This window comes from Acinetobacter sp. ACZLY 512, from assembly GCF_023614015.1.
GTDB lineage: Bacteria > Pseudomonadota > Gammaproteobacteria > Pseudomonadales > Moraxellaceae > Acinetobacter > Acinetobacter soli.
This window is the reverse complement of the sequence record NZ_JAKIVI010000013.1, coordinates 1-98,452: the sequence shown is the minus strand read 5'-3', so window position 1 is coordinate 98,452 and position 98,452 is coordinate 1. Positions and strand designations below refer to the sequence as shown.

At 42.5% G+C, this 98,452-nt stretch carries 83 protein-coding genes, 4 tRNA genes, 1 rRNA gene, 5 pseudogenes and 1 riboswitch; of the genes and pseudogenes, 37 read left to right on the top strand and 56 right to left on the bottom strand.

The window, feature by feature from the left end; genetic code table 11:
• The 19 genes from L2096_RS13745 to L2096_RS13655 all read right to left on the bottom strand — a co-directional run.
• A partial coding sequence (locus L2096_RS13745) for a GTP-binding protein (RefSeq protein ID WP_228156027.1) occupies window positions 1-144 on the bottom strand: 144 nt, incomplete at its 3' end.
• 171 nt (window positions 145-315) lie between these two features.
• A tRNA-Thr gene (locus L2096_RS13740) sits at window positions 316-390 on the bottom strand.
• Window positions 391-403: 13 nt separating this feature from the next.
• Window positions 404-479 (bottom strand) — tRNA-Gly (locus tag L2096_RS13735).
• A gap of 38 nt (window positions 480-517) precedes the next feature.
• Window positions 518-601, bottom strand: a tRNA-Tyr gene (locus tag L2096_RS13730).
• A 58-nt stretch (window positions 602-659) separates the two neighbouring features.
• A tRNA-Thr gene (locus L2096_RS13725) sits at window positions 660-735 on the bottom strand.
• A gap of 98 nt (window positions 736-833) precedes the next feature.
• On the bottom strand, window positions 834-2,327 hold the full coding sequence (trpE, locus tag L2096_RS13720) for an anthranilate synthase component I (RefSeq protein WP_250365646.1): 1,494 nt from the start codon (window positions 2,325-2,327) through the stop codon (window positions 834-836).
• Between the two features lie 104 nt (window positions 2,328-2,431).
• Entirely contained in the window at window positions 2,432-3,097 is a 666-nt protein-coding gene (locus tag L2096_RS13715; protein WP_227265791.1) for a phosphoglycolate phosphatase, read from the bottom strand.
• A 76-nt stretch (window positions 3,098-3,173) separates the two neighbouring features.
• Window positions 3,174-3,836 (bottom strand): FHA domain-containing protein, encoded by a 663-nt coding sequence (locus L2096_RS13710; protein ID WP_025095803.1) that lies wholly within the window; start codon window positions 3,834-3,836, stop codon window positions 3,174-3,176.
• Between the two features lie 69 nt (window positions 3,837-3,905).
• Window positions 3,906-6,209: a type II secretion system secretin GspD gene (gene gspD / locus L2096_RS13705; RefSeq protein WP_250365645.1), complete on the bottom strand. Its 2,304-nt coding sequence runs from the start codon at window positions 6,207-6,209 to the stop codon at window positions 3,906-3,908.
• A 40-nt stretch (window positions 6,210-6,249) separates the two neighbouring features.
• Complete coding sequence (locus L2096_RS13700; protein ID WP_250365644.1) at window positions 6,250-7,101, bottom strand: type II secretion system protein N; 852 nt, start codon at window positions 7,099-7,101, stop codon at window positions 6,250-6,252.
• A complete protein-coding gene (gene gspN, locus L2096_RS13695) occupies window positions 7,101-7,844 on the bottom strand; it encodes a type II secretion system protein N (RefSeq protein ID WP_250365643.1) in 744 nt (247 codons plus the stop codon). The genes L2096_RS13700 and gspN overlap by 1 nt, the downstream gene beginning before the upstream one ends.
• Before the next feature lie 161 nt (window positions 7,845-8,005).
• Window positions 8,006-8,332, bottom strand: coding sequence for an H-NS histone family protein (locus tag L2096_RS13690; RefSeq protein WP_004932341.1), 327 nt, complete (start codon window positions 8,330-8,332; stop codon window positions 8,006-8,008).
• A 204-nt stretch (window positions 8,333-8,536) separates the two neighbouring features.
• The gene (locus tag L2096_RS13685; RefSeq protein WP_004932338.1) at window positions 8,537-8,977 is read right to left on the bottom strand and encodes an acyl-CoA thioesterase; all 441 of its coding nucleotides are present in this window, start codon (window positions 8,975-8,977) and stop codon (window positions 8,537-8,539) included.
• Between the two features lie 8 nt (window positions 8,978-8,985).
• On the bottom strand, window positions 8,986-10,179 hold the full coding sequence (locus L2096_RS13680) for a heme biosynthesis protein HemY (RefSeq protein WP_250365642.1): 1,194 nt from the start codon (window positions 10,177-10,179) through the stop codon (window positions 8,986-8,988).
• 11 nt (window positions 10,180-10,190) lie between these two features.
• Window positions 10,191-11,021: a hypothetical protein gene (locus L2096_RS13675; RefSeq protein WP_250365641.1), complete on the bottom strand. Its 831-nt coding sequence runs from the start codon at window positions 11,019-11,021 to the stop codon at window positions 10,191-10,193.
• Between the two features lie 11 nt (window positions 11,022-11,032).
• Window positions 11,033-11,800 (bottom strand): uroporphyrinogen-III synthase, encoded by a 768-nt coding sequence (locus L2096_RS13670; protein WP_250365640.1) that lies wholly within the window; start codon window positions 11,798-11,800, stop codon window positions 11,033-11,035.
• 2 nt (window positions 11,801-11,802) lie between these two features.
• Window positions 11,803-12,726, bottom strand: coding sequence for a hydroxymethylbilane synthase (gene hemC, locus L2096_RS13665; protein ID WP_048766025.1), 924 nt, complete (start codon window positions 12,724-12,726; stop codon window positions 11,803-11,805).
• 108 nt (window positions 12,727-12,834) lie between these two features.
• Window positions 12,835-13,572 carry a LytR/AlgR family response regulator transcription factor gene (locus L2096_RS13660; protein ID WP_151796818.1) on the bottom strand — a complete coding sequence of 246 codons (738 nt, stop codon included), beginning with the start codon at window positions 13,570-13,572 and terminating at the stop codon, window positions 12,835-12,837.
• A gap of 56 nt (window positions 13,573-13,628) precedes the next feature.
• Window positions 13,629-14,780, bottom strand: a complete 1,152-nt coding sequence (locus tag L2096_RS13655) for a sensor histidine kinase (protein WP_250365639.1) — start codon at window positions 14,778-14,780, stop codon at window positions 13,629-13,631.
• On the opposite strand from L2096_RS13655, the gene argH reads away from it, so the two are divergent.
• Window positions 14,771-16,204, top strand: coding sequence for an argininosuccinate lyase (argH, locus tag L2096_RS13650; RefSeq protein ID WP_250365638.1), 1,434 nt, complete (start codon window positions 14,771-14,773; stop codon window positions 16,202-16,204). The genes L2096_RS13655 and argH overlap by 10 nt on opposite strands.
• Before the next feature lie 9 nt (window positions 16,205-16,213).
• Window positions 16,214-16,489: an oxidative damage protection protein gene (locus tag L2096_RS13645; RefSeq protein ID WP_004932314.1), complete on the top strand. Its 276-nt coding sequence runs from the start codon at window positions 16,214-16,216 to the stop codon at window positions 16,487-16,489.
• A 406-nt stretch (window positions 16,490-16,895) separates the two neighbouring features.
• On the opposite strand, the gene phoU is transcribed toward L2096_RS13645, so the two are convergent.
• Window positions 16,896-17,618, bottom strand: a complete 723-nt coding sequence (gene phoU, locus L2096_RS13640; protein ID WP_004932310.1) for a phosphate signaling complex protein PhoU — start codon at window positions 17,616-17,618, stop codon at window positions 16,896-16,898.
• 103 nt (window positions 17,619-17,721) lie between these two features.
• Entirely contained in the window at window positions 17,722-19,077 is a 1,356-nt protein-coding gene (gene abuO, locus L2096_RS13635; RefSeq protein WP_034435327.1) for a multidrug efflux outer membrane protein AbuO, read from the bottom strand.
• A 140-nt stretch (window positions 19,078-19,217) separates the two neighbouring features.
• Window positions 19,218-19,347, top strand: a riboswitch (TPP riboswitch).
• 85 nt (window positions 19,348-19,432) lie between these two features.
• On the opposite strand from abuO, the gene thiC reads away from it, so the two are divergent.
• The 5 genes from thiC (at window position 19,433) to gluQRS (ending at window position 24,478) form a co-directional block, all read left to right on the top strand.
• The gene (gene thiC / locus L2096_RS13630; RefSeq protein WP_088458837.1) at window positions 19,433-21,328 is read left to right on the top strand and encodes a phosphomethylpyrimidine synthase ThiC; all 1,896 of its coding nucleotides are present in this window, start codon (window positions 19,433-19,435) and stop codon (window positions 21,326-21,328) included.
• Window positions 21,329-21,412: 84 nt separating this feature from the next.
• Window positions 21,413-22,042: an NUDIX domain-containing protein gene (locus tag L2096_RS13625; RefSeq protein ID WP_025095816.1), complete on the top strand. Its 630-nt coding sequence runs from the start codon at window positions 21,413-21,415 to the stop codon at window positions 22,040-22,042.
• 2 nt (window positions 22,043-22,044) lie between these two features.
• Window positions 22,045-22,854 (top strand): 3',5'-cyclic-AMP phosphodiesterase, encoded by an 810-nt coding sequence (gene cpdA / locus L2096_RS13620; RefSeq protein ID WP_151796815.1) that lies wholly within the window; start codon window positions 22,045-22,047, stop codon window positions 22,852-22,854.
• Between the two features lie 210 nt (window positions 22,855-23,064).
• The gene (dksA, locus tag L2096_RS13615) at window positions 23,065-23,595 is read left to right on the top strand and encodes an RNA polymerase-binding protein DksA (RefSeq protein ID WP_004932295.1); all 531 of its coding nucleotides are present in this window, start codon (window positions 23,065-23,067) and stop codon (window positions 23,593-23,595) included.
• Window positions 23,596-23,599: 4 nt separating this feature from the next.
• A complete protein-coding gene (gene gluQRS / locus L2096_RS13610; protein WP_212515113.1) occupies window positions 23,600-24,478 on the top strand; it encodes a tRNA glutamyl-Q(34) synthetase GluQRS in 879 nt (292 codons plus the stop codon).
• A 52-nt stretch (window positions 24,479-24,530) separates the two neighbouring features.
• On the opposite strand, the gene ftsW is transcribed toward gluQRS, so the two are convergent.
• The 5 genes from ftsW to L2096_RS13585 all read right to left on the bottom strand — a co-directional run bounded on the left by ftsW (window position 24,531) and on the right by L2096_RS13585 (window position 29,640).
• A complete protein-coding gene (gene ftsW / locus L2096_RS13605; protein ID WP_149930917.1) occupies window positions 24,531-25,727 on the bottom strand; it encodes a putative lipid II flippase FtsW in 1,197 nt (398 codons plus the stop codon).
• Window positions 25,728-25,753: 26 nt separating this feature from the next.
• A complete protein-coding gene (gene murD, locus L2096_RS13600; protein WP_233747329.1) occupies window positions 25,754-27,100 on the bottom strand; it encodes a UDP-N-acetylmuramoyl-L-alanine--D-glutamate ligase in 1,347 nt (448 codons plus the stop codon).
• A gap of 155 nt (window positions 27,101-27,255) precedes the next feature.
• Window positions 27,256-27,510: a DUF6587 family protein gene (locus L2096_RS13595; RefSeq protein WP_004932283.1), complete on the bottom strand. Its 255-nt coding sequence runs from the start codon at window positions 27,508-27,510 to the stop codon at window positions 27,256-27,258.
• Window positions 27,511-27,526: 16 nt separating this feature from the next.
• Entirely contained in the window at window positions 27,527-29,380 is a 1,854-nt protein-coding gene (gene feoB / locus L2096_RS13590; protein WP_250365637.1) for a ferrous iron transporter B, read from the bottom strand.
• Window positions 29,377-29,640 carry a FeoA family protein gene (locus tag L2096_RS13585; protein WP_004932278.1) on the bottom strand — a complete coding sequence of 88 codons (264 nt, stop codon included), beginning with the start codon at window positions 29,638-29,640 and terminating at the stop codon, window positions 29,377-29,379. The genes feoB and L2096_RS13585 overlap by 4 nt, the downstream gene beginning before the upstream one ends.
• A 153-nt stretch (window positions 29,641-29,793) precedes the next feature.
• Between L2096_RS13585 and xerD the strand changes: the two genes are divergently transcribed.
• From xerD to thrC, 4 genes are all read left to right on the top strand, one after another.
• Window positions 29,794-30,711 (top strand): site-specific tyrosine recombinase XerD, encoded by a 918-nt coding sequence (gene xerD / locus L2096_RS13580; protein WP_250365636.1) that lies wholly within the window; start codon window positions 29,794-29,796, stop codon window positions 30,709-30,711.
• A gap of 126 nt (window positions 30,712-30,837) precedes the next feature.
• Window positions 30,838-31,653 carry a DsbC family protein gene (locus tag L2096_RS13575; protein ID WP_004932272.1) on the top strand — a complete coding sequence of 272 codons (816 nt, stop codon included), beginning with the start codon at window positions 30,838-30,840 and terminating at the stop codon, window positions 31,651-31,653.
• A gap of 170 nt (window positions 31,654-31,823) precedes the next feature.
• Window positions 31,824-33,125 (top strand): homoserine dehydrogenase, encoded by a 1,302-nt coding sequence (locus L2096_RS13570; RefSeq protein ID WP_004932270.1) that lies wholly within the window; start codon window positions 31,824-31,826, stop codon window positions 33,123-33,125.
• A gap of 60 nt (window positions 33,126-33,185) precedes the next feature.
• A complete protein-coding gene (thrC, locus tag L2096_RS13565) occupies window positions 33,186-34,325 on the top strand; it encodes a threonine synthase (protein WP_004944129.1) in 1,140 nt (379 codons plus the stop codon).
• A gap of 66 nt (window positions 34,326-34,391) precedes the next feature.
• Here thrC and pbpG read toward each other — a convergent pair whose 3' ends face one another.
• A complete protein-coding gene (gene pbpG / locus L2096_RS13560) occupies window positions 34,392-35,450 on the bottom strand; it encodes a D-alanyl-D-alanine endopeptidase PBP7/8 (protein WP_004932264.1) in 1,059 nt (352 codons plus the stop codon).
• A 213-nt stretch (window positions 35,451-35,663) separates the two neighbouring features.
• Here pbpG and gacA point away from each other — a divergent pair, with 213 nt between their 5' ends.
• From gacA to L2096_RS13545, 3 genes are read left to right on the top strand one after another with little or no spacing between them, the layout of a single operon-like run.
• Window positions 35,664-36,299: a response regulator transcription factor GacA gene (gacA, locus tag L2096_RS13555; RefSeq protein ID WP_004932261.1), complete on the top strand. Its 636-nt coding sequence runs from the start codon at window positions 35,664-35,666 to the stop codon at window positions 36,297-36,299.
• 22 nt (window positions 36,300-36,321) lie between these two features.
• Window positions 36,322-37,890 carry a sensor histidine kinase gene (locus L2096_RS13550; protein ID WP_250365635.1) on the top strand — a complete coding sequence of 523 codons (1,569 nt, stop codon included), beginning with the start codon at window positions 36,322-36,324 and terminating at the stop codon, window positions 37,888-37,890.
• A 27-nt stretch (window positions 37,891-37,917) separates the two neighbouring features.
• Entirely contained in the window at window positions 37,918-39,336 is a 1,419-nt protein-coding gene (locus L2096_RS13545) for a sigma-54-dependent transcriptional regulator (RefSeq protein WP_250365634.1), read from the top strand.
• Between the two features lies 1 nt (window position 39,337).
• Here the strand turns inward: L2096_RS13545 and L2096_RS13540 are convergent, their stop codons facing one another.
• The 4 genes from L2096_RS13540 to lptF form a co-directional block, all read right to left on the bottom strand.
• A complete protein-coding gene (locus tag L2096_RS13540; RefSeq protein WP_048766003.1) occupies window positions 39,338-40,513 on the bottom strand; it encodes a S41 family peptidase in 1,176 nt (391 codons plus the stop codon).
• 12 nt (window positions 40,514-40,525) lie between these two features.
• The gene (gene gpmI / locus L2096_RS13535) at window positions 40,526-42,073 is read right to left on the bottom strand and encodes a 2,3-bisphosphoglycerate-independent phosphoglycerate mutase (protein WP_004932249.1); all 1,548 of its coding nucleotides are present in this window, start codon (window positions 42,071-42,073) and stop codon (window positions 40,526-40,528) included.
• 122 nt (window positions 42,074-42,195) lie between these two features.
• A complete protein-coding gene (gene lptG, locus L2096_RS13530; RefSeq protein WP_250365633.1) occupies window positions 42,196-43,266 on the bottom strand; it encodes an LPS export ABC transporter permease LptG in 1,071 nt (356 codons plus the stop codon).
• Window positions 43,266-44,366: an LPS export ABC transporter permease LptF gene (gene lptF / locus L2096_RS13525; protein WP_250365632.1), complete on the bottom strand. Its 1,101-nt coding sequence runs from the start codon at window positions 44,364-44,366 to the stop codon at window positions 43,266-43,268. Before lptF ends, lptG begins: the two co-directional genes overlap by 1 nt.
• Window positions 44,367-44,519: 153 nt before the next feature.
• Here lptF and L2096_RS13520 point away from each other — a divergent pair, with 153 nt between their 5' ends.
• Genes L2096_RS13520 through blhA form a run of 3 tightly spaced genes read left to right on the top strand, consistent with a single transcriptional unit; the run spans window position 44,520 to window position 47,031 of the window.
• Window positions 44,520-45,968: a leucyl aminopeptidase gene (locus tag L2096_RS13520; protein ID WP_250365648.1), complete on the top strand. Its 1,449-nt coding sequence runs from the start codon at window positions 44,520-44,522 to the stop codon at window positions 45,966-45,968.
• Window positions 45,961-46,368, top strand: coding sequence for a DNA polymerase III subunit chi (locus tag L2096_RS13515; RefSeq protein WP_004932238.1), 408 nt, complete (start codon window positions 45,961-45,963; stop codon window positions 46,366-46,368). The genes L2096_RS13520 and L2096_RS13515 overlap by 8 nt, the downstream gene beginning before the upstream one ends.
• Before the next feature lie 33 nt (window positions 46,369-46,401).
• Entirely contained in the window at window positions 46,402-47,031 is a 630-nt protein-coding gene (blhA, locus tag L2096_RS13510; protein ID WP_250365631.1) for a cell division protein BlhA, read from the top strand.
• 31 nt (window positions 47,032-47,062) lie between these two features.
• Here blhA and L2096_RS13505 read toward each other — a convergent pair whose 3' ends face one another.
• The 6 genes from L2096_RS13505 to glnK all read right to left on the bottom strand — a co-directional run bounded on the left by L2096_RS13505 (window position 47,063) and on the right by glnK (window position 52,536).
• On the bottom strand, window positions 47,063-47,722 hold the full coding sequence (locus L2096_RS13505; RefSeq protein ID WP_004932232.1) for a riboflavin synthase: 660 nt from the start codon (window positions 47,720-47,722) through the stop codon (window positions 47,063-47,065).
• A 40-nt stretch (window positions 47,723-47,762) separates the two neighbouring features.
• The gene (locus L2096_RS13500; RefSeq protein WP_004932229.1) at window positions 47,763-49,055 is read right to left on the bottom strand and encodes a DNA adenine methylase; all 1,293 of its coding nucleotides are present in this window, start codon (window positions 49,053-49,055) and stop codon (window positions 47,763-47,765) included.
• Complete coding sequence (gene ribD, locus L2096_RS13495; RefSeq protein ID WP_250365647.1) at window positions 49,052-50,140, bottom strand: bifunctional diaminohydroxyphosphoribosylaminopyrimidine deaminase/5-amino-6-(5-phosphoribosylamino)uracil reductase RibD; 1,089 nt, start codon at window positions 50,138-50,140, stop codon at window positions 49,052-49,054. The genes L2096_RS13500 and ribD overlap by 4 nt, the downstream gene beginning before the upstream one ends.
• 6 nt (window positions 50,141-50,146) lie before the next feature.
• Window positions 50,147-50,611: a transcriptional regulator NrdR gene (nrdR, locus tag L2096_RS13490; protein ID WP_004932226.1), complete on the bottom strand. Its 465-nt coding sequence runs from the start codon at window positions 50,609-50,611 to the stop codon at window positions 50,147-50,149.
• Between the two features lie 123 nt (window positions 50,612-50,734).
• On the bottom strand, window positions 50,735-52,135 hold the full coding sequence (locus tag L2096_RS13485) for an ammonium transporter (protein WP_250365630.1): 1,401 nt from the start codon (window positions 52,133-52,135) through the stop codon (window positions 50,735-50,737).
• Window positions 52,136-52,197: 62 nt separating this feature from the next.
• A complete protein-coding gene (gene glnK, locus L2096_RS13480) occupies window positions 52,198-52,536 on the bottom strand; it encodes a P-II family nitrogen regulator (RefSeq protein ID WP_004281042.1) in 339 nt (112 codons plus the stop codon).
• Window positions 52,537-52,810: 274 nt separating this feature from the next.
• Here glnK and L2096_RS13475 point away from each other — a divergent pair, with 274 nt between their 5' ends.
• The 3 genes and pseudogenes from L2096_RS13475 to L2096_RS13465 all read left to right on the top strand — a co-directional run bounded on the left by L2096_RS13475 (window position 52,811) and on the right by L2096_RS13465 (window position 55,849).
• Window positions 52,811-53,038 carry an accessory factor UbiK family protein gene (locus tag L2096_RS13475; protein WP_004932220.1) on the top strand — a complete coding sequence of 76 codons (228 nt, stop codon included), beginning with the start codon at window positions 52,811-52,813 and terminating at the stop codon, window positions 53,036-53,038.
• Window positions 53,039-53,107: 69 nt separating this feature from the next.
• Window positions 53,108-53,947, top strand: a pseudogene (locus L2096_RS13470) (YifB family Mg chelatase-like AAA ATPase); the annotation flags it as partial.
• A 78-nt stretch (window positions 53,948-54,025) separates the two neighbouring features.
• Window positions 54,026-55,849, top strand: coding sequence for a hypothetical protein (locus L2096_RS13465; RefSeq protein WP_250365629.1), 1,824 nt, complete (start codon window positions 54,026-54,028; stop codon window positions 55,847-55,849).
• Between the two features lie 732 nt (window positions 55,850-56,581).
• Here the strand turns inward: L2096_RS13465 and L2096_RS13460 are convergent.
• Window positions 56,582-56,911 carry a DUF6176 family protein gene (locus L2096_RS13460; protein ID WP_250365628.1) on the bottom strand — a complete coding sequence of 110 codons (330 nt, stop codon included), beginning with the start codon at window positions 56,909-56,911 and terminating at the stop codon, window positions 56,582-56,584.
• A gap of 375 nt (window positions 56,912-57,286) precedes the next feature.
• Between L2096_RS13460 and L2096_RS13455 the strand changes: the two genes are divergently transcribed.
• The 8 genes and pseudogenes from L2096_RS13455 to L2096_RS13420 all read left to right on the top strand — a co-directional run.
• Complete coding sequence (locus L2096_RS13455; RefSeq protein WP_250365627.1) at window positions 57,287-57,457, top strand: hypothetical protein; 171 nt, start codon at window positions 57,287-57,289, stop codon at window positions 57,455-57,457.
• Between the two features lie 86 nt (window positions 57,458-57,543).
• Window positions 57,544-58,530, top strand: coding sequence for an aKG-HExxH-type peptide beta-hydroxylase (locus L2096_RS13450; protein ID WP_250365626.1), 987 nt, complete (start codon window positions 57,544-57,546; stop codon window positions 58,528-58,530).
• The gene (locus L2096_RS13445; protein ID WP_250365625.1) at window positions 58,530-59,423 is read left to right on the top strand and encodes a hypothetical protein; all 894 of its coding nucleotides are present in this window, start codon (window positions 58,530-58,532) and stop codon (window positions 59,421-59,423) included. The genes L2096_RS13450 and L2096_RS13445 overlap by 1 nt, the downstream gene beginning before the upstream one ends.
• Complete coding sequence (locus tag L2096_RS13440) at window positions 59,420-60,598, top strand: HlyD family secretion protein (protein ID WP_250365624.1); 1,179 nt, start codon at window positions 59,420-59,422, stop codon at window positions 60,596-60,598. Before L2096_RS13445 ends, L2096_RS13440 begins: the two co-directional genes overlap by 4 nt.
• 38 nt (window positions 60,599-60,636) lie before the next feature.
• A complete protein-coding gene (locus L2096_RS13435; protein ID WP_250365623.1) occupies window positions 60,637-62,703 on the top strand; it encodes a peptidase domain-containing ABC transporter in 2,067 nt (688 codons plus the stop codon).
• A 49-nt stretch (window positions 62,704-62,752) separates the two neighbouring features.
• A pseudogene (locus L2096_RS13430) lies at window positions 62,753-63,034 on the top strand (transposase); the annotation flags it as partial.
• Window positions 63,035-64,214: 1,180 nt separating this feature from the next.
• A complete protein-coding gene (locus L2096_RS13425; protein WP_250365622.1) occupies window positions 64,215-67,268 on the top strand; it encodes a metallophosphoesterase in 3,054 nt (1,017 codons plus the stop codon).
• Window positions 67,269-67,365: 97 nt separating this feature from the next.
• Window positions 67,366-67,605, top strand: a pseudogene (locus tag L2096_RS13420) (type VI immunity family protein); the annotation flags it as partial.
• Here the strand turns inward: L2096_RS13420 and L2096_RS13415 are convergent.
• The 4 genes from L2096_RS13415 to L2096_RS13400 are packed head-to-tail and all read right to left on the bottom strand — an operon-like array spanning window position 67,602 to window position 71,957.
• A complete protein-coding gene (locus L2096_RS13415) occupies window positions 67,602-68,630 on the bottom strand; it encodes a TniQ family protein (RefSeq protein ID WP_250365621.1) in 1,029 nt (342 codons plus the stop codon). The pseudogene L2096_RS13420 and the gene L2096_RS13415 overlap by 4 nt on opposite strands.
• Window positions 68,627-69,526: a TniB family NTP-binding protein gene (locus tag L2096_RS13410; protein WP_250365620.1), complete on the bottom strand. Its 900-nt coding sequence runs from the start codon at window positions 69,524-69,526 to the stop codon at window positions 68,627-68,629. The genes L2096_RS13415 and L2096_RS13410 overlap by 4 nt, the downstream gene beginning before the upstream one ends.
• Window positions 69,527-69,528: 2 nt before the next feature.
• Window positions 69,529-71,400, bottom strand: coding sequence for a TnsB C-terminal domain-containing protein (locus tag L2096_RS13405; RefSeq protein ID WP_250365619.1), 1,872 nt, complete (start codon window positions 71,398-71,400; stop codon window positions 69,529-69,531).
• 2 nt (window positions 71,401-71,402) lie between these two features.
• Entirely contained in the window at window positions 71,403-71,957 is a 555-nt protein-coding gene (locus tag L2096_RS13400; RefSeq protein ID WP_250365618.1) for a TnsA endonuclease N-terminal domain-containing protein, read from the bottom strand.
• A 167-nt stretch (window positions 71,958-72,124) separates the two neighbouring features.
• Here L2096_RS13400 and L2096_RS13395 point away from each other — a divergent pair.
• Window positions 72,125-72,778, top strand: a pseudogene (locus tag L2096_RS13395) (ATP-binding protein); the annotation flags it as partial.
• Between the two features lie 43 nt (window positions 72,779-72,821).
• Here L2096_RS13395 and L2096_RS13390 read toward each other — a convergent pair.
• Complete coding sequence (locus tag L2096_RS13390; protein ID WP_004932151.1) at window positions 72,822-73,634, bottom strand: TorF family putative porin; 813 nt, start codon at window positions 73,632-73,634, stop codon at window positions 72,822-72,824.
• A gap of 615 nt (window positions 73,635-74,249) precedes the next feature.
• Between L2096_RS13390 and L2096_RS13385 the strand changes: the two genes are divergently transcribed.
• Window positions 74,250-75,551, top strand: a complete 1,302-nt coding sequence (locus tag L2096_RS13385) for an OprD family outer membrane porin (RefSeq protein WP_004932148.1) — start codon at window positions 74,250-74,252, stop codon at window positions 75,549-75,551.
• A 91-nt stretch (window positions 75,552-75,642) separates the two neighbouring features.
• Here the strand turns inward: L2096_RS13385 and ppa are convergent, their stop codons facing one another.
• Window positions 75,643-76,170, bottom strand: a complete 528-nt coding sequence (gene ppa, locus L2096_RS13380) for an inorganic diphosphatase (RefSeq protein WP_004932145.1) — start codon at window positions 76,168-76,170, stop codon at window positions 75,643-75,645.
• A gap of 119 nt (window positions 76,171-76,289) precedes the next feature.
• Window positions 76,290-76,688 carry an MAPEG family protein gene (locus L2096_RS13375; RefSeq protein ID WP_004932141.1) on the bottom strand — a complete coding sequence of 133 codons (399 nt, stop codon included), beginning with the start codon at window positions 76,686-76,688 and terminating at the stop codon, window positions 76,290-76,292.
• Window positions 76,689-76,797: 109 nt separating this feature from the next.
• Between L2096_RS13375 and L2096_RS13370 the strand changes: the two genes are divergently transcribed.
• Window positions 76,798-77,184, top strand: coding sequence for a hypothetical protein (locus L2096_RS13370; RefSeq protein ID WP_004932138.1), 387 nt, complete (start codon window positions 76,798-76,800; stop codon window positions 77,182-77,184).
• Between the two features lie 43 nt (window positions 77,185-77,227).
• Here L2096_RS13370 and L2096_RS13365 read toward each other — a convergent pair whose 3' ends face one another.
• The 6 genes from L2096_RS13365 to L2096_RS13340 all read right to left on the bottom strand — a co-directional run bounded on the left by L2096_RS13365 (window position 77,228) and on the right by L2096_RS13340 (window position 85,796).
• Window positions 77,228-78,907 carry an AMP-binding protein gene (locus L2096_RS13365; protein ID WP_025096166.1) on the bottom strand — a complete coding sequence of 560 codons (1,680 nt, stop codon included), beginning with the start codon at window positions 78,905-78,907 and terminating at the stop codon, window positions 77,228-77,230.
• 147 nt (window positions 78,908-79,054) lie between these two features.
• Window positions 79,055-81,271: a DNA topoisomerase IV subunit A gene (gene parC / locus L2096_RS13360; protein ID WP_250365617.1), complete on the bottom strand. Its 2,217-nt coding sequence runs from the start codon at window positions 81,269-81,271 to the stop codon at window positions 79,055-79,057.
• A gap of 154 nt (window positions 81,272-81,425) precedes the next feature.
• A complete protein-coding gene (gene niaP, locus L2096_RS13355) occupies window positions 81,426-82,745 on the bottom strand; it encodes a niacin transporter NiaP (protein ID WP_250365616.1) in 1,320 nt (439 codons plus the stop codon).
• A 233-nt stretch (window positions 82,746-82,978) separates the two neighbouring features.
• Window positions 82,979-83,623, bottom strand: coding sequence for a trimeric intracellular cation channel family protein (locus L2096_RS13350; protein ID WP_076033362.1), 645 nt, complete (start codon window positions 83,621-83,623; stop codon window positions 82,979-82,981).
• A 46-nt stretch (window positions 83,624-83,669) separates the two neighbouring features.
• The gene (locus tag L2096_RS13345; RefSeq protein WP_151809381.1) at window positions 83,670-84,140 is read right to left on the bottom strand and encodes a YchJ family protein; all 471 of its coding nucleotides are present in this window, start codon (window positions 84,138-84,140) and stop codon (window positions 83,670-83,672) included.
• A gap of 60 nt (window positions 84,141-84,200) precedes the next feature.
• The gene (locus L2096_RS13340) at window positions 84,201-85,796 is read right to left on the bottom strand and encodes a TerC family protein (protein WP_004932118.1); all 1,596 of its coding nucleotides are present in this window, start codon (window positions 85,794-85,796) and stop codon (window positions 84,201-84,203) included.
• A gap of 340 nt (window positions 85,797-86,136) precedes the next feature.
• On the opposite strand from L2096_RS13340, the gene L2096_RS13335 reads away from it, so the two are divergent.
• From L2096_RS13335 to L2096_RS13310, 6 genes and pseudogenes are all read left to right on the top strand, one after another.
• Entirely contained in the window at window positions 86,137-86,754 is a 618-nt protein-coding gene (locus L2096_RS13335) for an LOG family protein (RefSeq protein ID WP_004932115.1), read from the top strand.
• A gap of 128 nt (window positions 86,755-86,882) precedes the next feature.
• A complete protein-coding gene (gene mdtD / locus L2096_RS13330) occupies window positions 86,883-88,274 on the top strand; it encodes a multidrug transporter subunit MdtD (RefSeq protein WP_048765990.1) in 1,392 nt (463 codons plus the stop codon).
• A 146-nt stretch (window positions 88,275-88,420) separates the two neighbouring features.
• Window positions 88,421-89,089 (top strand): annotated as a pseudogene (locus L2096_RS13325) (glycoside hydrolase family 25 protein); the annotation flags it as partial.
• Window positions 89,090-89,099: 10 nt separating this feature from the next.
• Window positions 89,100-90,155 (top strand): DNA polymerase IV, encoded by a 1,056-nt coding sequence (dinB, locus tag L2096_RS13320; RefSeq protein ID WP_250365614.1) that lies wholly within the window; start codon window positions 89,100-89,102, stop codon window positions 90,153-90,155.
• A gap of 222 nt (window positions 90,156-90,377) precedes the next feature.
• On the top strand, window positions 90,378-91,715 hold the full coding sequence (shiA, locus tag L2096_RS13315; RefSeq protein ID WP_004932103.1) for a shikimate transporter: 1,338 nt from the start codon (window positions 90,378-90,380) through the stop codon (window positions 91,713-91,715).
• The gene (locus L2096_RS13310; RefSeq protein ID WP_250365613.1) at window positions 91,716-92,069 is read left to right on the top strand and encodes a RidA family protein; all 354 of its coding nucleotides are present in this window, start codon (window positions 91,716-91,718) and stop codon (window positions 92,067-92,069) included. It begins immediately after the preceding gene.
• On the opposite strand, the gene L2096_RS13305 is transcribed toward L2096_RS13310, so the two are convergent.
• The 5 genes from L2096_RS13305 to rrf all read right to left on the bottom strand — a co-directional run.
• Window positions 92,070-92,588, bottom strand: a complete 519-nt coding sequence (locus tag L2096_RS13305; protein ID WP_004932097.1) for a DUF2726 domain-containing protein — start codon at window positions 92,586-92,588, stop codon at window positions 92,070-92,072.
• Window positions 92,589-92,980: 392 nt separating this feature from the next.
• The gene (locus L2096_RS13300) at window positions 92,981-95,365 is read right to left on the bottom strand and encodes a YgiQ family radical SAM protein (RefSeq protein ID WP_055415451.1); all 2,385 of its coding nucleotides are present in this window, start codon (window positions 95,363-95,365) and stop codon (window positions 92,981-92,983) included.
• Window positions 95,366-95,573: 208 nt separating this feature from the next.
• Window positions 95,574-96,833: an esterase-like activity of phytase family protein gene (locus L2096_RS13295; RefSeq protein ID WP_250365612.1), complete on the bottom strand. Its 1,260-nt coding sequence runs from the start codon at window positions 96,831-96,833 to the stop codon at window positions 95,574-95,576.
• A gap of 210 nt (window positions 96,834-97,043) precedes the next feature.
• On the bottom strand, window positions 97,044-98,183 hold the full coding sequence (locus tag L2096_RS13290; RefSeq protein WP_250365611.1) for a glycerophosphodiester phosphodiesterase: 1,140 nt from the start codon (window positions 98,181-98,183) through the stop codon (window positions 97,044-97,046).
• Between the two features lie 184 nt (window positions 98,184-98,367).
• A 5S ribosomal RNA gene (gene rrf / locus L2096_RS13285) occupies window positions 98,368-98,452 on the bottom strand; the annotation flags it as partial.

Below are 98,452 nucleotides of genomic sequence, written 5' to 3'. Positions count from 1 at the left end.
CGAGTAATCTTTCGCTTCACCGCCGTAAGTTTTCGCACAGATAGTTGCGATCGCAGCAGTAAGAGTTGTTTTACCATGGTCAACGTGACCAATTGTGCCCACGTTTACGTGCGGCTTATTACGTTCAAACTTGGCTTTAGCCATGATGATCTTCCTCGTTTACGTCGAAAGCAAGCTACAAGAGGCTACAAAAGGCATCGAAGCTACTCAGCACATCGACATTAGTCTAAAAAAACAGACGCCCAATACTTTAAAAGCAGACTAATTAGCCTGCTTTTTGAAATCTTTGTAGATTTTACTCTACCAAACTGTATCTGGAGCTCTTATCGAGATTTGAACTCGAGACCTCTCCCTTACCAAGGGAGTGCTCTACCACTGAGCTATAAGAGCGATAATCCTTCGATGGAGCGGGAGACGAGGATCGAACTCGCGACATGCAGCTTGGAAGGCTGCCACTCTACCAACTGAGTTACTCCCGCACAGCGTTGGTACATTTACCACTTCAATCGAAGTTAGTTGGTGGTGAGAGAAGGATTCGAACCTTCGAAACTTTCGTAGCGGAGTTACAGTCCGCCCCCTTTGACCGCTCGGGAATCTCACCAATATCACACTTAACTTTCAGTGTAAGTTCTTTACTTCAACATTGAACCACTTTAAGATGGTGCCGGCACACGGATTCGAACTGTGGACCTACTGATTACAAGTCAGTTGCTCTACCAACTGAGCTATGCCGGCGTATCTTAGTGTTTCGTACGTTTCGTATCGGAACGGTGTGCAGTTTAGCAAAACTCACAAACGATGCAAGCAGTTTTTTAAAAAAAACCGCTAAAAACTCATAAAATCAATCCGTTTGACGATAATTCAACCGCTTTGATCACTGCGCGAGCTTTTATTTGGGTTTCATTCCACTCAGATTCAGGATTTGAGTCTGCTACAAGCCCTGCCCCCGCCTGTACATACACCTTATTTTCACGAATGACACAGGTGCGGATCGCAATCGACATGTCCATTTCACCATGCCAGCCTAAATAACCGACTGCGCCACCAAAAATGCCGCGTTTAACCGGTTCTACTTCGTCGATAATTTCCATCGCACGAATTTTTGGTGCACCGGAAAGGGTGCCCGCAGGGAAAGTTGCCTTAAAGACATCTAACGCATCGATATCGTCACGGACTTCACCCTGCACATTCGAGACAATATGCATGACATGTGAATAGCGTTCGATCACCATCCGGTCAGTCACTTGTACTTTACCAATCTTGGATACACGGCCCACATCGTTACGTCCAAGATCGATCAGCATCAAGTGCTCTGCAATTTCTTTCTCATCGGCCAAGAGCTCTTTTTCCAGCGCCAGATCTTCTTCTTTGGTCTTGCCACGTGGTCGGGTACCGGCCAGTGGTCGTACTGTGGCAATCCCATCCTCCAGACGCGATAAAATCTCTGGTGAAGAACCCACAATATGAAACGGTGTCTGATCGACTAAGGTCTGTCCCTGCACCAAAAAAAGATACGGCGATGGATTAAGATGACGCAGCGCACGGTAAACCTGTAAAGGATCACCATCAAAATCCGATACCATACGATGACCCGGAACCACCTGCATGACATCCCCAGCACGGATATATTCTTTCACCGTTTCAATCGATGCCAAGAAGTTGTCTTTGCCAGTGAGCGATTCGAAGTGCGGCGGCGTATGCGGTTTTGCCTGCAGGCTCACCGGTGTCGCCAGTAACTGCTCAAGACTGTCGAGTTGATGCTGTGCCTGTGTAAAAGCATCTTCATGTGCAGTATCGGCATGCACAATTAGAAACAGTGTGTCTTTGAGATTGTCAAAAATAATTACGGTCTTGGAAAGCATCATCCAGATATCAGGTAACCCAACTGGATCGGCCTCTGGTACGTTATTCAGGCGCGGCTCGATATAACGCACCGCATCGTAACCAAAGTAGCCCACCAAGCCCCCAGAAAATTGCGGGAGTTCTGGTGTGAGTGCGTGCGGTGGAACCTTAAACTGCTGCTGATACTCGCGAATATAGGTGAAAGGATCTGTGCATGGTTGAGTAGAAATCTGACCTTGTGGATTTTTAATGGTCAACTGCCCTGCATTACAGGAAAAAACTGTAGATTCTCCCAATCCAATAATGGAGTAGCGCGCCCAGTTTTCACCTCCCTCTACCGACTCAAACAAATATGCTTGAGTATGATCGCGCAAACGCGCAAAGACCGACAGTGGCGTATCGGTATCGGCCAAACGTTGTCGATACATGGGAATCGTGTTGTAGCCAGCAGCTTTAAGTTGTTCAAACTGAGTGTGTGTTGTCATGATGTTATCTCAATGGTTTTAAGTGAAGCCCGATAAAAGTGATTAAAGACGCGATTATCGCCATCGAAACACCATGCGCTGATACATGCCCCACCCCTGTATTACTAAATCAGTTGATCTAAACGGTCCACCACCTGTTGTGGCTGACTGTCGTAAATATTTTCTCCATGATTATAGCCATAGCTGACCACAATACAATCGATACCCGCGCGACGTGCTGCTTCCACATCATTTTTAGAGTCGCCAATCATGAGTGTTGCGTGAGGCTCGACATTAAATTGTGCAGCACTATGCAAAAGAGGTAATGGATCGGGTTTGCGAACTGGCAAGCTATCCCCTCCCACCACCAGATCGAAATAATGCGCAATGTCTAGTTCTTCAAGCAACTTGCGCGCAAGTGCCTCTGGTTTATTGGTAACACATGCCATACGAATGTGCTGTGCCTGACAACGTTGTAAAAATGCTTCAACACCATCAAATAGCCGACTGGTCACGCATAACTCTTGGGCATACACATGCAGGTAGTGCGCCAGAAGCTGCTGATGACGCTCAGGATCGATCTGCTGAAATAAAAAAGTCAGCACCGCATCACAGAGTTTGCCTGTGCCCTGTCCAACCCACTGACGAATTTGTGTCTCACTCACTTCCGTCCAGCCAAGATCACGCAAGGTGATGTTCATGGCACGATACATATCGGATGCGGTATCGACCAAGGTTCCATCTAGATCAAACAATACCAATTGACGACGCTCTAATTGCACTACACTCATATTTTACCTGTCTGCTAAAAACCAAAAGGCATGCGTTTGGCATGCCTTGAGTGACCTTACGATTGATCGGGCATGCTTACTTTAAAAATACCCACGCCATCACTGCAAGAATAATCAACACCACGATGGTCATAAAACCCACAGAGGCATTTTTACGTTGTTCAATTTCTTTTTCTACCGACGAAACTGGTTGCTCAATGGCCACAGGTTTCGGATCTGGTGTTGCATTCACCACCACGCCGTCCGGAATTGGCGCAGGTTTTGGTACGGCAACGTTTTGCGGCATACCTTCACGGCTCACTTCAGCACCGGTATCACGTTCGGTTAAAGTTGGCATACCTGCATCGACGGGCTGTGTCTGATGCGCATTAACATTTGGCTGTTCCACCGAATGATGAACCGGCTCAAGCTCAACCTCAGGCAACGCCTCTCGCTCAAGTTGTGGTTTTGCTGGTGCCAACACTGCAAATTTAAGACTGGCAAACTGAACAATATCGGCATCGTGAAGCTGTACTTCGCCCTCGATACGCACGTCATTCACAAAAGTACCATTGGATGATTTTAGATCTTGCACCCAAAGTTGATCGTTTTGCAGCAGTAGCGCTGCATGTTTTCGCGATACTTCGGCTGCTTGCAAAACCAAACCGGCATCCTGATGGCGACCCACCAGCATGTCCTGCTCAATCGCAATTTCCTGTCCTGTAAATTCACCTGTAATGGCTTGTAATTTCCACGTCATCATCTTAAGTCTGTCTCTTATCGTGATTTGTGATCATCATAACATGCTTCATGTCTTCGTCGCCTGCCGTTATGACACAGGTCGCAAGGTGGTGGTGGTCACTGTATTTTTGGTTCGCTCTACTTCTGGCTCACTCAAGGACTGGGTTTTTACAGTCGGCTGTACGGGTAAGGCATAAGAAGTCCCCTTACGTACAACGGGTGAACTTGGGCGTACTGTTGCCACTGGCGTGGTGACCGTTGTGACGGGAACCTGCTGATAAGGGGTGCTCGGAACCGCAGCGACAGGCACGGCAGGTTGTTGGTAGAGCTGTTCTAGATTTTCTGGCAATTTAGCGAAGTTGCCATTTTTATCCATAGAGAGCTGTAAACTGTAAAGTTGATTATAGCGCTGCTGCGAAATCCGGCGCACATCATTGGCATCGCCCACAATGGTTGGGTGAATAAACACCAGCAGATTACGTTTTTCGTTGCTATTTGAATCTGCACGGAACAAACGCCCAACGTAGGGAATACTGCTTAAACCCGGCAAACCTTGACGCGACAACGTGCGGTTATCCGAAATGAGGCCACCTAAGACCACAGTCTGGCCGTGTTCTGCCAACACCGAGGTTTTGATGGCACGTTTGCTGGTAATTAGATCGGTTGCTTGGCCCTTGTCTTGCACAGCAGAAACTTCTTGCTCGACTTCCAGACGCACCGTGCCGTTTTCACCAATGTGCGGAATCACCTTGAGCGTGACACCCACATCTTTACGCTCTACCGTGGTGTAGGGATTGGCCACACCCGTTGAAGTTGTTGAAACCGACCCCGTCACAAATGGAACATTCTGCCCCACCACAATATAAGCTTCTTCGTTGTCCATCGTGACAATCGATGGTGTAGAAAGCAAATTAGATTTGGTATTGGTCTTAAGTGCCTGAATAAGCGCACCATAGGCTTTTCGTGAGTTACTGAAATTACCTAGCGCTAAGGTCGCACCACTGCCACCATTTGAACCACTGGCAATCGCAGATGCAGCACCTGTAGAGCCATTAGACAAATAACCCGCTGCAATTGAAGCTAGGCTCGCGCCTACGTTGCTAAAACTGATCAGGCCAATACCACTGCTTAAATCCCCCAGCGCCCACTGAATCCCGAGTTGATCGGCATCGTCCCCCGACACCTCAATAATAGCTGCTTCAATCAAGACTTGTTCACGGCGAATATCGAGTTGCTGAATCGCTGATTCAATTTCGCGCATCAATTGTGGTTCTGCTTTGACCACCAAAGCATTTTGTGCACTGTCGGCAATAATACTGACACCATTATTGTTAAAACTGGTGATGCTGTTTTGATTGTTCGCATTATTACTGCTATTCAAATTAATCGATGAACCGGATGTAGCGTTATTGCTACCCGTGGTATTACTCTGCGATACACTTCCACCAATGAGGCTATTGAGACCAGTGGAAGAAGATGAACCCGAGTTACTCCCAGTTTTACTTTGCGAGCTATTTACGGCCTGACCACTGACCAGTCCTTGTAAAATTTCTGCCAGACTCTTGGCACTGGCATATTTCAGACGAAACACCTTCAATCCGCCCAAGCGATCTGCAGAAGGGACATCTAAGGTTTCAATCATGTTGCGGATTCGCTTACGCGTTCCGGTATCCCCTTTGATCAAAATACGGTTGGTGCGGGCATCGGCAATAATTCTGACACGTGAACCGGTCACATCTTTTGAAGCGCCCGTTGAACTGATTGACTCAAGTAGCCCCACCATTTCTTCAGCTTGGCTATTTTGCAGGGTAATGGCCTCGACATCATTTTGTCCCGTACCATCGAGGTTACGAATAATGGTTTCGAGTTGTGCAATGTTTGCCGCCCGATCTGAGACAATTAGTGCATTTGTGCCCGGCACGGCAGCAAGACTTGCAAATTGAGGCATCAAAGGCCGCAGTGCCGGAATCAGATCGTTTGGATTGGTGTTTTCTACCCAAATAACCCGCGTGACCACTTGGTCTCCACGGGCGCGATTGCGCATATCGTAAGGTAAACCTGCATTTTTAACGTTGCTGTCTGGCACCAGTTTGATGGTATTACCAGAAGGAATCGCCACCACGCCATTGACGTTCAGTACACCCAGAAATAAATCATAGACTTCATCACGCGTTAATGGCTTGTTGGAAATGACCGTGACGTTGCCTCGTACACGTGGATCAACTGCAAAATTTTTACCCGTGATATCCGCCACTTCATTGATAAAAGCCGTTAAATCGGCGTCGCGTAAATTAATTTTCCATGTTTGTGCATACGTGCTTGTACTGATCACAGCCATCACCGGAGCGGCTGCGACTAAAGCCCAAAGGGGACGATGATTAAATAAAGCCATAGCGGGTTATTTTTCCTAAAATTATGGTGACCATCTGATATCACTTAAAACTTTGTTGTACGGTCATCACTTGATCACCACGTTTTATTTCTATTTTCACTTGTCCATCACGTCGTGCTTGTTCGAGCAATTGAACATCGTTTTGTCCTTGTCCAACACGTTGACCATTGACAGACAATATACGATCTCCAGCCCTCAAGCCCAATGTATTTTTTAAAGCCGCGGGTGTCCGTTCGGTCACCTCATAGCCATCGGCGGTGCTACTGACGCCCATATTTTCCAAATATTGCTCACGATTTTGCTGCATTTGCTGAATGGCCTGACCCAAAGCGGCTCCCGAACCAGAGCTACCGGTATTACTTGCAGGAGGAACGGATGTAGCATTTTGAGGGGTAGTCGTGGTACCCAGAATCGGTTGATACAGCCCATTCTCCATGCCTTTAAACCGAATTTCACGCGTGGTGCCGTTGGGCTGACTCAAGACCACATGATCCCAATACACTTCACTGAGTTGATAGCTGCTATTGTCCACTGCCTCACCCACACGATAACGATCCACACTGTCTTTACCCCTGATCACAGCAGAAGACAATCGTGATGGATACGCCAGCATCACCCCCTGTAACTCAAAGTTTTGCTGATCATTGGGATTATTCGATAATTGTGGCTCGTTAAACAGGGCAAAGCTGCTGATATTCGGAATTTGTGCTTGTTGCGATCCTAATTGAACCCGCTCAAACTGCATCGCCTGTGGAGGGGCTAGAATTAGCCAGAACAGTGCTGCCAGCTTCCAGCACAGCCACACAATCAACAGCCCCAATATCAGAGGTGCCAAGCGATCCAATTGACCGAGCCGTTTTTGCCGAATGGTTTCCACCCATGACTTGAGCATTATGACGCTCCTTTAAGCAGGGGCTGACGTGAACTGATCACATAGGTATCAAGCCCGGCCTGACCGTTATACGAGGGTACATTCAGTAGAAAACGCTGGGTAAGACGAACATCAAGCATGAGGTCGGGTGCCAGCAATAAATTCACCATTTTTTGATTACGCTGGTCACGGATATCAAATTCAAGTTGATTATCTTGATTCAATACAGTCCCTTGCAGCGATGGCATATTCATACGCTCTTGGCGCTGGGCAAAGGTATACCCCAAAGGCCCACCCGCCCATTGCACATTGCCAGATGCTGCGCTGAATCCTTGCGCTTTTTGATAATTCAACTGGACATCCTTAAGCTGGATACTATTATTTGGCCATTGCCAATTGACGAGTGCTTTTAAGGTGTCGGGTGCAATCTCGCCGTTTAAATTTCGAATGCTGAGTTTTTTCCCAAAACCATAACCGACATTGCCATTTAAAACAGTATTGGCACTATGAATTTCTACGTGTGCGCCAAGCTTTAACAAGAACAGATCCATCGGACGGACAGTCCAGTGTACAGAACCCTTTAGCTGATCTTTATGCCAGTCGGCTTGACCTTGCCAGATATTGCCTGAGACATTACTCAAGATTTGGTTGTTTTTCGAAAATTTTGCAATTAACCAGTTGGCTGGAATCTGTAAAATTACAAATACTCCAAAGACAATGACTGCAAAGATCCACCATTTTAATTGTTTCGACTTTTTATTCATTCAGTCATTACCGCTGCACAGTGTCTTCCATGGATGAGGAATTTCCTCTCTTTACGACATTATGCATACTTTTCCATCATCGCCAATTCACTTATATAAAAAAACCAAGCAGATGCTTGGTTTAATCGAGCTTACTGGCTAAAGGTGACCGAATGATGAAATTAGATAAGGAAATCTTCTAATTTTGCACCTTTTTCAAGCTCAGCGACTAACCAGCGCGGTTGTTTACCACGACCAGTCCACGTTTCTTCTGGATTGCTCTTGCTGCGATAGCGTGGCTCTACAGATTTACGTGTTGTTTTCTTACGTTTTTGTGCGCCGTATTCAAGTAACTGCTCAACGCTATACCCCACGCTTTCAGCAACTTCTAAAATTTGGTTATACGCATCTTCAATTGCTTGATCTTTTTTAGAGGCAATAAGTTGCTCAGCTTCTGCTTGCAAACGCTTTAAATCTTCAACGGATAATTCGCTAATATCTGGTTTCATTTAAACCAACTCCAAGTTTATTAAAACTTTTTAACAATAGACCAATAACGCTAACTGTTTAAATCACATCTAAGCTCATAATATTTAGATTAGTTTAAATAATCAAGCAATGTCTTCATGTTAAAACAGGAATCTATTTAAATAAATATGATTAAAGCGTCGCTTTCATTATTTATACAAATCTTAATTTTGACTTAATTGATCTCAATTAAAAATAGTAGGTGTATTTCCAGCGACAGTTTCAAGCTCAATAATCTTGTTTTTTATATTATTTGGAATAGCCTGTTTTTTTAAAGTGTTTTTATCGACCACCACCATAATGGCTTCAGCACTGGCCACCCAAGTATTTTGTGTCGTACTCCAGATCTGATACGTCATTTTAAAACCGCTGGTCCGAATCTCTTCAATAGATGCCGTAATTTTAAGTGTATCGGGATAAAATACGGGTTTTAAATATTTGCACTGATTTGAGGCAACAACGGTATACACCTCTGCTGCAAAAAAATCCAAAATGTCCATATATTTAATCCGGGCACTTTCGATATAACGATAATACAACACATTATTCACGTGACCGAATGCGTCCATGTCGCCCCACGCGACTGCCTGCTCATGGATAACAGGATGTTGATTGAGTTCCTTCATCTTTTTTCTCATATTTTAAATTGAATAAAATTTGCATCATTTTCAAAAATAAGATTGAGCTGTTGAACCAACTCATCATTGTCTTTAATTTTCGCTTTAATTCTTAAATAGCTCATTAAAACATTGTCTGGATACAGTGTCAGTAATGCATCTGCTTGCGCATGCCGCTCAGTGGCTTCATAAACATACCATTTAGCAAAACTTAAAATCGGCTGACTTAAATATGTCTGCTCCATTTCTTCAATTTTAGTTTCAATATCAGCATAATCTGGTGCTTGTTTTAACAATTGTTGCTGAAACCATAAATAAAATACGTCCCGATCAAACTGTTCACGTAGTAAATGCAATGCCAAACGCTCATGCTGAATACTCATTTCTGGCATGCGTGATAAAAGTTTTAGCCAGAGCACCTTACTACTATACGGCCTTGTCTGTATTTCTTGTTCCAATTCTAAATAACGTTGCTGTAAGGCATATAAATCATCTACCGATGCCTCTTCAAACTGAGTTAATACCTGTTGCAACCAAAGATCACGTGTATGTGCATCTAGATGCCCATATTGAAGCGAGCGTAAATATAACCAAGATTGCTGAAGGGCTAAACGTCCCCAGTATTCTGTAATCTTTTGGCGATAGGACTGCTCAATATCTTTGAGCCAAGGTGATAACTGATGCTGTTGAAGAAATTCGAGGTGCGTTAAAGCCTTTTCTGTATCATGCAAAGCAAGAAAAATTTCGATACGTTGCAACTCTGCCAGCTCAAATGCCATCGGCGCGGTATGATTCAGTGCGTTGAGTGCCTGTGTATAATGACCTTGCCTAGACAGCAGCTTGGATTCAACAATGCCTTTTAACAAGCCAGATTGGGTAAAAATTCGATCGATAAATGCATGTTGATCTTGTGCAGCATCAAGCAGCCAGATGACACCAAGTTGTTCATAAGGATGTAGGTTTTTAAAATCAAAAACCGTTTCTAGTTTACGTTGCTCACGGCTTAAATAGCGTTTCACGCTAATCCAGAGCAGTTGCAACACAAAACCTAATATGGCAATGACAAAAATGGATGCCCAAACAGTTGTTTGTAGCTGCCAGTCACGCCAGTAGACATACACATACCCGGCACCATAGCCATAACTTAAAACACTCAGTATCGCCAAAACAAACAAGGCACCAATCAGATAGGTCCAGATTAATCCTTTCATACAGCTTCCTTCTAGCCGATCAGCGCTAAAGCGGCAAGTTTAGGTACAGGAACAACGGGCACCTGCTTGAGTTTTTCAAATTTTGATTTTAATTGCTGGCTGTTTTTATCGGGTAGCTGGCCTATTTGCTCGATGATGGTTTGGATAGTGGTTTGATACTCAGTGACCTGCCCCAAATTAAGTGCTTGTTTGGCTAAAATCAAACGCAACTGAACTTCTTTAAAAACTAATTGTCGATTCATAAGATTGGCTGAGGGCTGCTGAACCTTCTCAAACTGGAACCAGCCTTGCCAGAAATACGTCGTGTCACTACGATCAAGCTCCACATGCGACTGATGTCCAGCTTGTTGTAGCAGTTTGTCCATTTGCGAAATTAAGGCATTAAATTGTTCACGCTGTGCCGATTTAACATTCACCACCTGCTGAATGGTTTGTCGATCTTGAGCCAAAGCCACATGCAGACTGTCTTTGAGTGTAGGTGCCAGATTAAATAGCCCTAAAGATTGATCCAGTTCATTGAGCTTTTCAACTGCCAACGTATATTGTTGTTGTTGCAATGCAAATTCGACAAACTCCAACTGTTGCTTGATCAAAATAACCGGATTTGCTGTAAAAGCAGCATTTGTAACCGGTGCCGATGAAGGCGAATGCTGTTCAGGTGCTGTACCGATCTGGCGTTGTAAAGCCACTAGTTGATCGTTCAGCTTGGCATTATTTTGATCGAGTTTAAGTAAATTTTGTTGAAGCACCGGAAGCTGCTGAGAAATTTGAAACATGTCATAACTTAGCTTGGCCAACCAACCTAAAGCTAAAATCAAAATGACAGATAAAATTTTTCTCATAATGTTCCTGATTATGCCTGTAAGTGACGCAAAAGCGTTGCCGCCTTAAGATTCTCCACACGTATGATAGTAAAACTCTGTGAAGACTGGTTCTGATAGATCGTTAATATTTGTTCGAGTCGTTCGCCCAAGACCACGTAATCACATAAATCAAAGAGTGGCGTATCATGTTGGGTCAGTGCCAGCCAGTTGAGCCAACTGGCTTCACTGCTGATTAATACCCAAGCCCTTTGTTTTTGTTCTTTAATTTTGGCTGCAATATTGCCAATCTGCTGTTTGCTAGCTAGAGGACAACGGCGATCATATAAAACAAAATTGAGAATTTGAATCCCTTGCTCGGCCAGGTGTTGCATCATAAATTGCCGACCGCCTTCACCACGCCAAAAGGCCACACGATGGAGCGCGCTCTGAGTTTCAAAAACAGGGAGATGCAGCATCCCCTCCGAACTTTCGATCGACGGTACATGCGCCTGAATACCATAATGCGACAATGCTTGTGCTGTTTGCTGCCCTACGGCAATCCAGTCAGCCTGTGCCACATCCTGCAAGGTGAGCCCTGCACGCTGCAAATAGCGCATTCCAATTTCAACCGCAGTCGGGCTCACCACCACGATCACTTGCGCATGCGTTAAGTCTTGATAAAGCGCGTTCAAATGCGCATCGAAGGGCTGCTCCACCAGTTCCAGTAATGGCAGGCACTCAACCCGAAAGCCTTGCGCAGCCAAGGCTTGTGTTAGCTCATCGGCTCGATCCAGAGGTCGCGTGTTGATAAAATACATATTTAGTCGCGATATAACTCGCGCAGTAAATCGCCAGCGCCTTGATCAAGTAATTGTTTAGCAAGTTGAATGCCAAGTGCTTCCGCCTGATCAGGATGCCCCTGAACGATATCTTTCAACAGGACATCACCCTTTACACTGCCAACTCGTCCTTCTAACGTCAAGAGGTCATAATCAAGAGTGGCATAACCTGCTATCGGTACCTGACAACCGCCTTCAAGATACGCATTAAAAGCTCGTTCGGCACGTACGCATGCACTGGTATGCTCATGCGCAAGTGGTGCGATCAGTTCCAGTAATGCATGATCATCTGAACGGCATTCCAGCCCTAATGCACCTTGCCCTACCGCAGGTAAACTCATCTGTGGCAGCAGCGTGTGGCGAATACGCTCGTTCAGACCTAAACGCTTTAGGCCTGCACTGGCCAGAATAATCGCATCGTATTGACCCTGATCCAGCTTCGATAACCGCGTGCCTACATTGCCGCGTAAATCGATAATATTCAAATCTGGACGTTGCTTTAAAATCTGGCACTTACGGCGCAAACTCGATGTACCCACGCGTGCACCCTGTGGCAGTGCATCGAAATGGCTAATCTCATTCGATACAAAAGCATCAAGTGGATCTTCTCGCTCACAGATCACCGCGAGGCTTAATCCTTCAGGCAAATGCATCGGTACATCTTTCATGGAATGCACGGCCAGATCTGCCCGCCCATCCAGTAATGCCGCCTCAAGCTCTTTGACAAATAAGCCTTTACCCCCAATTTTGGCTAAGGGCGTATCTAGAATTTTGTCACCTTGGGTTACAAATTTGACCAGCTCAACCTGAAGTCCCGGATGAAGTGCCTGTAAACGATCACGAATGTGTTCTGCCTGCCAAAGTGCAAGCGGGCTTTGTCGTGTAGCAATCTTTAAGGTCTGCATAAGGGCTCAGATCGATAAAAAAACAGACTCTAAACTTAACTTGATTGATTAAAAATGCAAGTAAAATATCCCCGTAGCGCATCAAATCAGGATCAAGTTGGCTCAAATTTATAGTTTTTGCATGCGATCACGCAAATAGGGTAAATGACGCCGACTGACCGCAAGCCGTTCATCGACCTCTTTACAGCGTACCTGGTATTGTCCTGAACTGATCAGTTCCAGACCGTCCAAATAATCCATCGAGACCAATGCATTGCGATGAATACGAATAAAACGATCTTGAAATTCATGCTCGAGATCTTTGAGTGTCTCGTCAATCAGCACACTGCCATGCTTATGACGTACGGTGACGTATTTCTGATCTGCCAGAAAATAGTAAATATTTTCAACCGGAATCAGCTCAACACCACGATAAGTACGTGCCGTAATATGCTGGCGCTGATGAGGACGATCATGGGTATCTTGTTGTTTAATGTGCGTGATCTGGGCCTGATTTAAACGCGGCAACTGATGCAATACACGCGCCAGATCGTCTTGCGCAATCGGTTTGAGTAAATAACCTTGTGCTTTGGATTTAAACGCATCCAGTGCATGATCATCGTAGGCGGTGCAAAAAATAATCGCCGGCATTGGGTCGAATGTACCTAATTGTTCTGCACATAATAAGCCGTTCATTTCCGGCATCTGAATATCCAGCAGCACCACATCAGGCTGATGTTGATCCACCAGCTCAATCGCGTCACGACCATTACAGGCATACGCAACCACTTCATGCCCCAATTGCACCACCAACCGTGACAAACGTTCAATCGCAAGAGGTTCATCGTCGCAAATCAGAATCCTCATTTTTCCTCCTTTGTCGTGGCCCCATGACATCCTGTTTTTAAGGGGTTTCAGACTTATTATTTTGATCGGTATTGATAACTTACCACTGTGGTATATAACTCACGTGCGCAATAATTTTGAAATTTTACTGTACGTCCATAGTACGCAATTAAACGCTGCTTCACATTTTCAACGGCAATACCGTGCCCATTTCTCGATTTTATTTTATCCAGACTGTACGGATTAGTAATGACTATACTGACCTCACTTTGCAATATTTCAACCAGTATTGTAATGGTACTGCGTGAACTACTCGGTTCAACGCCATGAAAAATACAGTTTTCCAGCAAAGGTTGTAAAGTCAGGAGTGGAATCTGGACCTGTTGAAATTGGAGCTGATTCGGATCAAATTTCCATTCCACATGCAATCGGCTACCCAAACGCACACTTTCGATGGCCAAATAGCGTTGGCAAAGTTCGATTTCATCGGCCAAGCTGACCAGTTTTAGCTCTTGAAAACTGGCTCTAAACAAACGAGACAAATGGATCAGTAAGGTTTCGGCTTTTTCCGGATCGATACTGATCAAACTGACCACATTGTTGAGGCTGTTAAACAAAAAATGTGGATGAATACGCGCCTGCATGGCCTGAATTCTGGCATTTAATTCACTATATTGCTGCTTCAACCATTGATCCCGCATGTACATATAACGTAGGCAAAAACCACCCAATAACACGCCATAACTGAGATGCATGCTGGCGCCGCTAAACAACTGTGGCCATGTTAAGGTATGAAAGTGAAAGTGGCTCCCCCAGTGCAGCATAAGATTGGTTGCGATGGTGGTAAGTAGTACAATCATTTGTAACAGAACGAACGCCACCCCCAAGGCAGCAACCTGCGGTAAACGATGTAAATTACTTTGAAAGCGATCGATCAGTGCCGAAAAAGCAAAAACCACCCAATTAATGAATAAGATATATTGCAATAAGCGCAACCCATCGAAGGCTGCCCACGTCCCTGCTTCTGCCAGTGTAAGCACCAACGCCAGCACATTACTGGCCACAATCAGTTCTAATAAATGTTGCCAACGACCAATTTTGGTAAAAAAATAGGATTTCTGCATTGCTGTCTTGTGCCTGCGCTGTGTTTTCTTGTCATTTGATGCGTCGGCAAGTGCGGCAGAATTTGTTATACTCTTTTTTATTTTACCGAGCCGACATGACCACATCTTCTCAATCCGCTGAACAGCCAACCACAAACCAAACGTCTGGTATGTGGGGCGGTCGTTTTACCGAAGCGACCGATGCCTTTGTTGCTGAATTTACCGCATCTGTGCAATTTGACCAACGTTTTTATAAACAGGATATCGCAGGCTCTATCGCGCATGCGACCATGCTTGCCAAAGTCGGTGTACTCACTGATGCAGAGCGTGACGATATTATTCAGGGCTTGAGTGAAATCAAAGCCGAAATCGAAGCTGGCCGCTTTGAATGGCGTATTGATTTAGAAGATGTGCACATGAATATTGAGTCACGTTTGACTCAGCGTATTGGGATTACGGGTAAAAAACTGCACACTGGCCGCAGCCGTAACGATCAAGTCGCCACTGACATTCGCTTGTACCTACGCGATGAAATTGACGATATTTTATCGATTTTACAGCGCCTGCAAAAGGGCTTGTTAGGTTTGGCTGCCAGCCATACGCATACGATTATGCCAGGCTTTACCCATTTACAAACCGCTCAACCAGTAACCTTCGGACATCATCTGTTGGCTTGGTTTGAAATGTTTGTTCGTGACACCGAGCGTCTGCAAGACTGCCGCAAACGCGTGAACCGTATGCCATTGGGTTCTGCTGCTCTGGCAGGAACCACGTACCCGATTGATCGTGCCTATACGGCGCAGCTACTTGGTTTTGAAGCTGTTTCTGAAAATTCACTCGATGCAGTATCTGATCGTGATTTTGCGATTGAATTTAATGCAGCAGCTGCACTGATCATGATGCATTTGTCACGCATGTCTGAAGAGCTGATTCTATGGACTTCGGCACAGTTCAAATTTGTGAATATTCCAGATCGCTTCTGTACTGGCTCATCGATTATGCCGCAAAAGAAAAATCCAGACGTACCTGAACTGATTCGTGGTAAATCAGGACGTGTGTTTGGCGATTTGATTAGCTTGCTCACACTCATGAAAGGTCAGCCACTAGCCTATAACAAAGACAACCAAGAAGACAAAGAACCGTTGTTTGATGCGATTGATACCGTACGCGGTTCATTAATGGCCTTTGCCGACATGGTGCCGGCATTGGTTCCGAATATCGAGATTATGCGTGAAGCTGCACTTCGTGGATTCTCGACTGCAACCGATCTTGCCGACTACCTTGTGAAAAAAGGCGTGGCATTTCGCGATGCGCACGAGATTGTGGGTAAAGCAGTGGCGCTTGGCGTACAAGAAGATAAAGATCTGTCTGAACTTTCACTTGAGCAACTCCAACAGTTTTCCGATTTGATCGGCGCCGATGTATTTGACAAAGCCCTCACCCTTGAAGCCTCTGTCAATGCGCGTGACCATATTGGCGGAACATCACCAAAACAGGTTGAAGCTGCAATTACGCGCGCTCATGACCGTCTTGCCCAACTTTATGCTTAAGGAAACGCCATGACTCGTCACGTATTTTGTCGTAAATATCAAAAAGAAATGGAAGGCCTCGATTTTGCACCATTTCCGGGAGCCAAAGGTCAGGAACTGTTTGAACATGTTTCTAAACAGGCATGGCAAGAATGGCTGAAGCATCAAACCACGCTCATTAATGAAAAGCGACTCAACGTTTTTGAACCTGAAGCGAAAAAGTTTCTGGAAGAACAGCGTGAAAAGTTCTTCAACAATGATGCCAGTGTTGAAACTGCCGAAGGTTGGAAACCCGAGCAAAACTAATCTTGCTTTTCTGGTTGACTCAGGCAGACCTTAGAACGGTCTGCCTGTTTTTTATGTTTACGCCATAACTCATTGAGTCACGGATTCACTACGTTGTTTTTATAATCTTACAGATCATCATATAACATTACATAGCCTCACAAGACTACTCAAGACATCCGTACCAATGTGATCTACTATAAACCTATAGCAAGATGTTACCCCGCATCTTGAATAAAAATGCAGCTTAACGATGTTTTCATCCCAGATTTTCCCCCAAAAAATCTGGGATTTTTTTATTTAAAATTGAGGCTGATCGACGTCAGTTTTAAGATCACGTGATTCGATTTTTATGTGCATATAAAAAACCTTAGCATATCGCTAAGGTGTTTTGTGGCTGACAACAATGTGCTTGATCACAATAGAGTTATTTACGCTGCACATGTTGTTCAATTTCTTCAATTTTGGTGTGTCGTACATCGAGGCCTTTGGCCATATAAATGACTTGCTCTGAAATATTACGCGCATGATCGCCAATACGTTCAAGTGAGCGCAGCACCCACATCACATTGATCACCCGCGATATATGTCGTGGATCTTCAATCATATAAGTCATTAAGGTTCGTGTCGCAGACTGATATTCACGATCAATGTCGGCATCAGCCAGTAATACTCTTAAAGCTTGTTCTGCATCGAGTCGTGCAAAGGCATCCAAGGCATCATGAATCATGACACGTACCTGATTCCCAATATGGCGTGTTTCCATGTAGCCACGTGGAGAACCGCCTTCTTCACATAAATTTTGTGCAATACGGGCAATTTTTGCAGCTTCATCGCCAATACGCTCAAGGTCGGTATTGGCTTTACTCATGGCAATCACCATACGCAAGTCAATTGCAGCAGGATGACGGCGTGCCAAGATCAGGGTCAGTCCCTCATCGATTTCGCGTTCATACTGGTTCACCACGTTGTCTTGGTATTGTACATCGACCGCCATTTCGACGTCGGTATCCAGCAAGGCATGAATTGCATTGGCCACCTGCTGCTCGACCAGCCCACCCATGGTCATGAATTTGGTATTCACCCCTTGCAGATCCTCGTTAAATTGAGAGGAAATATGATGGGTCAAGACAGGATTAGTTGGACTCAAGACAGCCTCCAAAACGGGCTAAATGCACGGTACAAAGTTGAGCAGAGATTAAAGCACATTCATTGTGAAACTTTAATGACAATGCCGCAATTTCATTCAAAATTTAATCGTTGCTGAGCCATGTATTCATCTGCACCAGATCTTCCTCACTGAGTTGTCCAACCGCAGCTTTGAGCTTGAGCACATTGATCAGATAATCATATTGGGCATTGACATACTCTTGCTTGGCCGAAAACGCATTGCGCTGCGCCAGCAAGACGTCCACCATGGTTTTGAGACCTTCGTTATAACTCGCCAAGGAAGCCTGCGATACCTGTTCGGCTGAACGCATGGCCGCTTGTCGCGCGTCGAGTTTGGATTGGTCGGTTTGTAATTGTAAAAAGGCTTGCTTGACCTCAACGCTGGCACTGCGCTCTGCAGCATCGAGTTGGGCCTGTGCCTGATCAAGCTGGGCAACGGCTTTTTTAATTGAGGTCTGGGTCTGTCCGCCATTAAATAGATTCCAGCTTAGCTCCAGTCCAATCTGATCAAAGGCACCATTGGTGGAAATCAGTGTATCTGGACTTTGCTTGGTATAACCATAAGTGGCCAATGCATTTAACTGTGGATAAAGTGCTGCTTTTTCCACACGGCGGTTATCGTCTGCATATTGGCGCTGTAGACGAGCTTGCTGAATAGATAAATTGTGCGTCTGAGCCAGTTGCAACCAGTCGTCTAGGCGTGCAGGGACTGGTGGCTGATACACCACATCGGTGCGAAGCACAGCTAATCCCTGATCTGGGTTATGCCCAATAAACCGATTGAGTTGCTCTTGAGCCAGCATCTGTTGCACCTGACCTGAAATGCGGTTCGCGCGCGCATTTTGATACTGCGCATTGGCTTCACTAACATCGCTTCGCGCCAATAAGCCCTGCTGTAATTTGGCATTCATCATCTTTAATTGTTCAGATAATGCCTGTTCTTCTTGTAAATAAGTACCATTAAGCGACTGCTGACGCAGTACATTAAAATATGCCTGTGCGACATCTAACAGATGTTGCTGTATCTGGATTTTCAGCGTGACTTCACTCAGCTGAACCGAGGTTTTTACTTGCTTATAGCCCTGCCATGCATCCATTCGAAATAGCGGTTGACGTGCGGTTAAAGAAACCTGTCTCTTGGTCGATGTGTTGCTAATCAAGCTGTTCGACACATCTGTGCCACCCGGAAAATCGAAAGACTGATCATTTTTAACGGATTGTCTGTCACGCGTCAGATTGCCCGCCAAGGTCACTGTAGGTAACAAGGCACCTTTGGCAATGCCCAAATTGAGTTGATCAGCCTGGAACTGATACAAATTAGCTTGCAAGGTTGGGTCATTTCGTTTTGCCAGATCGTAGGCACCCACCAGATCCAGTGCAAACAGCGACTGAACACCGCCCAACATCCCCATAACGACAATCAGTTTTTTTATAGACATCTAAGAATGATCAACCTTGAATAGTGCTGTTCTAGACTAAGAAAAATCAGGCAAAAATACAATTGATCCCGATCGGGATTTGTTCTTAAAAAGTGGTATATTTTGATCTTTAAATATCCGCAATCCGTGCTAGTATGGGCGCATGCTTGACGGAGCGCGAGTAATAACTCGCTGAGATTGGGTAAATGATTGCCTTGCAATGATTTGATCCCGAGTACCGTTGAACCTGATCAGGTTAGAACCTGCGTAGGAATCAAGTTATCAAAATCTTAAGCCCTCTATTTGTGTTCTACAAATACACCCGCCATCGTTTTTGGTTGCTTGATTCGTTAGTGTTTTTCATAAGGATCATGCCATGAACCAATTAACGAATCTTTCTTCTGCTGATCTCTCAGCGCAACACGAACAAGATGCAAAAGACCTCACCCGTATTTTGCCTGCATCTCGCAAAGTGTACATCCAAGGCTCTCGCCCAGACATTCAGGTCCCTATGCGTCAGATTGAACTGACCGATACACCTACTGGTTTGGGCGGAGAACATAATCCACCCGTGATGGTCTATGACACATCGGGCGTGTATACCGATCCGAATGTACAGATTGACTTAAATAAAGGCTTACCACACGTGCGCCAGCACTGGATTGAAGCGCGTCAAGATACCGAGCAACTGAGCACCCTCAGCTCAGCTTTTGGTCAGGAACGTTTAAAAGATATCCGTACAGCCGATATTCGATTTGCACACATTCAAAAACCTCGCCGTGCCAAAGCCGGACAGAATGTTACTCAAATGCACTATGCCAGAAAAGGCATCATCACACCGGAAATGGAATATATCGCCATCCGTGAAAACCAGCGCCAGCGCGACAATGTCGACATGCGCCAACACGCTGGACAGAATTTCGGTGCCAAAAACCTAACCGAAATTACCGCTGAGTTTGTGCGTCAGGAAGTGGCGGCTGGTCGGGCAATTATTCCGGCCAACATTAACCACCCTGAAATTGAACCGATGATCATCGGACGTAATTTTCTGGTCAAGATCAATGCCAATATCGGAAATTCGGCTTTAGGCTCGAGTATCGACGAAGAAGTTGCGAAAATGACGTGGGCCACACGCTGGGGCGCAGACACCATCATGGATTTGTCGACGGGTAAAAATATTCATGAAACCCGTGAATGGATCATCCGTAACTCCCCTGTGCCGATTGGAACCGTTCCGATTTATCAGGCGTTGGAAAAAGTAGACGGTGTGGCCGAAGATCTGACCTGGGAAATTTTCAAAGACACACTCATTGAACAGGCCGAACAGGGCGTTGATTACTTTACCATTCATGCCGGCGTGTTACTGCGCTATGTGCCTTTAACTGCCAATCGCCTGACGGGTATTGTGTCGCGTGGTGGTTCAATTATGGCGCAGTGGTGTTTGGCGCATCATGAAGAAAACTTCCTATACACGCACTTCGATGAAATTTGCGAAATCATGAAGGCTTACGATGTCTCGTTTAGCTTGGGTGATGGCTTGCGTCCAGGCTGTATCCAAGATGCCAACGATGCGGCACAGTTTGGTGAACTACGCACTTTAGGTGAACTGACTCAACGCGCTTGGGAACACGATGTGCAGGTCATGATTGAAGGACCGGGTCACGTACCGATGCACATGATTAAAGAAAATATGGACCTGCAACTTGAGGTTTGTAAGGAAGCACCTTTTTATACCTTAGGGCCACTCACCACCGATATCGCACCGGGTTATGACCATATTACCTCGGCCATTGGTGCTGCCATGATTGGCTGGTACGGTACGGCCATGCTGTGCTACGTCACCCCCAAAGAGCATTTAGGTCTACCCAACAAAAAAGATGTTAAAGACGGGATTATCACCTATAAGATTGCAGCACATGCCGCCGACTTGGCCAAGGGTCATCCGGGTGCGCAAGTCCGTGACAATGCCTTGTCTAAAGCACGTTTTGAATTCCGTTGGGATGACCAGTTTAATCTGAGTCTAGATCCAGATACGGCGCGCAGTATGCACGACGAAACGCTACCCAAAGAGGCACATAAATCGGCACACTTTTGCTCGATGTGCGGTCCGAAATTCTGCTCGATGAAAATCACTCAAAACGTGCGTAATTATGCACAAAATCAGGAGAATAGCACTGCAATCGATGCTTCATCCGAAGACATTGAACAGGGTCTCAAGAGCATGAAAGCGGCCTATCACGCAAACGGTCAAAAACTGTATCAAAAGCTCTAAAAATACGAAAAAAGCATTTGTCTTTAAATTGAACTCAGTTAGGATGAAATACAGTCACGTATTTCATCCTTTTTAATAATGAGTATGACCATAATAGAACAAGCCAGTTATTCACATGATGATGTTGAAGTAGAAAACCGTGAATCGCTCTATCAGGGATTTACACAGCTTGAAAAAGTCACACTCAAGCATCGACTTTTTGGGCAATCGCATTATACCCAACCTTTCCAGCGCGAACTGATTCGAAGAAAACAGGCTGCTGGCGTGTTGCTTTACAACCACACCCAACAAAAATTTGCGCTTATTGAACAATTTCGGGTCGGTGCACTCGATGACACTCAATCGCCGTGGCAACTTGAAATTATTGCGGGTGTACTTGATGGCGATGAACCACCGGAAGAATGTGTTCGTCGTGAAAGTGTCGAAGAATCTGGGTGTCAAATCGATGAACTGACGCATTTATTCTCGTTCTATCCATCGGCAGGTGCCTGTTCGGAACTTTTTCACCTCTATGCTGCACAAACCGATCTTCCAGAACATGGGGGCATCTTTGGTTTGCCAGAGGAAAACGAAAATATCCAGCTGCATATCTTGGATTATTCCCAAATCGAGATACTGCTGAGTTCTGGGCGTTTGCGTAATGCACCCGTCATTATGGCGTTACAGTGGCTCTGGCAACAGATTCAACTCTCCACCGACTTAAGAGATATATGACTATGTTTCAGGTAGCCCCTTTTTCAAGTCAGGCGCATGTAATTATTCAAATTACCGACACGCATCTGCTTGAAGACCCTCAGCATGAATTCGTGGGCATTAATCCTGAACAGAGTTTTCATCAGGTGATCGCACATATTCGGGCACATTATCCCAAGATCGATGCCATTATTCATACGGGTGATCTAGCACAGACCCCTACCGCAGTCACCTATGCACGTTATCTTGATTATATGCAAACCCTGGGCATTCCGTTTTTTCATGTGCCAGGCAATCACGACGATCCTGCACATTTTCCGTTTCATGCATCGTCACCGCAAGATATCAGTATTGTGGCGATGGGCCAATGGCATCTGGTGCTCTTGAACAGTGCTGTAGTCGGGAAAGTCGATGGCTGGATCAGCGACCATCAGTTAATGCAACTGCAGCAACATCTTCAACAGCACCCGAATGTGTCTACGATTTTGGCGTGTCATCATCACCCATTTGAAATGCAATCCAAATGGATTGACCAGCACAAACTAAAAAATACCGCCACATTACTAGATGTCATTCACGCTCATCCACAAGTGAAGGCAGTGCTGTGCGGCCATGTGCATCAAGAATCCTCACATCGCTGGGAACATGTCGAGTTTTTATCATCGCCCTCGACTTCGGTTCAATTCAAACCCAGAAGCGATGACTTTGCCTTTGATGCCTTGCCGTCTGGCTATCGCGTGCTGAAACTACAAGCAAATGGTGAGTTTGAAAGCCATATTCATCGTATCGAAAAGATGCTACAAAACATAAATACTGAAATTTCAGGCTATTAACTTTTCTTTTTTATTTTTTTGGCTTATTTTAAGGCTTGAGTCCGATAGATTCACATAAAATCCACATCGGCACGACTATCATCTTCGTGTAAAACTCTATATGATGACGTCCCCGAGGGAAAATCCGCCAACGGGATTGGATAAAAAACACTTGCATACCACCATATTTTTTGCGTATAGATAATACGTATATGATGAGGAATGCCCTTTATGGCGAATGACAACCAAAACCACGTCTTAGACGAAAATACCCAAGTTCTAGACGCCGAAAAGGCGGCTAAGCCTGCACGCAAAGCCAAGCCAAAGGCCTCTGAAGGGGGCACTACTGCCAGCTTATTTGGTATCGCGCCTTATCAGCCTAAGAAAAACGAAGAATACATGTCTGATGCTCAATTGGATCACTTTCGCCAAATCCTTGAGGCGTGGAAAAGTGAATTAATGAGCGAAGTGGATCGCACCCTAAACACCATGCAAGATGAATCATCAGCATTGCCTGATGTCAACGACCGTGCTACGCAGGAAGAAGAGTTTGCAATTGAGTTACGTACCCGCGACCGCGAACGTAAATTGATTCGTAAAATCGAGCAGTCGCTTGAAGAAATTAAAGCAGGTGATTACGGTTACTGTGAAACTTGCGGCATTGAAATTGGTCTGCGTCGTTTAGAAGCACGTCCAACAGCCACCCAATGTATCGACTGTAAGACGCTTGCAGAGATCAAAGAGAAGCAAAATAACGGTTAATACGATGCCTCATCGTGATACTGCTTATGTGGGTCGGTTTGCGCCATCGCCAACCGGCCCTTTGCATTTCGGATCGCTCATTACTGCCATTGCCAGCTATTGTGATGCCAAAGCGCATCAAGGCAAGTGGCTGGTACGCATCGAAGATACCGATATTCCACGAATCTACCCGGGCAGTGAAGCACATATTTTAAAATGCATTGATGCCTTTGGTTTTGAGCCAGACGATGAAATTGTGTTTCAGCGCAATCGTTTGACGCTGTACGAACAGGTGCTCGACCAATTACATGCACAGGGGCAGATTTATGCTTGTCAATGCACCCGTAAACTCCTCGGCTCCAATGCCATTTATCCTGGCACCTGTCAAACACTGAATTTAGCCTTTGATCATCAGGCCATTCGGGTCAAAGTCAGCGCAGCGCCCATTTGTTTTGAAGATCGTTTGCAGGGCAGACAATGCAGCAATCTGGCCGATGAACTCGGTGATTTTGTATTAAAGCGCCGTGACGGCATTTTAAACTATCAACTGGCGGTGGTGGTCGATGATTACTTACAAGGTGTCACGGATGTGGTTCGTGGTGCAGATTTACTTGACAACACCCAACGGCAAATTTGGCTTCAGCAGCTTCTGGGTTACCCCACACCGCGCTATATGCATTTGCCACTGGCGATGAACGAGCACGGACAAAAGCTTTCCAAGCAAAATCTGGCGGCTGCACTCGATCCGGCACACGCAGCTGATTATATTCAACAGGCACTTAACGCCTTGCAGCAACCTAATGTAGAACGTGATACACCTCGGCAGATGCTTGCGCAGGCCGTGGCTCAGTGGGATGTAGAGCAGATTCCCAAACACACCATGCTCGAAGGGATTTATCTCTAATCCAATAATAAAAAAACCGTCAAATGACGGTTTTTTTATTGAAGCAAATCGATTAGAAATTCGACTCTTCACGATCTGGATTGATCTCTTGCGTGGAAGCATCGACACGCAAAATCAGACTAATCATCGCAGCACACATCATTAATGATGTTCCACCATAACTAATAAACGGTAAGGTAAGCCCTTTGGTTGGCATCAAGCCCATATTCATTCCTGCATTTACAATGATCTGTAGCAGAAAAATAATACTGATCCCGTACGCCAGATAACCTGCGCGCAAGAAGTTGTGCTTCAGTGCACGATGACCAATTTTGATACAACACGCCAGCATAGTAAACGACAAGCCGATGACAATCGAAATACCGACAAAACCAAACTCTTCACCCAATACCGCCAGCATAAAGTCGGTATGTGCCTCAGGCAGGTAAGAGAGCTTTTGTACACTGTGCCCGAGCCCTGTACCGAACCATTCCCCGCGGCCAAAGGCCATTAATGCATTTGAAAGCTGATAGCCTGTTCCGAGTGGATCTGCCCACGGATTGGTAAATGATAAGGCACGTGCCAGACGATAAGGTTCAAACAAAATTAAAAAGCCGATGCCCATCACGACCGCGCCCAGCATAATCGCAAACTGAGTGGGCGGTGCGCCAGCCAAGAAGAAAATACCGACCATCATCAAGACAATCACCACGGTGGCGCCCAAATCCGGCTCAGCAATAATCAGCCCGACCGTAATAGCCATAACACCACTTAAGCGAACCAGTCCTTTCCAATGGGTACGCACCTCTTTGGCACGTCGTACCACATAATCGGCGGTAAAAATGGCCATCATCACTTTGGCAACTTCGGTTGGCTGTAGGGTAAAACCTGCCAGTCGAATCCAGCGACGCGAACCGTTCACTTCTGTTCCAATCACCAAAACGGCAAGCAACAGCAAAATCGTGATCAGCCATAATGAAAAGGTATTTTTAAACCAGACATTCAGCGGTACTTTATAAACGAAATAGGCCACGATTGCGGCGGTTGCAATTGAAATCGCATGGCGAACCACATAGTGAAATGGATTCTCATGCATATATTCGGCATACGGCATCGAAGCGGATGCCACCATCACCGAACCAATACAAAGCAAGCACACCACACAGAAAATCAGCACGTTACGCGCCGTCATTTCGGTCGGTACACGCGGCATCCAGCGATCGTACCATTGATTAATTTTGGTTATGGTTGTCTGAGCAAAGCCAGCCATCACATTATCCTTCTGATTTTTGTTATTTAAACAAGGGCATTTACACAAGCAACAAATTGATGCCCGCGATCTGGATAGCCTTTAAACATATCAAAGCTTGCACAGGCAGGAGACAGCAATACGACGTCGTTTGCTTGGGCATGCTGTTGCGCCTGAGTCACGGCATCTTGCAAAGTTGAAACATGTACCATGGACGCTGTTCCCTGTAATGCCTGTTCAATTTGTTGGGCATCTTCACCCATCAGAATTGCCGTTTTGACATATTTTTCAACCGATGGGCGCAGCAAGCTAAAATCTTGCCCTTTACCCTGTCCCCCTAAAATCACCACCACTTGACCATGTTGGGGTTGAATGGCGGTACCGAGGCCATCAATGGCTGCCAATGTAGCACCGACATTGGTGCCTTTTGAGTCATTATAGTAACGCACATCATGAACAGTTTTAACGTATTCACAGCGGTGCTCTAGGCCCTTAAACTGTTTGAGTGTCTCGAGCATGGAGTCGAGCGGTAGTCCAATTGCTTCGCCAAGTGCTAAGCAGGCCAGCGCATTGGCAATATTGTGCGTGCCTTGAATGTACAGCTCGGTGCTTTTGATGAGGCGGTTACGACCACGTGCAAGCCACATCGTCCCGTCATCTTCGCGCAACACACCGTATTGATTGATGTCTGGTGCATTCAGTCCAAAGCTTTGCATCGGGGTGTTATCTGGCACAAGTGGACGGGTTAAGCCGTCATCACGGTTGTACACCACCTTTTTTACGCCCTGAAAAATTCGGTGCTTGGCCTGATGATAACCCAGCATATCCCCATGACGATCCAGATGATCTTCACTCATGTTTAATACAACAGCTACTTCGGCATTCAGATGCGAGGTGGTTTCGAGCTGAAAACTTGACAGCTCAAGCACCAGCAATTCAGGCTCGTCTTTTAGTAAATCGAGTCCCGGACGACCTAAGTTCCCCCCTACTGCTACGCGTTTGCCTGCATCTTTGGCCATCTGACCAAACAAGGTGGTGACCGTACTTTTGGCATTTGAACCGGTAATCGCCACAATGGGAACAGTAGTGGCACGGCGTAATACCTGAATATCGCCGATCACGGGTATACCGTGCGCAATTGCTTGCTGAATTTCAGGCAACTGTGGCGCTAATCCAGGGCTTAAAATAATTTCTTCTGCTTGTAAGAGCAACTCCAGATCCAGCGCACCAAAATGAGTTTGCACCTCTGCCGGAATCTGATCATGCCCCGGGGGGACTGCACGAGAATCTGTGACAGCAACGCGGTAGCCTTGTTCATGTAAAAAATTAACGGCGGAAACCCCTGAGATTCCTAGACCCGCAACGACTTTTAGTCCACCCCGTTGTATAAGCATGCATGCCCCGCATTGTGACAAAAATTGATTGCCAAAATGGTAGCACTTTGGGGTTTTGAATGCTTTTTCAGTTTTGGTTTTATTCGACGTTTTTTGTGTCAGCGCGTAAAAAAAGCCATCGATTTGATGGCTTTTTAATCAGTTGATCTGCGGTATTATTGCAACCATTTTACCGGCTTGATCTCTTGCACTGGCGATGTCGGCTTATCGTCAGTCGAACATCCGCAGCTACCGCCACATCCGGCCACCATTTTGGGTTTTAAGCGTGTTGCCAGTGCGTGCCAGCCACGTTGTTGGCACTGATCTGAAAGTGACATAAATAGCGCAGTCGAAGTTTTCGGAAAGACTTTCCTGAACACTACCCATGCACTCCAGATGACCAATACTGCAATAATCAGATACTCAATCATGCTCCACCTCAACCACTCAAGAGAAAAAACGTGATGCCAATTGATACGTCAAAAATGACATCAAATACGCCAGACCGAACAAATATCCAGTCATCACAGCCACATTTTTCCACGATCCCGTTTCACGACGAACCGTCGCCAATGTAGCCAAGCAATGCGGCGCATAAACAAACCACACCAGCAAAGCAAGCCCGGTTGCAAGCGACCATCCTGAACCATCAGCACTGATCAGACTCGATAGCCCTTGCGTAACCGCATCTTCACTGGTAGCAGACAGTGCATACACTGTGCCGAGTGCGGCCACAACCACTTCACGCGCTGCCATTGCTGGAATCAGTGCAATACAGATTTGCCAGTTAAAGCCAAGCGGCGCAAAAACAGGTTGAATCAAATGTCCCAGCATACCGGCAAAACTATAATCAATTGCCGGAAGCGTTGCGCCTTCTGGCGGCTGCGGAAAGGTACACAAAAACCAAAGCAAAATCGACAAGGCAAAGATAATTCCACCCACACGCTTTAAGAAGATTTTGGCGCGATCCAGTAAACCAATCCCCACACTTTTTAAATCGGGTAAACGGTAACTTGGCAGTTCCATCAATAAAGCATGTTGTGAATTGTCTTTTTGGAAAAACTTCATCACAAACGATACGCATAGCGCACTCAAGATACCCGCCATATATAAGGCGAATAACACCAATCCTTGCAGGTTAAAAATTCCCCACACGGTTTGTGCGGGAATAAAAGCACCAATCAACAAGGCATACACCGGCAAACGCGCCGAACAGGTCATCAGCGGTGCCACCATAATGGTGGTGAAACGGTCGCGTGGATCGGTAATACTACGCGTGGCCATAATGCCAGGAATAGCACAAGCAAAACTTGAAAGGAGTGGAATAAATGCACGCCCACTTAAGCCAGCTTTAAACATGAGTTTATCGAGCAAAAAGGCAGCTCGTGGTAGATAGCCAGATTCTTCAAGCACCAAAATAAAAAAGAACAGGATCAAAATCTGTGGTAAAAACACCACCACGCCGCCGGCACCAGCAATAATTCCATCGACCACTAGACTATGCAGTAAAGGCTGGGAAATGTAGGCACCCACACTTTCCCCCAACCAGCCGAAAAAGCCTTCAATGCTGTCCATAAATGGCGCAGCCCAAGCAAACACGGCCTGAAACACCACAAACATCAGGAGTGCCAAACTGAGCAAACCAAGCACCGGGTGTAAAAAGATTTTATCTAAGAGATCGGAACGCGCATCAGCATCTTCTACAGACTGCACCACGTCATTTAAAATCATTTCAATTTTTTGATGGTGTGTGCCTTTTAGACCCGTCATTTCGGTTTGCGGCACCATAAACTTGTGCTGATCCAGCGCACTCATCAGGTTTTGAATCCCTGAATTACGCACTGCAACCGTTTCAACGACAGGCACTCCCAAACGCTCCGAAAGCTTTTGTGAGTTCACCTGAATACCTCGACGGCGTGCTTCATCCATCATATTCAGCACAACCAATACTGGTCTTTTGAGTTCAAGAATTTCCAGTACTAAACCTAGATGAAGTTTTAAGTTGGTGGCATCGACCACGCACAAAAATGCATCCTGATCGCGCTCTCCTTCAATTTTGCCTAAACACACATCGCGGGTAATGGCTTCATCTGGACTGGTGGCACTTAAGCTATAGGTCCCTGGTAAATCCAGCACGCGCACCGGTTTTTTTGAAGGCAGATCAAAGTGTCCGACTTTACGCTCTACTGTCACACCAGCATAGTTGGCAACCTTCTGGCGCGTACCGGTTAGGTGGTTAAATAAAGAGGTTTTACCGCAGTTAGGATTTCCAACAAGGGCGACACGAAGTGCTTCACTCATGTGCCTGCCCCTTCTTGACTGATTTGAACTCTTGCAGCTTCTTCTTTACGTAAAGCAAAGCGGGTAAAACCCAGTTGCACCAGAATCGGATCGCCACCAAACACGCCTTTTGTCACGATCTGTACTTTTTCACCCGCAACAAATCCTAAGGTTTCAAGGCGGTTTGCGATTGGATCTTGTTGATCCGGACTGCCATCAAGGGTATGATCCACCGCTGTGATGATGGCAGTTTGCTTCACTCTAAGTTCTGATAAACGCACTGCAATTTGATCCTGAAAGCTTTTGCATAGTATACATCCAAATGAGAATAATTAACAAATAAGGAATCGTTACGATTCACATCTGTAAAATTTCATCGACAGCAAACGCTGTTTACACTAATGTATTGTTATCACAGAACATCTGTTGCTTGAATGATCAGTAAAAAGCCCCGCACGCCTGCGCCAATTACAATTCCAAAACCATTTAGTTTTTTGCATGGCTTTAGAGACTATCTGGTGGCACAAAGTGTCAGCCCGCATACCCGTAACGCATATTTAAGCGATTTGATCCAGTGTGCCCAATTGTCTCGCCACGCCCTGCCCGAATGGAGGGCCGATGACATCTCGGATGTTTTGATTGAACTCACCAAACTGGGGAAAAGCCCGCGTTCAATAGCACGCTGTCTCTCGGCACTGCGTCAGTTTTATAAATTTTTACGTGAACAGAAAATTCGAACCGATAATCCTGTGGCGCTGCATAAAAGCCCGAAACTGGGTCGAAGTCTGCCACAAGATTTATCTGAGCAAGATGTCGATGCACTGATTCATGCACCAGATACCTCCACGGCGCTGGGGCTACGCGATCGTGCCATGCTTGAAGTTTTATATGCCTGCGGTTTGCGGGTGTCTGAGCTGCTGAACCTAAAGCTGGAGCTGATTAATTTAAAGCAAGGCTATTTGCGTATTACCGGTAAAGGCAACAAAGAGCGTTTGGTGCCTCTGGGCCAGTTTGCGACTGAATGGGTCGAGCGCTACCTGCGCGAATCACGCCCTGCGCTATATAAAAGCGCGACCGATTATCTCTTTTTAACCCAGCATGGCGGCATTATGAGCCGACAAAATTTTTGGTACGCCATCAAGCGCTATGCATTGCAAGCCAATATTCAGATGGAGCTTTCTCCGCATACATTGCGCCATGCCTTTGCAACACATCTACTCAATCATGGTGCCGACTTGCGTGTGGTGCAGTTACTCTTGGGGCATAGTGATTTATCGACCACACAGATTTATACCCATGTGGCTCAAATCCGTATGCAGCAATTGCATGAACAATACCATCCGCGCGCTTAATCTTGCCAACAGACCAGGTACAAAGACGGATCAGTTACAGAGCGCATCGAATAATTACCATCAGTTGGATTTTTTTTTGATATTCTAAAAGCCTTTAAATAACAATTGAAATGAAAAGGGTTGTTTATGTCATTTACCCGTTCGCACCTTTTTATCGCCTGCGCTTTGGCTGGAAGTTTAGCTGTATCGGCATGTTCCAAGCAGGATGATGCTGCCAAACAAGATACGTTGACTGCAAATACACCGGCAACGGGTGAGGCATCGACCTTAAGTGAACGCAATGCTCAACAACGTCTGATTTCGACTTTGCAAGATCACCTTAAAAGTGCCAACATCAATGCCAAAATTACCGGTGTTCAGTCGACAGAAGTACCCAACCTGTATTGGGTAAGTTTAGATGGCATGCCATCGGTTTATGCCACCAGCGATGGTAAATACATTATTCAAGGCGATGTGATCCGGTTGGGGAATAAGGAGTTGGTGAGTGTAGGTGAAGCCTTACAAGCCAAAGAAAACAAAAAATTATTTGCAACGCTCAAGACACAAGATCTGATTGTGTATCCAGCCAAAAATGGTAAAGCCAAGCATGTGGTCTACGTGTTTACCGATGCAAGCTGTCCTTATTGCCACAAATTGCACGAGCATCTTGATGAAATCAATGCCAAAGGCATAGAGGTCCGTTATATTGCTTGGCCGCGTGGCGACCAGTTCATGCCGACCATGGAAGCAATCTGGTGTAGCGCAGATCGTAAAGCAGCATTTGCGCAAGCCGTTCAGGGCCAACCGGTACAAGCAGCACAGTGCAAAAACCCTGTGCGTGATCAGTATCAACTGGGTCAAAAAATTGGCGTGAACGGTACACCTGCTATTTACAGCGTCGAGGGTGAATACTTAGGCGGTTACTTGACTCCTGAAGAGCTTGATACACGTCTTAATAAGTAATCAAGCCTGCTTATATTTGCAGTGCTACATTGTTCAAACTTAAATCATCTTGACTAAAAAACAATAGCGTTGGCATTTCCTTATGGAAATGCCAACAAACCCTAGAGTCTGACGATTTTTTTAGCTATGATCTAGACCTATTGAATTTTTATGCATGTATGGAGTGTGACGTGAAACCAGTTCGTCTGGCAATACTCGGTCTCGGAACCGTTGGTGGTGGTGCCCTTAAACTATTACAAGAAAACGCTGCTGAAATTAAACGTCGCACCGGTCGTGAAATTCAAATTACCTACGTTGGCACTCGCCGTCCTCGCCCAGATCTTGACCTTAACGGCATTCAGCAAAGTGACGATTTAATGCACATTGTGCGCCAGCCCGATGTAGACGTCGTGGTTGAGGTAATGGGCGGTATCCATCCTGCTTACGAACTTATCATGGAAGCCATCAAGCATGGCAAACAAGTGGTCACAGCCAACAAAGCGCTTCTGGCCGAGCATGGTAACGAACTGTTTAAAGCTGCCGAAGACAATGCTGTTCAGATTGCATATGAAGCGGCAGTGGCTGGCGGCATTCCAATTATTAAAGTGATTCGTGAAGGTTTGGCCGCAAACCGTATTGACTGGTTGGCTGGAATCATTAATGGAACAGGCAACTTTATTTTGACTGAAATGCGCGACAAAGGTCGTGCTTTTGCAGATGTCTTAAAAGAAGCACAAGAACTCGGCTATGCCGAAGCTGATCCAACCTTTGATGTTGAAGGCATCGATGCGGCGCACAAACTGACCATTTTGGCCTCATGTGCTTTTGGTATTCCGCTTCAATTTGACAAAGTGTACACCGAAGGGATCAGCAAGATTACCGCACAAGATGTCAAATATGCAGAAGAACTAGGTTTTAGAATTAAGCACTTGGGTATTGCCCGTCGTGCAGAGCACGGTATTGAACTTCGCGTACACCCGACCCTAATTCCAGAAGAAGAACTGATTGCCAACGTCAATGGCGTTAAAAATGCTGTACTGGTACAGGCGCATGCGGTTGGCCCAACGTTGTACTACGGCGCAGGTGCAGGTGCAGGCCCTACAGCATCTGCTGTGGTTGCCGATATCGTCGATATTGTACGTGATATTTCTTATACTGAAGATGGTGCAGGCACCATCCCACAACTTGCTTTTGAAGCCTTGACCGACCTTCCAATTTTAAAGCGCGAAGAAATGACCACAGGTTATTACTTACGTGTCGATGCTGAAGACCAAACCGGCGTACTGGCAGATATCACCACGATTCTGAGCCGTGCAGGCATCAGTATCGATGCGATTATGCAGCAGTCGCGTTTAAAAGATCTTATCCCGATTGTGATTTTGACTGATCCAGTGGTCGAATCCAAAATGGATGACGCCATTGCAAAAATTCAGGCTTTACCTGCAATTCATGGCGAAATTGTGCGAATTCGTTTAGAATCGCTCGATAGTTAATCAGGTGGAGAGGGTTAACCCTCTCGCCAGCTCTACCTTACTCTTGGAACATAAATCATCATGTCTAATGCCAATCGTTATACCGGTCTCGTGGATCGTTATCGTGACCGTTTGCCAGTTTCTGCAACGACGCGTGCCATTTCTTTAGGTGAAGGAAATACTCCGCTGATTAAACTAGAGAATATTCCACGCATTATTGGCAAAGATGTCGAAATTTATGTGAAATATGAAGGACTGAACCCAACTGGTTCATTTAAAGACCGCGGTATGACCATGGCAGTGACCAAAGCTGCTGAAGAAGGTTCAAAAGCCATTATCTGTGCATCAACAGGTAATACTTCGGCTGCAGCGGCGGCATATGCTGCACGTGCAGGCATGAAAGCATTTGTCTTGATTCCAGAAGGCAAAATTGCAATGGGCAAATTGGCTCAGGCCATGATGTACGGCGCAATCACCATGCAAATTCGTGGTAACTTTGACGACGGTATGCGTTTAGTGAAAGAAGTGGCCGACCAAGCACCGGTCACGATTGTAAACTCAATTAACCCGTACCGTTTACAAGGTCAAAAAACCATTGCCTATGAAATTGTTGAATCATTAGGTCGTGCGCCAGACTACCACTGCTTACCTGTTGGAAATGCAGGAAACATCACCGCACACTGGATGGGTTATACCGAAGCGGTTGCCAACCAGCCAGCTGAGCAGTTCGAGCAAGTGATTTACGATGCTGCAACCGATCAGTTTACGGGCCCTAAACCAGACGGTCTGCCAACGATGGTGGGTTATCAGGCAGCAGGTGCAGCACCATTTATGCGTGGCGCACCGATTGAGCAACCTGAAACGATTGCAACGGCTATTCGTATTGGTAATCCACAAAGCTGGAACCATGCCAAAGCAGCTGTTCGTGATTCAGAAGGTTGGTTCGATGAATTAACAGATGCTGAAATTCTAGAAGCGCAGCGTTTATTGTCGATGTACGAAGGCGTATTTGTTGAGCCTGCATCTGCTGCCTCAATTGGCGGTGCAATGCGCGACATCAAAGCGGGTAAAATTCCTGAAGGTTCTGTGATTGTCTGTACCGTTACAGGCAATGGCTTAAAAGATCCGGATACTGCAATCAAGCAATGTGCAGATGCCGTGATGCTGTCTATCGATGCCACCATGACACAAGTGAAAGACTCTATCTTGTCGAACATGTAAGTTATCAGGCAATAAAAAACCCGTTCTCTGAAACGGGTTTTTTATTGCACTTGTTTGTATATCGTTTTAAATGCGCTTTGGTTGTTGTGCCAGCCAGTTTAAGAGGTTGGTTGCATCGTTGTTACGCGATTGCGTTGAACCTGCACCGAGCAATACCACCACCGCAGGACGCGAGTTAACGGTTGCATGCATTACCACACAACGGCCCGCTTCATTGATATAGCCAGTCTTCGATAAATTAATATTCCAGCCACCATTTCGTACCAACGCGTTGGTATTGTTTGATTTCAATACGCGATAACCCAGATTGAAGTCATAGCTAGGTGTGGTCGAAAACTGACGGATCAAACCATATTGCGAAGCAGCACTGACTAAAATCCCCAAATCACGTGCTGACGAGATATTGTGCGGATCGAGTCCTGAAGATTCAACATAGTGTGTTGAGCTCATGCCCAATTGACGTGCCTTGGCATTCATGGCCGCCACAAATGCTGGACGTCCGCCCGGATAAGTACGTGCCAGTGCAGCAGCAGCAGGGTTTTCAGATTTCATTAAAGCAAACAGTAATACTTCGGCACGGTTCATCTTGTCGCCTACGCGCAAGGTTGAACTCGAATTTTTCCCACCTGCCCCGGCAAAATCAATCGATTCCAAGGTGATTTCTTGGGACATATCCAAGCGCGCATCTGCGGTTACCACAGCGGTCATCAGCTTGGTAATTGATGCAATCGGCATCGATGCATTGGTATTTTTACTAAACAAGACTTCGCCTGTTTGTGCATCCATCACCAAAGCCGCACGAGCGCTGACAGCAGGTTGCGCGCCATAACCACCAGTATCACGAATTGCCGATGGCGCAGCAGGTGCAGGCGTAAGCGTGGTGGTCGTGGTACTGCGTAATGTGGTTGTGACAGACGTCGACCCCTGAGGACTGGCAGCAGCCTCAAGCGAACGGTCTGAATTTAATAATTGATTTGCGTCATCCGATGACCAGCTTAAAGATGCAGCACCAGCAGCATTCCCCGGAGATGGATTCACAATGAGTTCTGCAAAGCTTGTTGAACTCAAAGCTAGCAAAATCGACATGCCCAAAGCATGTTTCAGAGTTTTTTTGGCATATTTCACGGTAAATTACTCAACTCAGGGTGAACACAAATTTGCTTATTACCTGCATTATGCCTTACATTTGGACATACAGCATGACGGTAATGTCAGACATGTTTGCGTACAACTATTCTCTCAACTTATGTGAATAGAATTGCTAATTTTGTCATTACAATGCAAGTGAATTTTGCTTTATGTAACAAAAAACCATCTTTGTAATTTCAGGAGGCCTGTGTGATCACTGTTTTAGTCGTTGATGACCATGAATTGGTACGTACGGGCATTTGTCGTATGCTTGAGGATCAAGCCGATGTCGATGTGATTGGACAAGCAGAATCAGGTGAAGACGCAATCAATATCGTGCGTCAGAAGCATCCTCAGGTGGTCTTGCTGGATGTGAATATGCCTGGAATTGGGGGCGTCGAAACCACACGTCGTCTGTTGCAATCTGCACCTGAGACCAAAGTGATAGCGGTCAGCGGTTTGGCGGAAGAGCCTTATCCATCTTTATTGCTCAAAGCTGGGGCAAAAGGCTATATCACCAAAGGTGCCCCAATTGCCGAAATGGTGCGTGCCATCAATAAAGTCATGCAAGGCGGTAAATATTTTAGTGCCGACATTGCAGAGCAACTGGCCAGCTCTTATCTGTCTGATACCCAGCAATCGCCATTTGATGTTTTATCTGAACGTGAAATGCAAGTCGCCATGATGGTCGTGAACTGTATCAGTGCGCAGGAAATCGCGGATAAACTGTTTGTTAGTGTCAAAACCGTCAACACCTATCGTTATCGCATCTTTGAAAAGCTCGCCATCGACAGTGATGTCAAACTTACCCATCTGGCCATTCGTTATGGGCTGATAAAACCTTAGTCTTCTATTTCCTGATTGTTCTATGCCGGCGCCTGCTCTGTCTACCCAGCTGTCGTATACGATTTATCGTTTAGGCGCTTGGTATGGTGCCTATCGTGTCATTATTGGCTTAAGCCTGATTCTGATCTTTTACACCACAGGTCAGGGTCACAGCTCAGACTATTTACATCCCGAACTTTACGTTTTTACACTGGTGATTTACACCTTGCTCAGCTTTATGCAAGGTGGCGTATTTAAATTCTCTACACGATGGATTGCCTCACAGCTCACCTTGCTGTTTATTGTCGACATTGTGGTACTGAGTTTACTCACCTACGCCGTGGGGAGCCCAAGTCTGCACTTGAGCATGCTGTACGTGGTGACGGTCTTTTCGGCGGCGATTTTGCTGCAAGCACGAATGTCACTGACCGTTACACTTCTCGCGGTCATTGTGGTGATCTATCAGCAAGTGGTGTTGGTCCTGTTTGACAAAGACCATCTCAGCTCGATCAGCAACAGTATTTTGCTGGCTTTTTTATTTTTTGTGGTTTACGGAATTGGGCAAATCGCGGTGCGACGTTTTCAGTTACTTGAGAACATTGCCAATCATCAATCTGACGTACTCAATCAACTCCAAAATATCAATCGTTATATTCTAGATCAGGCCAAAGAGGGTTATCTGGTACTCGACGAAAGTTATCATGTTGTGGTGTGTAATCCCGCAGCGTCGAGTTTTTTAGGCATACAGCCGCTTTTTGCGCATGAACAATTGCCATTGGTGAATCTTCAGCCAGACTTAGTTGAAGTGCTCAGATCGACCTCGCTGCAAGATGGTGAAACATTCAATTTTGAATCACAGTTTTCGACTTATCGTCTTCATGTGCGTATTCAGCGTTTACGGGTTCCGCAACAATCCTTAATCTTGTTGATCTTGCAAGACGCTCAAAGAATGAATCAACGTGTTCAGCAGTTAAAACTTGCCGCATTGGGGCAACTCTCGGCCAGTATTGCCCACGAAATTCGCAATCCTTTGGCTGCAATTGTCCAAGCCAATGAATTACTGTCCGATAGTGAACTGCATCAGCAGCAGCAATTGCAGAACATGATCAGAAAACAAACCAAACGGATCAATGGCATTATTGAAGATACGCTCGGGATGGCGCGTAATCAGACCACCACCCCAATCACCATCCAGCTCAATCCGTTTTTAAAGAGTTTACTGCACGAAGACTTAAATGATGTACAGCAGAAATTAGAACTTCAGCTCCCAGCACACGATGTATCGATTGTGTTTGATCCATCTCAACTCCGGCAAGTGCTGGTCAATCTGATTCGAAATGCACTTCGTCACAATGCACCAGAAGCACCCGCAGTACAGATTGTGGTGCAGTTGGCATCGACTTCGATCTGGATTGATATTGTCGATTTTGGTGAGGGCGTAACAAAACGTAATCTTTCGCAACTGTTTAAACCGTTTTTTAGTACCGAAATTCAGGGAACTGGTTTAGGATTGTATTTATCACAGAGTCTTTGCGAGGCCAATCATGCCAAGCTGACCTATGTTGAACAAGATAAAGGGGCATGCTTTAGAATCCACTGCCCAATAAATTAAAATATATAAATTAGGTTTTGTGGGGTTATGACCATTCTTCAACCACGTGTATTACTGATCGATGACGAAGAAGATCTTTGCTCATTGATGCAAATTAGCCTGTCGCGCATGGGCATCCATACAGATTGTGCCTACAATGTAGAGCAGGCCAAACAATTGCTTGCGACACACGAATACAACGCCTGTCTGACCGACCTCAATCTACCCGATGGTCATGGACTAGATTTGATTGATCATGTGAATGAACATTTTCCGTATATTCCGATTGCTGTGATCACAGCCTATGGCAACATGGAAATTGCCATTTCAGCGCTCAAAGCGGGTGCGTTTGATTTTGTCAGTAAACCGATCAATCCGCAGCATCTGAAACAACTGATACAGACCGCACTTAACGGCAGCCAGATGCATCCCGACAATGATAGGGAAACTCTTGAACACCAGCTCTTGATTGGGCAATCTGAACCCATTGAAGCACTTCGGATTGCGCTACGAAAAATCTCGCGCTCACAGGCGCCGGTCTTTATTACCGGTGAATCCGGAACAGGTAAAGAAGTGGTGGCCAATCTGGTTCATCGCTTAAGTAATCGTAATGAAGGCCCTTTTATTGCGATTAACTGTGGTGCAATTCCAGCTGAACTGATGGAAAGTGAATTATTTGGGCATAAAAAAGGCAGTTTTACCGGTGCCACACAAGACAAGCAAGGGTTGATACAAGCGGCTCAAGGCGGCAGTCTGTTTCTCGATGAAGTGGCAGAATTACCGCTGAGCATGCAGGTCAAATTCTTACGCGCTATTCAGGAAAAGAAAATTCGCCCCCTCGGATCTGAGCACGAAATCGATGTGGATTTTCGTGTGATCAGTGCCAGTCATCAACAGCTTGAACAACTGGTTCAACAGGGCAAATTTCGCCAAGATTTGTTTTTTCGTATTCATGTCATGGACATTACCCTGCCACCGCTGCGAGAGCGTGGAGACGATATTTTGATTTTAGCACGACATTTTATTGGGCATGTCTGTCGTGACTGGATCATCCCGATCAAACAACTGACCGCAGCAGCTGAAGAATTTTTACTGCATTATCCGTTTCCGGGGAATGTACGTGAATTACGTAACATGATCGAACGTGCCATAACTTTAAGTGAAACTGCATTTATCGACGTGCAACACTTAAATGGCTCCTCCCTACGCGACTATACTTCCGCAGTAACTGAAGCAACCGATTATCTTAAAATTCCACGTGTGATCGCACAGCAGCCTGAAAGTAAAACCAAGCTTCCTCACGAAGGGCTCGAGCAATATCTTGAAAAAATTGAAAAAGAGATATTATTAAATGCTTTGAATTGTAGTCACTGGAATCGAACCTTGGCCGCAAAAAAACTCGGCATGAGCTTTCGCTCACTTCGCTATCGCTTGAAGAAATTTGGTCTTGATACTGAAGAAAGTTAGTTTAAAGCTTCGCCTGCTTCAGCAGCATTTCGGAGACATTCTCTAGATAGATCTCATCTTTCATATCTGCCGGTAAGGGATAGACCTGATTGGGCTGAATGCCCTTACCTTCAATCATATTGTCTTTGGGTGTGTAGTAGTGAGACACTGTCATTTGCAGCGCCGCTCCATCTGGCAATGGAAAGAGTTTCTGTACGACGCCTTTACCATAGCTTTTTTCTCCAATCACCCATGCACGCTGGTGCTCTTTCATGGCTGCCGTAAAGACTTCAGCCGCCGAAGCAGAACGATGATTGATTAAGATGCCCAGTTTCAATCGCTGAAATTCATTACTTGGCAAAGCCTGAAATTGCTGATTACCTTCAGAACGGCTCTTCGTCGAGACAATCACGCCCTGATTTAAAAATAAATCAGCCGATTCAACCGCCGCAGACAATAAACCGCCAGGGTTGTTACGCAGGTCGATCAGTACGGCTTTCAAACGCGGTGAACCATATTCTTCAATTAAGCGTTTAATTTCGTTGGCTGTATCTTGCTGAAATACCCGAACTTTAAGCACCAAAACCTGATTATGTAGCAATACGGGCTGTACATCGGCTTCGATTTTTTTATTACGAATCAGGGTCTGGGCCACGGCCATCGTGCTGGTTTGCATTTGCAGCGGCGTTCCAATCGAACCGTAAAGCAGGCCATGAACCTGTTCATGATTGAGGCCTTGCAAATCTTGTCCATCAATTTTTGTTACGATTTGGTCATTTCGAAGACCAAGTTTATAAGAGTCTGCGCCCTCTTTCAGATCACGGATCACCCATTGGTGGGCACGTGGTTCATACACCAAGGCAAAATCTACCGAGGCCAAATCACCTTCGGTATATTGAACCAATTGTTTGTATTCTTCAGGCGAGAGATAACGTGAATATCGGTCTAAACCGCCCACCAAACCTTTGATGGCCTGCTGAAACAGCACTTCATCTGGCTTGGATTCGACATAGTTGTCTTTGACCAAATTATAAATTTGTACAAATTGCTGTATCGATTCGACCGGCACTTCGACTGATCGAATCGCTTGACCATCTTCACCCACCTGCGCTGTGGCAGGTGCGGCACTCAACACCAAGGGACTGCAACACATCAACCAACCTGTCAGTAAAACACGAAAATTGAAGCGCTGAGTCATACAGAGTGTCCTTTATGAGTGAATCTGAATAAGATTACGGCCTTGCATTTCTGCTGGAACAGGAAGCTGCATCAAGTGCAGTAATGTTGGCGCCACATCTGCAAGTACACCGCCATTGGCAATCTCCGCAGACTGAGGCCCCACATAAATAAATGGCACCAATTCAGTGGTGTGCTGGGTATGTACCTGACCACTTTCGTAATCCTGCATTTGCTCTACATTACCATGGTCAGCGGTAATAATCATGTGCCCATGTTTGGCCATAACAGCAGCATAGACTTTGCCCAAGCAGGTATCCACCGCTTCTACGGCTTTTACTGCGGCATCAAAGACACCGGTATGCCCGACCATATCACCATTGGCATAGTTCACCACCAACAGGTCGAACTCTCCAGACTCAATAGCCGCAACCAATTGCTCGGTTACTTCATAGGCACTCATTTCAGGCTTGAGGTCATAGGTCGCCACATTCGGTGATGGAATCAAGATCCGTTTTTCACCTGCATATTCGTCTTCACGACCACCACTAAAGAAAAAGGTGACATGGGCATATTTTTCGGTTTCAGCAATGCGCAGCTGGGTTTTGCCGAGATTGGACAAGTATTCGCCCAGTGAATTGTGCAAAGCCTCAGGCATATATGCCACAGGCGCATCAATTGTTGCTTGATAACGAGTCAACATGACAAATTTTGCCAGTTGCGGCACCACCTGACGCTCAAAGCCAGTAAATTCTTTTTCAACAAATGCACGGGTCAGCTCACGCGCACGATCGGCACGAAAGTTCATAAACACAACGCTGTCGCCATCTTGAATCGGCGCAGCGGCACCAACACGCGTGGCTTTTACGAATTCATCACTTTCATCGGCGGCATAGGCTTGTGCCAAACCCTCGACTGCTGTATCGACGACACGCACCGCTTCGCCTTCAGTCAATAACCGATACGCTTGTTCTACGCGGTCCCAACGGTTATCACGGTCCATGGCAAAATAACGACCAATCAGCGTCGCAATTCGGCCCTGACCAGCATATTGTTCAAAGAGTGCATCGAGTTTTTCTAACGATGGCTGGGCACTTTTTGGCGGTGTGTCACGACCATCTAAAAAGGCATGTAAATACACCTTCGCGCCGCGCTTGAGTGCAAGCTCACACATCGCCACAATGTGGTCTTCATGTGAGTGAACCCCTCCTTCGGAGAGCAGGCCCATGATGTGCACAGCTCCCTGCGCTGCTTTGGCTTTTTCAACCGCATCGATAAGTACGTCATGCTCGAAAAAGCCACCGTCACGGATGTCTTTGGTAATGCGGGTAAAATCTTGATACAACACGCGACCTGCACCTAGGTTCATGTGTCCTACTTCCGAATTGCCCATCTGACCGTCTGGTAAGCCTACATCTTCACCGGAGCCGGAAATCAGACTATGCGGATGCTGCTGTTTCATCATACTCAGATTCGGTGTTTTCGCTGCTAAAAAAGCATTGTCTTTCACCGCTTCACGATGCCCAATCCCATCCATAATCACTAACACGTGAGGGATTTTTCCAACAGTTACATCCGTCATAATTTACACTCGTTATGTCTATAATTTTGTCGCAATATTTTAGCGAATTTTTAAGCCAGACTCTATGCCTGAGTCAGGGCTTTATATCCTGTCGATCATACACTCAATTGATGTAGCCGATCCTACTTCACCCGATAGAGTAAATAGCTGCCCGCGGCACATAGCAATACAATCGGGCCAAGTACAAACCACGCCGGTGATGGCGTATAGACCAGACTGGCATAACCTAAAAAGTCTTGCAAATAGTAAAAACCAAGACCAATAAATAAGGCGATAACCAGACGAAAGCCCATCGATTGCTGGCGCAGTGGTCCAAAAATAAATGAACACGCAATCAATACCAATGTAATCAGCGAAAATGGCGATGCGACTTTTTTCCAAAATGCCAACTGATAGGTTTTTGGTACTTGGCTGTATTCACGCATATAGCTCATGAAGCTCACCAACTGGCTAAATGACAAATCTTCAGGGTCAATGGTGACCATGTGTACATATTTAGGTTGTAGCGCTAAAGAGAATGGCTGATGTGCCGCGACTGTTTTGACCGCATCCCCTTCCGGTTGCAACTGGATCTGCTGTGTACCGCCAAGCGTCCATTGCCCATCTTTGACAAACTGTCCTTGATCGGCATTGGTGATAGATTTCAAACGGTAATCCTGATCAAAATCGACCACCTGAATGCGCTTAAGCTGACCTTGTGAATTGGCATAGTCGACATAAATAAAGCGCTGACCTTCTCTAGACCAGTAACCGCGTACCTCGCCAAGTGCCGCGACCGACTGATGGCTCTTAATGCTGTTGGCACGTTCGTTGGTATAAGGAACAACCCACTCACTTAAAACAAATGACAACACCACCAATAGCAAGGCGGAACGTATCACCCAGCCCACAATGCGCCATAAGCTAATACCGACCGAACGCATGACAATCAGCTCACTGTTGGATGCCAGTGTACCGAGACCCAGTACCGAACCAATCAGCGCGGAAACTGGTAAAATTTGATACAGATAACGCGGTGCGCCCCACAACACGTACAAAAATGCCTGCCACGCGTTGTAACCTTCTTTTAAATTGGACAATTCACCTAAATAAGTAAACAGCACCTGCAAAATCACCAAAACAATCGTGGTACCCAGCATTGCCAGCGCCGTGGTTTTGGTCACATGCTGTGCAACTATTCGACGTGCTAACATTATGCCCTCACTCGCTTGATCTGTTTCTTAATTTTTGGTGCCAGTTTTTGTTTGCGTGCAAATAGTGCTGCCGCAGCGCCATAAATCACCAGTGCGGCCGGGTAAGCCCAGACACCCAATTCATCTTTGCTGATTCGAGTACGAATCGCGATCATTAAAACAATCAAACTCGCAAAAATAAAGATGGCAGGAATCAGACGGTAGTAGCGCCCTTGGCGTGGACTCACTTCACACAGCGCCACCGCCATCATTAGGGCAATCACGATGGTAAATGGTCCAAAGATTCGCCAGCCCATTTCACTGGCAATGACGGGATCATTCCACTTATTCCAGATTTTTGTGGTCGGCAGTGCTTCAACTTTATCGGTTTCAAAAGTCGCAGACTTGTCGTTTTCCAAGCGTAATCGGTAGCGTTGAAATTCGGCTTGTGAATATTTTGGCTGCCCTGCATGAATCTCGTATCGGCGACCTTGAATGAGGTCTACAACGTTTGCGGTATCATCGTCGAGCACCACACGCGTCGCTTCTTTGGCCAGAATCATGACATCTGGCTTACCTTCTTTTTGCGCACGCTGATAAAAGAAAATATCTTTCAGATTTTTACGATCTTCAGATAAATCGCCAGCGTAGATGGTATAGGGCCCAGATGAAATGAATTCTTTGGGTCGAACCAAATCAAATCCAGTACGTACCGCCTGACTGCTCGAGAGCTGATCAAACTGACGTAAGCCCCACGGCGTCATCCACAGCATCAAAATGCCCTGAAAAATTAAATAAACCAGCGCAAGCGGCACCAAGAGATGTCCTAGGTGAATCCGGCTGATGCCACTACTGTTGAGTACGGCCATTTCATGATCGACGTATAAACGGCCAAACACCAGCATCAAGCCGATAAAAAAGCCTAAAGGCAAGATCAAGGTCAAAAATTCAGGCATACGGTAGCCAATAATGCTAAACAGTACCCCTACATCCAAACGACCCTGAGCAGCAACACCAAAGTACTTGATTAATCGACCGCCCATCATGATCAAGGTCAATAAGGCAATCACCACCAAGGACGTCGATACCACTTGTTTGACGAGATAACGCCGAATAATCAAATTAGTGCTTCCAAAAAGGCAATTCAAACTTCTGCTAGTTTACCCGAATGATAAAAATATAAAACCTATCCGTGTGTTGCACATTGAAACTGGCTTAAAGAAAATGTTTCAATGTCAGAAGTTAATCAATGGCGAACAGGTATTAAAAGCCCCATGAAATTTACCCTTCAATCGACTGCACCTGAAACACAAACGCGTGGATTTTTTGTCGCACTCACCCATGAAGAGGCACTAAAATCATTACAAAATACATATAAAATTAATGGATTAGACGCGACTCTTGCCACAACACAGTTTAAGGCTGGTTTTAACGACACTCTCCCGCTGATTGAAAAAATCGCGGCCTATCCAAATGCGCTACTGATCGGTTTGGGTGATTTGGTAGAGCTTAAAGCGGCGAAACTGGCCAAGCTCGCTCAAAGCGTGATAAAAACAGCAAACACCAAATTCCAACACATCGTACTCGATATTTCGGCCTTACCTGTCGAATTACATTATCTTTTTGCCCTGAGTCTGACTCAAGCCAATTACAGTTTTAACGAATTCAAATCTAAAAAAACAGAAACTTTACTTGAACGTATCGATTTGATTGCGACCTCGACCACGCTTGATGCCGACCAACTCAGCCTGATCGAAGCATTGGCTTCAGGCCAAGGTTTGGCACGTGATTTAGGGAATCGCCCAGGAAATATCTGCTTTCCAGAATATCTGGCCGAACAAGCCAAAGCCTTGGCTGCCGAATTTCCAGATCTGCTGAAGGTGAGTGTGCTAGACGAACAGCAAATGGCTGATTTGGGCATGAATGCCTTTTTGGCTGTCAGCAAAGGCTCTGCTCGTCCTGGACGCCTCATTACACTTGAATATAATGCGCAGCTTGAACAGGCGCCTGTGGTGCTAGTCGGTAAAGGCGTCACTTTTGATACTGGGGGGATTTCACTCAAGCCCGCACAAGGCATGGATGAAATGAAATTTGATATGTGCGGTGCTGCATCTGTGCTTGGCACGATGCGCACTTTATGTGAGGCGCGCTTACCTATTCATGTGGTGGGTGCAGTCGCTGCTGCCGAGAACATGCCGTCAGATAAAGCCACTCGACCAGGTGATATCGTCACCACCATGAGCGGTCAAACGGTGGAAATCTTAAATACCGATGCCGAAGGCCGCTTGGTGCTGTGCGATACCCTTACCTACATCAAACGCTTTAATCCAAGCGTGGTGATTGATATTGCGACACTGACTGGCGCCTGTGTGGTGGCTCTGGGCAAGGTGGTGAGTGGCTTATTTTCACCAGACGATGAGTTAGCACTTGAATTACAGCATGCAGGTGAAGATGCATTTGACCGTGTATGGCGCCTTCCTGTGATGGATGAGTATCAAGAATTACTCGATTCACCATTTGCCGACATGGCCAATATTGGTGGGCCACACGGTGGTGCAATTACCGCAGCCTGCTTCTTGCAACGCTTTACTCAAGAATATCGCTGGGCACATCTTGATGTTGCCGGTACTGCATGGTTATCTGGAACAGCCAAAGGCGCAACCGGCCGTCCAGTACCGCTTTTGGTTCAATTCTTGGCCAATCGTGTAAAAGCGAATGCCTAAAGTTAGTTTTTATCTGTTTGAAACCAGTCAGGAACGGCAAGTCGATAGTGCTTGCCGTTTGGTCCGCAAGCTCATCAAACAGCAACAAAAGTTATGGTGGTATTGTCCAGTACTGGAGCTGCAAAAAGAACTGGATGAAAAACTCTGGACCTTTGATGCTGAAAGCTTTATCGGGCATGGAATTAACCAGCCCGATGCAGCGGTATGTATTTCAGAGCAATTGCCTGATAGCGCAGAGTGGATTATTTTTAATTTTAACAATCATGCTCTTGAACATGGCATGCAGTTTAGTCACATTATTGAAATTATTGAAAATACCGAAGCGGCCAAACAGATTGGACGAGAAAAATTCAAATTTTATCGTCGTTTAGGGGTTGAACCGCGTACCTTTAAATTATAAGGACATCGCGTAGAGTTGTTGAAGGAGACTATTGTGGCATTAAATGTCGGGCATGATTTTAAAACGCGTTGGCTCAATGCACCGGAGGCGGTTCGCCAGACCTTCAAAGACGATCTTGACCGGATTTGCGATTTATTAGAGCCGAAAACTCCAATTCAATACTGGATTGAGCACGATCAAAAACAGCAACAGCTTGCACAGCAACAGATTGAAGAGGCTTATGCTGCCCTTAAAGCAGAACTGATCGAGCAAGCGCGCATTCGCAAGCAACAAGCACTAGAGAAATCACTGGCAGAAAAACGTGCCGAGCAAGCCCGTTATCACGCCGCGCTTTATGCCGATGAAGTTCAGCAGTTCAAGCAACAAAGCGTGGTTTTGGCTGAGCTACAAGCTCAGATTGAATCTGAGGTTGAGCAACTCGCTGCACGCTATCATAAAAATCCAGATGTCAGTATGGATTACTCACGTGCTAGCCGTATTTCCGACAGTCAAATCATCTCGGAGCTTGAAAGCGTACGTTTGCGCCTCGAACTTGAGGCAGATACGCGCATTGAAGAAGCCGTTGCTCAGTTTCGCAGCCAGCTAAAGCAGTCGGCACAAGAAGAAATTGACTATATTTTAAGTCGTTCAAATTTTTCAAATCACACCCGACACCAGAAATAAAAAAGCAGGCTGATCCGCCTGCTTTTTTTGCTTATTTCATAAAGCCGTGCTCGGCCAGAAATGCCATACTGATATTCGATTGATGGGTGTGTTCAGCGGCTTTGTCACCCAGCAAAAGTCGCTCGATGTAACGCGCCAATACGTCGACTTCCAAATTGACCTTGCTGCCAGTTTTCCAGGTGCCAATATTGGTACGCTCAGCCGTGTGAGGAATCAGATTCAAGCTCAGAATATTGCCGCGCAAATGATTGATGGTCAGGCTAATACCGTCTACGGTGACAGAACCTTTTTCGGCAAGGTATTTGGCAATTTCTACAGGTGCTGTGATTTCATAATAAATCGAACGCGCATCTTCACGCACCACGGTAATTTCGCCCACTGCATCCACATGCCCACTCACAATATGTCCACCAAAGCGCGTGGTCGGCAACATGGCTTTTTCCACATTGACCGGCTGGCCCACTTTCCACTGACCGAGTGTGGTTCGGTTTAAACTTTCGCGGGAAACATCCGCCGCGTACCAGTTATCTCCCCACTCAATTACGGTCAGACAAATACCGTTGGTGGCAATCGAATCACCTAAATGGACATCCGACATATCTAAATCGGTTTGAATACGCAGCCGTACATCACCACCGACATTCTGAACGCTCTCGACCTTGCCAAGACTCTCGATAATGCCTGTAAACATGGTACTTTCTCCAATGTGTAGAAGATTAATTCAGCCATAATTACCACAAGGCCAGTTGGGTGCTGTTCCCCGACGTATCAACCCCACCCAATTCGGCAAAATGATACAGTTGTCCGAGTAACTGCCGTAGTGGTGGGCCAGATTTTGCGTGCGTGTCTGTGATCACAATAAACTCAAGTACACGTGCCCGCTCCGACTGGCGCTGCTTGCTCACCCGATAGCGCGGTACATCCTGCGTCAGCAAGGTCACTTTGCCACGCTTCAGATTGGCTGTGAGCAAATCTTTTGGCTCAATGTTGCCATCGGTCGAATAGCTGGTCAGGATATAACGCGCATTGATGGTTTCGAGCAGTTTCTCATATGCATCTTTGGCATATTTTGAAGAATTATAGGGGCTTGGACGCTCTTTACGCCATGCACGATCAATCCCGCTCTTATAACCTTTGGTATCTGGCGGTGGTAAGTCGGCTTGATCCCAAAGCGTAAGTGCATTTAATACATGATAATTACTGCTGTAGGCATGCTGATTATAAGGAGGATCCAGATAAGCAACATCGACCTCAAAACTACTCATTTGTGAGGCCAGATGCTGTGCATCGACACACCACATTTCAGCAGCTGGTCGTTTCGGATCGCCAATCTCACAAAAACGGCTTGGCGTCAGCCATAATAACGACTCAATTCGCTCTAATGCAGTCTGTGTACGTCCGCCCCAGCCTTGATGAAAGCTCTTAAAGACACCGCTGGTATTACTCACAAAACTGGCCGAATACAACAAGGGCGCAAGCAAGGCACTCATTTCGACATCGTTAATCGCACCTTGTGCCTGCCATGTAGCAATCTGCTGACGAATGGCATCAATTCGCATCCCGTTACGGCGTTTAAAAAACAAGCGATCTCGACTTGGATCATAAACATCGTCATTGCGTGGACACAGATTATGCGTCACCCAGCCTTTTACTTCAGGTAACCGATTTAGGATATCAATGGCTTTTTGATAACCGCCCAATTCCTTAAAAGCAGGCGCATCGGTACAGGCCAATATCGCGTGATTCAGTGCATGACTATATGGTTCCCAGTCATTTGCAATCACACGATAGCCATTTTGTCTGGCCAGACGTGAGACCACGCCACTGCCTGCAAAGAAATCGGCAAAAATAGGAGGATTTTTTTTCTTGCTATTGAGTGTTCCAGTAATTTCTAGTGCTTCTAGAATGAGGTGTAGCAAACGACGTTTGTTCCCCAGATATGGAACCAACTGATGAAATAAATACTCATCTGTCGTTCGCGCCGCATGGCGGCGTTTATGGTAAACCGAAGCCTCTGAATTCATACTGTCTCTTGAATCGGAACTAACCTTAAGCGGATATCTTGACCGAGCTGAGCCAGATCAATCAACTGAAAACGTCGCTGCTCAGCCATGCTTTCAAATTCTGCATGAAACATGGTGCGCGCGGTTCGCCCCAGCAATGTCGGTGCTATATAGCTGATCAATTCATCGACCAAACCTTGTTGCAAGAATGCGGTCGATAAAGTGGCACCGGCTTCAACCATCACATCATAAAGATGATAGGTGTGCGCCATCGTCTTTAATAACGTATCTAAGGGTTGAATAGCCAATTGTACCACACCTAAGTCTGCAAGTTCCTGACGAAATGGCCCCATGACCATCAGCATCTCTGGCTGCTGTAAGATTTTTGCAGTTAAGGGCAAACGACCTTGTCGATCCAGCACGACACGTTTGGGCTGTACAATTTCCTGAATATCGTCAACCGCTGGTAACGAGCGAACATTGAGCTGGCAATCGTCGGCCAATACTGTCTCTATTCCAGTCACAATCGCAGCCGATCGAGCACGCCAGTAATGCACATCGAGTCGTGCATCGGCGCCGGTAATCCATTTGGATTCTCCCGATGCCATGGCCGTGCGTCCATCTAAACTGGCTGCAATTTTAAGGCGTACATAAGGTAAGCCTCCCGCCATGACCTTTAAAAACCCCCGATTCAGTTCTTGTGCCTGCTCTTCTAGCACGCCCACTTGTGTGATAATGCCTGCCTGATTCAACATGGTCTGACCTTTGCCAGCCACCAGTGGATTCGGATCAAGTGTTGCAATCACCACACGCGACAATCCCGCATGAATCAGCGCTTCGGCGCATGGTGGAGTGCGGCCATAATGCGCACATGGCTCTAACGTCACATAAGCTGTCGCGCCGCGTGCCTTTTCACCTGCTTCATGTAATGCAAAAACTTCGGCATGTGGTCCACCCACCTGTGCAGTTGCACCGCGCCCAATAATCTGCTCATCTTTGACAATCACACAACCAACGGCAGGATTAGGACGGGTACGAAACTGTGCCGATTTGGCTTGTAGTAATGCTTGAGACATCCAGTGGTGATCACGATCAACTTCAGCCATCATCTTTTAATACTCTTGTTCACGTTGTTGCATTTGTTCAATCTGACGACGAAAAGCCTCGACATCCTGAAAGTCTTGATAAACCGAGGCAAAGCGAACATAAGCCACATGATCAAGCGCAAACAACGCCTGCATGACAATTTCACCAATCACGCGGGACTTCACATCACGCTCGCCCAAACGGCGGATCTTTAACTGGATATCACTTAAAACGGCTTCGATCTGGTCTTGAGTCACGGGACGTTTTTGCAAGGCATGCATCAGGGAACGACGAAGTTTTGCCTCATCGAAAGGTTCATTTTTACCATTCGATTTAATCACACGTGGCATGACAACTTCATAACTTTCAAAAGTGGTAAAACGCTCGCCGCAACTGATACATTCGCGTCGACGACGAATCTGACATCCCTCAGCCGCCAGACGTGAATCAATCACTTTGCTGTCTGCGGCGTTGCAAAATGGACAATGCATGGCAGCTCAAATGAATTCATTTCTTTGAGCTAATGTAGCAAAAAATTAGACGCTTGAAAAATCGCACCAACACAACGACATAAAAAAACAGCCTGAGCGGCTGTTTTTTTATAAAAGAGCAAATTATTCGATGCGTTCGCCGTGCTGGCTCAAGTCCAAGCCCATACGCTCGTCGTCAGATGTCACGCGGATACCAATGATCACATCTATCACTTTGAGGATAATAAAGGTCAGTACTGCGCTGTACGCGATAGTCGCAAGTACGCCTTCAATTTGAATCCAAAGCTGATGTACAACGCTTGCAGGTGCTTTGTCGCCCATGATGAACGGACTTGCAAAAACAGCTGTTAAAATCGCGCCGGCAATACCACCTACGGCATGTAAACCAAATGCATCTAGAGAATCGTCTGCTTTGAGCATACGCTTCAAACCTGAAATTCCCCAGAAGCATACTGCACCGCCAATTAAGCCCATAATTAATGCGCCGCTGACGGTGACAAAACCTGCTGCCGGCGTAATCACGACCAAACCTGCGACCGCACCAGAAAGTAAGCCAAGTAATGAGGTTTTGCCACGTACCACTTTTTCAACCAGACCCCAAGAAAGCGCGGCAGCAGCGGCAGCCACTTGCGTAGTGACCAATGCGTATCCTGCTGCACCATTGGCTGCAAGTGCAGAACCACCGTTAAATCCAAACCAACCCACCCAAAGCAAGCTTGCACCAATTACTGTAAGTGCAAGGTTATGTGGTGCCATGGATTCTTTACCCAACCCAATACGCTTACCTAACATATAAGCAGCAACCAAACCAGCGACACCGGAGTTGATATGAACAACGGTACCACCGGCAAAATCAAGTGCACCATCGCTACCTAACCAGCCACCGCCCCACACCCAATGGGTAATAGGTGCATAGACCACAATCACCCAAATGGTGATAAACGCCACAAACGCGCCAAATTTCATACGCTCTGCAACCGAACCACTAATAATGGCAACCGTAATGATTGCAAAGGTCATTTGGAAAATAACAAACAGAATTTCTGGAATAGTGCCACTGAGTGCTGTGGTGGTGATTCCTGAAAGCATGATTTTATCGAGGCCACCCACAAAGGCATTACCCGGACTAAAGGCCAAGGTATAACCAATAACAACCCAAACCAAACTCACAATTGCAGCCGCGACAAAGCTATGTGCCATAGTGCTTAAAACGTTTTTCTTACGCACCATGCCGCCGTAGAAAAGTGCCAAGCCCGGAATAGTCATCAAAAGAACCAAAGCTGTGGAGATCAGAATCCACGCGGTATCACCCGAATCCATTTTAGGTGTTGCTGCTGGTGCAGGCGCTGCCTCAGTCGATGCGGTGGACGGTGCTTCTACCGTACCAGTCACAGGTGCTGGTGTCGTTGTTGCAGCAACGGTTGTTGTTTCGGCTGTCGGCGCAGATGCAGCATTCTCTGCCCATGCCGCCGAACCACCTAAAAGCGCACCAGTTAGACTTAGCGCTAAAAGCATTTTTTTCATTCGTATCCCCCAACCTCAATTTTTATGAGTTATTTTGTACTCAGCAAACTTTATGCCAACACTTAAACGGCATCTGCTCCAGTTTCGCCTGTACGAATACGGATCACTTGTTCTAGGTTCGTTACAAAGATTTTTCCGTCACCAATTTTTCCTGTGCTTGCAACGCGAGTGATTGATTCAATCACGGCATCTACCATTTCATCGCTGATCGCAATTTCAATTTTTACTTTTGGAAGAAAATCAACGACATATTCAGCACCACGGTACAATTCAGTGTGGCCTTTTTGACGTCCAAATCCTTTCACTTCCGTGACAGTAATCCCTTGAACTCCGATTTCGGAAAGGGCCTCACGCACATCATCCAGCTTAAATGGTTTTACAATTGCAGTTACGAGCTTCATGTTTGTTTTCCTTCGGCTTCTTTCACCAGTAAGGTTTTATGTTCAATTTTCATGCCAATATGTCTAAGGTTGGGGGAAATAGAAATAAAAGCATGAGTTGTCTTTATAACCTATTTGCCCTTTCAGATGTAGCTTTGACCTTAAAAATTCGGCTTTTTTCTAAGAACGATTAATTTTTTGAATGAATTAAGATTGTTTTGATAATCTAGACTTTAGCCAAAATAGCAGGGATGCTAAACTGTGCTCAAATCTTATAAAGCATTGTGTATACGTTATGATTGAGACGCTTATTGCTGCCATTCTTGAGCAGATGGATCAACCCAAAAAAGACCTTGAACACAATTTACGTGCGCTTTTAAACGAAGCTGTCGAGAAACTCGATTTGGTGTCTCATCACGAAATCGAACGTCAACGTATCGCGCTCGAACAGGCCAATATGCGTCTTACTCAATTACAAGAACAAATCACATTACTTGAAGAGCACCTCCAAAATAATCAATAAGCCTCTTTTTAGCGCACTTTTTCGATTTAAAATTATTTAAAAAAAGCACCATAATGGAACAATAATATCATGTCTTTTGCCAAAATTCTCACGCGAGGAGTTTTAGGGTTACACGCACCACAAATTGAAGTAGAAGTTCATTTAAGTCAAGGGCTTCCATCACTGACCATCGTTGGTTTACCAGAGGCTGCCGTTCGCGAAAGTAAAGATCGGGTGCGCTCAGCCATTATCAACAGTGGCTTTCAGTTTCCCAGTAAACGCCTCACAATAAACCTTGCTCCAGCAGATTTGCCCAAAGATGGGTCACGTTTAGACCTTCCCATTGCCTTGGGAATTTTGGTCGCATCTGGACAACTTCCCGAAGGCTGCACCAATGGTTATGAGTTGGTAGGCGAACTGGCTCTCGATGGCCATCTTCGTCCAGTCAGTAGCACATTGACCATTGCAATTGCCTGCCAGCAGGCAGGACATCAACTCATTGCCCCGCAAGACAACAGTCTTGAAATTGGTCAGTTACCACAGTTTCAGGCCTATGTAGCCAGCCATTTAAAACAGGTCTGTGATCACTTTCAAAAGATTCATCCGCTTGATCCGGTTGTATTGATACAAGATCACGATCTACATCACTACCCTTTTGATCTTGCCGATGTCAAAGGTCAGCTACGTCCTCGCCGCGCTCTTGAAATTGCGGCAGCTGGAGGACACTCACTCTTATTTAGAGGGCCACCGGGAACAGGTAAAACTTTGCTGGCGTCACGCTTACCCAGCATATTGCCACCACTGTCTGCCCAAGAAAATCTAGAAGTGGCCAGCATCTATTCAATTGCAAATACCCGTCATCCATTTGGTTTAAGGCCATTTCGAGCACCGCATCATACTGCTTCAGCCATCGCCTTGGTGGGGGGTGGTGTAAAAAATAAAATTATTTGCAATTTCCATTAATATATGCAATTTTACAGAATTAAATGCAATTTGATATAAATTATAATGGCTTTAAAAATTAAAGAATTTCCAAAAAATTCTAATTTTTGGAGAGTTGATGCTGTAACTCGCATCAAAAAGAATCGTAACGTAGATAGCGAGCCATTAGCTCAGGTTTTATGTAGTGAGATACAAGACTCTTCTATTAATCCATTTCTTTCATCAAATCGTATCTCAAACACATTTTCACTTTGGATCGGTGTTGGTCAATTAGCTAAAATACGACTTGGTTCAATTTGGCAAGAAAAAAAATGTATCCAAATCCCTTCAAGTGATAAATCTTATCTTTCAGAGAAAAGCTTCTCAATTAATACAGATAAAATTATAAGAACACGATGGAATCAGACTATAACTTTTAATGATAGAAGTTTTTATCCGATCCCTTTCAAAGCTTTAAATGTAGGTGAAAACTTCGACCTCATAAAACATACTATGGTTTATGTAGCACCTTGTGAAGATGCTTCAACAGTCCTTATTATTCCTTCTTTTGTAGTGCTTTCGAGCTACTATTGTTCATCCAGTAAGATTACGCGTGCAGTATTTTCAAATAATATAGATAGTTTAATTGTAGATCATGAATCTGAGGTTTTGGATAATGGTAATGTCAAACTTGTTTTAAGGAAAAATTGCGACGATGCTGATAGGCATTCCCTTGCAAGGTGGAAAGCTAGTTATGTTATGGATAATGAAATTACCAATATGTTTAAGCGAATTCAGTCACATAATATCAATACTGCTGGTTCGAATAAATCGGCTCAATCTGAAGGCGCAATATTAGATATAGGTTTTCCGTTCAAAGGAAATACTACTTTAACAGTAACAGGTAAATTCATACTTTTAGATGAAGCAAACGAAACCCTAAAAACAAAGAATCTTTGGGGATTTCTAGTTTTGGCCATTAATGAATGCTCTCATCCCTACCCTTACAAAAAAATTCATCATGAAAGGCATAACGACAATGATCAAGTCGAAGGAGAAGATCCAACAAAACCTGCATGGAATGGAGTTTCTAGTGGAGGTGGTTCTACTGAAGACGAAGATGATGACGATAATGATCTTGAAGTTGGTTCAGATGACGAAACGAATAGTCGTCCAACAATAAATATCTTATTGTCTGGCACTAAATTTACTGATCTTAATAATATAGAAATGATTAAGATCAAAAAAACGACCCAAACCAGCCAATCTGATAAAAATAAGAAAAGCGATGAGCCACCTGAAAATAATGAGTATGGTACTGGTGAGCCAACTAACCAAGATACATCTTCAGATCCTTTAAATATTAGACAAAATAACGATCCTGACATTCCAAGGAGTAACTTACCATCAGATATCACTAATTTCTTTAAAGCTATTAATTATATTAGATCATCTCAACACGACAATGGCTGGAAGCTCAACTCAATTACCTATGAAAATCGCGGATGGAAAATTAACATAAATAATGGTCTAGAAAAACTGTCTGCATTTCCTATTAAGATAAAAAGATGTGTTTCATGGCATCTTATATATAGAAATAAACAAGATCTAAGTAAATCAATACCTAGAGCTGTTGCGATTATACAACTTACAATAAATCACTCAAAAACTGTATATTTATTCGAAATGGAAAAGAAAACAGATTCAGATGCCCACTGCTTACTTATCGTTAGAAATCAAAATTATGGCATCATTGATAGTCATATTATAAAATCATTCCTAAGATCTACAGCTAGAAAAAACCGTTGGACTTTGGGCTTTAACAATTTATACTTTCACAGAATAGAACATCGTCATAAATCAACTAATGACTTTGCCAACAATATTATTGATATCGTCAAAAATATCTGATTTCTATTTTGCAAATAATTAAAATTTTATAACTCATAAAAACGATAATTATGCAGGGTTGTAAAACTGATCATGGTGATGTTATTTTACAAGGTCATTTGGGTATATCTACAAGTGGGATTCGAAAGACTATATGGTAGCTTGCTCCAAATATAAGGGTATTTTTCCCTATTTCAGAGGGTGCAGAGAATTTTATCCTCCCTGACGGTAATCTTGTTGCTTTGGCTACGTTGAAAACTGCATGTGGTGCAACCCTGTTACTTAGTTCCGTTTTAGTTGTTATTGAACCTAATTCGCCTTTTGGATCTAAACTAACAGGAAATCTGAATGATGAGGATGAAGAAACAACTCCGCCACCTGTTGATCGTTCAGGACATTTTCAATTAGTCGATCAAAATATAGGGAAGGTAGGACATAATCAGAACTAGTCCAGTGTCACGGAACGCTTAAAAGAACTGGATCGATTTTTAGGGCATCAAACCCCGTATAAGCCCAGAGTCAATAAGATCCATGAAAAAGATAGTTATATGTATCAAAATTTTTGTGGCTATTCATTATAAAAATAAAACATTTGGTAGATTAGATACTCTATCACTTTAAAAATTAGAGGAATAGCAGCCATTCAATATGAGAAGCTTAAAAGAAACTTATAAATTTTTAGCTGCTTTTAACTTGCAAAATTTTATGGCTATCTTTATAAAGTTAATTATGAAAAGAAAATTTCAATAGATTCTAATTTAAATTTTCAAGATCTACTAATACCTTAGCTGGATATACTTTCTCCCAGTTACTTTTAAATATTTTATGTACTTTATCTATGTCAAAATTGCTCTCACGACCAACCTTTTGAGCATATGATATATCTTTTGCTCTCATATAAGCTATTAAATAAAATTCATTATTTAATTCAAGTTGAAACCAAGATTCTATATATACTTGCTCAGCTTTTAATGTCTCAATAGCTTCAGATTTTCTTTTGTTAATTTCATTTTGCCAAGACTCAACATTAGCCTCAGAATTAACTTTAAGCTTAATTAAAACAGCACCAACATCTGTATCCATAATTTTTTACCTATGATTTTTAACAAATTAATCGTGTAAAATCGATTAATTAAAATTATTAAAAAGTGAATATGTACTTTAAGTTTTAGTTAATTCTCTTAAAATTTAAAGTGGCTTTTATGAAATTTTTTGAATTCTATCTTAAGAGCATATTGATTTCAACTAATGATTTGCGTAACATGCGAACCGTGGAAGCTACTTGAAACATTTAATGAATAAATAACAAACCTCTTGCAAAAGTTAAAAAATGATCATATCTAAATATTGATTTTATTACTTTCATTAATTCTAAAATTTTTGAAAATGATGCCTTGTGCTAGAGGTTTATCATTATAAAAAGCAATTCCACAAATACTTGAAAATTAGGAGAAACATATGACTATTGAAAATGAAAAATTTATCCCAAATGTTGATGAACTTAATGAAGAAAAATCACATGATTTTAAATCTAAGGGGATTCAATTACTTCTTCCTGAAGAACTTGAAGATGTATCTGGTGCTGTAGCATGCCAATATGGTTACGATGTACCTAATGGTTATGCTTAATAATAATCTTTAATTTATAAAAGTGATTGGTTAACACATGTTAGCCAATCTGAATTTCATAGAAAAATATATTTAATAGGTATGTCATGGATTTTTATAGTGCTTTTCCACAACCAAAAGAAAGAATATTTGAGAGTAGATTACTAAAAAACAGTGAAACAGTTTTCACATATAAAACTTTATCAGATAATTTAAGTAATTTGATTGATTATGATTTTGAAAAAATTAACATTAGTCTTGAAAAAATCGATGTTAAAAGACGTTTGAATCCTAATTTACATACTGCTGTACATAGATCAATAAATGCATATAAAGCAAATGATGCAGATGATGCATTAAGTACTTTGAAATGGATTGAATCCAATAATCCTTATCAAAATGATGAGCTGATTATACGACCACCTATGCACACATATTCGGACTTCATATCCATCAATCATATTCACAATGAAGAAACTCAAGATGTAAGTGGGCGTAAAGCTGAAGTCTATAAAACAGATGAAGAAGAAATTAAAAAATTCATCCCACAAATCAATGAAGTACTTGAGTTAATAAAGGAAAATGATCATCTTTTATACGATGAAGTTACTCCAATTGTTTCTAACATAGTTTTGTTTAAAGCACAAGCAATTATGGGTGGGTCGTTATCAAGATCGTACGGTAATATTTACATTGCTATTCCAAATTATGATTTTGTATCTCAAGGTGGAAAAGAAGTTGATGGTGTTGAGTACTTTATGGAACATATTGTACATGAAACATCACATAACCTACTTTTTGGTATAGAGCTTAAAGAAAAATTGGTTTTAAATAAGTTATCTGATCGCTTTGAAGCACCACTGAGATCTGACCCAAGGCCTATGTATGGAATTTTCCATGCTGCATTTGTTATTTCAAGAATGGTAAGAATATTCAGAATTCTTGAATCAAATGGTTATAAGCAATATGGAAAATATATTCAACACTTTGAACCAAGATTACAAAAAGCTTTAAGAGTAATTAAAGCCAATGGTAATCTTTCAAATAATGGCTGGTATATGCTTAAAACAATTGAAGAGTGTGGTATGGGTTGATGAACCTTATAAATTTAAATAATGATATACCTTTTTTTCAAACTAATAAAAAAAGTACGATTTTTAAAGATTTTTTTACTGTTAAAACATGTACGAAATTAAAATTTTTAGAAACTGAAAAGCTTTTTTATGGATATAGTTGTGGTGAACTCTCGGAGACTTTATTACAGAAATCTGTTAGTGAACTTAAAGAAAGATTATATGGTTATATAAATTTATTAGATAATAAAAATTTTTTGGCTTATGACATAGTAAATCATGAGCCAAAATTTAAGGAGAATGTTAAATTCTTCTTTGGTTTGACAGATAATTCATATATCTATAATGACTCAACTGGCTTAGCTTATCATCCAACTAATTTTGAGTTAGCATTAAATCATGGAAAAAATGAATTAAATGAAAGATATATTCTGGGAAAACTTTGGTTAAATAAAGTTAAAGTTGATAAAATTATATCTACACCTATTAGTGAAAAAATCAGATTAAAACAATATCTTATTAATGAATATAAATTCTGTGTCACGCTTTGCATATTTGAAGACTTTATTTCTTTAGGGTGTTCAGTTGATACACTAATTGAAACGGCTAAGATAAAATCTAAGGCAGAAGCTTTTATGGTTGCAGATGAATTTTACTCAGACAGATTAGTTATTAATAAAAGCAAACATAAAGAAGCTTTAAGAAAATGTTTCGATTTAGAATTTATAAAATATATAGAAAATAAGTTTGATAATGCACTATCAAATATAGCATATGATAAGGAATGTCTTACAGAAATTTATTATATAAATTTGAAAGTAGAAAAAGGCTTTTTAGTAAGAGTTTTTTCTCCTGATTTTATACATTACAGCCATCTTAAAGATGAAAATAGCTTAATAGTACCATTAATATGAAAAGAAATTTGTTTAGAAAAGAAGCCATTGAATCAGTTAAGATTCAAAATAGCATTTATGGAGAAACTCTATCTGACAAAAAAAAAATTAACACAATTTTTTTTAGTGTTATTTTTTTAACTATATTTCTTTTAGTAATATTATTCTTTTTTGAAATTGATGATACTGTTGAAATTGATGGAATTTTTGATTATAAAAACAATGAAACTGTTATAAAAATGCCAGAAGATGGATATTTAAGCTCTTTATTAGTTAAAAATGGAAGTATTATTGATGTTGGCGATAAAATTGCAATTTATCATACTGATTTAGCGAATATTGAAAAATACCAAAAAATTAAATTAAATAAAGAAAATTTAATGGAAATTTTGGTTAAAAAAAAGAATTTAATTGAAGGTAAAAAATATATTATAAAAAATCAAAATTCAATTTTACTTCAAAGTGAGATTTCAAAAATAATTAGTATTACAAAGAAAATCAAATTATCTTCTGATAAAATTTTAAATATAAATAATACTATAAAAAGGTACAAAGAAGGTTTTTATAATAATTCTATTTCTTTCGATGAATTAAATAGCAAAGTAATAGAATTAAATATTGAAAAAAGTAATTATGAAGAATTAACTTCTGAAAGAAATATAGCCACTACCAATGTTGCTAGTTTAAAAGAGTCTTTTTTACTAGATTCTAAAAATTTAGAAACTGATAAAAATAGTATTGACGAAGAAATTTCGAAAATCCGAAATGAATTAACTAGTATTGATCTCATGAATAATAAATTTATTTATTCGAATAAAGCTGGGAAAATTGAATTTATATATGATAAGTCTAATGATACATTTGCTAAGCATGAACTGATAGCTCGTGTAGTTCCTCAGCAGAACAATTTAGAAGCTATTGTATATATTAAAAATGACGCATTAATTGATATTAAAGTCGGTACAAAAGTAAAGATTAAAGTAGATGGAATTCCATATCAAAAATATGGTTATTTAAATGGAGTAATATATTCAATGACAACTTCCCCTCATGTAGTTGAAAAAGATAAATATTATATTGGATATATTAAAATTCATAAGAATGAAAAATATCCAAATATTTTTCCAAAAATGAATATAAAGATCAATATTATAAAAAATAGAATTAAAATCTATGAATGGATTATTGGAATTTAGATAGAATAAAATTAAAATTTTAATGAGTAAAATTTAATATGAGTAAAAAATATAAAGTTATTCTGCAAAATGAAGCATCTGAATGTGGATTGGCATGTATTTGTATAATATCAAGTTATTATGGCAGAACAATTGAGTTATCTACGCTAAGGCTTAAAAAGCCTATCTCTTTAAAAGGAATGACTTTATCAAATATTATTTCAGTTTCAAAGTTCTTAAAATTAGATACTAGAGCTATTAAGCTTGATATTGAGAATTTAATTAATCTAAAAAAACCATGTATTCTCCATTGGAATTTTAATCACTTCGTTGTTTTAAAAGAAGTTAATAAAAAATATATTACAATTATCGATCCAGCAATTGGTATTAGAAAGTTATCAATTAATGAAGTATCAAATTCTTTCACAGGTGTAGCATTAGAGGTCTGGCCTAATGCTGAATTTCAACCTTTAAATATTCCATTAAATTTTGGTTTAAATAAATTCTTAAAATTACAGAATACAAAATACAAAGATACTCTTATAAAGATTTTACTTATTTCAATATTTATTGAAATTTTTGTAATTTTATCACCTCTTTTTTTGAAAAATATTGTTGATAAATTCATTGTTTATTCAGATAACAAAGTTTTATTCTCCTTAATATCTCTTTTCACAATAATTTATTTTTTGCAATATATTAGTATATTTTTAAGAGGCTGGATTATTGTTGAAACTGGTGCTGATTTAAATTTAAAATGGAAAGCCAATATTTTTAACCATCTAATAAGGCTTCCGATAAAATATTTTCAAAATAGACACTTAGGTGATATTGTTTCAAGAATACAATCTATCGACAATATACAAAAAGCTATGACATCATCCATTATTGAGTCATTAATTGATGGATTAATGTGCTTATTAATTTTGATTGTAATTTTTTCTTATAGCTCTTTAATTGGATCAATTATTTTATTATCAATAGCTATTTACACTTTATTCAGATTTTTTTATTATGAAAAAATGAATAATGATTTATTTAAAGAAATATTATTTTCTGCAAATCAGCAAACAAACATGCTTGAAACTGTTCGTGGAATAAAAACAATTAAGTTATTCAATAAAGAGACTGATAGACAATTATCATGGTTGAAGTTATTATCTTTACAACTCAATGCGAGCATAACAACACAAAAAAATGAAATTTTTAGCAAATTTATATTTAATATAATTTTCTTAATCCAACATATTTCTTCAATTGTTATTGGTGCATTTATTGTGATTGAAGGTAGTTTCACTTTAGGTGTTTTTGTTTTACTCATATCATATAAAATCATTATAGATAATAGAATTGTTTTATTTATAGATAATTTTTTTAAGATTAGAAATTTAAATATTCATGTAAATAGAATGGCCGATATATATTTAACCAAAAAGGAAGATGAAATTTATTTAGATAATGAATTATCTAATTTTGATATTAGTGTCAAGAATATTTCCTTTAGTTATATAGGAACAAATAGTATGGTTTTTTCAAATATTGACTTATTTATTCCTTATGGAAGTTCTATAGCAATTACTGGTCCTTCCGGGTGTGGTAAAACATCATTTATAAATCTAATATTAGGAGTAGAAAATAATTACAGTGGTGATATTTTTTTAGGTAACATAAATATTAAAGATATTGGATATAATGAATTAAGAAATTATATTTCAAGTGTTAGTCAAGAGGACAACCTCTTTGCTGGTTCCATTTTAGATAATATCTCATTTTTTGATTCTGAAGTCGATGAAGAATATGTTTATGAATGTGCTAAAAATGCGTTTATTTTTGATGAAATAACTGAATTTCCTATGAAATTTAATACTTTAATTGGGGATATGGGTACTGTTTTATCTGGTGGACAAAAGCAAAGAATTCTAATTGCTAGAGCTCTTTATAAAAGGCCTAAAATTCTAGTTATGGATGAAGCAACTAGTCATCTTGATACATATAAAGAAAGTCAAATAAATGAAGTGATGAAGAACCTAAACATTACTAGAATAATTGTTGCACACCGTCCTGATACTATAAATAGTGCTGACATTATTTATAAATTTACTACTGATGGGCTAATAAAGATCTGAGTTTGGTTATTAATTTTTTTGAAGGCTTCTTCAATAATATCATTTACAAATGAAGAAGTCCGCATCTAAAATCTACGGAATAACCAATTGGCTTACTTATTATTAAGCTCCGATTAATTGAGGAAATTTCAGCATTTGGTTTGATCTAAAAACACTATTGTATGCATACGCTATAGCGAAATAAGGGAGAAGTCAAACTTACTCTGATTCAGCGATTCAATACTGTTTCAAGATCAAGTCAATATTACGCTTTTCTTTGCGTATTGTCACAGTAGGCTTCGTGCAAAGTCTTATCCAGTTTTTCGGATTAGATCGGACAGTACCAACATACTTTTGATATATTTTTTGATTGCTCTTTAGATGCTGCATGATTAAAAGATATAGAAATTTTTTCGGAATTGATAAAACCTAATAAAATCAATAATTAAGTCTGTTTACTTTTTCACTTTTGCAAGAGAGCTAATATTATAAATAATCCATTTTTCATTGGCTAACTGGGGTGCAATCACTTCATCAATGATGACTCTTTCCAATTTCTGTCAAACAAACATATTACGAGAATCTTCTTCATTCACCTTACGAAAAATAAAAGCACGTTTTTCTAATCTTTTTAAACAATGTGTGATTGTCCCTGATGTAATCATTAATGTTAAAAATTTTTAGGTGGCGACAAAATAAATGGAGTACCTGCTCAGCGTAAAGTAGAAAACATGTCGAACTCCCTATACTCCAAATCAAGTTTTGAAATTTCATCTGTAAGTAATGCTGTGAGTATTTTTGTGATTCTTTGTAATCTACCTAATACCCGCATCAGGCTAACATCAATATCTGATCTTTTTCTTTTCCACTATCAACAATTTTTCCACAGCATCATTAGTTTAGACATCACTCATTTTTTTCTATGAATTTATCTTGATGTGAAGATAAATTTATGAACACCCTCTCTCCTTCGATTTCAAACTCCGCTCTTACAGCTCTAGTCCCGTCTAAGGGACTTTCATTAGAAATATAATTTAATATACTTACTGTGCAGTACTTCAAGCAAAAAGTGTAATTAAAGACACACAATAGCTGAGGAGTTAAATATGCCAGTCCAAAACTTAAGCAGTGAACATCACATTGCTACTATTGCAGCTCGTAAACTTTAAGTAATTTATCGAAGTACTTAAAAGTGAGACCGTTCTGTTTATTGAGAATGACTATCTATTCAGTAAATCATCAAATAGTAAGCCTGTATTACTTAAGCGTTTATCTGTTTGAAATCAAAATCTTAGCAAGAAGTTTAATCGTCAAAATAATTACAAAACAAGAAAATTAAAATAATTTCTCTTTAATTCAGATAGTTAATACAAAAATTTCTACTAAATGAATTTGAACCATCCAATTTATTTTTTTAAATGAAAAGCAAAATTAAACCTTTATAAAAACATGTTTTTTTAAAACTAATGCAAACTAAACTTTATACGCTTATAATTTAGAACAACAATGATACTTCAAAAAGACGGCAACTCATGATAAGAATTCTTCATTTTTCTGATCTCCATCTTCACACTAACTATGATCAAGCAAAAGTCTTAGAAAGCTTCTTAAAGGACATACAAACTAATGGTGTTTTTGATCTAGTTGTTTGTTCTGGAGATATTGCAGCTCGAGGAAACTTCCAAAAAGATAATATTTTAGCCTTTTTTTCAAAAATTAAAGAAATAGTTGGAAAAAAAATTCCTATAGTCACATGTCCTGGTAATCACGACATAAATCTAACAAAAAGAAAGTCTATATATGATGTGATGTACAACAATGTGACTTCACATACTCAAGCTAATACTCTTTTTAATGACCTCCATAATGAACCTGATTCAAACATACTAGGACACTTAAAAGACTATAATGAAATTGCGTCAGAAATTACTTCAGAGAATTTAGAAAATAAGATATTTTTTACCAAGCAAGTTGATATTTTTCAGAAAAAAGTTGGAATTGCATCTTTAAACAGTGCTTGGTTTACTAGAGGTGGTGGTAGGAATGATTATGGCAATTTATATATCTCACAGCATCAAGTTGAGCGAGCATCTGATGAAATACTTGACTGTGAACTTAAAATTGCCGTTTTACATCATCCACTAGATTGGATATCACCTGATGAAAAAACATATATACAAAATACTTTGAATAATAATTTTGATTTATTGCTTTGCGGACACATGCATAACAATACTGCATCAAATATTGCTTCAAATTTAGGAAACTTATTTGTAAGTAATACCGGATGTATTTATGAAAATAGACAATACTTTAATGGATATTCGATAATAGAAATTCAGGAAGGAAGTATCCGAACTATTGCTAGAGAATATTATGATCAAAGAAATACATTCGATAAGTCTATTAGGTTTAGCTCTGACTCTACTGCACTCTTTAGTTTTGAAAAAAAAAAGGAAATTAGTTTGATTAGTGGCGAAATAATTCGGCATATTAATCTAACAACTAATCAAAAGTTACTATCAACAAATTCAGGTGTTGCCCCACAGGAGTTATCTACAATTTTTGTGGAGCCACCTTTATCACATACAAGTGAAAAAGAGTACTATGCATTAGCTGGAAATTCTGAAAAATCTCAACTCACAACTTTAGATGAACTATATAAAAGTGATGGGAATATAATTTTTTTTGGAAAAAGGGAATCAGGAAAAAGTACTTTATTGAACTTTATTATAACAAATGAGTTCCAAAAAATTCACCCTCGGGCTCAATTAGGAATTGTAATTGATTTAGAAAAGTCAAGGATTAATGACAAGAATATAACTAGATCAAGTATTTTGACAGCAGCAATAAATTTCTTAGATGGGATTTTAAATAAGAGGGAATTAATAGATTTATTAACCTCTGGTTCCATATTAGTTGCTTTCGACAATCTGAGTATTAAAAATAAAAATGATGAAAAGACGATAAATTCATTTATCAAAGAGTTTAACTCTTCGAGATATATTGCTTCTGCGACTGAACCAGAAATGCAAATCAGTGAATTCAACTATAATAAAGATATTTTTAATAAGCAAATACATATTCACTCTTTCAAGAAATCCCATACAGAAAAGTTAGTGCAAAACTGGTTCATTGACGACTTAGAAGCAAGCCAAAATAGTATAAAATTTGTCAACAAACTTATAGATCAACTAAATGTTCCATCAACCCCATTCCTAATATCTATGTTGTTATGGGTTGTTGAAAAAAATAAAAATAACTCACATCTCTTCAATGAAGCTTCTGTCGTTCAAGTATTGATTGAGGGTTTATTGAATAAATTTGGTGAGGAAAAGAAACGTGAGGATTTTGACTCAACAAATATTAGCCACTTTCTAAAACAATTTTCATATTATTTAGACAGTAGAAAACTAACAAATATTTCAATAGCAGATTTTGATAAGTTCAAGATACAATATTTTTCTGATCTAGGTCTTCACTCTAAAGAAAACTTAAGAGCAGAGTTAATTGAAAAAGGGCTATTATATGGTGATTCTAGTTCTATAGGATTTAAATTTGATTGTTTTCGATCTTTCTTTTTAGCTGAACATTTCAATACTAATGAAGATTTTTGGCTAAATATTATTAACAATAATCAAATACAAAATTATTCTATTGAATTTGAATACTACTCTGGAATATATAGAGATAAAGAAAGATTACTTATTGAATTTCATAATGCAATCAAAAAAATATTTAGTACCGTAAATTTTAATGCGAAAGAACTTTCTCTAGAAAATGAAACAGGTATATTGTTATCAGAATCTATATTTGGTGATATCTCATCAAAAATTGACTCTCATAATGAGCATACAAATGAAGAAATCATTTTAGACACTCCCAAAAGAGCATCTATTGATCACTCTGTTAGCCGAGAAAAAATTAAAACACCTGATGATTCAGAACATTTTAATGCATTAGTGGCTTTAAAAACCTTTGCAGCTATTTTGCGCAATAGCGAATTAGTTCCCAAAAAATTAAAAAAAGATAGTTTAGAAGACTTATTCACTTACTGGGATCAAGTCTTTAGTTTCCTACTATCATTAGTAAAGAATGATTTTGACATAATAAAACCTGATCATCTAAACCCAGAAGAAGAACAAGATATTAAACAATTTTTTACGCTTGTAATTACTTTTGTTTACTCCTATGTGATTGTTGAAAAATCATCTTCCCCTAAAATGAAAACTTTTTTTGAGAATTATTTTGAGTCAAAAAACAGTGGACATAGAGCATTAGCTATCTTATGTTATATTGATATTGATATTAAAAAGTCTATAGAAGTTACAAAAAAATCTCTGTCTTTTTTTAATAAAAAATCTTTTTATTTACAAGCTATTTATATTTTTTATTTACACAAATTTTTTGAAAATAGTAACTCAAGAGAAATTACAAATGCGATAAAATTAATTTTAGCTGAAATATCCTTTACAATGAGTGGTAAAAACAACTTTGAAAAGACAGGCATAATGAGTCAGACAATATCTCGTCTTGAAGATCAAAAAACCAAGATAAAAAATCAAGAAAAAATGGACATTAATTAAGCTCATTACAATGAAATCATAAGGATTTAGGTCTACAGTTTAGAAATCTAAATCCAAAAGATGGTTCTGTGTGTCTAGAATTTTGGTGGCTATTCAACCATATCTCCTACTTAATCGTATTCTCAAGTCACTACGAGTCAATAAAATACAGACACTGCATCGAGGAAACTACTCTACTGATGAAATACCTCTGATCAAAAACTATCATGCTGAAATATAGATGAAATGCTTTGATATTGAAGACAATCAGAAGCTTGATTACTTTGAAAAGTTACAGGATGAACCAAAGTTAAACAGCAAATATGCCTTCTTGGATAAATGTATTGATTGGAATTAGTCATTCAACATAGCTTCTAATATAAAATATGGAGGGCTTGGGATGTCTTGTAATATAATTGATTTAGTCAATTTGAAGTGTTTATAGTATTGCCGAAATCTAAAAGGCCAATCCATTAAAAGCCATAAAGCTGCTATAAGTAAACGATGCCTCTCATGAATATGTCTGCGTTCAAAAGTGATACTCTTGAGAGGAGGACTTGACTGATTTTTTATTCCCATATCTGCTTCTACTTGCAATAATGGAAGTTGTGCTTTTTCTTTTGTTGAACTTAATAATGAACTAATTATTCTTAAACCCTGTAAAAACAATGGAGCATACATGATCTGTGGCAATGGAAAATTAGTCCATCCTTTACGATAAATCAGTAACAATCCTTTAAATGCTTGCGATATTTGCAGGTTCGGAGGTTGAAATATTTGAGCTGATGATTGTGAAAGGTCATTCCCACATACATGACAAACATGCATATTTCTATAAAAACTTTCTTTATTAAAACCAATATCATTTCGATGAAATATAATTGGACTAAAACAATTTAAGCATTGATCCAGCATCAGAACTTGATGAACATCACAAACTGTATAAAAAGATAGTCGCCATTGTTTTCTGAAATATGGGGATTTATCTGATTTTAAGCATAGGGGACAATATTGAAGACCGTGTAACGTTCTATTTCTATGATAAATACCCAGTGGCAATATCCATGGAGTAACTGTATGGGTATAGATACAATCTAATATCACATTTTCAAAGCTACTCAGAGTGGTTTGTTCAACTATGTCTTTTTCCAACCCAGTCATTCTACACATTGCATTTATAAGCCATTCAGGCGCATAAGTATCAATATCTCTATTCCAAATTTGCCGTTTTTCTCCAATAAATAATCGGCAAAATGTATGAACTTTAAAATGGTTTCCATGAGCTAATCGTACCAACCACGATGAAAGTAGTTCATCTGGAAAAGGCAATGGATGGATTGGTAGTAAATCCTGTTGTACTTGATCTAAACTATTAAAAATCATATTTTAGATGCCATTGTTTTTCGATCACTAGGTCGTACAAACCCACATTTTTCTAATGCCTCAAAATCAATACTCTCCCTATTATTTTTTAATGCCCAAATTGCAGCCTTATTTAATAGCTGTGACAACTCACCAATAGTTCCTCCAGACAAATAAAGTAATTTCGTTGCCATAGACTTCTCACTTAGTCTAGATGGTTGCTTTAACGGTAAAATGCGTTCAAAACTAACAAGTAAACGCGCAAAATCTGTATTTAAACTCCATTTGGGGATTACAACTGGCACAAAACGATTTTGTATTTGAGGATCAATCTGTATCGCACGGAAAGCATCAGCAGTTCCGACACCAACTATTGGAACACAGAGTTCATTTCCTAAATATTTTATAACATTCAGAAAATTCCTTTGCTTAAGCAAAGGACCAGCTAATAAATGATGTATTTCATCTATAACAATAACTCCAAGATCAATTTGTTTTAGAACTGAAATGACTCTCTGTCTTTTTTGATCCGTTGATTCTGCTGTTTTTAACCGTTGAAACAATAAAGATAAAATATTGTTATAAAGTCCTCTTTCATCTGGGCTTGGGGGAGCTTGTACATATAAAACTGGTACTTTAATTGCCTCACCATCTAAATTTGGATCTGCTGGATAATTTTTTCGGAATTGCTCAATTAAGCATGTCTTACCATTATTGGTTTCACCTACAAGGAGTAGATTCGGCATCCTTGACTGTTTTGGGTAGTGCAGTAAATCCTCTAGTTGATCTAAAATAGTTTGAGCAGCAGGATAGCCAATCCATTTGGGTTTTAAAATATGTTCAATTCTTTCATCTCGATCCAAGATAGCTTTGGCCTTTGCGATATCACTCAAATGAGATAGTTTCAAAGTACTCATATTTACTCCTTGATATCCGCATATGGCTCAATATAACTTTCTGGATATTCATCAGATGAAATTATTACCGAATCAATAGCTACTTGTGTTTCAACAAGGTGTGTGTCTTTATTTTTCCAATGTTTCCTACGTTGTTGTGATCTACGTGCATTTTTAGAGGATCGAGTTCGTTGTAAAGCCTCGTTCTCAATTTCTCTCATTTTCTGTAATCCATCAAAGATAATATCTTCATTAGGTTGAATTAAATCATCTTCCCCCAAGCGTTTTAGTACAGCCCTTAGCTCCCATAGACTCATAGATGGGCGTGAAGCATCCCGATATGGGATGGGATAATATTGTTTGGTATGAGGGTCTAAAAAATAAACAACACTAATATCTCTAGGGTCTCTAGCAAAAATAAATTTTTGTTTTAATTTTATATTCTTCTCATCACGGGCATGAATCCACATTCTTAAAACATCACTGTAATAATGAATGTTATCAATTAACACGCCATATTCTTGTATCGTTCTCTCTATATATGGCATAAAGTCTAATCGTAGTTTTAGTTCATCTTCAATAGGAGCAGGTAATCCAATACCTGGTGAATTTTCAGTTCCTAAGATAGCCTGCTCATATAATTTAATTGGAGGGATATCTGAAATACCCTTATGCCCTTTTTGATGATAAACCTGTACGATAAAAATCGTAAACCAACGCTCAAATTCATCAAAAGTCATGGTAGCTGTTGCTTCTGAGTCATAATCTCCTTTTTTAACTGTATTAGAAAATGTTGTTCCAGCAATATTATGAGTCTTCGTCATAAATGTACGGAATGCTCGCTCAACATGCCCACCATAATTAGGTAATCCTCTAGGACGATGTTCAAGAATAATGCCATATTCTTTACATGCTCTATCAAGCATTGCTCCCCTAAATTCTTTAGCATTATCAACATAAATTTTTCTCATTATCCCCCAAACTGGCCAAGTTGTAGAAATATCGAATTTAGCCAACCACATTTCTTTCGTCATGATCGAGTGAGAAATACATAAGCCAGCAGATAATGCTCCTGGTGCTTCTAAAGTCAAATAAAAGCCTGTTATCATCCGTGAACAACAGTCCAAGGCAATTGTCAAAAAGGGGCGTCCTATAGGCAATCTATCATTATCATCCACGATAATAAGATCTACAGGTGTATGATCAATTTGTACAACGGCTAAGGGAAAGTCTGCATTAGGGAATGACCCCTCTATAGGTTTGAAGCGTTCACGAGCAGCTTTCGGACTAAATCGTTTAGAAATGAGTTCTTTCTCAGACAAGCTTTGAATTCGATTACGAACACTATTTGGATGAGGCTGTTTAACATTTCTTTCTTTACATCTTCGCATAACCTCAAGACAACTTTCAGATGTTGAATAACGTTGTTTGGTTAAATGAAACTCTTGTATGACTTCATCAATAATTGCCTCTGTCTCTGGAGCTAAACGTTTCGAATCAACATCTGATCGCCCCTTTCTGAGTAAAGATGAGACTCTTCCTGAATCTTCATAGTTTTTTAACCAACGATAAATTGTTACATGATTTTTACCAGCTTTTCTGGCCACATATTTAACGTCTTCTATTGTTCTATTTGCTGTACCTTTTTCTAACAAAGGAAGAATTAGTTGATAGCGTTGCCATGCTTGCTGCCAATCTTCATCAGATATTAAGGGTAAATTTACTCTAGAATAACGCTGATCATCTTGACCATGTTTTAATTCCGATAGTGGTGCTACTAAAAGTCCTTTATTGTGAATATGTTTTAAGACAGCTTTCTGTAAATCAATGAGATCAATAATAATATATGATTCTTCTTTCCAATTAACATGAGAACCAGGAATAAGTCGAAGCATAATTATTCCTCCAAAGTCCAAATTTTACTGGTCATAGTTAAGGGTTCTGCAAGCTCACACCCAATTCTTTTCATTGCAATCAAATACCATAGTGTAGGTAGAGCTGATGCACGCATCCATTTGTCACGAAATAGAATAAACATGATTGTTTCAGGATCACACTCTCTTAAATCAGACAATTTATCAAGGATAGTCTCTTGTAGCTCTATACTATGTGAATCTGATAAATATCCTGATAAAAAGCGAACATTCTTAAGATAAGGTGTTCTAATTTCAAACTCTGTAAACATCTTAAATTCCCAACCTTTCTCATTTGCATAAGCTTTTGCAGCTCGAAAGCGAGGAATTAGATTTTTCCAATCGGCCCTAAAGTCAGCCCTATATTTTATTTCACATAAAATGGGTTTCATCTCTTTTGCTGGAGAAATATCAGTTCTGTATTCCAGTAGTCCATCTGGGGTATATGTCCGTTTCTTATTGTGTTTATCAATGTAAGATATAACTAGTGGCTGTGGAGTGTAAAGCTCAACATTTTTATCAAATTTTATTAACTCCATGAAATCACGTTCTAAAGATGATTCGAATTGCCCGTACTCAGGAACCACTCCTGCCATAGACCTAGTTTGAATACTAATTTGACGTACAGGTGATCTTTGCATCCTTTTCATTTGCAAATAACTCTGTTGAATTTTAGATATAGTTGCATATATTTTTGTTTTTTACAGGTGGATCAAACCCAAAGCCCGGCGAAATCACGCTGTCGCATTTGGGCGTACTCTTTTTGGATGAACTGCCCGAGTTTGATCGCAAGGTGCTGGAGGTTTTAAGGCAGCCGCTAGAAGCCAAAGCCATCACGATTTCAAGAGCTGCACGTCAAATTTCATTTCCGGCCAATTTTCAATTGATCGCTGCAATGAATCCATGTCCGTGCGGTTATGCCTTTAATCAGGATCAACGCTGTCAATGCACACCCGAAGCAATTAAGCGTTATCAAGGTCGAATTTCTGGCCCGTTACTTGACCGTATCGATTTACATATTGATGTACCGCCACTTCAAGCACACGAACTACAAAATACGGCGCCTGTTGAAGATTCAGCAAGTGTTCGCGCACGTGTGCAAAAGGCTTATCACTATCAGATCCAACGCCAGCAATGCTTAAATCAGGCGCTATCACCAAAACAGCTTGAAGCATTTGCTCAGCTTAGTCCTGCAACTGAAAAAATTATGTCTTTGGCGCAGCAAAAACTCAATTTATCGGCTCGGGCTTATCATCGGGTACTGCGCGTGGCACGAACCATCGCAGATTTGGAGCAAAGTCCACTCATTGAGCGGCACCATTTGAATGAAGCATTATCGTATCGTACCGATATGAGCTAAATAAAAAAGACCGCATAGAGCGGTCTTTTTTATATTTAACCCATTAGAAAGTTTTGGATAGGGTCAACACAGCACCCAAATCATACGGTTTTTTACCGGCATCGGTCATGCCAGAGGTGCTGATGTCGGTACCCACACCCGCCAATTCAGCCGTTACACCCAAAATGTTGTATTGCACACCAAATTTGTAATCAAGATAACTGTCGTCGGTACCCGGACCACCTGCCACCACGGCCAGTGCTTCTTTGTTTTTAAATTTGTTGTAGCCCAAAGATGCAATTCCGGTAAAACCTGTGTCTGCAATCGGTGCGCTATAACCGACATTGAAGTACCAGAAATCATCGGTGCGACCCCAGTAATCTGGCGTGTAATTGATTCCGGTGGTGATGCTGTCGCCCTTAAGTAGCGTATCTGCAAAAATTAATTTGCCATATACTTCGGTGAAGGCCAAACCAGTTTTGTTGTTGTACGGGTTGGTAAAGTTAGATTTTGCGCCAATATAACCATAATAAGTCACGCCGACGTCATAGCCGACTTTATAGTCTGGTGTAAGCATAAAAGAGCTGGCATAACCGAGCGATGCATCGGTTTCAGTCGAATTTCCTTTAATACCGAAATCGACACTTGAACCCCAAAGCGTCAGATAAGCACCAGATTCATGGTTAAGAGTAAAACCACCCTGAATTGCAGGATTATTCGAGCTCTGTGTTACCCCGCGAAAGCGATAGTCAGTTGTTGCAGCCACGTTCCCAGATACCGAAAAACCTGCCATTGTCGGCTTGTCTTCTGCCATCACCGCAGTTGTACTTGCTGCCAAGCTGGCTAGAACTGCGACTTGATATGCAAATTTTTTCATTGTAATTCTCCCCCGTGTTGGGCATGACCAACAGACTTTTGATTTTTTGACTTGGATCGATAAAGATTTAGCAAATGCTATGCCAAGTTTGAAAAAACTCGCGAAAATGCAGCTCGTAAAAGAGATTTTTTGAAGTTAAACAAGGCGTTATTTTTGATTTTTATTTTAACCCTGAATCAAAGCTTTTAATGGAATATCTGGTTGTACGATTTTTTACGTTATACAAATTGTTACTTATGGTTCAGTTGGACACAGCATGGTGCGTTTTTCACAAGATAGATATAAAAAATTGAGCGGTATTTAAAGCGCTAAATCCATTAGCTGTAACAAAATAATTTTAAATGCACCAAGAGTGTTCAATTAACGATCAATAAACTGTATTTACGCACAAAAAATATGCAATAAAATTATTTGATGCGTATTTTTTAAGCAAAAATAATCTCGCCTACATGTAACTAAATATATAAATTGCAAGGATTATGTAGAAAACTGGAAAACAATGCGAAAAATATGTTGATAAAAAATGTATCTTTTCTATAGATTATCTATACAATTTTGTGATTTTCTAAGCCTTCTTAGAAACAAAAATTACAATTTATCTTCTCGAGGTATTCAATGCTAAAAGCACAAAAGCTTACGTTAGCAGTTGTGATCAACGCTGTACTTATTACTTCAGCATATGCAAGCGAACAAAGCGATGCAAAAGGATTTGTTGAAGGTGCTCAGGGTTCTGTTTTACTCCGTAACGGTTTTATCCAGCGCGATAAAAAGAAAGGACTGAAAGATACAAATTCTTGGGTTCAATCGGCGGTGCTGAATCTTGAGTCTGGTTTTACTCAAGGTCCGATTGGTTTTGCTGCTGGTGTAGTCGGCGATTTTTCATTTAAGTTGGGCGATAATTATCATTCTGGCAACAGCATGGTTGCACTTAAAAATAATGGTGCTCGTGATGCCAACGGTCGCGTTGATCCATACGATCAATGGACACGTGGTGGCGGCTTTGTAAAAGCACGTGCGTCAAATACCACCTTAACCTACGGTACTCAGGTGCTTGATTTACCTGTTTTGGCCAGCATGACTACTCGTAACACGCCAGAGTATTTTGAAGGGACTTTGATTACCAGCCATGAAATCAAAGATCTTGAGCTTGTTGCAGGTAAATTTACCAAGAACCAATTGCCGGAGCACATTGCAACTGATCAAAACCATCTTGATCGTGCGTATGTGTGGGGTGCAAAATACAAATTTAACGATCAGTTGAATGCTTCGTATTACGGCGCTGATATCAAAGATAAAATTGAGCGTCATTACGTAAGTGCTGCTTATAAGCAACCACTGGCAAATGACAGTTCTCTCAGTTACGAGTGGGCCGGTTATAGCACCAAATTTAAGCCAGGTGCAGACACTTACTTCTCAGGTGGACCAAATACACGTACAGAAGATCTCAATAACTATATCTGGGCCTTCTCTACAACATATAGTCAAGGTGCACACTCAGTGATGGGTGCTTACCAGCAAAATACCGGTGGTATTGGCTATGACTACGGTGCCAACCAAGACGGTGGTCAAAGTATTTATTTGCCAAACTCTTACCTTTCAGACTTTAACAGCAAAGGCGAGAAATCAGTTCAATTGCAATATAACCTCGATTTGGGCGCGTATAACGTACCAGGCTTGAAGTGGACCACTGCATTTGTTTATGGCTGGGATATCGATGTGATCGGCACTAACATTGACAATGCCAACGAGCGTGAGTTCTTTAACCAATTGAGCTATACCGTTCAAAGCGGTTTTGCCAAGGATTTAAAAATCCGTGCACGTTACTCGATTTTGCGTGAAAGCGATGTCGGAGCGAATGGTTATGGAGATACCAACGAAACGCGTATTTTCATTGATTTCCCAATCAAGTTCCTTTAAGTCATAAAAAAGCCCTAGCCAGTTCGCTCGCTAGGGCCTTAGATATTTAAAAAATCAAACATCAACTGAATGATGTTTGATTTTTTTTATCTTATTTTTTTGCAGCTTCAATCGCTTTAAGCACTTCTGCTTTCGCAACGTCTGCACCTTCCCAACCACTGATCTTCACCCATTTGCCTGGCTCTAGATCTTTGTAGTGTGCGAAGAAATGTTCAACTTGATTGATCAACAGTTTTGGTAGATCAGTGTACTCTTGTACATCTTTGTACAATGGTGACAATTTCTCATGCGGAACTGCGATTAATTTCGCATCGATACCACCGTCGTCTTCCATATTGAGTTTACCTACAGGACGGCAACGAATTACTGAACCTGCGGCAACTGGATATGGTGTGACAACCAATACGTCTAATGGGTCACCATCTTCAGACAAGGTGTTTGGTACATAACCGTAGTTCGCTGGGTAGAACATTGCTGTTCCCATAAAACGATCCACAAACAATGCATCTGAATCTTTGTCAATTTCGTATTTGATTGGCGCAGCATTTGCCGGAATTTCAATAATAACGTAAATATCATTTGGCGCGTCTTTACCCGCCGGGATATTGTTGTAGCTCATAGCAACACTCTTTTAGGTTAACCAAATTTTTGTCGCGTCGATTATAACGGTTTCTGAAGCGAACTGCGTGGATTATACAAACCGCATCAAGAAAATCTTTAGTCCTGCTCTCAATCTACTTAAACCAGACGAATCACCAAGATCAGCAAGAAGATCGGACACAGCATCGACAGCAACCAGATAATCGAACGCAACATGGCCCAATTGGCCAAATAACACAGACCATACAGTACACGCAAAACCAGATAAGCCAAGCCAAAGGTCATGATGATGCTTTGCTGAACCACCATATATTCGGCCATCAGTACAGCAGCCAAAAATAAAGGCAAACTTTCAAAACTGTTTTGTTGCGCCGCATTGGCACGTGCAGCCAAGCCTGTTGTACTGGCCAAAAAAGCACGTGGATTTTGATTGTCTTTGGATTTAAATCCACCGGCAAGTTTGGCAATCATGGTAAATACATAAGGCAACAAGCACGCTGCCAAAATCAGGTAAACAATACCACTAATCCCCTGCATGATCGTTTCTCAAGACATATTTTTAGATGACCTTATCATAACATGGCGTTTTGTTTCTAAATTCGGTTAAATATAGTGTTTTTATAACTGAACCAGAACAGGACAGCCGATGAGCACATCAGATCAAGATGAAATCTTTGAGGTTTTGGAAAAACAGCGCCAGAATCAGCTCAAGGTTGATCGTATTTTAAAAATCGTCCTCCCGATTGTGGGCTTTTTGCTGTGTACCATTTGTGCCAACCTAAACTGGCAGTCGACCTTAGGCACTTTTATCATGCTGACACTGGCCATGTGGGCGGTCAGTATCTGGCGATTATCGCTCTGGATGTGGATGCTGATCGCAGCCCTATATTGTCTGGTCGACAACTATTTCAGTTATGGCACCCTACAATTGTCTTTTTTGCGTTTACAACTCGGATGTATGCTGTTTTTTATCGGTCTGGCAGGTATTGGACGTCCCTATATGGATCGTTGGTTACTCAGTAGTTCCAAATAAAAAACGCCTGATTTTCAGGCGTTTTCAATTCACTGTTGAATGCTTAATTGGTTTTACGTAGATCTTTACGTAAAATTTTGCCGACATTCGATTTTGGTAATTCGTCCATAAACTCGACATAGCGTGGGCGTTTGTAGCCAGTTAAGTTTTCTTTGGCAAAACTTAATACTTCTTCTGTGGTTAAAGATGGATCTTTTTTCACCACGAAGAGTTTTGGTACTTCGCCGGATTTTTCATCTGGCACACCAATAGCAGCCACTTCGAGTACTTTTGGATGCTTGGCAATAATTTCTTCAATTTCGCTTGGATAGACATTAAATCCAGACACCAAAATCATGTCTTTCTTACGATCAACAATTTTGACATAGCCACGATCATTCATCACACCAATATCACCAGTACGGAAATAACCATCACTGGTCATGACCTTGGCTGTTTCATCTGGTCGGTTCCAATAGGCCTTCATGACCTGAGGGCCACGAATCGAGATTTCTCCCTGCTCGCCTAATGCCACTGCTTTACCGTCATCATCTAGAATCGCGACATCGGTAAGGGGTAACGGAATACCGATGGTTCCACTAAACTCAGTCGATGCAGGTGGGTTGACCGTTGCAACAGGTGAGGTTTCAGACAGCCCATAACCTTCAATAATGGTCACGCCAGTGATACGTTTCCATGCTTCGGCAGTCGACGGTAACACCGCCATACCACCGCCCATCGCAATTTTCAGTTTACTGTGATCAAGCTGTTTAAATTCTTCATTGTGTACCAGCGCATTAAACAAGGTATTTACCGCTGGAAAAAAAGAAGGTTGGTATTTACGTAGTTCTTTAATGACCGCAGGCAAATCACGCGGATTTGGAATCAGAATATTGGCCTGACCCTTATACATGCCATACATGGCACACACCATAAACGCAAAAATGTGATACAGCGGCAAAGCGCAGAACATCTTGTCATCTTTTTGGCTATCGCCCGGCCCAAATTTACTTTGGAAGATTGCATCACATTGCAGCATATTGGCCACAAGATTGCGATGGGTCAGCTCAGCCCCTTTCGACACGCCTGTGGTTCCGCCTGTGTACTGAAGGACCGCCGTATCGCTTAAGCTTAAATTTGGACGTTTATAATGGCTCGGGCTCACTTTATTAATGGCTGCATTAAATTTGATATGCCCCGGAATATCCCAAGCAGGAATTTGCTTACGCACATTGCGCAGCACAAAATTGACCAAGTTCCCTTTCAGGAAACCCAGCATATCGCCTACAGATGCAATCACAACATGCTTAACTGGTGTTTTACCCAAAATACTTTGATAAACGCTGGCAAAATTTTCAATAATCACCAGAACTTCGGCACCAGAGTCATTTAACTGATGTTCGAGTTCACGTGAGGTATATAGTGGATTGACATTGACCAGAATCAAGCCCGCACGAAAAACACCTAAGGCCACAATTGGATATTGCAGCACGTTTGGCATCATCACCGCAACGCGGCTTCCTTTAGGTAAATTCAGACTTTGCAAATAGGTTGCAAATTTGCGACTGGCCTCATCAAGTTCACTAAAGGTTAATGCCTTGTCCATAAAAATAAAGGCATCGCGTGAGCCAAATTTTTGAAAGTTGCGCTCAAAAATATCTACCAAAGATGTATTTTCTGGCGGTAAATCAACTGTTTCCGGAATTCCTGTTTTCTGGTATTCAGTGAACCAAATTCTTTCCATAATCCAAATATCTCCAATCGGTAATTTTTTAAATTTCGACTCGTTATTCAATGATCGCGCTTTTTTTAGTTGCTGTTGCCCGATCATGTCATCCCTAATACCTCTACATCAGCATATATAACGTATTCGGGATGACGGATGCGAGCATTATCTCTGAATCAACAGTCTATTTGCTTTTTGATATCCTCGTGGTAAGAGTTGACCTTTCGATGCACGCTTACCGATGTATTTCTGAAGATCATCACCTTTTATTTTTAAATGCTGTTGACCCGCATCCACCTGAATTATTTCATTTAAGTTGAGTAATGTCATGGACAAAATTTGTTCTTTGTCTTCAAGTTGTATCAACTTATTACCCTTGCCTTTATTTAAAGTTGGTAATTCTGACAGATCAATAATCAGTAATCGGCCCGCCGAACTCAAAATTGCCACATGGGTAGAGGCCTGCAATGAAAGCAAAGGCAAGGCCGTCGCTTTTTCGGGAAGGCTCAAAAAGGCTTTACCGGCTTTGGCACTGGTATCGAGGTGTTTGGCTTGCGTTTTAAACCCGTATCCTGCGCTACTGACGGCCAGCAACTCGCTGTCATCGTCACCGATCAATACCTGAATAAACGACACGCCATTGGCTGGTGAAAGCTTTGAACTTAGTGGCTCGCCAAGCCCTCGTGCCGATGGTAATGCATTGATTGCCAATGCATAGCTTCGACCTGTTTCGTCCAGCACATATACACGCTGGTTGGTTTTACCTACTGCATGACTCTGGTACTGATCACCCGCACGATAATTGAGGTTCTCTGCATCGACTTCGCCTTTGGCGGCGCGAATCCATCCCGCTTCGGACAACACCACCGTCACGGTTTCCGCTGGAATTAAATCATGTTCTTTGATCTGTACCGCTTCTTCACGCTCAACAATTGGAGCGCGACGATCATCACCAAATTTTTTGGCATCTTCTTTCAGTTCATTAATGATCAGTGTTTTTAACGATTCAGGATTCTCAAGTTGTTCACGAATAATTGCAGCACGTGCAGCCAGCTCATCTTGCTCACGGCGAATTTCCATCTCCTCAAGCTTGGCCAAATGGCGAAGTTTAAGTTCTAAAATGGCTTCAGCCTGAATCTCATCGATATTAAAGTGCTGCATCAACACTGGCTTAGGCTGATCTTCTTCACGAATGATCTTGATCACGGTATCGATATCCAAATACGCAATCAATAGCCCGGCTAAAATGTATAACCGCTTTTCAATTTTATTTAAATGGTACTGTAAACGGCGAGTGACCGTCGCTTTACGAATGTCGATCCATTCAAGCAAGATGCGTCGAATCGATTTCACCTGCGGTCGCCCGTCGGCACCAATCATGTTGAGATTGACCCGATAACTGCTTTCAAGATCGGTGGTCGCAAATAAATGACTCATTACTGCGGCAGCATCTACACGATTTGAGCGCAGCACAATCACCAAGCGCGTCGGGTTACGATGATCTGATTCATCACGGACATCACTGACCAGTGGCAGTTTTTTGGCCTGCATTTGATCGGCAATTTGCGTGATCACTTTTGACCCTGACACCTGATATGGCAGCTCGGTAATAATAATCTCGTTTTTATCGACACTGTACACCGCACGTACACGATAACTGCCACGACCGGTACTCTGAATTTTAAGTAGCTCGTCTTTTGGCGTAATAATTTCTGCTTTGGTCGGTAAATCTGGCCCTGGAATGAACTCCGCCAGTTTTTGCTCAGACAGTTCAGGATTACGAATCAGCGCGATCGTACCTTTTACTACTTCACGCAAATTATGCGGTGGAATATCGGTCGCCATACCGACCGCAATGCCTGTGGTACCATTGAGTAAAATATTGGGAACACGCGCTGGCAAGTTAATCGGTTCTTTGAGTGATCCGTCAAAGTTATCTTGCCAATCGACCGTTCCCTGACCCAATTCACTCAGTAGCAATTCACTATACGCCGACAGTTTGGCTTCGGTATATCGCATCGCAGCAAATGATTTCGGATCGTCTGGTGAGCCCCAGTTACCCTGACCTTCGACCAGCGGATAACGATAGCTAAATGGCTGAGCCATCAACACCATGGCTTCATAGCAGGCAGAGTCACCATGCGGATGATACTTACCCAGTACATCCCCTACGGTACGGGCCGATTTTTTGGGTTTCCCGGTCGATTTTAAGCCCAGTTCGCTCATGGCGTACACAATACGACGCTGTACAGGTTTTAGACCATCACTGATGTGGGGCAATGCACGATCCATAATCACGTACATGGCATAGTTCAGATATGCCTGTTCGGTAAACTCGGCAACGGAACGGTTCTCAGTCGCATGATGCGCAAGGCTGGTCATAACAACGAATCATCCTAAATAATAGTTTTGTCTTGTTTGTTATCCTATGTCGCCAGTCTTGGAGACACAAGGGTATGTCTCCAAGCAGTGCGTCAAATTATGTCTTATGATGTAAAACTAGCCAGTTTTCTAAATGAAAGCAATGCTTTTATGATTAAAGTCCAATTGACTCCAGTGTTTTTCCTTGGGTCTCTTCACCAAGCATCACAATCACCAAAGCCACAGCCAGCAATACCAGCGTGAACATCATAAAGACTTGATGAAATCCGTCGTGTCCAACCATCATATGTGTGACCACAATAGGCGCCGCAATACCGCCAATGCGGCCAATCGCAGATGCCCAGCCTGCGCCAAAGGCACGAATATTGGCCGGATACTGCTCAGGCGTATAGGTATACAAAACGCCCCAAGCGCCCAAATTGAAAAAAGACATTAAACAGCCCCAGACCATCACACTGAACATACTGTCGGCTTGACCAAACAGATAGGCCGAGATGGCACAGGCCGTGATAAAACTGGCAAGCGTCGCCTTACGGCCTAGGCGCTCAATCAACCATGCCGCACACACATAGCCCGGTAATTGCGCCAAAATCATAATCAGCACATATTCAAAAGATTGCACCACGGTATAGCCTTGCTTAACCAACAGGCTCGGTAACCAAGTAAAAATGCCATAGTATGAAAACACGATGCCAAACCAGATCAGCCAAAGCATCAGGCTTCGCCGGGCAAAGGCGCCCGACCAAAGCTGCTTAAACGAAACACGCTGCTTTTCGGCCACGGGTTTCACCACCAAATGCTCAATCACAGGTACGCCAGCTTGCCGTTCGATCTCTTGTACCAGTTCATGGGCTTCATCAATGCGTCCGCGATTGATCAGGTAAGGAATGGATTCTGGAATTTTTTTAATAATCACATAAACATAGAGTGCTGGAAGTCCACCCATTAAAAAGGCAATTTGCCAGCCAAATTTTGGAATAACGAAATATGAAACCAGTGCCGCGACCAACCAACCCAAGCCCCAGAAACTTTCCAACAATACAATAAATCGCCCACGTACGTGCGAGGGAATATATTCACTGACTAAAGTCACCGCAACCGGAAGCTGTCCACCCAAACCGACTCCCACAATAAAACGAAATACCAATAACCATGTCAGATTGGGTGCAAAAGCGCAGGCCGCAGTGGCCAGACTATAGATCAACAATGTGGTTGCAAACATGGTTTTTCGGCCAAAACGATCTGCCAATCCACCAGAGCAGACTGCACCAATCGCCATTCCGATAAAGCCAATGCTTACAATCCAGCCACTTTCGGCTGGCGTTAGTGCCCAGTCCTTGACCAAAGTGGTTAGGATAAATGCAATGATGCCGGTATCTAGTGCATCAAACATCCAGCCTAATCCGACCACCCATAACAAAGTATAGTGGAACTTTCCAACCGGCAAATTTTCTATTCGTGATACTAAATCCATGATCCAAACTCAATCAGTCGCGATGCGAGACATCAGGGGAAGAAACCAGTAACTTTATTTGTGTCACTTCTTGTTGCTTTTAAGTATACCGATGTTAACAAGAGGAATGCTGAAGTTTTAAAAATTAATTTTTATTGTGATATTAATCACATTATTCTGAGTGTACTTTACTGATGACAGTAAGTTCTAGATCAAGATAGGCACACGTGGGCACGGTGTGCCAAATGCTATGGTTAATGCTTGTCGGTCGATGAAGCGGAGTCAGCGTCGTCATCCTGATAAATAAATTTGGGCATTTCCAGTCCAAAATAAATCGCAATCACACGCAGTACAAAACCAAAAATCAGCGTAAAGATCACCGTTAGCTCAAGTGACATCCCAATTTGCAGGCATAGCCAATAACAAATTACGGCCACAAACGAAATACTGGCATATAACTCACGGCGGAATACCAGCGGTACGTCATTACATAAAATGTCACGCAAAATACCACCCGAAACACCCGTTAAGACACCCGCCACAGCCGATACCACAAAGCCATGCCCCATTTGCAGGGCAATCTGACAGCCAATAATAGTAAAGCCAATCAGGCCCAAGGCATCTAACAGCAGGAAAATATTGCGCAGATGGCGCATCCATTTGGCAATTAAAATGGTGAACAAAGCAGCACAGCAGGTCAGTACCAAATACTCAGGATGCTTCACCCATGTGAGCGGATAATGGCCCAGCAAGACATCTCGCACCGAGCCTCCCCCTAATGCAGTCACACAGGCAATCAGGATGACACCGAACCAATCCATACTACGCCGACCAGCAGAAAGCGCACCAGTCATGGCTTCTGCGGTAATTGCAACAATATAAATAATCGTCAGTAACATCGCCTTCATCCGCTCAGGCTAAGAGATGGCGGTTATTCTAAGTCAGTTATAGAAATTTGGCACAACATTGTTTAAATTTTTTCTGCGAGCCACATACACATGGCTGTTTCATTGTGATGGGCATATCGAGTGTTGGATCAAGAAAATACCAGCGCCCAGCAAAATACACAAAATGCGAGATTTCATGATGCATCTGAGCCTGCTGACCATCATGATAATGCGCTTTAAACTCGACCTGCGCATGGCATTTGTCAAGTTTGGCAAGATGATGAATCACCTCAAGTTGAAGCCATGTATTGCGCTGACTCCAGTCTGCAATCGCGTCACGGTCTAGATAAGACTGCTGCCCCAAGGCGGTGGTCTGAATCAGATAATCAATCTGTTGTAATGCAAATGCACTATAGCGCGAGCGCATGAGCTGTTCTGCACTGCTTGCGTGTTGCTGCCCTTGGTGTAATGGGGCGCAACAACTCATGTAAGCACCCTGCCCACATGGACATGCCTGTATTGAAGTCATGACAATTCTCTGGATAAAAATAGCCCGATAACGGGCTATGCTTTAGGGAATGAAGCGGATTTAATCGTTACTAGAATGATGCGCAGGATCTGCCACGATATGCACTTTTTCAATTTTGTGTCCGTCCATGGTCACCACTTCAAAAATATAACCATCTGCAGCAACCTTTTGCCCGTTTTCTGGCAAACGCCCCAAATGAAACAACAAATAACCCGAAAGCGTCGAGTATTGTTCCGTTTCATCCACCAGATCGCGGTTTAACAGTAAAGATACATGGCGAATATCGGTTGAACCTTCAAGAATCAACGATCCATCATCTAGACTTTCTGCTGCTGCTTCCAGCTCATCTTCGTCAGGAAACTCCCCTGCAATCGCCTCCAAGATATCGATCGGCGTCACAATACCTTCAATCGAACCGTATTCGTTGAGTACGATGGCCATTTGTAAAGGTGCTTGGCGTAGCTGTTCCATCACCATCAGTACCTGTGCATTTTCATGTACAATCATTGGCTCACGTACGTGATGGCTAAAATTCAATACACCCGTTTCCACATACTCGTTTAATACTTTATGTGTCAGGCAAATACCTTCAATGTTGTCGAGTTCACCTCGGGCTGCGATCAGGCGCGAATGCGTCATCGAGAGCAGACGTTCTTTGAGTAACGCAGGCTCGACATCCAGATCGATCCACTCGATTTCCGGGCGCGGCGTCATCACCGACTTCACCGGACGCTCTGACAACCCCAATACACCTTGTACCATCACGCTATGATACGCGCTGTTTTCTTCATCGAACATTTCGTCGGCAAAGGCTTGTGTAGCCAATACATTTTCGTTTTCTTGCTGCTGAGTGTCATTACTGGTGCTGGCTGCTTTACCGCCAAGCATTTTCATGACGGCCGAAGCGGTGCGATAACGTAGATCTGTGGTCGTGACCAGCTTTTCCTGATTACGGCGCATGGTCTGGTTCATCATTTCAATCAGTACTGCAAAGCCGATCGCGGCATATAAGTAACCTTTTGGAATATGGAAACCGAAGCCTTCAACCACCAAAGAGAACCCGATCATCATCAAGAATGACAGACACAAGATCACCACAGTTGGATGTTTGTTGACAAAATCCATGAGCGGCTTAGACGCCCACAGCATAATTCCCACTGCAATAATGACGGCAATCATCATCACCGATAAATGCTTGACCATACCAACCGCAGTAATCACGCTATCGAGTGAGAAGACGGCATCCAGCACCACAATCTGCACAATCACCATCCAGAACGTCGCGTGAACTGGGTTTTCCTCTTTCTGAAACTGCTTGCCTTCCAAGCGCTCATGCAATTCCATGGTGCCTTTAAACAGCAAAAACACCCCACCAAAGAGCAGAATAAGATCCCGGCCGGAAAAAGGATGGTCGAAAATATGAAATAAGGGTGCGGTAAGGGTAACAACCCAGGCAATTGAAGCCAGCAGGATCAGGCGCATGCCCAAAGCCAGAATCAGCCCGACAATTCGGGCAGTATTACGCTGCTCTGGCGGAAGTTTTTCTGCAAGAATGGCAATAAAAACCAGGTTATCGATACCCAGTACAATTTCAAGCACAACCAGCGTAGCCAGACCCACCCATGCAGAAGGATCAGACATCCATTCAAAAATCATTGATGCTTCTCCCCAAACGTCAATATTGGATGGATATAGTCAGGCCAAATGGCAGATCTTGCCAGACAAGATGAATGATAAAAATTGCTGAAAAAAACGAAAGCGTCAAAGCGACGACAACCACTACCCATGTTCATATATATGTTGTTAAACCGTTTTTCAGTATAGGCAAGATCAGTTGGAAATTCACCATTTTTATTGAACGGATATTGTTACCTGTTGCGGGCAATTACATGGTCATTTTGCGATCGTGTCGGGTTTTTGTGAGCCCGCGATAATTTGTCATAGTTCTTGCTTAATATTAAGCAATGCAATAACGTGATAAGGTAAAAATGAAAAGATGAATAGCGTAGTAGAAATGACCTTAGAGTTAAACAGCACAGCCAAAACAAGCCAACCCCTCATTGCCCTTTACTGCGGATCACGCGTCGGAAATAAACCCATTTACAAAGAAACTGCCATTGAACTGGCACAAGGTATTGCAGAACACGGATTTGGTATTGTCTACGGTGGTGCCAGCATTGGTCTAATGGGCCAGGTGGCAGATACCGTCCTTGAACACGGCGGAGAGGTCGTCGGTGTGATTCCAGAATTTATGCTGGACTATGAAGTCGCCCACTCTAAACTGACTGAATTACATGTGGTGCAAACCATGCATGAACGTAAAGCCATGATGGCCGAGCGTGCCGGTGCTTTTGTTGCCCTTCCGGGCGGACTGGGTACCTTTGAAGAAATCCTAGAAATTGCCACTTGGGGGCAACTCAATCAACATCAAAAGCCCATGATTTTATTTAATGTGAATGGCTTCTACGACGCCCTGATCGCACAGCTCGATCATGCAGTTGCAGAAGGTTTTCTTCCTCCCCAACATCGTGCCAAACTAATTGTCTGCGACACTTTTGACGAAATTTATGGCGCTGTTAAAAATCTCAATTCACCTCACCGTTTTATGGCATAAGCGCTTTGCGGGCATGTGTTGCTTGATGGCTAACTACCATTACGCAATACATGGCTTGCAGTAAGACTATAGGCGTGTCTTGCATTTCATGCTAATTTTCACCTGACTTCTTTGCAATTCTTCATCTCATGAATGCCACCCCAACGCATCAACGCTTACAGCCCGAATACAAACTTCTGGTTTTGTTGGTTTCGATTGGTTTTTTTATGCAGGCGCTTGACACCACCATTGTCAACACAGCCCTTCCCGCCATGGCTCGCAGTCTCCATGAAGATCCACTTCGTATGCATGGTGTGGTGGTCGGCTATGTGTTATCTGTTGCTGCGTGTATTCCGCTCAGTGGCTGGCTGGCCGATCGTTTTGGTGTACGTAATACCTATTTTGCGGCCATTATTATTTTTACACTGGCCTCACTGGGCTGTGGTCTGTCGCAAAGCTTAAATGAGCTGATTGTTTTCCGGATCATTCAAGGGATTGGTGGGGCATTATTATTGCCGGTAGGCCGATTGGCGATGCTAAAACTGATTCCACGGACACAGTTTTTATCCGCCATGAGCCTGATGAGTCTGGCTGGATTGGTTGGTCCTTTAATCGGACCGACACTCGGCGGATGGCTGGTTGAGGTCACTACGTGGCACTGGGTATTTTTAATTAATATTCCCATGGGGCTTTTGGGGCTTTTAATCACCCTCAAGGCCATGCCAAACATTAAGGAAAAAACCGTTAAATCTTTTGATTTAAGTGGTTTTATCTTACTGCTCGTGGCGATGGTCGGTTTATCTTTAGGAATCGAACAACTCGCTAGCAAAGAATATCCGCAATGGGTCAGCCTCAGTTTACTTGGCGCTGGCATTGGCTCGGCATTCATCTATGCTTACCATGCACATATGCATGAGAACGCGTTATTTCGCAGCACACTCTTTCATAATAAAATTTACGCCATTGGTATTTTAGGGAACTTCTTTGCCCGTTTTGGCGGTAACGCCGTCCCCTTTGTACTGCCCTTGATGTTACAGGTGGCGTTTGGTTTTGAACCTTTTTATACCGGTTTGATGATGATTCCGCTGGTTTTGGGTTCATTGTTTTCAAAACCGATTGTGCGCCCAATTATTCAGCGTCTTGGGTATCGGCGTGTATTGATCATCAATACGTTATTGGTCGGAAGCTGTATCGCAAGCTTTTCCCTGACCACGGCAGAAACACCTGAATGGCTGCGTGCCATTCACTTTTTTGTGTTCGGCACGCTCAATTCTATCCAGTTTGTTTCGATGAATACGCTTACGCTCAAAGACTTATCCCAGCAACATGCCAGTAGCGGCAATAGCTTTTTATCGATGATCATGATGCTGTCTATGAGTATCGGCGTAGCCTTGGCAGGTACACTGGTCAATATTTTCAGTCAGCAGTTTGGTACACAAGACATGACCCGTACCTTTCATGCAACCTTAATCTGCCTTGGCTGTATTAATATTATTACCGCAGTGATTTTTTCTAAAATTCCGCGTAATACGCCAGTTTAACGATTCGACATGGTACAGCGTTTAACTTCTGGTTATGATGAAGCAGAGGATCGAGCCAAGATACACGCATGAAATCACGTCATATTTTTAAATCTATTTCTCCAGCTCACTGGTTAGGGCTGGGTTTTTCTGTGCTGTTGTTGATCTTGCTCTATTTTGGTTTTTTTTATAATCAGAAAGCTTCTGCACAAGATTATCCAGTAAAAGGGTTTGATGTCTCACACCATCAAGGTGAGATCAACTGGTCCAAAATTCCCGCTGATCAATTTCGTTTTGTTTATTTAAAAGCCACTGAAGGTGGCGATTACCAAGATCCCAAATTTCAAGATTATTGGTTAAAAGCGCGTGAACAACGGCTGCATGTTGGGGCCTATCATTTTTACCGGCTTTGCCGAGACGGTACGGTACAAGCAGAGAATTTTATTAAAACTGTTCCCACTAAAGCAGATGCACTTCCACCAGTGATTGACCTTGAGTATGACACGGCTTGCATCGATACATATACGCAAGAACAGTTGCTAAAGGAAATCCAGATCATGCACGATCGGCTTAAGGCCCACTACGGTAAACAGCCAATTTTTTATGTCTCAACACGTTTTTATCATATTGTGCTGATGGGACATTTTAAAGAAACGCCACTATGGATTCGCGAGTATGATCAAAAGCCCGAGCTTAAAGACCAGCGTGAATGGGTGTTCTGGCAATACAACCGCAAAGGCAAAATCAAGGGCATTGAAAAACCAGTCGATCTGAATGTCTATGCAGGCTCCTTAAAAGAATGGCGTGATTTTGTCGCGCCCACCGTAAAGCAGTAGGCAGACCAGCATGCGAAAAATTATTCACATCGATATGGATGCCTTTTATGCGTCGGTAGAACTGCGTGAGCGACCAGAACTGCAACACTTGCCCGTGGTGATTTCCTCACATCATCCGCGTGCAGTAATTGCCGCAGCCTCGTATCCTGCACGACGTTACGGATTACGCTCGGCCATGCCAATGGGTCAGGCCCGTAAACTCTGTCCAGATCTGATCGTGATTGAGCCAAACTTTGAAAAGTATCGAGCGGTTTCACAACAGATTCATCATGTTTTTCAGCAATATACTTCGCTCATCGAACCCCTTTCCCTAGATGAAGCCTATCTGGATGTGACCGAAAATCTCAAGCAATTGCCCAGCGCCACCGATGTCGCCATTCATATTCGTCAGGATATCTGGAATCTGACGCATCTCACTGCATCTGCTGGTGTCGCACCGAATAAGTTTTTGGCCAAAATCGCATCTGACTGGAATAAACCGAATGGCTTATGTGTGATCAAACCCCATCAGGTTATGGACTTTATTCGCGATCTACCACTAAAAAAAATTCCGGGCGTTGGCCGCGTTACCCAAGCCAAACTACAGCAATTAAAACTCGAAACACTGGGGGATTTACAACATATCGATGAAGCCGTACTGATTCATCATTTTGGAAAATATGGCAAGCAACTGTATCTGTATGCGCAGGGAATAGACCATCGCGTGGTTCAAAGCGAGCGTGTGCGCCAGCAAATTTCCAAGGAAACCACTTTCGATCAAAACCTGTACCTCAGTGAATTTGACATCTACTGGCGACTATTGGCTGAAAAAGTCTGGCTATCGTTGCAACACAAACAATTGCAGGCACGTGGTATCAGTATCAAGCTTAAAACACCAGATTTTCAGATCTTCCAGCACAGTAAAAGCTTTAAACGCGCCTTGGCGTCGCTTGAAGAATTTCAGCATGCTCTGGGTGTGTTATTAACCGAAATGCAGCTACAGCCCGCTGCACAATATCGCCTGATTGGAGTGGGCGTCTATCAGCTTGGACCTCGTGAGAGCGATTCACAGCTTTCATTTTGGTAAGCAGTCAAATTTGATCAAAAAAATAAAACGGTCTTTGAAAAGTTGTTTCACTTTCTGGCTATTTTGGAGTACTCTTAGGCTCGCAAATGCATTTACCCATGTATCTGCTGCAATGTATACGGGACACCTTTACCCTATACATTATGTCCTGCGATTGGCGTGACGACCAAATCCGAATGTTGCAGGGCATCCGTTCTGAACGCATGGGATTCTCAAGTATCAATGGCTTCAAATCTAGCATCTTCTTCTTCCCACGAAAAACGCGCACGCAAAGCCGCTCTGAGTAGTTTTATCGGTGCCGTTGTCGATTGGTATGATTTCTTATTGTATGGCATTGTTGCCGCACTGATTTTCAATCAGCAATTTTTTCCAAGTATTAGCCCTGCAATGGGTACCCTCGCTGCTTTTGCAACGTTTGGGGTGGGTTTCTTGTTTCGTCCGTTAGGTGGTGTGGTATTTGGCCATTTTGGCGACCGCATCGGGCGTAAAAAAATGCTGTTTTTAACCGTTTTCCTGATGGGCACGGCCACAGTACTAATTGGATTATTACCCAACTTTGAGGCCATTGGTTGGTGGGCACCCGTTCTTCTGGTGCTACTACGAGCAATTCAAGGTTTTGCTGTTGGTGGTGAATGGGGTGGCGCAGCCTTGATGGCTGTTGAAAATGCACCGCAGGATCGAAAGGCATTTTACAGCAGTGGTGTTCAAATCGGATATGGCGTCGGCTTAATGCTCGCCACTGGTAGTGTTTCGGGCATTATTTATGTATTCGGACAAGAGGCTTTTGCCGACTGGGCATGGCGTATTCCCTTTATCGCCAGTGTGGTCTTGGTTCTCTGTGCCTTATGGGTTCGTGGCGGACAAGAAGAATCACAAGAATTTATTCAAGAAGTTGCAAAAACCAAGACCCAAACAACCAAAATTCCGCTATTTGAAGCGGTGCGTCAAAATCCTAAAGCGTTCTTTTATATTATTGCACTGCGTTTGGCCGAGCTACTGACCATGTATTTGGTCACAACCTTCGCGCTCAACTACTCCACTAAAAATCTAGGGATGTCTTCAAGCTTATTTCTGAATATTGGCTTGATGGTCGGTGCGATTAGCTGTCTGACCATTCCCTTTTTCGCACATATTTCCGACCGCTTTGGCCGTCGCCGGATGTGTGTGATAGGCGGTTTAATCGGGGCAATCTGTGCATTTCCTTTCTTTTTGGCACTTGAAAGTGGCTCTACGCTCTGGATCGTGATTTTCGCGATTTTGCTGGCCAATCTTTCACACGATATGGTGGTCAGTGTTCATCAGCCTATTTTTACCGAGCTCTTTGGCGCATCATATCGTTATAGCGGTGCAGGTGTAGGCTATCAGGTCGCCAGTATTGTAGGGGGCGGATTCACCCCATTCATCGCAACAGGATTGATTACGCTGGGTAACGGGCATTGGCACTATGTGGCATTTTATTTAACCTTGGGATGTTTATTAACTGCGTGTGTTGCAGCACGAATGAAAGCACAAGTACAATCGGCAGATCTTTCTTCTGGTTATCCCCATACAGGAAAATAAATGACCGTACAACGATTGCACGTCGAAAAGCGCTTCTCAGAAATCGCGATTGCTGGAAACTTGGTTCATCTTGCAGGTCAGTTGGCTAGCGATACGAATCTTGATATCACAGGTCAAACCCAGCAAACGCTGGATATTATCGATCGCTTTTTAGCAGATGCAGCTACAGACAAGCGCCATATTCTCTCTGTGATGATTTTCTTAAAAGATATTGAGCGCGACTATGCTGCAATGAACGCTGTCTGGGACGCTTGGTGTGCAGACATGCAAGCCCTACCGCGCACGTGTGTAGAAGCCAAAATGTATCATCCTGACGTATTGGTCGAAATGACCGTAACTGCCGTTAAGCCTTAATCAGCTTTTTGCAAAGATGCTGTATTTGACCAGTCGTTCACTGGGTTCACTGGTCATCACATAGCTCATTTCATTTGCTGCCTTGGCTGGATACACATCGCGACGCAGTGCTGCCAATTGTGGCACTTGCGTGTAATGTAAAATCCGATAACCTGCCGATTGCAGCAGTTGCTCTTTATAACTGTCGTGCTGAGTGCGGCGGACGTGCAAAGGGTCGGAAAAATCAATCACCGCCAACACATGATACTGATGATCTAAAATCACAAAGTCGGCCACCATATTTTGATATTTATAACGTGTCCGCGGTAATTTCGTGGTGATCAGGGCATCGAAAGACACTCGAGCCAAGACGGTCAGTTCTGGCAATGCCTCTTTAAGACGATTGAAAAATAGTTGTTCATGCGCACTAAATACGGCACGCTGTTTCAGTACACTGTCATTTTTTTGTTTCCGCTGTAGCCCCTTCAGACTGGCAAAAACAAACAGGGCAAAAATACCCACAATCAAGAACCAATACATGTATCTCATTCCTTTTATCTATTTTTATAGTTTCGGTTTACAGCCGAATTTTAAATCTTGACCCAATTTTTTATCATCATGGTCAAACGCTTCCATCGCATGTGTTTAACTTAAAGTGTTCTCCTGCCTTTGGCAAGTACGACCTTCGGACAAATGCTGCTTTATCAAGCCAATGTTTGAATCACTTTCATGTGATGCGTGGCATATCTCACTTTAATTCATCTCATAAAAACTGTTATCTTCAAATCAGTTAACGCTTACGGTTACATCTATGACATGATCAATTGCTGGGCCAAAGTGCAATGGGAATATCTTCCTTTTTTTATGTATAAGTTTTGCGACTTGAGCCCGATAAAAAAGCGCCTCTCTCAGGAAGCGCTTTTTTATAGGTCTTATCGGTGTGACTTACTGCGTGGCTTGGAGCGCTGTGACTTCGAATCGGATGACTGCCGATCTTTGGTTTCACGTGGAGGCAAGCCCGTGTGCTGCGTCAGGATTTGACCTTTTTGCGGTCGCTTCTGGCCTTGAGAGGCAGGTTGCTGAGCACTTCGTTTAACCGAATCACCTGCTGCAGTCGAGTTTTTCTTACGCGCTGATTTGTATTCACCTTCTGTGCCCTTCGGCTGATAGGTTGGAATCAAATGCTGCTTAGAGTTACCAATCAAGTCGGCACGGCCCATTTCTTTTAATGCTTCACGCAGCATTGGCCAGTTATTTGGATCATGGTAACGTAAGAATGCTTTATGCAAACGACGACGTTTTTCACCTTTCACGATATCGACGTTTTCAGTGTAGCGTGCCACTTTGGCCAACGGGTTTTTGCCCGAATAGTACATAGTGGTGGCGGTGGCCATTGGCGATGGATAGAAAGTCTGCACCTGATCGGCACGGAAACCATTTTTCTTCAGCCAGATTGCCAAATGCATCATGTCGTAATCCGAAGTACCCGGATGCGCCGCAATAAAATACGGAATCAGGTATTGTTCTTTGCCTGCTTCTTTACTAAAGCGCTCAAACATTTGCTTAAAGCGGTCATAGGTTCCGATGCCCGGCTTCATCATTTTTGATAAAGGCCCTTGCTCGGTATGCTCTGGCGCAATTTTTAAGTAACCGCCCACATGATGCTGTACCAATTCTTTGACGTATTCAGGGTTCAAAACTGCCAAGTCATAACGCAGGCCTGATCCAATCAGAATTTTTTTCACGCCCTTGATCTGGCGGGCTTTACGGTATAACTGTACCAAAGGTGCATGATCGGTATGCAAATTCTGACAAACGCCCGGATAAACACACGACGGTTTACGGCAGTTCTTTTCAATTTCTGGATCTTTACAATGCAAACGGTACATGTTTGCCGTTGGACCACCCAAATCCGAAATGATCCCGGTAAACTGCGGCGCAGTATCCCGAATTTTTTCAATTTCACGTAAGATCGAGTCTTCAGAACGGTTCTGGATAATCCGTCCCTCATGCTCGGTAATCGAACAGAAGGTACAACCACCAAAGCAGCCACGCATGATATTGACCGAAAATTTGATCATATCAAACGCTGGAAAACGTGCATTTCCATAAGATGGATGCGGTAAGCGAGCATACGGCAAGTCAAACACATAATCCATTTCTTCCGTAGTAAGCGGAATTGGCGGTGGATTAATCCAGACATCACGCTCGCCATGACGTTGCACCAAGGCACGGGCATTCCCCGGATTGGTTTCTAAATGCAAGATACGGTTGGCATGCGCATATAGCACCTGATCGTTGGCGACTTCTTCAAAAGAAGGCAGACGAATTACAGCCAGTTCACGTGGCGGTAATTTATGCTTGATTGCTTTCGATGCAGCAGGCTGGAGCTGCACAATTTGCGTATCTGGGTCGAGTTGATCACCTTCACGAATAATCGGATTCGCAACAATTTCTTTTTGAAAATTCTGATACTGGGCCAGTGAATTGCCTTTTTCTTTTTCGACTTCACAGCCGTCGATATCTTCCGTCATCACATAAGGGTTGATAATCGGATCGACACGGCCAATGGTGTCGACATCGTTACTGGCAATCTCAACAAATTTTGCTTTCGCAGCTTTATTGTGTTTATTGATAATAAATGCAGTACCACGCACATCATTGATGTCATGAACTTTTTCACCTTTTGCCAAACGGTGCATCACTTCAATCACTGCACGTTCGCCATTCCCATACATCAGTAAATCGGCTTTAGAGTCCATGAGAATGGAGCGACGAACTTTGTCCGACCAGTAATCATAATGCGCGATACGACGCAAGCTTCCTTCAATTCCGCCAAGTAAAACCGGAACATCCGGAAAGGCTTCACGGCAGCGCTGACAGTACACCGTTGCCGCACGATCTGGACGCTTATTCGGCGCATTATCCGGTGAATAAGCATCATCCGAGCGGATTTTTCGATCTGCCGTATAACGGTTGATCATCGAATCCATATTACCGGCAGTCACGCCCCAAGCAATGGTCGGTTTACCCAAAACACGAAAGCTCTCGACATTGGTCCAATCGGGTTGTGCGATAATCCCGACACGAAACCCTTGTGCTTCGAGTACACGACCGATCACACCGGATACAAATGACGGATGGTCGATATAGGCATCGCCACAGACCAAAATAAAATCGCAGGCATCCCAGCCAAGTTGGTCCATTTCCTCGCGTGACATCGGCAAAAATGGCGCAGGTTCAAAACACGACGCCCAATATTTGTCGTAATCAAACAGCGCTTTTGGCGCGGTCTGCATGGTATAGGCTGTAGACATAGCTTGCGATTCTCGGCTTGCTGAAGTGATGGGATAACATCAAAGATGAAAGCCGAGCATTTTAACATGAATACCCTTCACTTTTCAGAATTATAAAAATCGTAGAAACAATGACATAACAATTAAATTGTATAAAGTTTAGACAGTTTTCAATTATGTTGCCAACTCGTGTGGCAACATACGATTTTTCTCGGTACTGACTCTGTATTTAAAACAGTGCTTTGGGTAGTTTGATCTGAATGATTTCATTATCATCGGCAAGTTTGGCATTGCGACCAGATGATCCCGGAAAATTATTGTCATTAATGACGGTAAGTGTATTGCCATTTTCAATCACAATATCTTCAATGGTTTCAAACGGAAACGCAAAATTTTGTCCCGTGCCGAGATCACCGTTTCGTGCAGTGGCATACAATAAATCAGGATTAGCAATCTGCATCAAATCGACTAAATCCTCACGATTAACCAGTTGGCCCGATGCATTAAGTTGAATGCGGATCAATTTTTTATAACCGCCTAAATTATTCTGGGTGGCATCGCGCTCGATAATAATACCTTGTTTGTCATTAAACAGTTGAAAGTCACCGATATTGGTGGCTTTGCTATCCAGTGCAAACCAGTAATACTGACCCGTATAAGCTTTTTTCTTGAGATCAAATTGTGAAATCAACAGATGGCGCTCGCTGTCATGCAAAGATTTGATCGGTTTTTCGATCAATGGATACAAATACTGCCCATCAGGTGAAATGGCCATGCCTTCAAAGCCGCCACTTTGCTGAACCAATGGTTCGACATAATTGATTTGAGCTTTATTCCATTGATTTTGAGGCGAGCGTAATTCTTGCGCTGGATTTAAAGGATGAGGTAATGGAATAGGTGCATCTAGCAACACCCCTTCTGCTGAAAAATGCAGTAAATATGGACCAAACTCATCACCAATCCAATACGTTCCATCAGGCGCGCGCTGCATCGATTCTGGATCGAAATCTGCACCTGTCAATAATCGTTCAGCACTATTGGCATTAACAATATCAAATGGAACGCGCTTGTTTGGATCGCGCAGCTGAATAAAGCTTTGTACCGTTACAGTGCCAGAGCCTTGGTTTTTGGTTTTAAAATCAGGGCTCAGTTTATAAATTCTGAGTAGAAAATCGGCAGAATTATCTTGTGTCCCGAAACCGTTATCCGCCATAACCATATAGCTGCCGTCTTTGTTTTTTAAGGCTGCGGAAAACCCTTGTACAGGCTGTCCTTTAAAAGGTGGATAAATACCATTGGCACCTTTTACGGCTTTACCTGAATCTGGTCCGCTGGCATAGGTATCTACAGGAAGTTTGGCAAAGGCCACCAAGGTTGGTTGACTGATCGAATCATTCGAGGCGGGCTGCGATGCATCATGCTCATCGTTACATCCAGCTAAACCCATGAATGCGCCACACAGGATCGCCAATACCGTTTTATTTTTCATGAAATGAGATCTAGAATTAAATTTTAGCTCATTAAATCAGCTGAATGTTAAGTTTTGACTTCAAAGGCATGACATCTTGATGTTCAATCTACCTAAATCAGTGTGATAAAGAACCAGAGCGGGTTTCAGCTCCCTTCTCTCTGGTTATTTACACTAAATAAAGCAATTGTATTACTATACTGAGCTACACATAGTTTGCTTTTAACATCATTATTTTGACTGGACTGCCGTATATTCTGTGATGGCTTGTCGGCCAATAGCAGGGTCGTCCGTAAAAATACCATCTACGCCTGCTTGAAAATAAAGTTTCATTTCCTTGATCGATCCGGATGCACATCGCTCATCTAAGCGCGCACTGCATCGTAAGGATTGTGGTAAGAAATTATTTTCAGGACGAAAGGTATAAGGATGCACTTTTAGTCCAGCCAAATGCGCATCGGTTACAAAGGCTGTGGTTTGTGTCATATCGGTATTTTTAAAGATATAGGATTTCGCTGGGCCTACACCATTGGCATATTGGGCGACATCTTTTAAACCCTGAGCCGTTGCCATGTCGGCATAAGTGGTTTTCGCTCCCTTTGCGACGGCATCGGCAGGTTGACTCCAAGATGAATCATAGAGTTGAATCAATTGTGCACGTTGCACACTTTTCAGTGCGGCCAACTGCTGTTTAAGATATTTTAAATTTTCAACTTCAAAAGACTGTAAATATATCGGTGCGATTTTTTGCGAATACTCATACTTTGCTAAAGTCTTGAGAAGAGGATCTTCAAGAGATAAATTTAACGTCTTAAAGTAAGTCGGATGCTTGGTTTCAATATATAAACCAATCACTTTGCCTGTTTTTTTATAATGCTGATTGGCCAGATCAATAATTTCATCTAAAGTCGGTATGCTGTACAAATCATTGAACTGTGTATTGGTAGGGCGATACTGTGGAATACGTTCGCGCGCTTTGAGTTGCTGCAATTCTTTTAAGGTGAAATCTTCAGTAAACCAACCGGTTATTGATACACCATCGATCACTTTAGTGGTTTTTCGATTAGCAAATTCAGGTAGGGTCGCCACATTAGTCGTGCCGCTGATTTCATTTTCATGACGTGCAACCAATACCCCATCTTTGGTAGAAACCAAATCTGGTTCAATAAAGTCAGCGCCATCATCAATGGCTTTTTGATATGAAGCAAGCGTATGTTCAGGACGTAATGCACTGGCACCGCGATGTCCAATCAATAAAATTTTAGGTTCTTGAACACTGGTACTTGGAGAAGCTGCCAAATCATCATGATCATGGTCATTACACCCACTCAGTGCAATCAAACTCATGCACCAAAAGACTTTTTTTAACATGTTGTCGCTCTAATTTTTTAATTTGAGCTCAAAGTTTGGACTAAAAACTTGTCAACGACATGACAAAAGCGTTAAAAAATAGAGAGCTTCTGGATTACAAAGCTGATTTTTACATGCATTTTTCCACTTATTTTAGGCATAAAAAAGCCCCCTTAACATATGTTAAGGGGGCTTAGTATTTAAAAGCTGGCGATGACTTACTCTCACATGGCTAACGCCACACTACCATCAGCGCGAAGAGGTTTCACTTCTGAGTTCGGGAAGGGATC

Excerpts from the sequence above, each read along its gene's own strand:
- L2096_RS13655 (WP_250365639.1), bottom strand. The coding sequence starts at position 14,780 with ATGTGGTCATGTCGGCTCGGTAAAATAAAAAAGAGTATAACAAATTCT.
- shiA (WP_004932103.1), top strand. The coding sequence starts at position 90,378 with ATGGCTTCAAATCTAGCATCTTCTTCTTCCCACGAAAAACGCGCACGC.
- lptG (WP_250365633.1), bottom strand. The coding sequence starts at position 43,266 with ATGTTAGCACGTCGAATAGTTGCACAGCATGTGACCAAAACCACGGCG.
- L2096_RS13700 (WP_250365644.1), bottom strand. The coding sequence starts at position 7,101 with ATGCTCAAGTCATGGGTGGAAACCATTCGGCAAAAACGGCTCGGTCAA.
- L2096_RS13465 (WP_250365629.1), top strand. The coding sequence starts at position 54,026 with ATGGCTTTAAAAATTAAAGAATTTCCAAAAAATTCTAATTTTTGGAGA.
- nrdR (WP_004932226.1), bottom strand. The coding sequence starts at position 50,611 with ATGCATTGTCCATTTTGCAACGCCGCAGACAGCAAAGTGATTGATTCA.
- L2096_RS13450 (WP_250365626.1), top strand. The coding sequence starts at position 57,544 with ATGGATTTTTATAGTGCTTTTCCACAACCAAAAGAAAGAATATTTGAG.
- L2096_RS13425 (WP_250365622.1), top strand. The coding sequence starts at position 64,215 with ATGATAAGAATTCTTCATTTTTCTGATCTCCATCTTCACACTAACTAT.
- L2096_RS13385 (WP_004932148.1), top strand. The coding sequence starts at position 74,250 with ATGCTAAAAGCACAAAAGCTTACGTTAGCAGTTGTGATCAACGCTGTA.
- L2096_RS13625 (WP_025095816.1), top strand. The coding sequence starts at position 21,413 with ATGACCATAATAGAACAAGCCAGTTATTCACATGATGATGTTGAAGTA.
- L2096_RS13340 (WP_004932118.1), bottom strand. The coding sequence starts at position 85,796 with ATGATTTTTGAATGGATGTCTGATCCTTCTGCATGGGTGGGTCTGGCT.
- L2096_RS13370 (WP_004932138.1), top strand. The coding sequence starts at position 76,798 with ATGAGCACATCAGATCAAGATGAAATCTTTGAGGTTTTGGAAAAACAG.
- parC (WP_250365617.1), bottom strand. The coding sequence starts at position 81,271 with ATGACCAGCCTTGCGCATCATGCGACTGAGAACCGTTCCGTTGCCGAG.
- L2096_RS13405 (WP_250365619.1), bottom strand. The coding sequence starts at position 71,400 with ATGCTTCGACTTATTCCTGGTTCTCATGTTAATTGGAAAGAAGAATCA.
- L2096_RS13350 (WP_076033362.1), bottom strand. The coding sequence starts at position 83,623 with ATGTTACTGACGATTATTTATATTGTTGCAATTACCGCAGAAGCCATG.
- L2096_RS13310 (WP_250365613.1), top strand. The coding sequence starts at position 91,716 with ATGACCGTACAACGATTGCACGTCGAAAAGCGCTTCTCAGAAATCGCG.
- xerD (WP_250365636.1), top strand. The coding sequence starts at position 29,794 with ATGATCAGTAAAAAGCCCCGCACGCCTGCGCCAATTACAATTCCAAAA.
- gspN (WP_250365643.1), bottom strand. The coding sequence starts at position 7,844 with ATGAATAAAAAGTCGAAACAATTAAAATGGTGGATCTTTGCAGTCATT.
- L2096_RS13300 (WP_055415451.1), bottom strand. The coding sequence starts at position 95,365 with ATGTCTACAGCCTATACCATGCAGACCGCGCCAAAAGCGCTGTTTGAT.
- L2096_RS13675 (WP_250365641.1), bottom strand. The coding sequence starts at position 11,021 with ATGAGAAAAATTTTATCTGTCATTTTGATTTTAGCTTTAGGTTGGTTG.
- L2096_RS13575 (WP_004932272.1), top strand. The coding sequence starts at position 30,838 with ATGTCATTTACCCGTTCGCACCTTTTTATCGCCTGCGCTTTGGCTGGA.
- L2096_RS13375 (WP_004932141.1), bottom strand. The coding sequence starts at position 76,688 with ATGCAGGGGATTAGTGGTATTGTTTACCTGATTTTGGCAGCGTGCTTG.
- L2096_RS13515 (WP_004932238.1), top strand. The coding sequence starts at position 45,961 with ATGCCTAAAGTTAGTTTTTATCTGTTTGAAACCAGTCAGGAACGGCAA.
- L2096_RS13345 (WP_151809381.1), bottom strand. The coding sequence starts at position 84,140 with ATGACTTCAATACAGGCATGTCCATGTGGGCAGGGTGCTTACATGAGT.
- feoB (WP_250365637.1), bottom strand. The coding sequence starts at position 29,380 with ATGAGTGAAGCACTTCGTGTCGCCCTTGTTGGAAATCCTAACTGCGGT.
- cpdA (WP_151796815.1), top strand. The coding sequence starts at position 22,045 with ATGTTTCAGGTAGCCCCTTTTTCAAGTCAGGCGCATGTAATTATTCAA.
- L2096_RS13290 (WP_250365611.1), bottom strand. The coding sequence starts at position 98,183 with ATGTTAAAAAAAGTCTTTTGGTGCATGAGTTTGATTGCACTGAGTGGG.
- murD (WP_233747329.1), bottom strand. The coding sequence starts at position 27,100 with ATGCTTATACAACGGGGTGGACTAAAAGTCGTTGCGGGTCTAGGAATC.
- L2096_RS13365 (WP_025096166.1), bottom strand. The coding sequence starts at position 78,907 with ATGGAAAGAATTTGGTTCACTGAATACCAGAAAACAGGAATTCCGGAA.
- L2096_RS13690 (WP_004932341.1), bottom strand. The coding sequence starts at position 8,332 with ATGAAACCAGATATTAGCGAATTATCCGTTGAAGATTTAAAGCGTTTG.
- L2096_RS13505 (WP_004932232.1), bottom strand. The coding sequence starts at position 47,722 with ATGTTTACAGGCATTATCGAGAGTCTTGGCAAGGTCGAGAGCGTTCAG.
- L2096_RS13400 (WP_250365618.1), bottom strand. The coding sequence starts at position 71,957 with ATGGAGTTAATAAAATTTGATAAAAATGTTGAGCTTTACACTCCACAG.
- dinB (WP_250365614.1), top strand. The coding sequence starts at position 89,100 with ATGCGAAAAATTATTCACATCGATATGGATGCCTTTTATGCGTCGGTA.
- L2096_RS13335 (WP_004932115.1), top strand. The coding sequence starts at position 86,137 with ATGAATAGCGTAGTAGAAATGACCTTAGAGTTAAACAGCACAGCCAAA.
- L2096_RS13670 (WP_250365640.1), bottom strand. The coding sequence starts at position 11,800 with ATGTATTTTATCAACACGCGACCTCTGGATCGAGCCGATGAGCTAACA.
- ftsW (WP_149930917.1), bottom strand. The coding sequence starts at position 25,727 with ATGGCTGGCTTTGCTCAGACAACCATAACCAAAATTAATCAATGGTAC.
- L2096_RS13660 (WP_151796818.1), bottom strand. The coding sequence starts at position 13,572 with ATGAGGATTCTGATTTGCGACGATGAACCTCTTGCGATTGAACGTTTG.
- L2096_RS13475 (WP_004932220.1), top strand. The coding sequence starts at position 52,811 with ATGATTGAGACGCTTATTGCTGCCATTCTTGAGCAGATGGATCAACCC.
- L2096_RS13295 (WP_250365612.1), bottom strand. The coding sequence starts at position 96,833 with ATGAAAAATAAAACGGTATTGGCGATCCTGTGTGGCGCATTCATGGGT.
- L2096_RS13435 (WP_250365623.1), top strand. The coding sequence starts at position 60,637 with ATGAGTAAAAAATATAAAGTTATTCTGCAAAATGAAGCATCTGAATGT.
- L2096_RS13415 (WP_250365621.1), bottom strand. The coding sequence starts at position 68,630 with ATGATTTTTAATAGTTTAGATCAAGTACAACAGGATTTACTACCAATC.
- glnK (WP_004281042.1), bottom strand. The coding sequence starts at position 52,536 with ATGAAGCTCGTAACTGCAATTGTAAAACCATTTAAGCTGGATGATGTG.
- L2096_RS13545 (WP_250365634.1), top strand. The coding sequence starts at position 37,918 with ATGACCATTCTTCAACCACGTGTATTACTGATCGATGACGAAGAAGAT.
- L2096_RS13595 (WP_004932283.1), bottom strand. The coding sequence starts at position 27,510 with ATGATTGAGTATCTGATTATTGCAGTATTGGTCATCTGGAGTGCATGG.
- L2096_RS13390 (WP_004932151.1), bottom strand. The coding sequence starts at position 73,634 with ATGAAAAAATTTGCATATCAAGTCGCAGTTCTAGCCAGCTTGGCAGCA.
- L2096_RS13305 (WP_004932097.1), bottom strand. The coding sequence starts at position 92,588 with ATGTATTGGTTCTTGATTGTGGGTATTTTTGCCCTGTTTGTTTTTGCC.
- gpmI (WP_004932249.1), bottom strand. The coding sequence starts at position 42,073 with ATGACGGATGTAACTGTTGGAAAAATCCCTCACGTGTTAGTGATTATG.
- thrC (WP_004944129.1), top strand. The coding sequence starts at position 33,186 with ATGTCTAATGCCAATCGTTATACCGGTCTCGTGGATCGTTATCGTGAC.
- niaP (WP_250365616.1), bottom strand. The coding sequence starts at position 82,745 with ATGGATTTAGTATCACGAATAGAAAATTTGCCGGTTGGAAAGTTCCAC.
- hemC (WP_048766025.1), bottom strand. The coding sequence starts at position 12,726 with ATGCAGACCTTAAAGATTGCTACACGACAAAGCCCGCTTGCACTTTGG.
- L2096_RS13485 (WP_250365630.1), bottom strand. The coding sequence starts at position 52,135 with ATGAAAAAAATGCTTTTAGCGCTAAGTCTAACTGGTGCGCTTTTAGGT.
- L2096_RS13645 (WP_004932314.1), top strand. The coding sequence starts at position 16,214 with ATGACTCGTCACGTATTTTGTCGTAAATATCAAAAAGAAATGGAAGGC.
- L2096_RS13680 (WP_250365642.1), bottom strand. The coding sequence starts at position 10,179 with ATGAAAGGATTAATCTGGACCTATCTGATTGGTGCCTTGTTTGTTTTG.
- ppa (WP_004932145.1), bottom strand. The coding sequence starts at position 76,170 with ATGAGCTACAACAATATCCCGGCGGGTAAAGACGCGCCAAATGATATT.
- L2096_RS13710 (WP_025095803.1), bottom strand. The coding sequence starts at position 3,836 with ATGACGTGGAAATTACAAGCCATTACAGGTGAATTTACAGGACAGGAA.
- L2096_RS13550 (WP_250365635.1), top strand. The coding sequence starts at position 36,322 with ATGCCGGCGCCTGCTCTGTCTACCCAGCTGTCGTATACGATTTATCGT.
- L2096_RS13460 (WP_250365628.1), bottom strand. The coding sequence starts at position 56,911 with ATGGATACAGATGTTGGTGCTGTTTTAATTAAGCTTAAAGTTAATTCT.
- dksA (WP_004932295.1), top strand. The coding sequence starts at position 23,065 with ATGGCGAATGACAACCAAAACCACGTCTTAGACGAAAATACCCAAGTT.
- gluQRS (WP_212515113.1), top strand. The coding sequence starts at position 23,600 with ATGCCTCATCGTGATACTGCTTATGTGGGTCGGTTTGCGCCATCGCCA.
- L2096_RS13410 (WP_250365620.1), bottom strand. The coding sequence starts at position 69,526 with ATGAGTACTTTGAAACTATCTCATTTGAGTGATATCGCAAAGGCCAAA.
- L2096_RS13500 (WP_004932229.1), bottom strand. The coding sequence starts at position 49,055 with ATGAATTCAGAGGCTTCGGTTTACCATAAACGCCGCCATGCGGCGCGA.
- abuO (WP_034435327.1), bottom strand. The coding sequence starts at position 19,077 with ATGTCTATAAAAAAACTGATTGTCGTTATGGGGATGTTGGGCGGTGTT.
- L2096_RS13520 (WP_250365648.1), top strand. The coding sequence starts at position 44,520 with ATGAAATTTACCCTTCAATCGACTGCACCTGAAACACAAACGCGTGGA.
- ribD (WP_250365647.1), bottom strand. The coding sequence starts at position 50,140 with ATGGCTGAAGTTGATCGTGATCACCACTGGATGTCTCAAGCATTACTA.
- L2096_RS13685 (WP_004932338.1), bottom strand. The coding sequence starts at position 8,977 with ATGAAGGAACTCAATCAACATCCTGTTATCCATGAGCAGGCAGTCGCG.
- L2096_RS13455 (WP_250365627.1), top strand. The coding sequence starts at position 57,287 with ATGACTATTGAAAATGAAAAATTTATCCCAAATGTTGATGAACTTAAT.
- trpE (WP_250365646.1), bottom strand. The coding sequence starts at position 2,327 with ATGACAACACACACTCAGTTTGAACAACTTAAAGCTGCTGGCTACAAC.
- gspD (WP_250365645.1), bottom strand. The coding sequence starts at position 6,209 with ATGGCTTTATTTAATCATCGTCCCCTTTGGGCTTTAGTCGCAGCCGCT.
- mdtD (WP_048765990.1), top strand. The coding sequence starts at position 86,883 with ATGAATGCCACCCCAACGCATCAACGCTTACAGCCCGAATACAAACTT.
- L2096_RS13440 (WP_250365624.1), top strand. The coding sequence starts at position 59,420 with ATGAAAAGAAATTTGTTTAGAAAAGAAGCCATTGAATCAGTTAAGATT.
- argH (WP_250365638.1), top strand. The coding sequence starts at position 14,771 with ATGACCACATCTTCTCAATCCGCTGAACAGCCAACCACAAACCAAACG.
- L2096_RS13540 (WP_048766003.1), bottom strand. The coding sequence starts at position 40,513 with ATGACTCAGCGCTTCAATTTTCGTGTTTTACTGACAGGTTGGTTGATG.
- L2096_RS13715 (WP_227265791.1), bottom strand. The coding sequence starts at position 3,097 with ATGAGTGTAGTGCAATTAGAGCGTCGTCAATTGGTATTGTTTGATCTA.
- L2096_RS13445 (WP_250365625.1), top strand. The coding sequence starts at position 58,530 with ATGAACCTTATAAATTTAAATAATGATATACCTTTTTTTCAAACTAAT.
- thiC (WP_088458837.1), top strand. The coding sequence starts at position 19,433 with ATGAACCAATTAACGAATCTTTCTTCTGCTGATCTCTCAGCGCAACAC.